The organism is Devosia sp. Root635 (genome assembly GCF_001427605.1).
Taxonomy (GTDB): Bacteria; Pseudomonadota; Alphaproteobacteria; order Rhizobiales; family Devosiaceae; genus Devosia.
On sequence record NZ_LMGZ01000004.1, the window covers coordinates 1 to 115,343 of the forward strand.

A 115,343-nucleotide genomic window follows, 5' to 3' on the forward strand; every position below is an offset into this window, starting at 1 on the left:
CAAGAGCGGGCGGGGACCCGTGCCGGCTCGCGGTCTCACAACCTGGGACCCAACGGTCTCCCGCCCGCGTCAATCATGACACAATCAAACAACACAGGGACCCATCCCGAGATCGCGCCGCAGCCGCAAGGTGGATCGTCCGTCCACCTGACATGCCCATCCATCTCAGAATGGATCCCGGCTCAAGGCCGGGATGACACGGTGGATGGGGGCGGCAGCGTACTTGCCATCTCCCGCAAGGTTGCCCTCCAACCAATTGCCACCCCGAATACCCTTGTCCCCCATCCCCAGCCTTGGTATTCCGCCATCCAGCAGTAAACCCGGCGTGAGCGAGACCGAAACATGACCACCTGGACCCCCGATAGCTGGCGCGCCAAGCCCATCTCCCAGGTGCCGGCCTATCCCGATCCCGCCGCTCTGGCTGAAGCCGAGCGCCAGTTGGGCACCTTCCCGCCGCTGGTCTTTGCCGGCGAAGCCCGCGACCTCAAGGCCCGCCTCGCCGCCGTCGCCAATGGCGAGGCCTTCCTGCTGCAGGGCGGCGATTGCGCCGAGAGCTTTGCCGAACACGGCGCCGATCACATCCGCGACTTTTTCCGCGTCTTCCTGCAGATGGCGGTGGTGCTGACCCACGGCGCATCCAAGCCCGTGGTCAAGGTCGGCCGCGTCGCCGGCCAGTTCGCCAAGCCGCGCTCCGCCGATACCGAAACCATCGATGGGGTGGAACTGCCCTCCTATCGCGGCGACATCATCAACGACATCGGCTTCACCGAAAAGTCCCGCGTGCCCGATCCCGATCGCATGCTGCAGGCCTATCGCCAGTCCGCCGCCACGCTCAACCTGCTGCGCGCCTTCTCCATGGGCGGCTATGCCGAACTGACCCGCATCCACGAATGGACCGTGGGTTTCATGAAGGGCTCCAACTGGTATCCGCGCTACGAGGAAGTCGCCCGCAAGATCGATGACGCCATCACCTTCATGGGTGCCCTCGGCCTCAACCCCGACAATACGCCCGCCCTCCGCCAGACCAGCTTCTTCACCAGCCATGAAGCCCTGCTGCTCGGCTATGAGGAAGCCCTGACCCGCCGCGACTCTATCACCAATGACTGGTACGCCACCTCCGGCCATATGCTGTGGATCGGCGACCGCACCCGCCAGCCCGATGCGGCCCATGTCGAATATTTCGCCGGCATCCGCAATCCCATCGGCATCAAATGCGGCCCCTCGCTCTCCAGCGACGACCTGCTGCGCCTGCTCGACCGCCTCAATCCCACCGACGAAGCCGGCCGCATCACGCTCATCAGCCGCTACGGCTCCGACAAGATCGCCGATCACCTGTCGCGCCATATCGAAACCGTGCAGAAGGCCGGCCGCACCGTCGTCTGGTGCTCCGATCCCATGCACGGCAACACCATCAAGGCCTCCACCGGCTACAAGACTCGTCCCTTCGACCGCGTCCTCAGCGAAGTGAAGTCCTTCTTCGAAATCCACCGCGACATGGGCACCTATGCCGGCGGCGTCCATATCGAGATGACCGGCGACGACGTCACCGAATGCGTCGGCGGCGTTTCGGCGGTCACCGAAGCCTCCCTGTCGGACCGCTACAACACCTATTGCGACCCCCGCCTCAATGCCAGCCAGGCCCTCGAACTGGCCTTCCTCGTCGCCGAGGAAGTCCATGCCCAGAAGCCGCCGCGCCAGCGTCTGGCCGCCGGCGAATAATCAAGCTGCGCATCGAAACCGCCTGCGAGGCTCCGCGCGACCTGTCGGGCGGAGCCTTGTCGTGTCCGGCTTCCTTTGCCGGCCTCAGCCCGCTTAGCGGAAACTTAACCCTAATGCTTGATAAACGCGGGACACCCCAAGAGGGGACCGATCCCGGAGGATACGATGAAGCGCTCTCTTCAAGGCGCCGTGGCCATGCTGGCGCTCTGCCTGGCGGCCCCCGTTCTGGCCGCCGACTATTTCGAGCCATACCCCGAGCTGCGCCCGGCCTATCCCGACACTTGGGAACAGCCCGACGACTCCATCCGCTTCGAGTTCGGTGCCGCCTATTGGTATTCCTGGGGCGGCCAGAATGCCGGCTTCAATGCTCCCGGTGCCGGTGCCATCGATCTCAACGTCCGCGACCAGACGCATATTGGCGAACTGCACGGCAAGATCGAAGATCTCTCGACCCAGACCTATGTGGCCGCCCGCGCTGGCCTCGGCTTCCACACCACCGGCACCTACGACATTTCCCCGGCGGCCGCCGGCAATATCGGCACGAGTTCACGCATCGGCTATGCTGGCGCTGATTTCGGCTGGCTTCCCTTCGGTACCATGACCGATGGTTTCGCCGTGGGCGGCCTGGTTGGCTATCAATACTGGAAGGACGCGCCGGACATCGGCACCGGGCAATACGCCGCCGCCTTCGATCCCGTGACCGGCGCGCCGACCGCAATGGGCGAGGCCCGCGACGATTTCGACATTCATGCCCTGCGCCTTGGCGTCAAGGGAACCGCCGAATTCGACATGTTCGATATTCAAGCCGAAGCGGCCTGGATTCCCTACGCTCACGTAACTGGTGCCCTTGGCGGCAGCGCCCCCGGTGGCTTCAATTTCCCCGGCGTTCCCTTCACCATCTACGAAAATGCCCAGACCACGCTGAGCGGCCGCGGGCAGGGCGTCATGCTTGAAGCCATGGCAGGTTTCCATCCCACCGAAAATCTGGCGCTGCGTATCGGCGGACGCGCCTGGTATCTCGAAGGCAATTTGGACGCTGTATTCAACGGCACCGCAGCGGTCCCCGGAGTCGGCCCCGTTACACAGGCCGAGATGACCTTGCCCTCCACCTACGCCTCCCTCTTCCGCTACGGCCTCCGCGCCGAACTCACCGGCAAGTTCTAGCTGCCCACAATGCCGCCCCAGCCACCGGGCGGCACCTCCCCCTCGACGGGGGAGGTTGGGAGGGGGTGGCGGTTGGCCCCAATGTCGAGGTCAAACACCCCCACTCTTGATCCCTCTCCCGCAAGGGGAGAGGGTGACGACCACGACAACTCTCAATTCCAAACACACCCCCGCGCCTGACCCCTATGGCCCATCGCCCATCCCGATGCTATTGGCAGGCGCGTAGTTCCGCCCACCACCATTAGGCCAGCCCCGTGACAGACCACCTCCGCATTGCGCTCGCCCAGCTCAATCCCAAGGTTGGCGATATATCAGGCAATCTGGCCCTGGCCCGCACCGCGCTCGCCGATGCCGTCGCCGCCAAGGCTGATATCCTGCTGCTCTCCGAACTGTTCCTCACCGGCTATTTCCCGGACGATCTGCTGTTCAAGCCGAAATTCGTCGCCGACGCCATGCAGGCGGCGCGCGATCTCGTGGCCGATACCGCGGGCACCGATGTCGTCCTCGTCCTCCCCACCGTCTGGCTCGAAAAGACCGGCCTGCACAATGCCGTCCTCGTCGCCGAAAACGGCAATATCATCGCCACCCGCCTCAAGCGCGAGCTGCCCAATTCCGACGTCTTCTACGAAAAGCGCTATTTCACTGCCGGCCCGCTGGCCGATCCGGTGACCATCAAGGGCGTGTCCATCGGCATCCCCATCTGCGAAGATATCTGGCACCCCTCCGTCTGCGAACACCTCGCCATGCGCGGCGCCGAAATCATGCTCTGCCCCAACGGTTCGCCCTACTGGACGAACAAGCAGCATGTCCGCAAGGATCTCGTCCGCGCCCGCGTGGCGGAAGACGATGTGCCCATGCTCTATCTCAACCAGGTCGGCGGCCAGGACGAACTGGTCTTCGACGGCGCCTCCTTCGGCATGGAGCCGGGCAACAAGCTGGTTTTCCAGGGCAAGTCCTTCGAGAGTGATTTCATCGTCTCGGATTGGGTGCGCGGCGACAAGGGCTGGACCTGCGCCAGCGGTGAAGTCACCGAACTCACCACCACCGACGAAGCCCCCTGGCTCGCCTGCGTGCTCGGCTTGCGCGACTACGTCCACAAGAACGGCTTCAGCCAAGTCGTGCTCGGCCTGTCCGGCGGCATAGACAGCGCCGTGGTCGCCGCCATGGCCGTTGACGCCTTCGGCCACGAGAACGTCCACGCCATCATGCTGCCCTACCGCTACACGTCCGAAGCCAGCCTCAAGGACGCAAAGGATTGCGCCACCCGGCTCGGCGTGCGCTACGACATCGTCTCCATCGGCAATCCGGTCGATGACGCGCTGGCCGAGCTGTCCCCCATCTTCGACAACCGCCCCGCCGACCTGGCTGAGGAAAACATCCAGTCCCGCATGCGCGGCGTTGTGCTCATGGCCGTCTCCAACAAGCTCGGCTCCATGCTGCTCACCACCGGCAACAAGTCCGAAATGGGCGTCGGCTACGCCACCATCTATGGCGACATGAATGGCGGCTACAATCCGCTCAAGGACATGTTCAAGATGGAGGTCTATCGCCTGGCCGCCTGGCGCAACAGCCACGTGCCCGGCGATTGCCTCGGCCCTTCCGGCGAGGTCATCCCCAAGGCCATCATCGCCAAGGCGCCCAGTGCCGAACTGCGCCCCGACCAGACCGATCAGGATAGCCTGCCGCCCTATCCGGTGCTCGACGCCATCCTTACCGGTCTCGTCGAAGACGAACTTTCCATCGCCGAAATCGTCGCCCAGGGCTTTGATCAGCCGTTGGTGGAACGCGTCGAGCGCCTGCTCAACATCGCCGAATACAAGCGCCGCCAGGCCGCACCGGGCCCCAAGCTCACGGTGAAAGCCTTCGGCCTCGGCCGCCGCTACCCCATCACCAATGGCTATAAGGATCGGGTGATCGGATGACTGTTGTTCGCTGGGCGCCGTCCCCCACCGGCCGCATCCATCTCGGCAATGCCCGCCCGGCTTTGCTCAACTGGTTCTACGCCCGCCGCCACGGCGGCACATACATCCTGCGCATGGACGATACCGACCACGCCCGCTCCACTCGCGCCTTCGCCGATGGCATCGAACTCGATCTCGCCTGGCTCGGCATCACGCCCGACCTCCTGGTCCGCCAGTCCGACCGCACCGAGCTTTATGACGCCGTCCGCGACCGCCTGATCGCCATGGGTCGCCTCTACCCCTGCTACGAAACCGAGGACGAACTCGACCGCAAGCGCGCCCGCGCCCGCCTCCTCAACAAGCCGCCGATCTACGATCGCGCCGCCCTCAGCCTCACCGCCGAAGATCGTGCCCGCCTCGAAGCCGAAGGCCGCAAGCCCCATTGGCGCTTCCGCCTCGACGGCCGCCCGGTCCAGTTCGACGACCTCATCAAGGGGCCGCAGACCGTCAACACCGCCTCCATGTCCGACCCGGTCCTGCTGCGCGAAGACGGTTCCTACCTCTACACGCTCCCCTCGGTGGTCGATGATATCGACCTGGGCATCACCCATGTCATCCGCGGCGAGGACCACGTCTCCAATACCGGCACCCAGATCGAGATTTTCGAAGCCCTCGGCGGCGCCGTCCCCACCTTCGGCCACCACAACCTGCTGACGGACGCGGAAGGGCAGGGCTTCTCCAAGCGCCTGGGCTCCCAGTCCATCAGCGATTTCCGCGACGCCGGCTACGAGCCCATGGCCATAGCGATCATGGCCAGCCTCAACGGCACCAGCCTGCCCATCGAGACCTACGAAACCCTCGACGAAATCGCCAACCGGCTCGATTTCTCCATGATCTCGCATGGTGCCGCCCGCTTCGATCCCGCCGAGCTGGACAGCCTCAACGCCCGCCTGCTGCACACTCTGCCCTATGAAGGGGCCGCCCCGCGCCTCTCCGCGCTCGGTCTCGAAGGCGAAGCCATGTGGCTTCTGCTACGCGACAATCTGCGCAAATTCGATGACATCGCCGAATGGGCAAAACTCGTCACCGGCCCCATCGCGCCCATCATCGCTGACGAAGACCGCGATTTCCTCGCCCTCGCCAAGGCCATGCTGCCGCCGGAGCCGTGGGACGAAACCACCTGGAGCCAGTGGACCGACGCCCTCAAAGCCACCACCGGCCGCAAGGGCAAGGCCCTGTTCCTGCCGCTGCGCCTCGCGCTCACCGGGCGTCACGATGGTCCCGAGCTTAAGTCCCTGCTCCCGTTGGTTGGGCGTAAGGCGTGTCTGGACCGACTACCCTGACGATCTTATCGCCGAACTGCACCAGCCGCAATTCCGTTTCCGCCGCCGCCTGAACCGGCCGCGTCACCGGCGTTTCGCCCGGACCAGCCGGCCGCGGGCGGGGCAGGGGCACATCCACCAGCGTTGCCGTCTCCAGCGGCGCCTCGATGGGCGCCTGCACCGGCGCCACGCCGCGCGGGTCGCGCAGCGGCAGCGGGAAGGTCACCCCCTCTACCTCGATCATCGTCCGGCTTGAGCCGTCGGCCCGCGTCGCCACGGTCAGCGTGCCGTCCGATTGCGGCGCCACCTTGCAACTGGCGCTCGGGCTGGTGTCGAGTTCATCGCGATAGCGGAACGCCGTCGGCAGCGCGGTATAGGGCTCGCCATACTGGTTGCGCATCTGCTCGGGCTCCTGGCCCGGATTGTCGTAGAAATAGAGGTCCACCGCCGTCGTCGGACAGCTTTGCTGGCAGGTCATCGCGTCATTGCCGACAAAGTCGGGCAGGGTCGAATAGCTGATCGGCCAGAAATAGCCGTCGCTCAGCCGCACGCAGACCGTACGCACCGTCTGATAGCCCTGATAGCCCCAGTAATCCCCGCCATCGATCATCTGGCCGTCGGTGAAGTCGCCTTCCGACGTGGTCCCGAAAATGCGATCGAACACCGACTGCCGCTCGGTGGTGAATGTAGCGCTCGACCCCTGGTCGCCGCCGCAGCCGAAACGCGCCATTTCCTGCAGGATCGCTTCGCGCTGGGCGCCGATGGCATTGGCGGTATCCACCTGCCGGGCCACATCGGCTGAAACCTCGCGCAGCCGCAGCACTTCGCGCCCGATCTGCCGGCATTGCTGGGTCAGCGGTATGCCCGCCTTGGCCGCGTCGTTGCATCCATCGCGCACATAGCGGCTTTCCATCGCCTGCACGTCGCGCTGGGCTTGCTGCGCCGCCTGCGAATTGCCGCCCATCTGCTGGTAGGCCGAATTGCCGTCGAACTGCCGCAGCGCCGCTTCGAGCTGGAAGCACTGCGCCGCCTGCGCATAGGCCACATTGACATCCAGCAGCACGCAGATCGCCGCCAGCGCCGTCACTATCAGGGCGCGCACGCCATTCCTGCCCAAGCTCGGTCTATCCTCTCGCCGACGCGCCGCGCGCCGCTTCCCCCGGCCTTAAGACAACGCTAGGACGGTTGGCAACATTATACTGGCACTGCTGCGTCGCGGTAGCGCCGCAAGGCCACACGTTTGCGAGATTGCACCTCGATGAAGCTAGCCACGCTCAGAAATAACCGCCCCGATGGCCAGCTCGTCGTGCTCTCCGCCGACCGTGCCCGCTTCGTTTCCGCCACCCGCATCGCGCCCACTTTGCAGGCCGCGCTCGATGACTGGGACGCCCACGCGCCGGCCCTTTCGGCCCTTGCCGCCCAGCTCGATGCCGGCGCCATAGCCGGCCAGGTATTCGATCCCGCCCAGGCCCTGGCGCCCCTGCCGCGCGCCTATCAGTGGATCGACGGCTCGGGCTATCTCAGCCATCTCGAACGCGTCCGCAGCCTCAAAGGCAGCAAGGACGAGGAACTGCAATCGACCCGCCCTTTGCTCTATCAGGGCGGCTCCGATTCGCTGCTCGCCCCCAGCGCGCCCATCGTCATCACCGACGCCGATCTCGCCCTCGATTTCGAAGCCGAGGTGGCGGTCATCATCGGCGCCGTCCCCATGGGCGCCACCAGGGCCCAGGCATCGGCCGCCATCCGCCTCGTCACCGTCTGCAACGACATTTCCCTGCGCCGTCTGGTGGCCGACGACCTGCAGAACGGCTTCGGCTTCTTCCACGCCAAGCCCTCCACCAGCTTCGCCCCCATCGTGGCCACGCCCGCAAGCCTCGGCGCTGCCTGGCGCGACAACCGCCTGCATCTGCCCGTGCGCATCGAGGTCAACGGCAATCTCTACGGCCAGCCCAATGCCGGCACCGACATGCACTTCGATTTCGCCGACCTCATCGTCGAGGCCGCCCGCACCCGCAATCTGGCTGCCGGCACCATCATCGGCGGCGGCACCGTGTCCGTCAGGCACGATGAAACCCTGCCCATCAAGCGCGACGGCATCGGCTTCGGCTGCATCGCCGAGGCCCGCACCGTCGAAAAGCTCAAATACGGCCGCGCCCGCACCCCCTTCCTCAAGCCCGGCGACGTGGTCCGCATCGGCGCCCTCTCCCCCGACGGCACCACACCCTTCGGCGACATGGTGCAGTCAGTGGAACTGGTCTCTTCACCCCTCCCTTCGGGGGCGGCGCGCAGCGCGGGGTGAGGGGGCTTTACCACTGCTCGTTCCCTCTTGACCTGGGTGTGTCCATTTTGAGCGCGATACCCCGGCTCCTGCCCTCCCTCCCCCTTGAGGGGAGGGTAGCGGCGCCAGGCCCACGGGGCCTTGGCAAGGCTGGGTGTCGAGGCTTCATTCGACATAGAATTCACCACCCCACCCCCTTGATCCCTCCCTCAAGGGGGAGGGAGCCGAGTGAAGCATCTGCGGCCCCAGGGGAGGGCGCGATCCTCCCCTAACACCTTGCAATCGCTGATAACATTTCCGTGCAACGGTTGGGCCCGTCACACAGTCATGCCACCTTGCCACCCATCTCAATGAGGGTGCACTCATGTCGATCAAGCATATTTCTGCCATGGCCATCGCTGGCCTTCTGGCTCTGGGCGCCGTTGCCGTCATGGCGCAGGACGCCTTCGTGCCGCCCGCCACACCCGAAGAGGCCGTGACCATGCGCAAGGCCCTGATGCGTGAGGATGGTGGCCTGATGCGCACGCTGAACGGTCTTTCCGGCGCCGAGGCCGCCGCTGCCGTCAACACCGTCCTCACGAACTACACCCACATCCCGGCGCTCTTCCCCGAAGGCTCCATCGTCGGCGATAGCGAGGCTCTGCCCGCCATCTGGGAAAACTGGGACGCCTTCAACGCCATAATCGAAACCGGCAAGACTGCGGCGGGCGAAGCCATCGCCGCTGCCGAAGCCGGCGACGCCACAGCATACGCCACCGCCCTGCGCGCCCTCGGCGGCACCTGCGGTCAATGCCACCAGCAATTCAGGAGCTGACCTTTCTTCACCTCTCCTTTGGGGGAGAGAGCCTGCCCCGGATTTGATCCGGGGTCGGCGCGCAGCGCCGGGTGAGGGGGGCCTTCCCTCCTGGAACTAATCGCCTCCAAAGCGATTGGGCGGTCCACCGGGACCGCCCCTTTTTCTTTTCGGCTTGCTTTCCGCCCGCGCTCCGGTCAATCTCCGCGCCATGAAGATCGGCATCATTCTGATTAACCGCCGCATTATTACCTGCTAACCAACGGTTGGCGGCGCGGTCTTCTTCATCCTCAATTCATCGATGAGCACCCGTCCGCCAGCGCAAATCCGCATGGCCAGGGACGGACCATATGACCACGCCGCAGCTCACGCTCTACAACACGCTCACCCGCACCAAGGCGCCCTTCACGCCCCTCGATGCCGCCAATGTGCGCATGTATGTCTGCGGCCCCACGGTCTATGACTTCGCCCATATCGGCAATGCCCGCCCGGTCATCGTCTTCGACCTGCTATTCCGCCTGCTCCGCCATGTCTATGGCGCCACCCACGTCACCTATGTCCGCAACATCACCGACGTCGACGACAAGATCAACGCCCGCGCTTTGCGCGATTTCCCCGACCTGCCGCTCAACGACGCCATTCGCCAGGTGACGGAAAAGACCGAGGCGCAGTTCCTCTCTGATGCCAAGGCCCTCGGCGCGCTCGACCCAACTATCCAGCCCCGCGCCACCGACAATATCGCCGAAATGCAGGCGCTGATCGGCAGCCTGATCCAGCGCAACCACGCCTATAACGCCGCTGGCGAAGTCCTGTTCGACGTCAAGTCCATGCCCGACTACGGCCTGCTTTCCGGCCGCAATCTCGAGGACAATCTGGCTGGCGCCCGCATCGCCGTCGAAGCCCATAAGAAGAACCCCGCCGATTTCGTGCTCTGGAAGCAGTCCGCCGATAACGAGCCCGGCTGGGACAGCCCCTGGGGCCGCGGCCGCCCCGGCTGGCACATCGAATGCTCGGCCATGTCCGAGCGCTATCTCGGCCAGACCTTCGATATCCATGGCGGCGGGCTCGACCTCATCTTCCCGCACCACGAAAACGAGATCGCCCAGTCCCGCTGCGCCCACGGCACACATGCCATGGCCAATGTCTGGATGCACAACGGCTTCCTGCAGGTCGAAGGCCAGAAGATGAGCAAGAGCCTGGGCAATTTCGTCACCATCAACGACCTGCTGGAAACCGGCGCCATGGGCGGCCGCGCCTGGATCGGCGACGTATTGCGCCTCGCCATGCTGATGACGCATTACCGCGAGCCCATCGATTTCTCGGTCCGCCGCCTCGAAGAGGCCGAAGCCAAGCTCGCCGACTGGCAACGCGCCGCCCGCGGCGCCGAACTCAGCGAGGACGACGCCCCCGACGCCTCCGTCGTCGCCGAACTGGCCGACGACCTCAACTTCCACCGCGCCTCGGTGGCTCTGGACTTCATCGCCAAGAAAGCCAATCGCGACGAGGGCAATGCCAAGCACTGCCTCGCCGCCACGCTCCGCTTCCTCGGCTTCGGCCTCGACAGCCTCCTCACCTCCGAAGACGGCTGGCAGGAGCCGCCCCACATCGCCACCGCCATCGCCGCCCGCCTCGAAGCCCTCAACAACAAGGATTTCGCCAAAGCCGACGCCATCCGCAATGAGCTGTCCGAGCAGGGCATCTCCTTGATGGACTACAAGGACGAGCAGGGCCAGCGCGCAACGAAGTGGGAGATGAAGCGGTGAACTCCGCATCCCCCTCATCCGTCTCGGCTGCGCCGAGCCACCTTCTCCCACAAGGGGAGAAGGGTGACTCCACTCCTGTGGCACCATCCTGCCCACCCACCGGATCCCCTTCTCCCCTCGTGGGAGAAGGTGCCCGAAGGGCGGATGAGGGGGCCAAGGAGCGCCCCAGTCCGCGATTGCAGAAACTTGCCAAGTCCATGCGGCGCCAGCCCACCGAGGCCGAAAGCAAACTCTGGTTGCTCCTTCGCGACCGCCGCTTCGTCAATCACAAGTTCCGCCGTCAGGTCCCTATCGGACCCTATATTGCCGACTTCGCCTGCTACGCCTCCAAGCTGATCGTGGAGGCAGATGGCAGCCAGCACATCGAAAGCCAGCGCGACATCGTTCGAGACGCCGAATTAGCCCGTCGTGGCTTCCGCCTCCTCCGTCTCCGCAACGACCACATCTTCACCCGTCCCGACGACATCCTCGAAGCCATCTGGACCGCCCTTCATACATCGGAGACCCAATGATGCACCGCTATGCCATGGAGGTCAGCGGCGGCTGCCAATGCGGCGCCGTGCGCTACCACGCCACCGAAATGTTCGATAACGCCCATATCTGCCACTGCCGCATGTGCCAGAAGTCCGTGGGCAACATCTTCGCCGCCCTGGTCGCCGCCCCGCGCGAGGCCATCACCTGGACACGCGGTACCCCGGCGCGTTTCCGCAGTTCCGAACATGTCGACCGTGGTTATTGCCGCGACTGCGGCACGCCGCTCTTTTATGACAATACCGAGGGCAACCGGGTCAATTTCACCATCGGCTCGCTCGATCACCCCGAGCTGTTCCCGCCCCATGCCAATACCGGGCAGGAGGGGCAGGTGCCCTGGTTCACCACCCTGACATCGATCGAAAACGGCGGCGAGACCGAGACCGGCCAGGAAGACTGGGCCTCGGCCATCAAATCCACCAATCACCAGCATCCCGACCACGACACGACCGTCTGGCCGCCGAAGTCCGAGTAAGACCATGTCCAAAGACCGCCTCTACCTGTTCGACACCACCCTGCGCGATGGCGCGCAGACGGCCGGCATCGAGTTCTCGCTCGAGGACAAGATTTCCATCGCCCGCCTGCTCGATGATCTGGGCGTCGACTATGTCGAAGGCGGCTATCCCGGCGCCAACCCGGTCGATACCGAATTCTTCGAGACCAAGCGCACGGGCAAGGCCAAATTCACCGCCTTCGGCATGACCAAGCGGGCAGGGCGCTCCGCCGCCAACGATCCGGGCGTGCAGGGACTGCTCAATTCGCAGGCCGACGCCACCTGCTTCGTCGCCAAGAGCTGGGACCATCAGGTCAAGGTCGCGCTCGAAATCACCTTGGAGGAAAATCTCGAAAATCTCCACGATACCGTCGCCGCCGCCGTCGCCTCGGGCAAGGAAGCGCTGATCGATTGCGAGCACTTCTTCGATGGCTTCAAGGCCAATCCCGAATACGCCCTGTCCTGTGTCAAGGCGGCCCTCGATGCCGGCGCCCGCTGGGTGGTTCTGTGCGACACAAATGGCGGCACCATGCCCTCCGAGGTGACCGCTATTGTTAACAGTGTGCTAACCATAGCGCCGGGGTCGCGGTTGGGAATTCACGCCCATGACGATACCGGCCAGGCCGTCGCCAACACGCTGGCGGCCGTGGATGCGGGCGTCCGCCACATCCAGGGCACCCTGAACGGCATCGGCGAGCGCTGCGGCAATGCCAATCTCGTCACACTTATCCCCACCCTGGTTTTGAAGCCGTATTATGCCGACAGGTTCGAAACCGGCATCGACGCCACGCGCCTCACACGCCTGACGCAGCTGTCGCGCGCCTTCGACGACCGGCTCAATCGCGCCCCGGCGCGGCAGGCGCCTTATGTCGGCGCCTCGGCCTTCGCCACCAAGGCCGGCATCCACGCCTCGGCTTTGCTCAAGGATTTTTCGACCTACGAACATGTCCCACCCGAAAGCGTCGGCAACGAGCGCTCCATCATGGTCAGCCAGCAGGCCGGCAAGTCCAACCTGCTGACCGCCTTGGCCCGCTACGGCATCGAACTGGCCAAGGATGACCGGCGCCTCGAAAAGCTCCTCGCCACCGTCAAGGACCGCGAATCGCGTGGCTATTCCTATGACGGCGCCGACGCGTCCTTCGCCATTCTCGCCCACGAAGTGCTCGGCACGCTGCCCGAATATTTCCAGGTCGAGAACTATCGCGCCAGCGTCGAGCGCCGCCACAACGCCCAGGGCGAGGAGATCACGGTCACCGAAGCGGTGGTGAAAATCCGTGTCGAGGGCGAATTGCTGATGTCGGTCGCCGAGGGCAACGGCCCCGTAAACGCCCTGGATCTGGCCATGCGCAAGGATTTGGGCAAATATTCGAGCCGCATCGAGGATCTCGAACTGGTCGACTTCAAGGTGCGTATCCTCGACGGCGGCACGGGCGCGGTCACCCGTGTACTGGTCGAAAGCCGCGATGACACCGGCGAGCGCTGGTTCACCATCGGCGTTTCGCCCAACATCATTGATGCCTCCTTTGAAGCTCTGTATGAATCGATCACCTACAAGCTGTTGAAAACCGAAGCGGCGCAGGGGACGACAGAGAAAGTGGCTTAACCGGGTAGTCCGTCCGCGGGACGACTGCCACAATCGTCCTGGAGGACAAACTGGCCGAAACCGCTCCGAAAAAACCTCTTGCGCTCACAATCGGGGCGGCGGCGGTTACCCTCGCAGTCATCATCGGTGTGCTGGCGGGTCCGTCCGTCGTCACCTGCTTCAATTCCGAAGATGGCATGGGCGTCTGCCTGCGCGGCAAGATGACCGATGCCGGCATCCTGCCCGCTCCGGCGCCCGCCGCCACTGCCGAGGCTGAAGCGCCCGCGCCCGAACAGGCCGCTGTGGTTGAGCCCGCCATCGCCGAGCCCGCCCTCGATGTGACACCGGCCCCCGAAGTCCCTGATGATCTGATCGCCGCCACCTTCGGCCTGCTCCGCGCCGAGCCCGATGGCTCCGTCGTCATCGCCGGCAGCGGCACGCCGGGCAGCGAGATCGAGGTCTATTCGGGCGAATCCCTGCTGGGCAAGGCCACAGTGGAATCGAGCGGCGACTGGGTGCTCGTCCCCGATGCGCCGATCGCCCCCGGCGGCACCGAGATCACCCTGGCCGAAGTCGGCAAGACCGGTCGCGCCGCCCAGTCCTTCGTGGTCGTCATCAACGACGACAAGACCAGTGAGCCCCTGGTCGTCGCCAGCACGCCTGGTTCCATCAGCGAAGTGTTGCAGGGTCTTGATCGCCCCGGCGCAGAAACCACCACCCAGCTTGCCGCCGTCGATCCGGTCGCGCCGCCTGCCGCAGTCCCGGCGCCTGCCGCCATCCCGACACCGGCGCCGGTTGCCGAAGCCGCTCCGGCCCCCGCGGCCGAACTGCCGGCTGCGCCCGCTACGACCGAGCCGGCTGTGCCCGCCGCAACACCGCCGGCCGCACCTGAAACGACGCCCGCCCCGGCGGCGCCCGTGCCCGCCGCCGAACCGCCGGCGGCGCCGGCTACCGAGCCTGAGCCGACCACTGAGCCCGCGCCGGCCCCCGAACCCGTGCCCGCCGCAGAACCGGCCGCGGACGAACCTGCTCCTGAGCAACCCACCGAACCGGCTCCGGCCCCTGAGCCGGCTGCGCCCGCTACGGAGCCAACAGCCGCCGCCGTCGAGCCAGCCATTGTGCCAGCCGCACCGGCCGCTGAAACGCCTGCTGCCGTGCCGACAGCCGAGCCTCCGGCGCCTGCGCCCGAGGCCCCGGTTGCCGTTGCCGCTGTGCCGACCACCATCGATGCCATCGAGATCGAGGGCGACCGCACCTTCTTCGCCGGCGCTGGTCCGGAAGGCGCCACCATGCGCCTCTATGTCGAGGACGAGTTCATCGCCGACGCCACGGTGGCGGATGGGCGTTGGCTGGTGGAGGCCGGCAAAGTTCTGACGCAGCCGGAACAGCGCGTCCGTATTGACATGCTCCAGCCGGGCACGGCCACGGTCGCCGCCCGCGCCGAGGTCGATTTCGTGGTTGAATTGCCCGCCACCCAGGCACCGACCGCCATCGCCGAGGCCACGTCCGCGGAGCCCGCGTCGCCGGAACCTTCAGTCGAACCGACCCCGGCAGCATTGCCCGCCGAACCGGCTCCCGTCGCGGCACCAACCCAGCCTGCCGAGCCCGCAGTGGAGCCTGCTCCAACTGTCCAGCCCGCAACGACCGAGCCCGCGCCCGTCGTCACTGCGCAGGCCGAGCCTGCTCCGGCCCCCGAGCCCGTTGCGACCCCGGCAGAACCAGCGCCGGCCGCCCCCGAACCGGCCGTGCCGACCCTGGTCGCGGTGGCGGTGGGCGGCCCCGATGCCGAGCGCTTCGCCTCCGGCAAAGCCATCATCCGCCGCGGCGACAATCTCTGGACCATCGCCCGCCGCGTCTATGGCGAAGGCATAAAATACACCACGATCTACGACGCCAATGCCGGCCAGATCCGCGACCCCGATCGCATCTATCCCGGCCAGGTGTTCGATCTGCCCAACTAGCAGGCGCGCAGTATGCTGTTCGCAAGCGCGGCAAGACATTAATCTGCGCACAAAATGGCCCGCCCTCCGGCGGGCCATTGATTATTTCCGCGCCAGACCCCATTTTATCGTCAAATGACGATCAACCAAGATCAGGCCATGCACGACGACGATATTGCCAACATCATGCGAGCGATGGGCCACCCTGTGCGCCTCAACATCCTGCGCATCCTGGCCCGGCAGGAGCGCGGCGAATGCTGCTGTGCCGACGTCACCGATGAACTGACCCTGGCCCAGTCCACGGTCAGCCAGCATATCAAGGTGCTGCTCGATGCCGGCCTGATCGAGCGCAAGCCGCGCGGTACGCGCAATTGCTACATTGTCCAGCATGACCGGCTGTCCGCCCTGGGTGTGGCCTATTCCGGCATGATCGCGGGCTTTAGTCCCGCTCCATCCAAACTGGAAGCGGAACCCGCCTGATGTCGTCCGACACCGCCGAACCAAAGCCGTCCGTCAGCGCGGACGAGGGATCGCTGTTCTCTACAGTTCGCAACCTCTGGGCCTATATGTGGCCCGCCAACCGCCCGGATTTGCGCCTGCGCGTCATACTGGCCATCGGCGCGCTGCTGCTGAGCAAGGTCGCCACCACGCTCATTCCCTTTGCCTATAAGGGCATTATCGACAGCCTCGATGGATCGGCCCCCAATGGTGCGCTGGTCCTCGGTCTCGCCGTGCCTATCGTATTGGTTATCGCCTACGTGCTGGGCAACATCATGGATGCCGGTTTCCAGCAACTGCGTGACGTGCTGTTCGCCAGCGTCGGCCAGCATGCCGTGCGCAAGCTGGCCTTGCAGACCTTCCACCATCTCCATCGCCTGTCGCTGCGCTTCCATTTGGCGCGCCGCACCGGCGGGCTCAGCCGCGTCATCGAGCGCGGCACCAAGGGCATCGAAACCATCGTGCGTTTCGCCATGCTCAACATCGCCCCGACCATTGTCGAATTCATCGTCACCGCCGTTATCTTCGTCTGGATGTTCGGCATCACCTATCTCGGCGTGCTGGTGGTGATGATCTGGGCCTATCTCTACTTCACCATCAAGGCGTCGAACTGGCGGATTTCCATCCGCCGCGACATGAACAATTCCGATACCGACGCCAATGGCAAGGCCATCGACAGCCTGCTCAATTATGAGACGGTGAAGTACTTCGCCAACGAGAAGATGGAGGCCGAGCGCTACGACCAGTCCATGGCCGGCTATGAGCGCTCCGCCATCCGCATCTGGACTTCACTGGGCTTTCTCAATTTCGGCCAGGCCGTCATTTTCTACACCGGCTTTCTCATCATCGCCATCATGGCCATTCTCGGCGTCATGAACCAGACGCTGACGCTGGGCGATTTCGTCCTGCTCAACACCTTCCTGATGCAGATCTACCGGCCGCTCAATTTCATCGGCTTCGTCTATCGCGAACTGCGCCAGGGCCTCACCGACATCGAGGAAATGTTCAAGCTGCTCGACCAGGAGCCCGAGGTCCAGGACAGGCCCGACGCGAAGCCCCTCGCCATATCAGGCCCGGTCATCCGCTTCGACGACGTCACTTTCCACTACGATCCCGAGCGCCCCATCCTCAAGGGCGTCAGCTTCGAGGTGCCTGCCGGCAAGACCGTGGCCATCGTCGGCCCCACCGGCGCCGGAAAGTCCACCATTTCGCGGCTGCTCTATCGCTTCTACGACGTCAGTGGCGGCTCCATCACCATCGACGGGCAGGACCTGCGCGATGTGACGCAGGAAAGCCTGCGCTCCTCCATCGGCATGGTCCCGCAGGATACGGTGCTGTTCAACGACACCATCGGCTACAATATCGAATATGGCCGCCCCGGCGCCAGCGCCGAGGATGTGCGTGGTGCCGCCGCCATGGCCCAGGTCGGCCCCTTCATCGAAACCCTGCCCAAGGGCTACGAAACTCCGGTCGGCGAACGCGGGCTCAAGCTGTCGGGCGGTGAAAAGCAGCGCGTCGCCATCGCCCGCACCATCCTCAAGGCGCCGTCCATCCTGATCCTCGACGAGGCCACCTCGGCGCTCGACACCAAGACCGAGCGCGACATCCAGTCGGCCCTCGATGTCGTCTCCCGCAACCGCACCACCGTCGTCATCGCCCACCGGCTCTCCACCGTGGTCAATGCCGACGAAATCCTCGTCCTGCGCGACGGCATCGTCGCCGAACGCGGCAACCACGCCGCGCTCCTGGCCCATGACGGCCTCTACGCCCAGATGTGGAACCGCCAGCGCGAAGCCACCGAGGCCGAAGAACAACTCCTGCGCACCGCCAACGACCCCGACGGCTTCGTCAAACGCGGCGTCCCCGCCGCCGAATAGGGCTGGGGCGCTGATCCCCGGAGACCTCATGGTGAGCCTGTCGAACCACGAGGTCGAGCGAGTGGAGCTTATTGTGCTGCGCCTCGTGGTTCGACAAGCTCACCATGAGGCTACTGGCGCTTCAACCGCTCGACGCGGTTCTAGTCCTCTTCGGACTCCGGATGCTCTGCCTCGTATTTCGCTAATGCTCGATAGACCTGACCGCGTTCCACCACCCTTCGCTTGAACAGCGCCGCGATAACCGGGTTTACGCTCGCCGGCGGGGCCGTAAGCAGAAAATCATAGAGGTCGGGCGACAGAATGATCGCAACGTCTCGCCCGTCCTTCTGAACGCGGAGCGGGTTGTCCTCCAACGATGCGATGACGTCGTCGAACTCTGCCTTGATGGTTTCGACACTGATGGTCCGCATGGTGGCCTCCTCCAAGGAGACTGACCTGAAAAACTGCACCGCACAAACAGAAAGGCCCGCATCGCTGCGGGCCTCTCGTCTTGCTCCAAACCAGCCTATTCGGCAGCTTCGGGCCGGCTGACCACGGTCACGCCGTTCTGTTCCTTTTCCACCAGCCCGGCATCCTTGCTGACGATGTAGCGCTTGGTGCTGTCGGCATCGTCGGGGATTTCCACGGCCATGCCGTCGAAGCCCGCCGGCACCGCCTGCGCCGTCCGGCCGCGGCCGGTGACGAACCGGCCCAGCCGGGCGAACTGATGACCAAGCCACTTGATCTGGCTCCACATCACGCTCGGCGCGGTGATCATCACGGGCACCATGACCAGCGTCAGGGCCGTCGAGAAGAACAGGCCCGAAACCAGCGCTGCCGAAAGGTGGATGAACCACGACCCCGCAAGGCCGCCGATCACGATCTCGCGGCGGATGAAATCGAACTCGATATTCGCCCACATCGGGATCACGCCCAAAGCCGTCAGGAACGCCGTCAGCAGCACCGGCCGCACACGCTGCGCGGCGGTCAGCAGCATCGCCTTGACCGGCTCGACATGCTGGTGCCGGTTATAGTCATTGTAGGTGTCGATCAGCACGATGCCGTTCTTCACCACGATGCCCGCCAGCGCCACGATGCCAAGGCCCGTCATGATGGCCGAGAAGCTCATCCCCGTTGCCAGCATGCCCAGCAACACGCCCGCCACCGACATGATGACCGTCGAGAGGGTCACCATCACCTGGTAGAAGCTGTTGTACTCCAGCAGCAGGATGAAGAAGATCAGGAACATCGCCATGCCGAACGCCTGGATGATGAACGCATTGGCGTCGCCCATCTGCTCCTCGGCACCGCCATAGGCCACCGTCACCGTGTCCGGGAACGGCTGCTCGTCGATCCACGCCTTCAACTCCTCCACCCTGTCGGCGGCATAGACGCCTTCGGGCAGGTCGGCCAGGCCCGCCGCAACCGGCATCTGGTACACCTGGTTGCGCCGCGAGATGTTGGCAACCTTGGGCACCGCCGTCCGGGTGATGAAATTGCTGACCGGGATCATGCCCTGCGCCGTGGCAATCCGCATCGAGTCCAGGGCATCGAACGTGCGTTCGTCTTCGGGCAGGCGCACCTTGATGTCGAGTTCCTTGCCGGTCTCTGCATCGCGATAGGTGCCCAGGTTCACGCCCGACGTCACGAGCTGCACATAAGGCGCCAGCTCGCGTACCCCGATGCCGTACTTGCCGGCTTCGTTGCGGTCGATGGTGATCTGCCAGTCGATGCCGGGGGAGGGACGGCCATCTTCGACGTCCACCGTATTCGGCATGGCTTCGATATGCTCGCGGATCGCGGACACGACCGGCACGAGGTCGTCATAGTTCGTGCTTTCGACGCGCAGGTTGATGTCCTTGCCGGCCGGCGGGCCATTCTCGGCCGCCAGCACCTGGATATCCAGGCCCGCAAAGCCTTTCACCCGCTCGCGGATATCGGCGAAGATTTCCGCGGCCTTGACGCGATTGTTGTAGTTGACGAGCTGGAGCTGGAAATTGCCGATCGTATCGGGTGGTGTCGTACCGAACGCCCCGGTCGAGCCGAACTGCATGATCACGTCCTGGATGCCGTGAACCTGCATGATCTGGTCGCCGATATCGCTCATCATGTCGCGAATTTCTTCCGGCGAGTAATTGCCGCGGCCCACCACGGCCACCGTGGCGAATTCGGGCTCGGAGGCCGGGAAGGCCTCCGTTCCGGTCGGATTGGTGGCGTAGGTGGCGAAGATGCCGATAATGATGGCAAAGCCCACGGCCAGCGTCGGCAGCGGCCAGTGCAGCAGGTGCTCCAGCGTCCGCACATAGATGCCGGTCAGGCCCTTGACCTTCTTGGAGTCGAACTTGTCCGCATACATCACCGTGTCTGCGGCTTCCTTGGCCTTGGGGTCCACATGCGTCGAGGCGATGACCGCGCCGATGACCGGCATGAAGATCAGCGCCGAGATCAGCGAGGCGACCATGACGATGATGACGATCATCGGCAGATAGCTCATGAACTTGCCGATAATGCCCGGCCAGAACAGCAACGGCACGAAGGCGCCCAGCGTCGTGGCCGTAGCGCCCACCACGGGCACGAACATCTTGCGCACCGCCAGGATGAAGGCTTCCTTCTTGGAAACCCCCTCCTGCAGCTTTCGCTCGGCATATTCGACCACCACCACTGGGTCGTCGACGAGCACGCCCACGGCGATCACCAGTCCGAACATCACCATCATGTTGATGGTCATGCCCAGCGTCTGAGCCACCAGGAACGCCATCATGAACGACAGCGGGATGGACATGCCGATCATGATCGCCGGCCGGATGCCCAGCGTCGCCACGCAGGTAATGAGCACCAAAGCCACGGCGGTCAACACCGCCGCTTCCAGCGAACGGAACAGCGAGGTCGTGGTTTCGGCCTGGTCGAGGAAGAAGCTGTAATGCACGCCCGCCGGCCAGTCCTTGGCCACGGTTTCAGTCGTCGCCCGCACCTTGTCGGACACATCGATGATGTTGGTGCCCAGCTTCTTGCTGACGCCCATGATCAGCGCCGGCGAACCGTTCACCGTCGTATAGTCGGTGGCGTCGGCCAGCGTCCGCGTGATGGTCGCCACATCGCCAAAGGTCACCACGGTATTGCCGTCAGTCTTGAGCGGCAGCTCGAACACGTCCTGCGCGTTGGTGATCAGGCCCGGGACTTCGATATTGAACGAGCCCTGGCCGGTATTGAGCGTACCGCCCGCCACCACCATGTTGTTCTTGCTGAGCGCGTCGAAGAGCTGGTTGGCCGTCAGCCCATAGGCCTCGAGCCGTAGCAGGTCGATCCGCACTTCGAGAATTTCGTCGCGGGCACCCGAAAGCACGGCTTCGCGCACTTCGGCAATGCCTTCGAGCGCGTCCTGCAGGTCCTCGGCGCGGCGCACCAGTTCCTTTTCGGGCGCGCTGCCATAGACGGCCACCGAAATGATCGGCATGCCGACGAGGTCGATCTCGGAGACGACGGGATCATTGGCATCGTCGGGCAGCTTGGACTTGAGCGCGTCCATGCGGGCCCGCGTGTCCGACAGTGCCTGGTCCTTGTCGGTATTGATGTCGAATTCGAGGAACACCGAGGCATGGCCGGTGGTCGAGGTCGAACTGATATTCTGCAAGCCCGGCAGGCTCGCCAGCTCTTCCTCGGCCGGCTTGGCCAAAAGGTTCTCGGCGTCTCGCGGGGAGACGCCGGTCTGGCTGATGGAGACGTAGAGATACGGCACGTCGATCGCCGGGAAGCTTTCCTTGGGCAGTGACACATAGGCCGAAATGCCCGCGCCCAGCATGATGACCATGACCGTCAGGACGACGCGTGGCATCCTGAGGATTTTGACGATGAAGTCGACCATGATCAGACGCTTTCTTCGCTAGCGGTGGGAGCTTCGGCTGCCGTGGCATCCACGGCCTGGCCGGCGGTGACGTTTTCCTGTCCGACAGTGATGACGTCGGCGCTGAGCGGCAGGCCGGTGACCCAAACGCCCTCGCGGGTATCGCTGACGATGGTGATCGCATGGAAGGCCACAACGCCATTCTCGACCGTGCGGACACCCAGCGTGCCTTCATCGTCCAGTGTCAGCACGGACTGCGGCAACAGGTGGCCCGGAGCTGTGCCCAAGGTCACGGTGGCTTCGGCGGTCACGCCGTCGCGGATCGACAGGTCTTCGTTGGCGAATTCGATCTCGACCGGGAAGGAGCGCGTCGCATTGTCCGCAACTGCGGAAATGAACGTCACCTTGCCGTTCACCTTGGCGCCGGGGACGGTGGTGATGACGGCGTCGAGGCCGAGCTTGGCGAGCCCGATACGCGCCTCCGGCACCTGGCCGAGGAAGAGCATCGGGTTGAGCTGGACGATGGTGGCGCAGGGCTGGCCCTGGCCAAGCAAGGCTCCCGCGGTCGCCAGGGGATCCTGCACGACGCCGGCGACCTTGGCCTTGATTTCGGTGCGGGCCAGTTCGGCCTCGGCATTATCGAGTCCGGCCTGGGACGATGACAAAGCTGCCTTGGCGCCGCTCAGCGCAACCTCGAGGTCGCGCGCGGTGTTCGGCGCCGCCAGGCCCTTGGCCCGCAGTTCCGCATTGGTGTCGAAATTGGCCTGGGCCTGCTGCAGGCCGGCTTCGGCCTGGGCCAGGCCGGCACGGGCCTGCGCCACGGCGGCAGCGCGCGTGCCCTGGTCGAGCGTGCAGAGCAGGTCGCCCGCTTCCACCGCCTGGCCCTTGGTCACATGCACCACGTCGACGATGCCGGCGGTTTCCGCCACGGCCCCGACGGTGGCCTTGGCCTGCGTGCGGCCACGCAGCGGCACATCGATCTTCATCGGCTGTGCCACATAAGTCACCGTCTGTACGGTCGGCCGGGGTGACGATGCGCCGCTTTCCGCCTCGTTGCGCTGGGCAACGGTCAGGTGCGGATCGGTGGCGGGATGCGGGTGCTCGGCGAGAACGCCGGCCTCGGCCAGCGTGGTGTGAAGCGGCCCGTCTTCCTGGCCTTCGATGACCGAGATGATCGGCTTTTCGCCGTTGCCGGGGCCTTGACCGCCGACAACCAGTGTACCCGTTGCCAGCCAGCCGCCGATCCCGAGCAGGATCAGCAAGGCTACGCCATAGGAAAGCAGTGCACGCATAGAGAATTCGCCCCTTTACTCAGCCGCGTCTTTTTTCGGCTCGGCTCGCGCCAAAGTGATCAGTTCGTGCATATGGGAGCGCATGTGCCGTTCGGCAACCTCCATCATCGCACGACCGTAATTGATGACCCATGTGTCACCCGCATTGCTGGTGCGTTCGGCGAACGCTTCCTCCAGCTTGCTGTGACCCTCTATGGTCCGTTGCAGGAATTCGTTGGCCCTTGTTTCCACCAATTCGCGCGGCAGGATATGCGCGAAGCGGGCAAACAGCAGGAACGGGCTGCGGAAAACGTCGTCACCAAGCGGGCCCGCCAGTTCCTCGGCAAAGGCCAGCCGGCCTGCTTCGGTGATGGAATAGACCTTCTTGGCCGGCTTGCCGGTCTGCTGTTCGGTCCGGCTGATGACCAGGCCCTCGTCCTCGAGCTTGGCGAGGGCAGGGTAGATCGAGCCGAAGCTCGCTTCGATGAAGTACGAGCATTCGCCTTCGACGCAAAGCCGCCGGATTTCATATCCGGTCGCTTCGCCCTCGTAGAGGATCGATAGACAAAGGGTTCTGACGTTCATGCGCTGACTCCGCCGGGCCATATGCCGGGCCGATATATGCCGGTCCTGTATAGGTTCGGCGTGAATCGCGCAAGTTGACAGCCCCCACAGATCGGGCAGAGCAGTTAAGATCAGGTTGCATGGCTTGCCTGTCAGGCCAGCAATCGTGCCATTTCCGCAGCCGCCCGCTGCGCCAGTTCGGTACTTGATGCCGCCACGAAATACGGATTGAGGAAGCCGAGGTCGCCCTTGCCATAGCGCATGCGCCGGCCGTCCAGCGTCACGACCGCGCCCCCTGCCGCCTCCAGCACCGCCTGTCCGGCCGCCGTGTCCCACTCCGAAGTGGGGGTAAATCGCGGGTAGAGCTGGGCATCGCCGCGCGCCAGCAGGCAGAATTTCAGCGACGAACCGACCGACACATCGGCCTCCACATCCAGCGTCTCGCAGAGCGAAGCCAGCGCCGCATGGCCATGCGAGCGGCTCGCCACGATACGCAGCCGCGTCGCCGAAGCCACGGAAATCAAATGTTTTTCCTTGGCCGTTCCGCCCAGCGTGTCGCAGAACCAGGCGCCTGTCGCGTCGCCGATGAAGGTCTCGCCCGTCACCGGCGCCAGCACCACGCCCAATATGGGCACGCCATGTTCCACCAGCGCGATATTCACGGTGAACTCGCCATTGCGCTTGATGAACTCCTTGGTCCCATCCAGCGGGTCGACCACGAAGTAGCGATCGCCCAGCACCGGAATGATCCCGGCCGCAACGCTTTCTTCTCCGAGCACCGGAATGCCGGTCGGCTTGAGATACTCGAGGATCACCGCCTCCGCCGCCGCATCGGCTTCGGTCACCGGCGAACCATCGGCCTTGGCCACTGCGGCGATGGGTCGCGCATAAACATCGAGGATGACGCGCGCCGCCGCGATGGCGGCATCGAGCGCCAGCGCGGTCAGGTCCTGGTCGGTTGACGCCTGCATGGTGGCGGCCATTTCAGCGCTCCACCACCACATCGAGCCCCAAATCCAGCGGCTTGGCCGCCATCGTGATCTGGCTCGTCGAAATGTAATCCACCCCGGTCTCGCCGATCGAGCGCACCCGGTCCAGCTTCACCCCGCCCGACGCTTCCAGCTTGGCCCGCCCCGCATTGATCGCTACGGCCTGCCGCAGCAGTTCGTTGCTCATATTGTCGAGCAGCACCACGCGCGCCCCCGCTGCCAGCGCCTCTTCCAGCTCCGCCAGATCGGTGACCTCGATTTCTATGGCCACCAGATGTCCGGCAAAGGCCTCGGCTGCCTGATAGGCCGCTGTCACGCTGCCGGCCACGGCGATATGGTTGTCCTTGATCAGGATGGCGTCATCTAGCGCATAGCGATGGTTGGCCCCGCCGCCACAGCGCACCGCATATTTCTCGAACGCCCGCAGGCCCGGCGTGGTCTTGCGCGTATCGCAGATTTGCGCGCCTGTGCCGGCCACCGCATCCGCATAGTCCCGCGTCAACGTAGCGATGCCGCTCAGGTGATTGAGGAAGTTCAGCGCCACCCGCTCGGCCGACATGACCAGCCGGGCAGGGCCGGTCACCGTGGCCACGAGTCCCCCCGCCGCAATCCTGTCGCCATCGGCCACCTTGGCCTCAAATGTCACGCCATCGCCCACCAGTCGGAACGCCGCCGCTGCCAGCTCCAGTCCCGCGATCACCCCCGGCTCCCGCGCCGACAGGCTTGCCGTCGCCCGCGCCTCGGGCGTCAGCGTCGCCTGGCTGGTCAAATCCCCCGCCAGCCCCAGATCCTCCTCCAGCGCAGCAGCCACGGCGCGCTCGACGAGCAGGCGCGGCAATTGGGCAGGCAGGCGGTTGGATCGCGACATCGGCAGGCTCCATCATCTGTCGCTGCTCTACGCGTGGCGGCCATTGATGACAACCCGCCACGCCACCTCAATCCGGGAAGCGTTGACTTTGGACGCATAAAGCCGGCCTACCCCTCTCCCCTCGTGGGAGAGGGGGCTGCGTCTTCCCATGCTTCAATATCGCGGGTAGCTCAGCACCCCCTCATCCGCCCTTCGGGCACCTTCTCCCACGAGGGGAGAAGGGAACGCGGCATTCGTCCCAAGAGCGGAGCTTCCCTCGCCCCAATGTTTCGGGCGCGTCACACCAGATGCTTGCTCGTATGGTCCGCCTCGATGATCCCCTTGGTCAGGCTCCCCGTCGTCGGATAAAGCGGGATCAGGCAGGCCTGCAGCGCGTGATAGATGTCGGGCTTGCCCACGAACAGCCGCGATGTCGGCGTCAGGTCTTCCCTCAGCTCGCTGAGCCAGCCGCCATTCTTGTGGTCGATGACGTGGTTCTCGGCATAGTCCCACAGCCTGCGATACCAGACCTGGAAATAATCCTCGTTGTCGAAGGCCGAAATATAGGCCGCGGCGCCGATAGCCTCGCTCACCGGCCACCACAGCTTCTCGCGCATGATCGGCTGGTTGTCCCAGTCCAGCGTGTAGAAGAAACCGCCATGCACCTTGTCCCAGCCCAGATCGATGGACTGCTGGAACAGCGCCCGCGCCGCGCCGGTCATCCAGCTCAGCCGCTTGTCGCCCAGCACCCACAGTTGATACAGCAGCCGCGCCCATTCCAGCCAGTGCCCCGGCGTCGTGCCCGAGGGGCGGAACATCTCGTTGCCCTCGTAATTCTTGTCGAGCACCCAGTGCGCGTCGAAATGCTCGGCCACCCGATGCCCCAGCGGCACCGCGTTCTTGAGGATGATCAGCTCCGCGATCCGTTCGGCCTTGGCCAGGTAGTCGCGATTGCCCGTCGCCTCGAAGGCCGCCATCAGCGCCTCGGTCATGTGCATGTTCGCATTCTGCCCGCGATAGGGCAGGAGCTGGGACCAGTCCTGGTTGTATTCGTCGCGCACCGTCCCGGTCTTGTCGTCCCAGAACCGCGCATTGATGACTTCGGTGACGTCGGCCAGCATCTCTTTGGCCAGAGGATGCCCCACCAGGCTGGCGCTCGACGCCGCCAGCAGCACGAAAGCATGGCCATAGGCCTGCTTGGCCCCATTGGTCACCCCGGCATCGTCGAGGCTCCACACATAGCCGCCCCGGCGTGCATCGCGGTGCTTGTCCCAGACATAACGCATGCCATGATCGACGATCTCGTCCGATCCCGGCCGCCCGATCAGGCTGCCGATCACCGCGCAATGCACCATCCGCGTGGTGACGTGGATTTGCCGGTTCGCATTGTCGGCATCGAGCGGATTGCCCTCATCATCGAGTTCGAAGAACCCGCCCTTCGGATTCATCGACGGCGCCTCGAAGAAGTCGAACAGGTTATTGGTCTGCCGCATCAGATACTGCCGGTGAAACGGCCGGTTCGGCCACGGGCTCGAATTGGTCTTGGGCAGCGTCAGCTTGGCGTCGGTCATGATAACTCCCGGCCGGCAATGTCACGCACCGGCTCCTCATAAGTCGAGCTATAGCGGGGGTTTAGCAACGTTGCAATTCTGGTGCCATGCACCATGCTTCCCACCCACAATCGCCTCCCGCGGATCAAGTCCGCGGGGAGCGACGGAGTTTAGTCAGACTTTCGCGTACCACCCCTCCACCCGCTCGACTTCTTCCGCCGATCCCAAAATCACCGGCACCCGCTGGTGAATTCCCGTCGGCACCAGATCCAGTATCCGCTCCCGCCCGGTCGTCGATTTCCCGCCCGCCGCTTCCACCAGCAGTGCCATCGGATTGGCCTCATACAGCAGCCGCAGCCGCCCGCCTTTGCTCACCGTCTCGCTGTCGAGCGGATACAGGAAAATACCGCCTCGCATCAAAATCCGGTGGATATCCGCCACCATCGAGCCGACCCAGCGCATATTGTAGCGCTTGCCCATCGGCCCGGTTTCCCCCGCGACATTCTCGGCCACATAGCCCTTCGTCGCGTCGTCCCAGAACCGCTCCCGCGCCGTATTGATCGCATACTCCCCCGACCCCGGCGCCACCGACACCCGCTCCTGCGTCAGCACGAACGTCCCGCTGCCATCCAGCGTGAACACCGAGGTCGAAGCCCCGAAACTCAGCACCAGGCTCGTCGCCGGCCCATAGGCCGCATACCCCGCCGCCAATTGCGCATTGCCCTTCTGCAGCAGGCCCTTGCCCGCATCCAGCACCGAAAAAATCGTGCCCACAGTGACGTTTACGTCGAGATTTGAAGACCCGTCCAACGGGTCTGTCGCCACCATGAACCCGCCCTGATTCTCGATGTGAACCGCTTCATCCAGCTCTTCCGACACCAGAATCGAAACCTCGGAATTTTGCCCTATGTGATTCAAAACAATGTCGTTTGAGATCACGTCGAGCGCCTTCTGCGCCTCCCCTTGCACATTGGTCGCCCCAGCCAGCCCCGTCTGCCCCGCAATCGGCGCCAGCCGCAGCACAGTGGCAATCTCCGCACTCGCATCAGCCATGGTGGCAACCACCGAGGCAAGCTTTTGGTCGACAGGCTGTGCAGCAAGCCATTGGGCGAGGGTGGTGGTCATGGGCGCTCTCGGTGCAGGGGAGGGATACCCTTAGTGTTGTCATGCGCGCCCTCGGCACAAGACCAACTTTCGCATCCCCCTCATCCGCCCTTCGGGCACCTTCTCCCACGAGGGGAGAAGGGAACTCGGTGGCACCCCACGAGTGGCGCGCCACCCCTCGCCCCTTGTGGGAGAGGGTGATTTTTGCGGCGTTCAGCCGGAAAAATCGGGTGAGGGGGGGCCGCGCCATCCCATGCTCGGTTGCCCCCTCACCCCTCCTGCGCCAGATCCGCCAGCAACCCAGCCGCCACGCTCAGCCGCGATACGGTCAATTCCCCCTGCGTCAGCTCCGCCACAGCCGCAGCCGTTCGCGCAATACCCGGCCGGGCCGCCCACCCGGCCAGCCCGCTCTCGCTCTTGAGCACGTCGGCCGTCAGGTCGCGCTGCGCCCGCATCAAATTGGCCAGCGCCCGGTCCAGCGCCATGCGGTCGAACCGGTCGCTGAGCAGGATTTCGCGGCCCTGTTCGATCACCGGCCACAGCGTAAACGTCGCGAACACGCCGAAGAACGCCGCCGCCCCGTCGGCCACCGAAACGCCCGACCGCTCGCTGACCAGTACGATATCGCTGGCATAGCTTAGCACCGGCAATTCGGCGATCCGCCGCGCCAATGCTTCGGGCACACCCTGTTCGGCCAGTTCCACCACGCGCATGGCAATGCCTTCGGCCAGCGAAGCGGGCAGGGTACTGTTCAGCATCACCCGCAGCGTCGCGACGCCCGTCGCATGCCGCTCCACCAGCCCGGACAATCCCTGCGTCACGTCCGCGTTCCGCAGGAACCACAGGCTTTCCTGCCCCAGCAGGTCCATCACCTCGGCATAGAGCCCGAGCTGCACTGCCCCGGTCACCTTGCCATCCAGGGCGTCGATCGCGGTATTGAGTTCGCTCAGCCCATAGACGTCGCGCGTCGCCGCATAGGCCAGGGCCACTTCGCCCGGGCTGGCGCTGGTCGCTGCCGTAAGCTCCGTGACAAAGGCCGGCCCGCCGCGATTGATCATCGCATTGGCCAGCACCGTAGCGATCACCTCGCGCTTCAGCCGATGTTGCGCCACGGCCTCGGGATAGGCCGTGTGCAGCGTCTCCGGAAAATAGCGGTAAAGCTCGCCCGCCAGATATTCAGCGTCGATGCTCTTGCCGTCCAGCAGGTCCGCATAAAGCGTCAGCTTGGCATAGGCCAGGATCACGGCCAGTTCCGGCCGCGTCAGCGCCTTGCCACCCGCCGCGCGAGCATCCAGCGCTGCATCGGTCGGCAAAAATTCCACCGCCCGGTCCAGCAATCCGCGCTCTTCCAGCCGCTCGATCAACTCGCGATGGTCAGGCAATTCGCCCAGCCCACTCCGCTCGGCCAGCGACAAAGCCAGCCCCTGCAGGTAGTTGTTGCGCAGGCACAGCGCCGCCACCTCGTCGGTCATCGTCACCAGGAAGTCGTTGCGCTTTTCGATCGCCAGCGATCCATCCGCCAGCTTCGGCGCCAGCGCGATCTTGATATTGACCTCGAGGTCGGACGAGTTCACCCCGGCCGAATTGTCGATGGCATCCGTGTTGATCCGTCCGCCCTTCAGCGCATATTCCACGCGCCCGCGCTGCGTCACGCCCAGATTGGCGCCTTCCCCCACCACCTTGGCCCGCACATCGCTGCCGGTGATGCGGATCGCGTCATTGGCCCGGTCGCCCACCTCGGCATTGGTTTCGAGGCTGGCGCGGATATAGGTCCCGATACCGCCGAACCATAAGAGGTCCACCTCGGCCTTGAGAATGGCGGTCATCACCTCGCCCGGCGTCGCGTGGTCCACGCTCAGCCCCAAGGCCGCCTGCATCTCCACGCTCAGCGGGATCGATTTGAGGCTCCGCGAAAATACGCCGCCACCGGCAGAGATCAGCCCCTTGTCATAGTCCTGCCAGCTCGAGCGGGGCAGGGCGAACAGCCTCTGCCGTTCCACCATGCTCGTCGTCGCGTCGGGATTGGGGTCGATGAAGATATCCCGGTGGTCGAAGGCCGCCACCAGCCGCGTCTGCGGCGACAGCATCATGCCGTTGCCGAACACGTCCCCGCTCATGTCGCCCACGCCAACCGCGGTGAACGGCTGCTTCTGGATATCGCGGTCCATCTCGCGGAAATGCCGCTTTACCGTCTCCCAGCCGCCCCGCGCCGTAATGCCCATTTCCTTATGGTCATAGCCGGCCGAGCCGCCCGAAGCGAAGGCGTCACCCAGCCAGAAGCCGCGCGCTATGGCAATCCCGTTCGCCGTGTCCGAAAAGCTCGCCGTGCCCTTGTCCGCTGCCACCACGAGATATGGATCATCCCCGTCCCGCCGCACCACGTCCCTCGGCGGCACCACTTCGCCATTGACCAGGTTATCGGTCACGTCGAGCAGCGCTCCGATGAAGATCGTATAGGCTGCCGTGCCCTCCGCCTGGAACGCCTCGCGCGCCATCCCCGGCACCAGTCGCTTGGGCGCAAAGCCGCCCTTGGCGCCCACCGGCACGATCACCGCATTCTTGACCTGCTGTGCCTTGACCAGCCCCAGCACTTCGGTCCGGAAATCCTCCGGCCGGTCCGACCAGCGGATGCCGCCGCGTGCAATGGCGCCAAAGCGCAGATGCACGCCTTCCACGCGCGGCGAATAGACCGAGATTTCCCGATACGGCCGTGGCGCGGCCATGCCGTCCACCTTGGCGCTGTCGAACTTGATCGCCAGCGCCGGCATCCGTCCGCCTTCCGCATCCCGCTGGAACGCATTGGTCCGCACCGATGCTTCCACCAGGTTCAGGAAGCGTCGGATGATCGTATCCTCGTCCAGCGACGCCATGGCATCCAGCGCTGCCGCAATCCGTTGCCGTGCCGTCTCTGCAGCAGCTTCCCGGCTGGCCTCCGCGGGGTCATGCAACGCTTTGAACAGGGCCACCAGCGCCGCGGCCGCCGCGGCCTGCTTCACCAGCACCGCCGCTATATAGCGCTGGGAATAGGATGTCCCCACCTGCCGCAGGTAGCGTGACAAGGCCCGCAGCAAAGCCGCATCGGTCCAGGCCAGCGCCGTCCGGCTGACCAGCGTATTGAGCTGGTCGCTCTCGGCCAGCCCGTCCCACACCGCCAATAGCCCCGCTTCGACCGCCGCGCCGCGCGCCGCATCGAAGCTCGCGCCGTCGGCCGGCGCCAGCACCATGTCGTGCAGATACCGCTCCACACCATCGCGCGGCACCACCGTATAGGTCCGCTCGTCGATCACCCGGAACCCGAAGGCTTCCAGCATCGGCACCCGGTCGCTCAGTGGAATAGCGCTTTCCCGATGGTAGAATTTGAGCCCCAGCGCCCCATCGGCGCCCTTGCGCTCGCGCAGACGGATCGCCACGCCCGCGCCATCGCCCAGCCCGCGTAAAACGGCAATATCCTCATGCGCGTCTGCCGCCGAATTGCGCGACTGATACGCCGCCGAAAAGGCCGCGCGATAATCGCTGATCGTGCCAGGGTCCGCCGCCGTGGCCGCCAGCATGTCGCCGAAATTGGATGTCAGCGCATCCACCCGCGCTTCGAGTTCCGCCCGGCTTGGCTGCGGCGTCGGTCCCGCCACCCGCCCGATGATCACATGTAGCCGCACCAGTTCCCCCTCGGGGAAATGCGGATAATAGGCGGAGATACGCCCGTCATAGGCCTGCGCCAGATAGCGCGTGATGCGGGCCCGCGCTTCCCCGTCATAACGGTCGCGCGGCACATAAACGAGAATGGAAACGAAATTGTCGAACCGGTCGATGCGCGGCAACACCCGCACCCGCGGCCGGTCATAAAGCCCGGCAATCGCCCCGGCGAATTCGAACAATTGCTCGGTGCCGATCTGGAACAATTCGTCACGCGGATAGGAATCCAGCGCGCTCAGCAGCGTCCGCCCGTCATGCCCCAGCGGGTCGACACCCGACTTGCGCATCACCTCGGCAATCTTGCGCCTTATGATCGGCACATCGGTATGCGGCGTTGCCTGCGCCTGCGCGGTGAACAGGCCCACAATGCGCAATTCTCCCAGCGCCTTGCCGCCCTCGCCAAACAGCTTGATGCCGACATAGTCCATATGCGCGCGCCGATGCACCCGCGCCCGCACATTGGCCTTGGTCACCAGCAGTGGCTCGTCCGAACCCATGAAAGCGCTGTGTTGCGGCGTCGTTTCCACGAAATTGGGCCCGCTGCGCAAAACGCGCACGTCAGCGTCCCGTAAAATCCCCAACCCGCTTCCCGCCACTGGCTCCAGTCCGTCGCCACCGAGTCGATATTCGCGCATGCCCAGGAAAGTGAAATTGTGCTCGATCAGCCAGTCGAGGAAGCGCAGCGGCTCGTCCTTGCCCGAAGCCGGGCTCCGCTCCAGCGCGCCGATGGCCTGCTGCAGCCGGTCCAGCATCGGCTGCCAGTCGCGCACCGCCTGCGTCACCTCGGCCATCGTGGCCTCGATTTCCGCGGTCAGTGCATCCACATCGGCCACCGGGTCGCTATGAATATGCAGCACGCTCAGAGCCTGCCCGCTGGCCTCACTCACCGCGCCGCCTTCCATGCGCACCACCGGGTGGGTGAACATGCGCACCGTGCCGCCTGCCGCCCGCAAGGCCGCCAGCGCACTGTCCACGATGAAGGGCATGTCCGGCGAAATGATATCGAGCACCAGCGGGTCGCCCGATTTCTGCGGCAGCGTCGCCGTCAGGCGGCTGTTGTCACCGGTATAGGCCAGCAACTGCGCGTAAGAATGCCGCAACGCCGCCTCGAACTGCTCCGGCTTCTGGCGCCCCAGATCCTCGCTGTCCGTCGCCAGGACTGCAGCCTTGAAGAACCCGGCAAAGCCCGCATCCTCCCGCGCCAACACCCCAGCCCGATCCAGCAGCGCCGGACGGTTCGATTGCCCCACATCCATTCATCGACTCCCCAACTCGCCTTGCCACTCTAGCAGCCTGCCCGCCCCTGTCTGCCATCCCTTCGCACAATAGCCACGCTCCGCAATGCCTCGGTGACATCACGCGCAAAATTAGCGCTTCGGTCATACTCTGGAATGAATTTGCGCAATAATGCGTGCCGGACCCCTCTCGATGGTCCTTTTCTCGATCCTGCTACGAATGCAGCAAAATGTTTTCTCCGCGCCGCGATTGGCGCGAGTGACCGCCTTGCGATACACTACTTGTCTGGTAGTCTTTTAATCATTCGATCTCATCGGAGACAGAGATGAAGAACACACCGAAATTGCTTGCCTATGCCGCTCTTGCCGCGTCCCTGACCTTTGGCTTTGCGGTAACGGCGCATGGTCAGGACCGCACGCTGATCAATGTCAGCTACGATCCCACCCGCGAACTCTATCAGCAGTTCAACCAGGCCTTCGTTGCCCATTGGCAGGAAACCACTGGCGAAACCGTCGCCGTCCAGGTGACCCATGGCGGCTCCGGCGCCCAGGCGCGCACCGTCATCGATGGCCTCGAGGCCGACGTGGTCACCCTGGCGCTGGAATCCGACATCAACGCCATTTCCGATGCCGATCCCACCCTGATCACGGCCGATTGGCGCGGCACGCTCGAAAACAACAACGCCCCCTATACCTCGACCATCGTCTTCCTGGTCCGCAAGGGTAATCCCAAGGGTCTCGCCGATTGGGGCGATCTGATCCAGGACGGCGTTGAAGTCATCACGCCAAATCCCAAGACTTCGGGTGGCGCCCGCTGGAACCTGCTCGCCGCCTGGGCCTGGGCCAAGGCACAGCCCGGCGGCTCCGACGAAACCGCCCAGGCTTTCGTCACCGAGCTCTACAAGCACGTCCCCGTGCTCGATACGGGCGCCCGTGGCTCCACCACCACTTTCGTCCAGCGTGGCATCGGCGATGTCCTGCTCGCCTGGGAAAACGAGGCCTATCTGGCGCTCAACGAGCTCGGCCCCGACGCCTTCGACATCGTCACCCCCTCCATCTCGATCCTGGCCGAGCCCCCGGTCGCTCTGGTGACCGGAAATGCCGAGAAAAAGGGCAATACCGACCTGGCCCAGGCCTATCTCGAATATCTCTATTCCCCCGAAGGGCAGGCCATCGCCGCTGCCAACTACTACCGCCCCTTCAAGCCCGAACTGGCCAACCCAGATGATGTCGCCCGCTTCGGCGCGGTCAACCTCGTCACCATCGACGATTTCGGCGGCTGGCGCGAAGCCCAGCCCCACTTCTTCGGCGACGGCGGCATCTTCGACCAGATCTACACCGGCGCCCCACAATAAGCGCCAGACGCCAACGCCGGCCCTCGAGGCCGGCGTTTTTTCATGCCACGCCCTCGTGGTTCGAGGCGCTGAAGAAGCGCACCTCACCATGAGGGCTGATGATGCATCGAGTTCCCAGTAGCCCTCATGGTGAGGTGCGAGCTATCCGCCCTAATGCACCGTCGTCGGCGGCATCTCGGCAATTTCTTCCCCGTCGCTGCCCACCTTCGGTCCCGCCCAGAACACCAGATACAGCAGCTCTTCCCCTGCTGCGTCGGTGATCTCGATCGACCGCGGTATCCGCGTATCCCCGCCCGTGCTCGCCGCGTGTTCCACAATCGCCTTGGCCAAAGCCGCCGCATTGTGCTCGGCCGCTTCCAGGTCGGGCAGTTCGCTGCCGTCAGCGTCGCGGATCAGTTCGTCATCGGTGCGATAGTGAAAATAGAACCGGGGCATAAGGGCCTCCCTCGACGGAGGAAACGCCAAAGCAGGCAGCGAGTTGCCGGCACGGCGCAATCGATTTCGAGCTTGGCAGCTTCGCGCCGCTCAGTCGAGCCCGCCGACGCCATGATACCCATGCCGCTGCCACAGCAGCGGCGAGCGTCCCGTCGTCGTTTCCGCCTCGATGACCGCTCCGGCAAACAGCACATGGGTTCCCGTCTCGATCGCGCCGATCACATCGCAATCGAGCGCCGTCACCGCCCCCAGCAACATCGGATGCCCCGAGGGCCACTGGCTCCAGCGCCCGGCATTGAAGCGCTCTTCGGGCGCCACCCGCCCGGCAAAGGCATCGGCCACTGCGGCTTGGTCATCCGCCAGCAGCGTCAGGGAAAAGCCCGCCGTCTTGGCGATCAGGTCGGCCAGCCGGCTCATGATGTCGATGGAAATCAGGACGGTCGGCGGGTTCATCGACAGCGACAGCATGGACGTCACCGTCCGCCCGATCCGCTCGTCGCCGCGCCGCGCCGTCACCACGCTCACGGTCGTCGCCATGCCCGACATGGCGGAACGAAACTCGGCATTGCTCACCAGCGGTTGCCGGGGCGGACGCAGGCGCATGGCGTCGGGCAGGTCGAAATCGGCCATAACTATATTCACGATTCTTCTCGACGTGCGCTTGTTCTACCCAACGGGCTATTCCCGAGAAAGCGGAACCTCTGTTTTGGCTCTGGTTTGCCCAGGGCACATTCAATATCGCCGTGTCACTCCCGCGCAGGCGGGAATCCATACGTTTCGTCGGATTCCCGCCTGCGTAGCAGCGCCACCTAGCCCAAATTCGCTTCGGCGAATTCATAATTCGCCAGCTTGTCGAGGAAATTGCTCACATAATCCGGCCGCCGATTGCGGAAATCGACGTAATAGCTGTGCTCCCACACATCGAGCCCCAGCAGCGGCTTGCCCTCGCCAGTGGCCAGCGGATTGGAGCCATTGGCCGTCTTGGTCACCTTGAGCTTACCGTCCGTCCCCAGCACCAGCCAGGCCCAGCCCGAGCCGAACTGCGTCGTCGCAGCGGTCTTGAACTGCTCCTTGAAGGCCTCGACCGAGCCGAAATCGCCTGCGATCTTGCTTTCCAGCTTGCCGGGCAGGGCGCCACCCTTGGGCGACAGGGCATTCCAGAAGTGGATGTGGTTCCAGTGCTGCCCGGCATTGTTGAACACCGGCGCCAGGTCGGCCTTGCCGTTGGCGAAAGCGATGATCTCCTCCAGCGACTTGCCGGCGAGGTCCGCATTCTTCTCCACGAACCCGTTGAGCGCGGTTACATAGGCCTGGTGATGCTTGTCGTGATGCAGTTCCAGCGTCTCCTGGCTCATGCCGCGCTCGGCCAGGGCAGCATGGGCATAGGGCAGGGCGGGAAGTTCAAAAGCCATTTTCGGTTCCTTTCGCTGGGAGGGATGCGACAACTCCGGCGCTTGCATTCCGCCGTGTCGCCGTTTATTCCAAGTGATGACTTTGAAAACCGCTGGCGCCAATATGTCAAGCCACAACTTGGAAAATGTTGCCTCACGCGACACCGCCGAAAGCGTGAGCTGGTCGCCGCGCAGCCCCGCCGAGCGGGTGCTGATGGCGCTCAAGATGCACGGCGCGCTGTCCGCCGCCACCTTGGGCAGCAAGCTCGGCACCACCGGCGAGGCCGCGCGCCAGCAACTGGCGCGTCTCGCCGAGGAAGGCCTCGTCGTGGCCAGCAGCGAAGCCAGGGGGGTAGGGCGCCCCACCCAGAGCTGGAGCCTCACGCCTGCTGCCCAGTCGCGTTTTCCCGATACCCATGCCGCGCTCACCGTGCAACTGCTCGGCATCGTCAAGGAGTCGCTGGGCGAAGCAGCCCTCGATACCCTGATTTCCATCCGCGAAGCCGAAACCCGCGCCGCCTACGAGACCGAACTGGCCGACCGCACCAGCCTGCGCGACAAGGTCGCCGGCCTGGCCGACCTGCGCTCCGCCGAAGGCTATATGGCCGATTGGCGCGAGGAGCCCGACGGCTCCCTCACCCTCATCGAAAATCACTGCCCCATCTGCGCCGCCGCCACCGCCTGCCAGGGCTTCTGCCGCGCCGAACTCGACGTCTTCCGCTCGGTCCTCGGCCCCGGCGCCCAGGTCGAGCGGAACGAACATATCGTCAATGGCGGCCGCCGCTGCAGCTACGCCATCCGCGAGGCCGACGCATGAGCGACGATAATGCCCGTCCGCCCGCAGGCACCCGCCACCAGCGCGTCGGCTGGGAAACGCCCGAAGGCCTCGACGAAGCCATGATCCGCGCGGTGGTCGACAGTTTTTACGCCGATGTGCGCCGCGATCCCCTGATCGGCCCCATCTTCAACCGCATCATCGCCCCCGAAGCCTGGCCGCATCACCTCGATCTCATCGCCGATTTCTGGAGCTCCATGCTGCTGGGCACCGGCCGCTATGGTGGCCGCCCCATGCCCAAGCACATGGCCATTCCCGAACTGGCCGACCCGCATTTCATGCGCTGGCTGGCTTTGTTCCGCCGCACCGTGGAAAGCCTCTGCCCGCCCGACATCGCCGCGCTGTTCATCGAGCGCTCCGAGCGCATCGGCAATTCCTTCCGCATGAACATCGCCATGCGCCGCGGTGAAGACATCACCGCCATGGCCCCCCTCCAGCGTGAAACCCCGGTGTGGACCCCGCCGAAATAACATTGGTCCCAATTGCCTCATCAACCTCGATGTCATCCCGGCCTTGAGCCGGGATCCATCCTGAGATGCCTCCACGGGCATGATTTGAAGATGGGCCCCGCGCACCATTATTCTCCCCATCCGCCAATCCGCCGCCCCAAACCCCGCCGAAATCTTCCCAGCCCCGCCATTCTGGAAATTTTTTCTCTCCCCATTTAACCAAACGCCATTGCTGAACCTTGAGAAACTCGACTGGGACGATAGAGTTATCGTCGCCGAACCGGGTTGAGAGGTCGACATGAACTGCGCCGAATCTGCCGCATTCAGGGCTGCCGCTTGAGCGCCGCCGTTTCGCCTGCGCCACGTCGCGGCTGGAGTTTCCGCCGGCCCAGCGTCATTCCCGGCTTCGGGTTGACGCTCGGCTTCACGCTGACCTATTTCTCGCTGGTCATCCTCATCCCGCTGCTCGCTCTGGCCATCCGCTCCGCCGGCCTCGGCCCCGAGGGCTTCTGGAAAGCCGCCACCGATCCGCGCGTGCTCGGTTCGCTCCGCGTCAGCTTCGTCACCGCGCTCATCGCCGCCGGCGTCAATGTCGTCTTCGGCACGCTGATCGCCTGGGTGCTGGTGCGCTACCGCTTCCCCGGCCGCCGCATTTTCGACGCCATCATCGATCTGCCCTTTGCCCTGCCGACAGCAGTCGCCGGCATCGCCCTCACCGCCATCTATGCCCCCAACGGCACGATCGGCGCGCTCTTCGCACCCTTGGGTTGGCGCATCGCCTATACGCCATCAGGCATAGTCATCGCCATGATCTTCATCGGCCTGCCCTTCGTCGTCCGCACCATCCAGCCCATCCTCGAAGAGGTGAGCCACGAGGTCGAGGAAGCCAGCGCCACCCTCGGCGCCAGTCGCTTCCAGACCATCACCCGCATTATCCTGCCCAGCCTGACGCCGGCCATTCTCACCGGCTTCGCCCTGGCCTTCGCCCGCGGTGTCGGCGAATACGGTTCCATCATCTTCATCGCCGGCAACATCCCCTTCGTGTCCGAGATCGCCCCGCTGCTGATCTATATCCGCCTGCAGGAATTCAACTATGTCGGCGCCACAGTCATCGCCACGGTCATGCTGCTGCTGTCCTTCGCGTTGCTGTTCATCATCAACCTGATCCAGGCCTGGTCGCGCCGGAGGTATGGCTATGGCAACTAAGCTGCGCGCGCGCAGACACCGCCGCGTCTCGCCCACCAGCGAAAGCCGCCCCGTTCAGTGGCTGCTGATCGGCATCGCCCTGGCCTTCATGGCCGTGATCCTGCTGCTGCCGCTCTATGCGGTGTTCCATGAGGCCCTCATCAAGGGCATCGGCGCCTTCTTCGCCGCCCTGGGCGAAAAGGATGCGCAGGCCGCCATCCGCCTCACTCTGCTGGTTGCCGCTATCGCCGTGCCGCTCAATGTCGTCTTCGGTCTTGCCGCCTCCTGGGCCATCGCCAAGTTCGAATTCAAGGGCAAGGCCTTCCTCATCACCCTGATCGACCTGCCATTCTCGGTCTCCCCAGTGATTTCCGGCCTCGTCTATGTGCTGCTGTTCGGCGCCGGGAGCTTCCTTGGCCCCTGGCTCAAATCCTACGGCATCGAAGTGCTCTTCGCCCTTCCGGGCATCGTGCTGGCCACCATTTTCGTCACCTTCCCCTTCGTCGCCCGCGAGCTTATCCCCCTGATGCAGGATCAGGGCACCGGCGACGAGGAAGCCGCGCTGTCGCTCGGCGCCAATGGCTGGCAGACCTTCTGGCGTGTGACGCTCCCCAATATCAAATGGGGCCTGCTCTACGGCGTGCTGCTGTGCAATGCCCGCGCCATGGGCGAATTCGGCGCTGTCGCCGTGGTCTCGGGCAAGATCCGCGGCCAGACCACCACCATGCCCCTGCAGGTGGAAATGCTCTACAATGAATATAATGCCGCGGCGGCCTTCGCCCTGGCGTCGCTGCTGGCCTTGCTCGCCTTGGTCACGCTGGTACTCAAGACTGCTCTGGAATGGCGTTTCGGCGACGAAATCGCCGCTGCCGCCAAACACTGATAGGATTAGGTGTCTATGGAAGTTCGCGTTCAGAACGTGCGCAAGGAATTCGACCGGTTTCCGGCTTTGCACGATGTCTCGCTCGATATTCGCTCGGGCGAACTGATCGCGCTGCTCGGCCCCTCCGGCTCGGGCAAGACCACTTTGCTGCGCCTTATTGCCGGCCTCGAAATGCCCACCCAGGGCAAGATATTCTTCGGTGATACCGACGCATCGGAAAAGAGTGTGCAGGAGCGCAATATCGGCTTTGTGTTCCAGCACTATGCCCTGTTCCGCCACATGACGATCCTCGAAAACATCTCCTTCGGCCTCAAGGTGCGCCCGCGCTCCACCCGCCCGCCCAATAGCGAAATCCGCCGCCGCGCCATGGAACTGCTCGATCTCGTCCAGCTCTCCGGCCTCGAAAAGCGCTATCCCAGCCAGCTTTCCGGCGGCCAGCGCCAGCGCGTCGCCTTGGCCCGTGCCCTCGCCATCGAGCCGGCCGTGCTGCTGCTCGACGAGCCCTTCGGCGCGCTCGACGCCCAGGTGCGCCGCGAGTTGCGCAAATGGCTGCGCGAAATCCATGACCGCACCGGCCACACCACCGTTTTCGTCACCCATGACCAGGAAGAAGCCCTCGAACTCTCCGACCGCCTCTGCGTCATGAGCCAGGGCAGGATCGAGCAGGTCGGCACCCCCGACACCGTCTACGATCACCCCACCTCGCCCTTCGTCTTCGGCTTCATCGGCGAATCCAGCACTCTCCCGGTCACTGTCGAAAACGGCGAACTCTGGGTCGGCGGCCGCGCCATCGGCCTGCCCGCCGGCGATGCCGGTCCGGGCGAGGCCCGCCTGTTCTTCCGCCCGCATGATGTCGACCTGATCGAGGCCGATGCCTCCCTCGCCGGCGTCGTCAGCACTGCGCGCCGCGTCGGCGGCACGCGCCGGGTCGAACTCGAAATCGGCGGCGCCGGCCACCTCGTCGAGGTCGATCTCCCCTTCGACCATCCCGCCGGCGAAAAAACCCGCCTCGCCTTCCGCCCCCGACGCTGGAAATTGTTCCCCGCGGGCTAGCGTCAGCCGGATATATCGATTGCAGTGGCGGAAATCCGGTGCCGGCTAAGACCCGGCCCCGCCTGCAAAAATTCCTCGCATGTTAGTATTCTGGCGATGGAATTCGGCTATGCTGCGTCTCTCAATACATGAAGAGCGTCCAGTGTCAGAACCGGTTGCTGCCTTGGCTGATGGGTTTTCGCGCGGCACGCATCTGCTGCGTGCCGGTCTCTGCGATGAAGCCATGGTCGAATTCCGCGCCGTCTATGCCGCTGCCGAAGCCACGGATACCGTCGACCTGATGGCCGCCTGTCTCTGTGAAATGGCCTGGTGCTGCTTCAAGCTGGGCCAGCTCGAACAGGGCCTGGAATGTGCCATGGGCGCCGTCTGGCTGCGCGAGCGGCAGGACGACAAGGTCGAGCTCGCCCGCGCCGTGGCGGTCAAGGCCATCCTCTTTCTCGATCTGGGTTTCAGCGACGAGGCCTTCGATCTGGCCGAGCAGGCCGTCGACCTGGCCAGCGCCGGCGACGATTCCGCCGTGCTCGCCTTCGCTCTCAATGCCAAGGGCATCGTGCTGGCCGTCTGCCGCGAACTCGAAATGGGCATGGCGCTGATCGAGCGCGCGGTCTCTATCGCCGCCGACCAGGCCAACATCGCCGCCGAGGCTTACTACCTGCTCAATCTCGGCTTCTGCCACGCCAAGATCGCCGAGGAAGCCGACAAGTTCGGCGAGACGGAACGGGCCATCGGCGAGCGCGAAGCCGCCATCGACCTGACCGGCCAGGCCATTGAAAAAGCCGATGCCAGCGGCGATTACTGGAGCCTCCGCGTCGCCCTCGGCAATACAGCCGAAATGCTCGGGCTGCAGGGGCGTTACGACATGGCCCTGCAATATCTCGATCGCAGCGCCAAACTGCCCGGCGAACCCGGCCTCAGCCTGCGCATCCACTATCTCTATACTTTGGGCGACGTCCTGCTGCGCGCCGGCCAGCTCTCCAAGGCCCGCAGCGCCGTCACCGATGCGCTGGCCTTGGCCGATGAAAGCCACCAGGTCGATCATCAGGTCAATGCGGCCAACAAGCTCGCCACTATCCTCGAAGCCATCGGCGATACCGCCGCGGCGCTGGCGCTGCACAAGCGCTTCCACACCCTTTATGTGCTGCAATCGGGCGAAACCGCCCGCCGTCGCGCCCGCATCGAAGAAATCCGCGCCGAAACCCGGCAATTGCGCAGCCGCGCCGCCACCCTGGCCGATCAGGCCCTCAGCGATCCGCTGACCGGTATCGCCAACCGCCGCAGCTTCGACCAGATTCTCAACCGCCTTGCCGGCACGCCCCTCGCCCTCGCCATCGTTGATCTCGATCATTTCAAGGACGTCAACGACCGCTTCTCCCACATTGTCGGCGATGCGGTGCTGCAGCGCGTCGCCAGGGCGCTCGTCGCCCAGATCGGCCCCCACGGCCACGCCGCCCGCCTCGGCGGCGAGGAATTTGCGCTGGTCTTTCCCGATGCCCCCGAGGCCACCGCCGCCGCCTTCTGCGAGGGCATCCGCGCCGCCATCGGCGCCACCAACTGGTCCGATCTCACCCCCGGCCTCTTCGTCACCATCAGCATCGGCCTCGCCACCGGCGATGGCACCACGCCCTCGGGCGATCTGCTGCAAACCGCCGACAACCGCCTCTATATCGCCAAGGCCAATGGCCGCGACCGTGTCGTGTCATCCGATGCTCCGGTACTCGCCCCCATGGCGGCGATCCCGGGCGAACGCCGCCGCTGGCGCGCATGAGCGCCGCCTTCCGTGCCTTCGAGGAAAAGCTCGCCCGTTACGCCGATCCGGCCGAAACGGGCAGGGCGCTGCACGACCTCGCCGCCGCCATCATTCCCGCCCGCCTGTTCACCCTCACCGCCATCGACATGGCCGCCATGCAGGTCCGCCGCGTCTATTCCAGCCACCCCGATGTCTATCCACTGCTAGGCACCAAGCCCATCGTTCTGGATGACTGGTTCCGCGCCATGCAGGCCGAGCGCCGCATCACCGCCATCAACACCGCCGCCGGCATGGAAGGCGAATTCCCCGACCTGGCGCTGATCCGCGCCCTCGGCTGCAACAGCTCCCTTTCTATCCCCATAATGACCGGCAACGCCCTGCTCGGCACCATCAACGCCCTCGACACCGAAGGCAGCTACCCCGCCGCGATGCTGGAGCGCGCCGCCGACCTCATCATCCCGGCAACGGCAGTGTTCCTCATTCTGCGCGGTCATTTCGCGCCTTAGTGCCACGCCCTCGTGGTTCGAGGCTCGCGAAGGGCTCGCACCTCACCATGAGGGCTACTTTGAACTCAGCGCTAACAGTAGCCCTCATGGTGAGGCGGGAGCGTAGCGACCCTCGAACCACGAAGGCGTGCCACCTCACGCAAAATTCTCCCACAAACCCCGCTTGCGGTAAAAAAATTTCGGTGCTGGAATAGCCTGCATGACATTTACCGTCTGGCTCGTCCCGCCGGTTTCCTCACTTCGGGAAGCGCTGACATGCCCGCCTATATCCTCCAGCGCCTCGGCATGATGGCCATCACCCTCTGGGCCATCGTCACGCTGACCTTCTTTCTCATGCACGCCGTGCCCGGCGGCCCCTTCGTCTCCGAACGTATGCTGGCCCCCGAGATCGAGGCGGCCCTCAACGCCAAATACGGCCTCGACCAGCCCATATGGGCGCAATATCTCAGCTACCTGCGCGGCATCATCACGCTCGACCTCGGCCCCTCCTTCAAATATCCGGGCGTCTCCATCAACACCATGATCGCCACGGGCCTGCCGGTCACCCTGCGCACGGGCCTGCTGGCCGTCATCGCCGTGGTCGCCCTCGGCGTCCCCCTGGGCATCGTCGCCGCGCTCAACCGCAACAAGTGGCCCGATACCACGGTGATGCTCATCGCCACCATCGGCGTCGCCATCCCCTCCTATGTCATCGCCACCGTGACGCTCTACATCTTCGCCCTGCGCCTCGGCTGGGTGCCCACTTTCGGGCTCGATGACTGGCGCGGCTATATCCTGCCGGTCTTCGCGCTGTCCGGCTTCTGGATATCCTTCGTCGCCCGCCTCACGCGCTCCTCGCTGCTCGAAACCTTCGAGCAGGATTTCATGACCACCGCCCGCGCCAAGGGCCTGCGCCCCGGCCAGGTGCTGTTCAAGCACGGTCTGCGCAATTCGCTGATCCCGGTCGTCACCATCCTCGGCCCAGTCGTCGCCAATCTCATCACCGGCAGCTTCGTCATCGAGCAGATTTTCGCGCTGCCCGGCATCGGCCGCCAGTTCGTTCTCTCCATCACCAACCGCGACTATACCGCCATCATGGGCATCACCATCTTTTACGCCGCCGCCCTCATGGTGATGATCCTCATCGTCGACCTGCTCTATGCCGTGCTCGATCCGCGCATCAAGCTGACGAGCGCCGCCGCATGAGCGATATCGCGCCCGAAATGTGGGAAAAGCTCCCGCCCGCCGATGCCGCCGCGGTCGCCGCCGCGCCCAGCCTCACCTACTGGCAGGATGTCCGCCGCCGCCTTTGGGCCAACAAGCCGGCTGTTGTGAGCATCGCCTTCATCATCCTGCTGATCCTCGCCGCCGTTTTCGGGCCGCTGTTCAGCCCCTTCACCTATGCCGACCAGAACCTGCGCCTCGCCAATATCCCGCCGGCCTTCGAAACCTATGCGGTGCCATCAGGGCAGGGCACCACCACTCGCTTCTTCCTCAACGCCTCCAACTTCAATCTCTACGAGGTCGATGACACCGGCCACGTCCTCGGCCTGCTGCGTGGCGAGCGCAAGGACATGCTGAAAAAGTCCCAGGCCTTCATCTTCGGCGACACCACGCTCACCCTCGATTATTCCAGTCTTCCAGCCAAACTGGTCGCCGCCGATGGCGCCACCATCGCCCCCTCCGGCTGGTCATGGAACCGCACCTACCTGTTCGGCACCGACCAGCTCGGCCGCGACGTCCTTGTCCGCCAGCTCTACGGTGCCCGCATCTCGCTCACCGTCGCTTTCGTCGCCACCCTGGTCAATTTCTTCATCGGCATCTTCTATGGCGGCCTCGCCGGCTATATCGGCGGCAGGACCGACGCCATCATGATGCGGGTGGTGGAAATCATCGCCACCATCCCGCTGACGCTCTACGTCGTGCTGCTCATGGTTGTGTTCGATAGTGGCCTCTATTCCATCATCATCGCCATCGGCTCGGTGTTCTGGGTCGATATGGCCCGCATCGTCCGCGGCCAGATTCTCTCGCTCAAGAGCCAGGACTATGTCGCCGCCGCCCGTACCATGGGCGCCTCGACATCACGCATCCTCACCCGCCACCTGCTGCCCAATTCCATCGGTCCCATCATCGTCACCCTGACCATGCTGATCCCCTCGGCCATCTTCATCGAGAGCTTCATGAGCTTCATCGGCCTCGGCGTCACCCCGCCGCTGGCAAGCTGGGGCACGCTGACCTCAGAAGCCGTCGAAACCATGCGCGCCTATCCGCATCAGCTCTTCTTCCCCGCCGCCGCCATCAGCCTCACCATGTTCGCCTTCAATTTCCTCGGCGATGGCCTGCGCGACGCGCTCGATCCGAGGTTCCGCAAATGAATCCGGTCCTCTCTGTCCGCGATCTCAGGACCAGTTTCTTCACCCAGCGCGGCGAAGTCCAGGCCGTGCGCGGCGTCAGCTTCGATGTCCATCCCGGCGAAATCCTCGGCATTGTCGGGGAATCCGGCTCCGGCAAATCCATCACCGCCATGTCCATCCTGCGCCTGCTCAAACCCACCGGTCGCATCAAGGGCGGTTCGGCCCTGTTCGACGGCCAGAACCTGACCGAGCTTGCCGAGGCCGACCTGCGCGATATCAGGGGCAATCAGATCGGCATGATCTTCCAGGATCCCATGACCTCCCTCAATCCCACGCTGTCAGTGGGCGAACAGGTCATCGAAACCATCCTGCGCCACCGCAAGGCCAGCCGCGCCGAAGCGCGCGCCCGCGCCGTCGAGCTTTTCGAGCTGGTCCGCATCCCCTCCGCCGCCGAACGCCTCAAATCCTATCCGCACGAATTCTCCGGCGGCATGCGCCAGCGCGTCATGATCGCCATGGCCCTGGCCTGCGACCCGAAACTCCTCATCGCCGACGAACCCACCACCGCGCTCGACGTCACCATCCAGCGCCAGATCCTCGGCCTCCTCAAGGACTTGCAGCAGCGCCTCGGCATGGCCGTCATCCTCATCACCCACGATCTCGGCGTCATCGCCGAAGTCACCGACCGCATCGTCGTCATGTATGGCGGCCTGGTCATGGAAACCGCCCCCGTCCGCGACCTCTTCGCCCACCCGATGCACCCCTACACACAGGGCCTCCTCGCCTCCGTCCCCGACCTGCGCGACGACACCCACCGCCGCCTCACCCCCATCCCCGGCAGCCCGCCCGACATGGCCCACCCGCCATCCGGCTGCCCCTTCACCCCCCGCTGCCCCCACGCCATGCGCCAATGCGCGGCCGAATTGCCCCCCATTTTCGGGGAAGGGCAGGGCGCCAGATGCTGGCTGCATCATCCCGATGCGCCGAAGGTCGAGGTGGCAGCATGATCCGGTTGTTGCTGAGTTTTGAGCTCCTGCCCTCCCTCCCCCTTGAGGGGAGGGTAGCGAAGCTAGGGCCGAAGGGCCTTAGCGAAGCTGGGGAGGGGGTAGCTTCGTGGCCACTGAGGGACCCCCACCCTCGATCCCTCCCCTCAAGGGGGAGGGAGGCGATTGACCCGGAGCCTCTGCTGGCACGACATCCGGGGCAAAGCTCATGACCCAGCCGCTCCTCTCCATCCGCGCCCTCCACAAGCACTTCCACGTAGGCCGCAATCTTTTCGGCCCCAAACCAACCCTCCGCGCCGTCGATGGCGTCACCCTCGATATCTACCCCGGCGAAACCCTCGGCCTGGTCGGCGAATCCGGCTGCGGCAAGTCCACGCTCGCCCGCACCCTCATCCGCCTCCACCAGCCCACTTCCGGCGCCATCCACTTCGACGGCCGCGACATCGCCACGGCCCCCGAACGCGACCTCACCCCGTTCCGCCGCCGCGTGCAGATGATCTTCCAGGACCCCTATGCGTCCCTCAACACCCGCATGACCGTCCGTGACCTCATCGCCGAACCCCTCGAAATCGCCCGCATCGGCACCCCAGCCTCGCGCACCGCCAAAGTCCACGACCTGCTCGCCCGCGTCGGCCTCCACGCCGATCACGCCAACCGCTTCGCCCACGAATTTTCCGGCGGCCAGCGCCAGCGCATCGGCATCGCCCGCGCCATCGCGCTCGAACCCGATCTGGTCATCTGCGACGAACCCATTTCCGCCCTCGACGTCTCCGTCCAGGCCCAGGTAGTCAACATGCTGGAGGATTTGCAGGACCAGCTCGGCCTCACCTACCTCTTCATCACCCACGACCTCAGCATGGTCCGCCACATCTCCGACCGCATCGGCGTCATGTATCTCGGCAGGATCGTCGAGCTCGCCTCCAATACCGATCTCTACGCGCGCCCGAGCCACCCCTATACCCAGGCGCTCCTCGCCTCGATCCCGGTGCCCGATCCCACCGCGGCCCGGCCCACCGAACCCATGCGCGGCGAAATCCCCAGCCCGCTTCACATCCCCACCGGCTGCCGCTTCCGCACCCGCTGCCCCCTGGCCACCGACCTCTGCGCCAGCGTCGAACCCGACCTCAGAGACATCGGCAACGGCCACCTCGCCGCCTGCCACTATGCCGGTGATGCGCCGTCCCACGGGACGGCGTAAGCTGGCCGCGAGCGTACTGGCGGCAACAACAGGCATGCCGCCGGCAAGACACGAGAAAAGGCGGGGCAAGCTCGCCGCAAAACAGGAGAGAAGACGATGACCAAGCACTTCCTGCCGCTGCTGACCGCAGCCTTCCTCGCCTCCACATCAGGCGCCTTCGCCGCGGGTGAACTGACCTATGTGGTCAACAACGAGTCCGCCAAATACGATCCCGGCACCACCGCCGAAACCTTCGCCGCCCCTATCATCGGCAACACCTTCGAGGGCCTGGTCCGCTTCGACGCCAACAACGAAATCGTCCCCGCCCTCGCCGAAAGCTGGGATGTCTCCGACGACGGCCTGACCTACACCTTCCACCTGCGCGATGCGAACTGGTCCGACGGCAACCCCGTCGTGGCCGGCGATTTCGTCTATGCCTGGACCCGCGTGCTCGATCCGGCCACCGGCGCCATGAACGCCCCCATGCTCTTCTCCATCGTCGGCGCCGAAGAAGCCTATGCCGCCCCCGGCAGCGAAGGCACGATCGAAATCCACGCCCCCGACGACAAGACCCTCACCTTCACCCTCAAGCAGCGCGTCCCCTACATGATGCAACTGCTGACCTACACCACCTTCTTCCCGGTCCGTCAGGACGTGGTGGAAGCCGATCCCGAAGGCTGGACACGCAATCCCGCCACCTTCATCGGCACCGGCCCCTTCCGCGTCACCGAGTTCAACCAGGGCGAATCCGTCGTCTTCGAGAAGAACCCGGAATATTACGACGCCGATGCGGTTTCCCTCGATAAGCTCACCTTCCGCCTGATCCCCGATCCGGCCACCGCGCTCGCCGCCATGGAAGCCGGCGATGTCGACGGCATTGAATCCGTCCCCGCTCCGGAAATCCCGCGTCTCTCAGTCGAATCCGACGCCTTCATGGTCGTGCCCGCTCTCGGCACCACCTATGCCTTCTTCAATCCGCACCAGGCACCGCTCGACAATATCAAGGTCCGCCAGGCCCTCTCCATGGCCATCGATCGCGAGGAAATCGTCGAATTCGTACTGCAATCGGCCGATATTCCGGCCCTCGGCCTCGTGCCTCCCGGCATGACCATTGCCGGCGAGGAGTTCACCACCGGCCGAGATACCTTCGGCCTCGCCCCCACGGCAGAGGTGGAGGAAGCCCAGGCTATGCTGGCCGACGCCGGCTACCCCAATGGCGAAGGCTTCCCCGATACGCTCTTCGTCACCTATTCATCCCCGCCGATCGAAAAGCTGCTCGAAGCCATCCAGCAGATGTGGAAGCAGAACCTCAATATCGACGTCGATATCCAGGCCACCGAATGGCAGGTCTTCTATCCCGAGGTGCAGAAGGTCGAGTACCAGATCGCCCAGATGGGCTGGGGTGCCGACTATCCGCACCCCATGACCTTCCTCGACAACTTCGTCACCGGCAGCCCCAATAACCTGGCCAATTGGTCCAACCCGGATTACGACGCGGCCATCGCCGCCTCAAAGGCCACGGGCGACGAGGCCGAGTCCCTTGCCGAAATGCGCAAGGCCGAGGCGATCCTGATGAACGACCACGTCATCCTGCCGCAATACCACCGCAACAACTACATGATGATGAGCCCCGAAGTGATGGGCTTCTGGCGCTCCACGCTGAACGTCCCGTATTTCCGGGATGCCCATTTCATGGAGTGAGGCGCCGAACGTGCCGCAATGACGGAGCCCCCCTCGCCCCTTGTGGGAGAGGGGGGTAATTTCTTCGTTCAGAAGAAATTACCGGGTGAGGGGTCCTGCGCCATCCGATGCTGCAATGCTCGTGGAACCAACCACCTCATCCGCCCTTCGGGCACCTTCTCCCGCGAGGGGAGAAGGGCAATGCCCCCAGTCCAGGTGTCCTCATGTCCATCACCGCCATCCGCCACGCCCTCCGCACCCGGAACCTGGCCGACGAATCCACCCTCGTTCACGACCTCATCGCCGCCACCGGCCTTGATGCCACGGCACGCCAATCCATCTCCACCCATGCCGAAGCCCTCGTCACCTCGGTCCGCCAGGGCAATCGCCTCGGCCTCATGGAGTCCTTCCTCGCCGAATACGGGCTCGCCACCGACGAGGGCGTCGCCCTCATGTCCCTGGCCGAAGCGCTGCTCCGCGTCCCCGATGCCGAAACTGTGGACGCCCTCATCCACGACAAGGTCGGCGGCTCCGATTGGGCCACCCATTTCGGCGCCTCGCCCAACCAACTGGTCAATTTCTCCTCCTGGGCCCTCAGCCTCACCGCTGATGTTCTCGGTGACCCCGAAATCGGCCCCAGAAACGCCCTCCACCGCGCCATTGCCCGCCTCGGCGAACCGGTCATCCGCACCGCCGTCGCCCAGGCCATGCGCCTCCTCGGCAGCCAGTTCGTCTTCGGCCGCACCATAGACGAAGCCGTGGTCAATGCGAGGAAGCCCGAAGCCCACGGCTACCGCTATTCCTACGACATGCTCGGCGAAGCCGCCCGCACCGCCGCCGACGCGTCCCGCTATTTCGACGCTTATGCCCGCGCCATCGCTACCCTGGCCCCCCAGTGCACGGCAAAATCCGTCCGCGACAATCCCGGCATCAGCGTAAAACTCTCCGCCCTCCACCCGCGCTACGAGTTCGCGCAACGCCACCGCGTCATGGCCGAACTGGTTGATCGGACTCGGCAATTGGCTCTGTCGGCCAAGGCCGCGAATATGGGTTTCAACATCGATGCCGAGGAAGCCGACCGGCTCGATCTCTCCCTCGACGTCATCGCCGCAGTCCTCGCCACGCCGGACCTGGCCGGCCGGGATGGTTTCGGCGTCGTCGTCCAGGCCTATGGCAAGCGCGTCCTGCCGCTGATCGACTGGCTCGACACCACCGCCAGATCTCTCGATCGCCGCATCATGGTCCGCCTCGTCAAGGGCGCCTATTGGGATGCCGAAATCAAGCGCGCCCAGGTCCTTGGCCTCCCCGGCTACCCCGTCTTCACCCGCAAGGCAGCCACCGACATCAGCTACATCGCCGCCGCCAGAAAGCTCTTCGCCGCGTCCAGCATCTACCCCCAATTCGCCACTCACAACGCCCACACCGCCAGCGCCGTCCTCCACCTCGCCGCGGAAGCGGGCAGGGGCACCGGCACCTACGAATTCCAGCGCCTCCACGGCATGGGCGAGCGCCTGCACGACGTCCTGCGCACCCACCACGGCACCCGCACCCGCATTTACGCCCCGGTCGGCGCCCACAAGGACCTGCTCGCCTATCTCGTCCGCCGCCTCCTTGAGAACGGCGCCAACGGCTCCTTCGTCTACCAGATCGCCGACGAAGACATCCCGGCGAGTGTCGTTGCCGAAGACCCCATAGACAAGGTTCTCGCGCTGGACACCGTCCCTAACCCAGCCATCCCATCCCCCTCCGCCATCTTTGCCCCGCGCCGGAACTCCACCGGTCTCGATCTCACCGACCCCACCGCCTTCCCGGCAATGGAATCCGCCCGCGCCACCTTCCAGACAATGCAGTGGCACGCCGAACCTCTCTTCACCTCTCCCCCAGGCGGAGAGGTCGACCCGAAGGGGAGGGCGAGGGGGCCTTCCACGTCGCTCACCAACCCCGCCGATCCCACCGACTCCGTCGGCACCGTCACCAATGCCACCGCCGCCGACATTGCCTCGGCAATCGCCGCCGCCACCGCCTCCCCCTGGCCACGGATGTCAGTGCAAACCCGCGCCAACCTCCTCCGCGTCGCGGCCGACCTCTACGAATCCCACCGTCCCGAACTCTTCGCCCTCCTCGCCCGCGAGGCCGGCAAGACCTGGGCCGATGCCGTGTCCGAAATCCGCGAAGCCGTCGATTTCCTCCGCTACTACGCCGAGCAAGCCGAGGCCCAATCCCTCGCCTCGCCCCGGGGCCCCATCGCCGCCATCTCCCCGTGGAATTTCCCGCTCGCCATCTTCACCGGCCAGATCGCCGCTGCCCTCGTCACCGGCAATCCCGTCCTCGCCAAGCCCGCCCCGCAGACCCCGCTCATCGCCTTCCGCGCCGTCCAGCTCATGCACCAGGCCGGCATTCCCACCCACGCCATCCAGTTGCTCCCCGGCGCTGCCGAAGTCGGCACGGCGCTCACCTCCGATCCGCGCATTTCAGGCGTCGTCTTCACCGGCTCCCTGCCCACCGCCCGCAGGATTGACTGCGCCATGGCCACCCATCTCGCGTCTACGGCTCCCCTCATCGCCGAAACCGGCGGCCTCAACGCCATGATCGTGGATTCCACCGCGCTCCCCGAACAGGCCGTGCGCGACATTCTCGCCTCCGCCTTCCAGTCCGCCGGCCAGCGCTGCTCGGCCCTGCGCGTCCTCTACCTGCAGGAAGACGCGGCAGAACGAACCATCGAGATGCTGAAAGGCGCGATGGACGAACTGACCATGGGCAATCCCTGGCACCTCGCCACCGATATCGGCCCCGTCATCGACGAAGCCGCCAGATCAAAAATCCAAGCCCATATCGACACTTACGAGAAAAACGGGAATCTGATTCATCGCTTGAAGTTGCCGGCCCAGGGCACCTTCGTCACCCCCACCGTCCTGCGCATCGATGGCATCGTCGATCTCACCGAAGAAATCTTCGGCCCCGTCCTCCACATCGCCACCTTCAAATCCGATGAACTGGATGCGGTGATCTCCGCCGTCAACGCCTCGGGCTACGGCCTTACCTTCGGCCTCCACACCCGCATTTCGTCACGCGTCCGCCAGGTCTCGAACAGCGTCCGCGCCGGCAATATCTACGTCAACCGCAACCAGATCGGTGCCGTGGTCGGCTCACAGCCCTTCGGCGGCGAAGGCCTCTCCGGCACCGGCCCCAAAGCCGGCGGCCCGCACTACCTGCCGCGCTTCACCTTGGGCCACCGCCCCGCCCAGACAGCGCCGCTCCCGCTGCCCGGCCCCACCGGCGAAAGCAACATCATGCACGTTGCGCCGCGCGGCACGCTCCTCTGCCTCGGCCCCACGCCATCAGATCACCAGGCCCAGGCCACCATGGCCGCCCTATCAGGCAATACCGCCATTCTGGCCAATCTGGATCTCGACGCCCTGACCCACGCGACCACTTTCGACGCGGTGGTTTATTTCGCCACCGATGCCAATCTCCGTGCCATCCGCATCGCCCTTAGCGTCCGCGGCGGCGCCATCATCCCCCTGCTGACCACACCCGACGATGCCGCCCGCCTCCTCGTCGAACGCCACGTCTGCATAGACACCACCGCAGCCGGCGGCAATGCCGGCCTCATGGCGCAGGCGGGGTGACACGACATCAAGGTCATTCCCGCGACCGCGGGAATCTCGGTTTCACTTTGCCGCATTGCAACGGAGGTTCCGCTTTCGCGGGAGTGACCCCATGATAGAAACATCGACCAGTCCAGTTTTGAGCCACTCATGAATCCCACCCTCACCAAACGCCTCGCCGATCTCCGCGCCCGCATGGCCGCAACCCATACCGATCTCGTGGTCATCGGCCCCTCCAGCCACATGCTTTACCTGGCCGATCTCTCGCCGCACGGTGATGAGCGCCCAGTGCTGCTCATGGTCTCGCCCAGCTATGCCGGCTTGCTCATGCCCGCGCTCAATGTCGACAGCGCCCGCCAGCACACCGATCTGCCCTTCTTTGCCTGGGCCGATGCCGATGGTCCCGACGCGGCCTTGCAGGATTTGCTCAACGCATCGGGTGTTCCCCGCATCAGCCCCTCCATCGTGCTCGATGAAACCATGCGCGCCGATTTCGCCCTGCTGGCGCTCGATGCGCTGCCCGGCGCGCATCGCCGCTTCACCCAGGACACGGTCGGCTATCTTCGCTCCCGCAAGGACGCGGCCGAATATGATGCCCTCAAGAAAAGCGCCGTGCTCAACGACGCCGCCATGGCTGCCGGCTTCGCCGCCCTTCGCCCCGGCATCACCGAGCGCGACGTCGCCACCGTCATCCGCGCCTTCTACAAGGCCCATGGCGCCACCACCGAATTCTGCTCGGTCTGCTTCGGCCCCAATGGCGCCTTCCCGCATCACCACACCGGCGATACCCGGCTCAAGCCCGGCGACGCCGTCCTCATCGATACCGGCGCCCGCATCCACGGCTATCCCTCCGACATGACCCGCGTCGGCTTCCTCGGCTCCGCCCCCGAAGGCTTTGGCCAGATCCACTCCATTCTCGACCGCGCCGTCACCGCCGCCATCGCCGCCGCCAGGCCCGGTGCCCGCGCCAGCGATGTCGACAAGGCGGCGCGCGACGTCATTGCCGCTGCCGGCTATGGCCCCAATTTCCTGCATCGCACCGGCCACGGCCTCGGCATCGACATCCACGAGACCCCCTACATAACGGCGACCTCCGATACCGTGCTGGAAGACGGCATGGTCTTTTCCATCGAGCCGGGCATTTACCTGCAAGGCCAGTTCGGCCTGCGCCTCGAGGAAATCGTCATCATCCGCAACGGCGCCGCCGAAATCCTCTCCGACATGCCGAGAACGGCCGTGGTCGGCGGGTAGGATAAGAGTGGAGTTCACCTCCCCTGATGGGAGGGAAGCGAGATAGGACGTAGCTTCAGCTAAGTCCGTTGAATCGAGCAGGGTGGGGTATCTCCGGCTCGCTACCATACGAGATGCACGACATGCCCCCGACCCTCACTACGCCCCGCCTCACCCTCCGCGCCCACATCGCGGCCGATTTCCCGGCCTGCTGCACCCTCTGGACCGACCCCGATGTTGTCAGGTTCATCGGCGGTCGTCCCAATACGCCCGAGGAAGTATGGTCCCGCATCCTGCGCCATGCCGGCCACTGGCAATTGCTCGGCTATGGCTATTTCCTCGCCACTACCGGCGACACCGGTGCCGTGGTCGGCGAATTCGGCCTCGCCAACTTCCATCGCGATATCACACCGTCCTTCGGCGACACGCCGGAAGCCGGCTGGGCCATGCTGCCGCAATATCAGGGCAGGGGCCTCGCCCGCGAAGCGCTCGCCGCCATTCTCGCCTGGGCCGACCGGTCCATGCCCCGCACCGTTTGCATGATCGACCCCGCCAACACCGCCTCGCTCAGCCTGGCCGGCAAGCTCGGCTATGCCCAATATGCCAGCACCACCTACAAGGACCATGCGATGCTTCTGTTCGAGCGCCGCACTTTCACGCGCACCCCTCGCGAAATGCTAACAGTACGCTAACGAATTCGACCTGGATGCGAAGCCGTTTCAGACCTTCACACGCACCATCTGGTACGAATAGGGCGGCAGCGTCACGCTCAGCAATCCGCCCTCCAGCCGGGCGCCGGAGCCCTTTCGCGGCGCCACTTCCGCCTGGTTCCGCGCCGTATTCACCGCCTCCAGGTCGTTATGGGTCATCACCTGGTGGTCGATCACCTTATCCCCGGCGAAGCCCTGCAGGCTCAGCGCCACGTCGATGGCCTCCGTCCCATGCCGGTTGACCAGGAAAAAGCTCAGTACGCCGTCCGCCTCGTCATGCACGCCTGACACGTCCACATAGGGCGTATTGTCCTGATGAATGCTGTCATAGCCCGGCGAATTGACGATGAGATTCAACGCCGTACCCCGCCCGAAGCGCGAGGCGAAATAATAAGGGTAATAGATCGTCTGCGCCCAGGCCGGGCCGCCCTTTTCCGTCATGATCGGGGCGATCACATTCACCAGTTGCGCGATGCAGGCGATCTTCACCACGTCCGAGCGGCGGATGAAGGTGTTGAGGATCAGCCCCACCATCAGCACGTCTTCGAAATTGTAGATGTCTTCCAAAAGCCCCGGCGCATGCGGCCAGCCGCCATTGCCGTCGAGAATGGCGCGGTCCTGCTTGTTGGAATGGTACCAGACATTCCATTCATCGAATGAAATCGTGACGTCCCGCTTGCTCTTCCGCTTGGCCTTCACCTGCAAAATGGTGGAGGCCACCGTCTCGATATAGCGATCCAGCTTATGGTTCAGCGCCAGATAGTTGGCCGTGTTCTTCTCGCGATTGGCAAAGTACATGTGCAGGCTGATATGATCGACATGATCATAGGTATGCTCCAGCACGATGCGCTCCCAGTCGGGATAGCTCGCCATGTCCGAATTGGATGACCCGCAGACGATCAGCTCCAGCGATTTGTCGAACATGCGCATGGCCCGCGCCGTATTGGCGGCCAGCTTGCCATACTCGGCCGCATCCTTGTGGCCAACCTGCCACGGCCCGTCCATCTCATTGCCCAGGCACCACATTTTGACATTCCAGGGGTCCTTGCGGCCGTTCTTGATGCGCAGGTCGCTCCAATAGCTGCCGCCGGGATGGTTCACATATTCGAGGAAGTTCCGCGCCTCGTCGACGCCGCGTGACCCCAGGTTTACCGCCAGCATCATCTCCGTGCCGACCGTCGCGCACCAGTCGGCGAATTCATGCACGCCCACCGCGTTGCTCTCGGACGTATGCCAGGCCAGGTCGAGCCGCGTCGGACGCCGGTCGCGTGGCCCGATACCGTCCTCCCAATTATAGGCGGAAACAAAGTTACCCCCGGGGTAGCGCACCACGGGTACACTGAGATCCTTGACCAGCTTGACCACATCGCCGCGCATGCCGTTCTTGTCGGCGGTGGAATGGTCGGGCTCATAGATGCCCTCGTAGATTGCCCGCCCCAGATGTTCGAGAAAGGCCCCATAGACCCGGTCATCGATCTTGCTGATCGTGAAATCCCTGTGCGCGACGACCGAAGCTTTCATTTTATCCCCCATCCAATCCCGTTTTTCTGATTTATATCAGCTGTACGGTTGTAAATGACACTGACCGGATCGCACAAGGGGCAGGGCGGCAATAAATATGATTTTTTCTTGAGGCGAGCCGCAAATGCCTCAGTCGTCTCCCTCCCCCTTTGCGGGCTTCGAACCGGCCGAAGGCAAAATCGCTCCAGTGGAGCGATTTTAGGCGAGAAGGATCAAGGGTGGGGGGATGTTTAGCCCCGGTATTTAGGCCAAACCACGACCCCTCCCGACCTCCCCCGTCAAGGGGGAGGAGCCGCGCGGTGGTCGTGGTGAGACCATACCCGCCCTACCGCTCCGTCTGCAGCCGCATGATGATTTCCTGGTCGTAATTCCCAAACCCGCGTCCGAAAATATTGATGCCCCCCGGATGTTTAGCCTCGTCCTTCACCCCGATCCGCAACCGGATCGAGTGGTGGTTGTCCAGGTCCAGATCCACCAGCGAGACCGACGAGATTTTCACCCCGTCGACATAGCTGCCATCGGCCGTCACCCGCCAGCTCTTGAGCTTGCCATATTGGCTGCCCTTGAGCTTCCACCAGTCCGGCGTATAGACGCCGCGTTTGTCCCCGAAGTCGCCGGGGCTGGTCCAGGTACCGATTTCGGTGCCGTTGACTACCAGCGTAATGTCGCTCGGCCAGTCCGCCGAGGTGCCGGGCACCTCGCTGCTCAGCTCCATCGAGAACTCCATCGTCTCGATCGTGTTCCCGCTCAGCCTGGCATTGTTGGGAAACTGGTATTCCACATAGCCCCGCGTGAACCAGATCAGCCCGGCCTTCATCCGGTCCGGATCGAGAAACGTATCCGGCACGTCCAGCAAGCCGATTATGCCGTCGATCGAGCACAGCCCGCACGGCGCCGATACCGCGCAACTGGTATAGAGCCCGATCGGCATCGCCACCTCGATTGTGTTCGATTTCATCGGATTGATGTCGTCCTTGAACATCACCAGCACTTCGTCGAACAGCGAATGGCAGATTTTCTGGCTGCCCTTGCGCGCCTTCTGCGTCTCGGTGCGGATCAGCCCCGCGCCTTCCAGGACTTGGATATTGGTCGATACCGTCGACTGTGGCAGATCGAGGTGCCGGGCTATGTCATTGCCGTTCATCGCCCCCTGCATATGCAAGAGCTTGAGGATGCTCACTCGGACGGGCGATGCCAGCCCCTTGAGCACTTCCATGCCTTCTTCGGGGTCGATGACGAGGAAGTTGCGGCTCATGGACGATCCAGGGTCAATTCGGTTCAGCAATGCCTATCAGCATTCCTGATACAATCAACCGGGCATGCTAGGATGCTTCGAGCGCCGTGCCGATCAGGCTGAGCCGGCACTGATCCTGCAATGCCCGCACATAGACGTTCCTGGCCATGAACAGCGCCTGCCCGAAATAGACCTTCACCGGCGGAATGACGTCGATCTTGACCTGCACCAGGTCAACGTCCTCCGGCCCGACGCACCACGCCGGTATGATGGCGAAGCCCAGCCCGCTTTCCACGCATTTCTTGAGGCTTGAACTGCCCGAAGCAGAGGTCGAGGCCTCGGTCTGGCCGCCCCCCTTGGCCAGGAAATCCATTGCCATGTTGCGCAATGTCTGCCCCGGCTCATAGGTGACCAGCGGCCGTCCGCGCGACCATTCGGGAATGTCGGCCGCCCGTGGCGGTGGTCCCCAGCTTCGGGGATAGACTAGGTTCAGGTGATAGGTTCCGAGCAGGCTCTGCGGCACCACGGGGTCGCCGAAGAACCGTTCGTTGATGCAGACATCGAGGCTCCCGTTCTTGACCAGCTCGGCCAGCGAGGTGTCGCGCTCATAGGCGATCACCTCAACATTGGGGAACTGCGCATGGAACTCGGCCAGCACCGCAGGCAGGAGATAGTAGAAAATCGCCTGCGGCAGGCCGATGCGCAGCACCGGGCGCTGGCTGGCCACCACCAGCGATAGCCGCTCCAGCATGATTTCCAGCTCCGGATGGAGCAGGTTGTAGAGGGCAACCCCGCGCGGCGTCAGGCGGATTTTCTTGGCGCCCTGGTCCGATTCCACCAGCCGCTCATGCATCTGCTGTTCCAGCCGACGCACGTGATTGGCGGCCGATTGGTAGCTCAGATTCAGCTCGCGTGCCGCAGCCGAATAGGACCCATGCCTCGCCACGAGGTAGAAGGTCTGGATCAGCGTCAGGTTGATTTCGGCCATGGTTCAGGCTCCTGGCGCAGATCATAGAGGCCGCCCGCAGGCGGGCAAGCCGGGGCAGGCCGAAAGGTCTACAAAAATGCTGCGCTTCACCCCCGTTTCATTTGTATCGACGCTTTCGTCGCCCCCGGACCATTGTGAAGCACCTCGTCCAGCGCGTGTTCCCGAATGCCTCAATCGACAAGCGTTTCTCCTCGCTCCCCAGGGTCTGTAGCCATCATCGGCGCCGGCATTGTCGGCATGTCGGCGGCCCACTTCCTGTCGCGGGCCGGCTGGCAGGTTACGGTCTTTGATTCCGGCGTCGTGGCGTCGGGCGCCACCGGCTCGGCCGATGGCGCCGTTTCGGTGGCCAGCAAGAAGCCGGGCCCGCTGATGACGCTGGCGGTAGCCGCCGTTCGGTTCTACGAGCGCCTGGCGGAAACCGGCGTGCTGGCCGACGAATTCATGTCCCGCTCGACCTTCATGGTCGCCGCGCAACCCGATGAACTCGATGTCCTAGAAAGCCAGTCCGCCCAGCTTGAGGCCGCCGACGTACCGGTTCGACTGCTCAAGGGCCGGGCCCTTGCCGAAACGGTCGGGGCCGCGGCTCCCGCCGCACTGGCCGCGGTGGAAGTGCAGGGCGAGGGGCATGCCGTCGGCTATCGCGTGGTCGAGCGCCTGCGCCGGCTCGGCGGCTTCACCATCCGGCGAAACTGCCGGATTCTTGGCCTGCACCATGCCGGCGGACGCGTCGACGGCGTGGTGACCGAACAGGGCATCGAGTCCTTCGACGCCGTCCTGCTCGCGGCCGGACTCGGCTCCATGGCATTCCTCGCCGGCCCCGATCTCATCCGCCCGCGCAAAGGACAGTTGATCGTCACCGACCGGGCCGACAGGGACGCGCCGCGCTTTCCCGGACCGCTGATGTCCTGCCGCTATCTGGTCAGCAAGGGCAGTCATCCGGCCGGCAACGTGACCGAGGCTCGCTCCCTCGGCCTCGTCATCGACCCCCTCAGAACCGGCCAGTTCCTCATCGGCGGCTCGCGGGAAGACCGCGACGACAAGGACGTGGCCGATGCCGATGTCATCGCCAGCCTGCTCCGCGATGCCGTGGCGCTCTCCCCTTCGCTTGCCCACCTCCGGGTCATTCGCGTCTTTGCCGGCGTCCGCGCCGCGACGCGCGATGGAATGCCGATCGTCGGCCGCGTCGGCGGCGCCGACAATGTCTGGGTCGCCACCGGCTTCGAGGGCGACGGCATCTGCCTGGGTCCGCTGATGGGGCACTTGTGCCAGCAGATGATCTGCGGTCAGCAGCCGGAACACGATATCTCCGCGCTCGATGCCGGCCGTTTCGGCCTGACACTGGCGGAGGCCGCATGACCAGCGCCGGCCAGACCTTCCTGTTCGATGGTATGGCGATCCCTTTCGCCAGCAACGAAACCATTGCCATGGCGCTCGATCGCGCCGGCATCCGCACCTTCGGTTCCGGCCAGGGCAGCAGCGCCGGCCGCTATTTCTGCGGCATCGGCGCCTGCCAGGCCTGCATCGTCTCGGTGGATGGCACGCGGATGGAAGCCTGCCTCACCCCGGCCCGCAAAGGCCTGCAGGTCGCCCGCATCGCATCGGTGTTGCCATGACCGGCATGGAGGTTCTCGTCATCGGCGGTGGCCCGGCCGGCGTCTCGGCGGCGCTGGAGATGGCGCGCGGCGGGCTCAACGTAACGCTCTGCGAACAGGGCCCCCGCCTCGGTGGCGCAATTCATCGCCAGCCCGACGATCCGGCAAGGCGCCTTCGCGTGCCCAGGGCGCAGCGGCGACGCTGGCGGACTCTGGCCGAGGCCCTGTCGATGAGCCCGGTGGAAATTCTCTGCCGGCACATGTTTGCCGGCGTCGAGGGTAGCGGCGCCGTGCTGCTTGAAGATCGCGCCAGCGGCCGCATTGTCACCCGCCGCCCGGCGGCGCTGGTGTTGGCATTGGGCGGCGTTGAACGCGTGACGCCCGTGCCGGGGTGGCAATTGCCCGGCGTCGTCACTGTCGGTGGCTTGCAGGTGATGATGAAATCCACCGGCCGGGCGCCCGAAGGCGACATATTGATCGCCGGCTCGGGCCCACTGCTGCTCGCGGTCGCTGCTCAACTGACCGCGCTCGGCAAGGCGCCCGTCGCGGTTCTGGAGCGCAGCACCGGTCCGCTATCGCTGCGCGCCGTCGCCGGGCTGATCCGGGCCCCCGCCTATCTCTGGGAGGCTGCGGGCTATCTATCGAGGCTGATACGGGCCGGCATACGCCTGCAACGCGGCGCGTCGGTCCGCTCGATCGCGCCGGCGGGCAATCGGCTGTCGGTCACCATTGTTGATAATATCGGCCTTGAACGGCGGCTGGTCGTCGATCGGGTGGCTCTGCATGATGGCCTGCTGCCCAACGGTAACGGCACCGCAGCCGCGCCCGCCGGCCCGTTCACCGTGCTGGCCGGCGATTGCCGGGAAGTGCTGGGCGGCGTTGCCGCCATTGCCGATGGCCGTCTGGCCGGGCAGGCCGTGCTCGCAAAGCTGGGGCTGGCCGGTTCCGATAGCGCGGGCTCTGCCGCCACGCTGCAACATGAACGACGCACGCAATCGGCTCTCAATACGCTCTTCGACTATTCCGGCGGCGATGCGGCGCAACTGCCCGACGACACCGTGATCTGCCGCTGCGAAGGGCGTACGCTCGGGCAGCTTCGCGCGCTGCTGGCGGCGGATGACCGGGTTTCTGCGCGCGAGATCAAGCTCAATGGTCGCTTCGCCATGGGCGCCTGTCAGGGCCGCTTCTGCGCCGAATGGGTGGCCGCCTATGTGGCCAGCCAGCGCGACGGCCAGCCCCCGCAAGTGGCCGAGATCGTTGGCAGCCGCTGGCCGGTCAAGCCCGTTTCCGTTTCGGCTTTCGTCGAACGTCATCCTTCCAGCCCATCAGAGTGAGTGCCGTGTCCCCATTGTCCCAGCTTGCCAAAAAAAACGACGGCACCCGCATCGACGTCGCCTCGCCCTATGACGGCCGCATGGTGGGTCAGGTGGCGCTGGCCAGTCCCGGCGCCATCGCCGATGCGGTGTTCGGCGCTCATGTCGCGCAAGCCGAATTCGCCTTCTCCACCCCCGCCCAGCGCCGCGACCTGCTCAATGCCCTGGCCGCCGCCGTCGCCAATGAGGCGGAATCGCTGGCCCAGCTCATCTGCGCAGAAGTCGGCAAGACCATTGCCGAGGCCCGCAATGAGGTGCGGCGCGCCCAGAACACTCTGCGCCTCTCGGGCGATGCCGCCACCTTTCTCGATGGCGAAGTGCTCCATTGCGGCATTGTCGCCGGCGGCGCCAATCGCCAGGCCGTCATCACCTATGAACCGGCAGGTGTTGTCGGCGCCATCACGCCCTTCAACTATCCGCTCAATCTGCTGTGCCACAAGCTCGGCCCCGCCATCGCCGCTGGCAATGCCGTGGTGGCCAAACCGTCCCCCAAGGCGCCACTCGCGGCCCAGCGCCTCGCCGAACTAGCCCTCGAAGCCGGCTTCCCCCGACACCTGTTCCAGATCGTGCATGGCGGCGCCGCCGAGGCCCTGACCCTGGCCCGCACCGCCATCGATCTGCTGAGCTTCACCGGCGGCCCCGCCGCCGGCCTTGCCCTCAAGAATGCCGCCGGCCTCGTCCGCTGCCTCATGGAACTGGGCGGCAATGACCCGCTCTTCGTCATGCCCGACGCCGACCTGCCGGCCGCGATCAACACCACCATCGCCCAGCGCTACGAAATCGCCGGCCAGAGCTGCGCCGCCGTCAAGAAGCTCTATCTCCATGCCGATATCCACGACGACATGCTCGACGCCGTGGTTGAAGTCGCCAAGGCGGTGCGCCATGGCGATCCACTCGATCCCGCCACCCAGATGGGCCCGGTCATCGACGCACAATCGGCCACGCAGGTCCGCGCGCGCATGGAGGCCGCAACAGCCTCCGGCGCCCGCCTGCTCGCCGGTGGCACGGGGCAGGGGGCCATGCTGGCGCCATCAGTCATCGCCGACGTGCCCCCCGACAGCGATCTCTTTGCCCAGGAAACCTTCGGCCCGGTCATTTCGGTCCGCCGCTTCACCGATGTCGGCGCCGCCATTGCCGAGGTCAATGCCGGCGCCCATGGCTTGCAGGCCGGCGTCTTCAGCAACGATCACGCCGTGCTCAAGCGCTTCTCGCGCGAACTCCGCGTCGGTGGCGTAATGATCAATTAAGGCCCCGATTTCCGCGCCGAACATGTCCCCTTCGGTGGCATCAAGAGCAGCGGCCTCGGCCGCGAAGGCGTGCGCATCGCGCTGCGCGAAATGAGCGAAACCAAGGTCGTCATCGACTAGGGGAGGGCACACTATGCGCATCGCAGTTTTCGGAGCCTCCGGCCGGGTCGGCACCCGCCTGGTCGAAGCCATCCTCACCGATCCGGGCCTGGAACTGGCCGCCGCGCATGTGTCGCCCGGCTCACCCTGGATCGGCCGTCAGGTCGGCAATACCGTCATCGAATACCGGCCGGCCGAAGCCGCCATCAACGCCCATTGCGACGCTATCATCGATTTCTCCTCGCCATCGGGCAGCCTTTACCTGCAGCGCATGGCCGGCCAGCGCCCCGTGCCCATTGTCATCGGCACCACCGGCTTTGCCGATGCCGACCTGGCCGAAATCAACGCCGCCGCCCGCTATCGCCCTATTCTCACTGGCGCCAACTTCGCCCTGGGCTTCACTGCCTTCGCCCGCAACGCCCGCCAGTTCGCCGCCGCCCATCCCGGCGCCGGCATCGCCATCGAGGAAACCTATCATCGCCGCAAGAAGCGCGCGCCCTCGGGCACCTCGCTTCTGCTGGCCCGCATCCTGCATGAGGCGCAGGCAACCACCGCCGGTGCCAGCCCTCCGGAGCCAGAAATCCACGTCCATCGTGTCGGCGACACCGTCGGCATCAACGAAGTGCGCTTCGACCTCGGCGATTCCGAGATGCGCTTCATCTTCTCGGTCGAAACCATCGCCGCTTATGCCCGCGGCGCCCTGGCTGCCGCCATTCAACTGGTCGAATCGGGCCTCGGCCCCGGCCGTCACGACGCCTTCGACCTCTGACCCCTTGCTGCAAAGGCCGCGACAATGAATTTGACCACCGCCTTCACCGGCGTCTTCACCGCCCTGGTGACGCCCTTCGATGAAAACGGCATCGACTACCCGGCCTTCGACCGCCTGGTCGAATCCCAGCTTGCCGCCGGCATCAAGGGCCTCGTCCCCGTCGGCACCACGGGCGAAGCGGCGACCCTGTCAACCGACGAAGCCGCCGCCCTGGTCGCCCGCACCGTCAAGCTGGCCGCCGGCCGCGCCTTCGTGCTGGCCGGTGCAGGCTCCAACAGTACCGAACACGCCATTGAGGCCGCCAAGGCCTGCGAAGCAGCCGGTGCCGATGGCTGTCTCGTCGTCACGCCCTATTACAACCGCCCCAGCCAGGCCGGCCTCGAGCGCCACTACGATGCCGTCGCCACCGCCATCGGCCTGCCCATCATGCTCTACAGCGTGCCCGGGCGCTGCGGTGTCGAGATTGCCCCCGAAACCGCGGCGCGCCTCCATGCCCGTCATGGCCATATCTTCGGCATCAAGGAGGCCGGCGGCCGGTCCGAACGCATCAGCGATCTGCGAGCCGCCTGCGGCCCCGATTTCGTCCTCCATTCCGGCGACGATGCCCTGGCTCTGCCCTTCATGGCGCTGGGTGCGCTGGGCGTCACCAGCGTCGTCTCCAATTACGCGCCCGAGGAAATGGTGGCCCTGGTCGCCGCCTGGCATCGCGGCGACCACGCCACCGCCTTGGCCCTGCATGACCGGATTTTTGCGCTCGCCAAGGCTTTGTTCATCGAGGGCAACCCGGTGCCCGTAAAGGAGGCCCTGGCCCTGCGCCACCAGATGGCCGGCACGGTGCGTGCGCCGCTGGCCCCGCTCGCAGCCGCCAGCCGCACCACGCTGGCCGCGGCGCTGGAAGAGTTCGCCAGGGCAAATAAATGAGCCAGGACTCTTCCAAGAAATGCCACAAGTGCGGACTGTCCGTTTGCATTGATGCAGCCCGGACGCACCTGCACTCTGAATACCGGAAGTTTGGTCAGCCATGACCATTGCCACCAGCATCAGAGGGAGAAGATGATGAAACGACTGATTACCATAATCGCCGCCGCGTGCGTGGCGATGGGCGTCGCCGCCGCGCCGGCCGTCGCCCAGCAAAGCACGATCGACCAGATCAAGGAGCGCGGCGTTCTGCGCGTCCCCGCCATCCTCAACGAGGATCCCTATTTCAACAAGGATCCGCGCACCGGCGAATGGCGCGGCTTCGTGATCGACATGGCCTCCGATATCGCCACCACATTGGGCGTCGAGCTCGAAGTAGTCGAAAGCACCTGGGCCAATTCGATCCTCGACGTGCAGTCCGGCAAGGCCGATATCGCCCTGGCGCTGACCGCCCTGCCGTCGCGCGCTTTGGCCATCTCGTTCTCGGCCCCGACCTATTACAACAGCTTCGTCATCGTCTCGCCCAAGCCCGAACTGGCTTCGGCCACCTGGGCCTCGCTCAACGATCCGTCGATAACCCTGGCGGTGGATTTGGGCTCTTCGCAGGATTTGATCACCCAACAATACCTGCCCAAGGCCAACGTGCTACGCTTCAAGACCCGTGACGAAGCCATCCTGGCCGTTGCCAGCGGCAAGGCCGATGCCATCGTCAACACGGTCCTCAACTCGGTGGTGATGGTCAAGCGCAACGCTGCTCTCGGCCAGGTCTATGTGCCCCAGCCGGTGCTGTCCTCGCCCTCGGTCATCGGCATCAACTACAATGCCGATGAGCAATTCAAGTCCTTCATCTCGGCCTGGGCCGACTACAATCGCCGCGTCGGCAACAACCAGACCTGGATCGTCAACGGCCTGGCGCCGTTCGAGATCGGGCTCGACGACCTGCCCGACAATTTCGATCTTGGCGGTTAGTCCGCTACGGCCGGGGCGAAACACGCCCCGGCCGACTCTCCAGAGGATACGCGATGCCATATAAGTGGGATTTCAGCACCGTCCTGCAGTATTGGGACCTGTTTGCCTGGGGGCTATGGCTGACCTTTGCCTATACGCTCGGCTCCATCGTCGTTGGCGTCGTCATCGGCATGATCATCTGCTTCGGCCGCCTATCCCCGTTCCGCGTCATCAGCGGGCTGGCGCGGGCCTACCAGGAAGTGTTCCGCTGCACCCCGCTGCTGGTGCAGCTCATGTGGTTCTACTACGCGCTGCCCTTGCTGATCGGCGTGACCATCGAGAACTATGTCGCGGCGATGCTCACCTTGTCGCTCTATGCCGGCTCGTTCTATTCCGAGATTTTCCGCGGCGGCATCCTGTCCATCGACAAGGGCCAGACCGAAGCCGCCAAGGCCATCGCCATGTCCGACCGCCAGGTCATGTGGCGCATCGTCATTCCGCAGGCCTTCAAGCGGGTGCTGCCCTCCTTCATCAACCAGTCGGTCATCCAGTTCAAGAATACCTCGCTGATCTCGGTGATTTCGGTGGGCGAGCTGGCCTACATGGCCGCCGTCGTCAACGGGCAGACCTACCGCCCGCTCGAAGCCTTCACCGTCGTCGCCCTGCTGTATTTCGTGGTCCTGTTCCCCATGACCCAGGCCGCCGACTATGTCGAACATCGCATGCGGGTGAGTGACTGATGGACGCGCCAGCAATTTCAGGAGAAGCGACCATGCCCCCGACCGATGCCGAGCCGGTCCTGACCGTCAGGGGCCTGGAGAAAAGCTACAACAAGCTGCGGGTGATCAAGGGCGTCGATCTCGATCTGCATCGCGGCGAGGTGCTGGCCATTATCGGCCCCTCGGGCTCGGGCAAGTCGACGCTGATCCGTTGCCTCAACCTGCTCGAAGTGCCCACCACCGGCGAGATTGCCTATAATGGCCGCCGCGTCGAGAACCGCTTCCAGTCCCGCGACGGCAATATCGGCTGCGGCGAGCTGCGCCGCCACGTCGGCATGGTGTTCCAGCATTTCAACCTCTTCCCCCACAAGACCGTGATGCAGAATATCTGCGAAGGTCCCGTCGCCGTGCTCAAGGAGCCGCGCGCCGAGGTCGAAGCGCGGGCGCTGGAACTGCTCGGCAAGGTGGGCCTGCTCGACAAGCGCGACGCTTATCCCAACCACCTCTCCGGTGGCCAGAAGCAGCGCGTCGCCATCGCCCGGGCGCTGGCCATGCGGCCCGATGTGCTGCTGCTCGACGAAGTCACCAGCGCGCTCGACCCCGAGCTGGTGGGCGAGGTGCTCCAGGTCATTCGCCTGCTCGCCCAGGACGGCATGACCATGGCCATCGTCACCCACGAAATGGCCTTCGCCGCCGACGTGGCCGACCGCGTCGCCTTCATCGATGGCGGCGTCATTGCCGAACTCGGCACGGCCGAAAGCGTCATCCGCCACCCCGCCAGCGAACGGCTGCAGGCTTTCCTTGGCCGGTTCAACGCCTGATCGGAGCATAACATGAAGGTCCTGATCATTGGCGGCGGCCGTATCGGACTGGCGGTGGCGGGCCTGTTGGCGAGCTTTGGTGGACATGAGGCGGAAATCGCCGACATAACGGGCGAGGCATTGGACCATGCTTCCCGGCGTGGCTTCCGCACACGCTATCTCGATGCCTCCCGGCGCAAGGACTGCGTCGAGGCCCTGGCCGGCTTCGATATCGTCGTCAATGCCGCACCCACGCGCCTCGCCGCAGCCATTGCCACGGCGGCCATCGAGGCCGGCACCCATTATGTCGATACCGCCGAGGACATCGCCCCGGTCAGCGATCTCGCCGCGGTCTCCGGCCACGGCAAGGTCATCCTGCCCGGCTGCGGCCTCTCGCCGGGCCTGGTCGCCAACCTCGCCGCCGAACTGGTCGATGCGCTCGAAGGCCCCATCGACATGGTGGTCCGCGTCGGCGGCCTGCCGGTGCATCCGTCCAATGGTTTCGGCTACGGCCTCTCCTGGGATGTCGATGGGCTCATCGCCGAATATACCGGGCTGTGCGAGGGCATCGTGGAAGGTCAGTTGGTCAGTTCGGCACCCCTGCAGCAATATGAGAGCTTCGTGCTCAATGGCCGTCCCTACGAGGCCTTCAGCACCGCCGGTGGCCTCGGCAGCCTCTGCGCCGCCCTCCAGCACAAGGTGCGCAATCTCAGCTTCCGCACCATCCGCTATCCCGGTCACCTGACCCTGGCACGGTTCCTGTTCGAGGATCTCGGCCTCAAGCGCCGTCGCGACATACTGCGCACCGTCCTGCGCTTCGGCGTACCCGATGTGGTCCAGGATGTCGTGGTCATCTTCATCAGCGTCCGCGGCTTCCACCAGGGCGTGCCCGCCGAACGCTCCTACGTCCGCAAGATTTACCACGAACCCATGCGCAGCCAGTTCCCGGTCACCGCCCTCAGCCACACCTCGGCGGCCCATCTCTGCACCATGATCGACCTGATCGAACAGGGCCACATAAAGGACAGGGGCGTCGCCCGCCACGAAGCCGTCCCCTTCCGGCTCATAAGTGAAAACCGCTTCATGACCCCCTTGCTGAACTAGCCTACCCCCCATCTCCGACAGGTGCCGAAGCGGCCTGCCAAGCTTCGTGCGCCGAAGCCCGGCCTTGGCAATTTCGGCGATATGGTGAATGCCGGCGTCGATTTCGCAGCCTTCAGCAACCTCGCCACTCCTCGCTTGGGATGCTGCAGGCCGGTCGCCAGTCAATGCTGTCAAGATCATGGATTGCCCGGAAGGGTCCACAGGACTGTTAGGGCTACTTGCAATTTTCAATACCCTGAACCAGAAAAGGTGCGCTAGCATTCTGTCATTTCAGGAAGCCATATTGGTTTCCGGTGACATTATTTGTTATACGACCGCGTTTGGCCAATGGGATACTAAGATCAGGCCGGACACTGACATGGGGCATAAGTGCTATGAAAGCTATCAGGGGTGCAATATTGGCGATCATGGCCGTGTTGCCGGTCATCCAGCCAACCCAGGCTGTCGCGCAGTTAGAAGATTTCGTGCGAGGCGTGGGCACCGTGATCGCCGTCTGTGCGCTGACGCAAAGCTGCGGCAACCAGCGGCCGGCGAACAACGCGCCGCGCCAGCAGGCGCCTGCCGCGCCGCGCGCGCAGCCCAATCCCACCGTCATGGCTGACCAGCAGGCACTCAACTATTTCGGCTTCCCCGCCGGCACCGCCGACGGCTTGTCCGGCAGCAAGACGCGCAACGCCATTTCCACCTACCAGGGCTATATGGGCTACCCCGTGACCGGGGCGCTGACCGACTATGAGCGCTCGACGCTGATTTCGGGATACCAGCGCGCCATGTCCGGCCTTGCCGGCCAGTATCCGAATGTAGTGGCCGCCGAAGGTCAACGAGGCCTGCTGCGCGGCATTCAGCGCGAAGCACAGGGCCTGCCTTTCGACCCCAGCGCGCGCCCGGCGGCCCCGCCGGTGGTGCAGGCGGCCGCTCAGGGTACGACGCCCACGCCACAGGCGGCAGCGCCCACCATGCCGACCTTCGCGTCCAAGCCGGTCGACGTGTCGATGACGCAGTTCTGCAGCGAAATCAACCTGCTGACCCGAGCCAATGGCAGCCCGGTCACCGCCAACTCGATCACCGATCCGCAATTTGCGCTCAACGAGCAGTTCTGCTTCGCCCGTGAGTATGCAATTTCGCGTACGCAGCAGCTTTCCGCCGAAATCCATGGCGTTTCCGATGCTGACCTGCAATTGCAGTGCGAGGGTCTCGTCGGCGTGATGGCGGCCCAGGTTGCCAGGCTGGGTGAAACCCCGGCCGCCGAGCTGACCGCCGGTGCTGCTGAATTTGTCCGCACCTTCGGCATGCCGAACGATCAGTTGATCGCCACCGGCGAAATTTGCCTCGGTCTCGGCTATCGCATCGACGACGCGGCCATCGCCGTTGCTTCGACCACGGTTCTGGTTGGCGCCGGCCGCGGTACCTATGGCGAAATGTTCGGCCATCACCTGCGCAAGGGTTTTGGCACAACGGCCAATGCCGATGCTGCCCGCGACTGGTATGGCCATGCTCTGGGTGCTCTCGACGGCGGCCAGGAACCAGCCTTCCTGCCCACTCAGAGCGCCGAACGCGCGGCGGTGATGCGCAATGCGCTCGACTTTACGACTGCTGCCGGCACCGCGCTCCCCGGCGCGACCGATGTCAGCTTGCAGTTCCCGGCCATGACCGCGGCGAACTGAGGCGACCAGACGACGACGATCGACGCAATGGCGGCCCCTCGGCCGCCATTTGCATTTGTACCGGCCTGAAGGCCGCCGATTACACGCAATGTCAAGGGCAGTTTTGGCGGGCAAGGGCTAGCATCCAGTCATCGATCAGATCTGGTTCACCTCGGAGAAGCACGCATGACCAGGATGCCTTTTCTTTCCGCCATTGCCCTTGCGGCTCTTTTGGTCCCACAGCCCGCCATCGCCTTCAGCCCCGGCGAGCTTTTCGTGCAGAAGGGCATTGAAACCACCTTCGACATCCTTCTCACCTGCGCAACGACCGACCGGTGCGGAAACAACGCGCCGACGCCTCGCCCGACCACATCCGGATCGGGCACGAATTCGGGGCCAGCGGTCCGTGTGCCGAGCCCATTGCCCAATCCGATCGTGATGGCTGACCAAACCGCGCTGGCCTATTTCGGTTTTGATCCGGGCCCGGCGGATGGTTTTTCGGGCCAGAAGACCGCGGGCGCAATCCAGCGCTTCCAGGGTCGTTTCGCGCTGCCTGTGACAGGTGTATTGGGCGATGCCGAACGATTGGCCTTGACGACGGCGCGGCAACGAGCAGAACAGCAGGGCATGCAGGACCATGGCGCGAGGCAGGCGGAGCTTGACCTCTACTACCGCCAGACCAGAAGTGTGCCCGCTCCGACACAGCAGCCCCACCCGGCGCCGGAATGGCCACTGCCCACCCTGCCGACCACGGCCCCGGCCGCCTCCATGGCCGATCATTGTGCTTTGACCGGCATGCTGACGAGTGCCAACGGCGGCCGGATGCGGGCAGACGATATCGGCGATCCGGCTCTGGCGCTCGACGAGCAATTTTGTGCCGCCCGCGACTATGCCATCCTCCTCGGCACACAGGCGGCCGCTGGACAGGACCTTGCCGGCCTGTGCGCCAGCCTGGTTGCCGACATGCGCAATGTGGTGGCAATGGCGGGCAATGCCGGGCCGGACGCAGTCGTGGCAAAGGCGACCGCCAGGGTAAGGGATATCGGCGTTGCGCCGGAGCGTCAGCGGCAGATGGGCGAGATCTGCCTGGGGACCGCCTATCGCAAGGACGACGCGGAGATGGCGCTGGCGGCCGCCGGCGTCATGCTGGCCAGCGGCAACGCGGCCTATGCCGAGATATTCGGGCACCACATCCGCCTCGGTTTTGGACTCGCCGGTAACCAGGAACGTGCCTTGCAATGGTACCGCCATGGTCTCGACGGCCTGAGGAACGGCGCCCAAGCGGCCTTTCTGCCTGCACAGAGTACGGAACGCGCGGCCATCATTGAGGCCTCGATCGCTGGCGGATCTGCCAGCATGCCGGCCGATGCCACCAGTATCGGCGCCAGTTTTACCACCAGCGACTCCTGGCGGTAGGATCAGATACTCAGTCGGCGCCGACCAACTGGAACGGCGCCCACATGGCGGGATGCGACAGGGGCAGGGTCATGGCGTCGCGCGAGGTATCGGCCACGATCGCGCTCATGGCGAGGCGCAGGGCCGCCGGCCTGGCGAGGCCGCCTGTGGTCGTCCCAGCGACCGTATCGCGAATGAGCCGGGCGGCGATGTCGTCCTGCACGACCCAGTGCGAAACCAGCATCGAGCGGGCGCCCGCATAGAAAAAGGCCCGCGCCAGCCCCGACAGGCCCTCGGCATCGGGCGTGGCGCCGGCGGCGGTGTCGCAGGCCGAGAGGATCACCCAGTCAACGCGCAGGGTGAGCCCGGCGATCTCGGAACTGGTGAGGAGCCCGTCGTCCCCATCGTTTCCGGAGTCCGAGGGCGTCAGGGCCAGTGCCGGCTCACCAAGGGCGGGCAGGCTGCCGGCGAGGAGGCCATGGGTGGCGAAGTGCAGGATGTCCACCTGCGCCAGGCTGCCATCGGCATTCAGTGCCCGCAAATTTGCCTCGCTGGCGTCGGTGCCGAGCAATGTCCGCGACGACGTACCGAACAGACCGGCCAGCGCCTCGATCTCGGTTCGCGTGCCCGGCAGGCGCGGCAGCGCGCGCACGGCCTCCCCACGGGCCGCCGCTTCAAGCAAACGGGGATCGTCCGAGGGAGAGACCGAGGCCGGTTCGGCGCCGAATTGCGGGTCTCCCAGCCCGATATAGGTACTGCGCCCGCCCTTGGATTTACTCCGTTGGGCAGCAACCTGGCGAACGTTGGTGAGCGATGGCACGACGGCAATGTTGCGCTCAAGGCCGAGCCAACGGGCGGAGCGCAGCGCGGCGGCCGTGTCGAGCGCAACCTGCGGCGCCTGAGTAAGGAGGGCGGCGAAGGAGAGGCTGAGGAGACTGCCTTGCGGCGCCACGATCCAGTTTGGCTTTTCCTGCAGCAGCGCCGCGATGTCGGGTGCGCCGAACAGGGCCGAATACAGCCGAAAGGCGAGGTCGCCGTCATAGGCGCGGACCGCCATCGCCGGAGCCTGGTCGGCAAGCGGATCGAGGGGCGCGCGCGATGCGATGGTGATCGCGCCGGGAGCGACTGGGCGCGAGAGGAGGGCATGCAGGCGCGCGACCGCATCGGCCAGCTCCGTGGTGCTCATGGGAATATCGGCCCAGGCGACATTGTCGTGTGTGACGGCCCAGACCCGGCCGGGGCCCGTTGCGTCTCCGGGAAAACGACTTGGCGACAACAGCACCACGACGTCGTCCGGGCCCAGACCGTCCTGGCCCTGCAGCTCGGAGATCGTGACGGGCCGGGGCGAGATCATGTCCAGCACCGCCGGGAAACGGTTTGACAGTTCGGCTTCGACAGCCGCAAGTTCGGCCTCGTCCGTCTGGCGCTGTGCCACCATGGCGGCGAGCGGCAAGGCCATGCCCGTATCGGGAGCATAACGTGTGGCGGCAAGGCGGCTGAGCTGGACGTCCGCTTCGGCGAGCCGGCGCGAGGCGCTCTCCCAGGCCGCAACCAGGTCGGCGGCGCCGACGCGATCGGCGACGGCCACCATGCTCGCCCGATTGGTGGCCAATGCCGTCAGACCCAGGGCAGGGGCCTGGGCGGCACGGAATCCGACGTCGAGTATTGCCGGATCTGGACCAAGGGCGCGGATGGCGACCATGGCGGCCGCGTCAGCCAGCCAGGCGGCCTCGGCAATCTGGTAGGGGATGCCCGGCCGCTCGCTCTGGGCGCCTTCGGGGCGCCGATAAATCGAATCGAGTTGATCCGTCACCAGGCGGTCGAAGGTCGAGAGAACATCGAGCGGCTGCTCGCCTTGCAGAAGCCGTGCCGTCGCCAGGTCGCCCATGGCGGAGCGGGTGATGTCGGAATTTGGGCCGAAGGTTTTCGCAATGGCAGCGATATTGTTTTCGAGGATCACCAGGGAGATATCCGTTCGATCCAGCCGGCTCATGAAGGTCGCCGCGCTGGCGGCCAGGCGCAGCGCCACGGGGTGGTTGCGGGGCAAGTGCCGACGGGCCGCCGCCAATGCCGCAGTGTATTCGATGGCGGCCTCTTCGAGCTGGTCGGCTTCTTCGAGGATGACGGCGAGGTTGCGCTGCGCCTCGATGGTGCCCGGATCGGTTTCGCCAAAGGCCTGGACCCAGCCGGCGAGGACTTGCCGCTGCAGGGTTTCCGCCGCCGCGAGGTCGTTGCTATAGTAGCGGGCCGCGACAAGGTTGGAGAGCGCAGCGAGCGTATCGGCATGGTCCGGACCGAGCAGCTCCAGGGTGAGAGCATGGACCCGCTCGGCGATGCGGCTCGACTGGGGCTCGTTGCCAAGCTCGCCGAGGACGACGCCATAAAGACCGAGCGCCCGGATCGTTTCGGGAGCCTCGGGACCGTACGCGGCTTCCAGAAGTCTCAGATTGTCGAGATAGAGGGGCACGGCCTCTTCGGCATTGCCGCGCAGGCGCAGGATACTGGCGAGGCCGTTGCGAGCCTCGACCAGCTCCGTCGGGCTACCTTCCACCTGAGCCATGGCGTCGGCAAAGCCTTGTTCCGCCACGACAATCTCGCCGGCCGCGAGGGCTGCTTCCGCCTTGTCGAGGAGGAGGCGCGCGGAGCCCGCCGGCTGCGACAGCGCGCCGGTGACGAGCATGCTCGTAAAAAGCAGCACGCCGAGCAGGCCGCTAGGGCGCACAAGTGCTCTCCTGTGCCGGTGGCGCGAGGAAGACGATGGTTGCCGGTGCGGTCCCCTGATTTACGACCGTGACCGTGACGGCATCGCAGGCGGCAGGGAGCCATTCGACATAGGCGCCATAGCCGACCGTCCCGGTGGTCGGGCCTTCATCGCTGGCCAGAAGCGCGCCTTTGCCGTCCGTGACCAGAAGATCGACATCGGCGCCTTGCGAGGTGCCGCGCAGGCGAACTTCGACCATGGCCTGTTCGTTGGCGGCGAAGGTAAGTTCGAAATGCTCCGCCTGGCCCGGCGGAAGCTGGACTTCGTGGCGTGTCGGGCCGGCAAGGGTGCCGCGGGGCTGGGCCTGAAGGCGCGCGATTTCGTTGGCCGTGGCAAGGCCGGCGGCGTCGAGCAGGGCCATAACACCCCAGGGATCGTCGGCCTCCAGCGTGGCACCCGAAAGTACGAGAAGCCGTGCGGCGGACATCAGCAGTAGCGGATCATCGCGTTCTTCGCCCCAGTTGGACAACGTTTCCGCGGCAATCAATATTTCGGCACCGGACACGGGCTGGGCGTCGTCGGCCGAGGCCGAGGGGCCAAATGGCAGCGGGAGCATGGCCAGGGCGGCGCCGAAGGCCCAGGCGCGCGAGTGATTCCTGCTTCGCACGATTTCTGATGATCCCCCTACAACACAACGAAAGGGTAACGGGCCATATTGGGTGCAGCAAGTTCTGCGCCGTTTCATGGTTGAGCCACCCGCAGGGGAATGACGAGGGCGCCGCCGGCGATGGCGTCGGGAACCGATCGCGTGGTGCCGGTCTCATACGCGGCTGCGGCCAGGAGTGCGCCGAAATCGTCGCCAGGCGCTGCACGCTGGTTGCCGGTGAGCGGGGCCGCAGCTTCGAGAAAGCGGAAATCCACGGGGTAGGCATTGCCTTCCGATGCCGGCACGGCAAGCATCAGCAGATACATGTTGCCCGCACTGGCGCGCGCCTCCTCGGGGAGGCCGGTCTCGACATAGGTGAAGTCTGCGCTGCCGCCGGCCGGCAGCCGTAGGCCGAAAAAGCGGCCGTCGGGATAGCCGGTGAGATAGTAGAGCGCCCCGGTGGGATCGAGGTAGAAGGGCGAAATATCGAGCGGGGTCGGGCCGCTATTGGTGAGGGTGACAAAGACCTGGTCGCAAGGCCGGATGGTCGTGCGGCCGGGCGCTGACGCGCGACTATCCCCATTTGCCGCACCGCACGATGGGCCCCCGGCATCCGCCAGCGTAACCGAGGCGGAAAGATCGGAGCCGATTTCGGTTGCAGAGAACAGGCGCGCGAGTCGAAAGACGGCGCGGCCGCGCACCAGCCTGTCGACAACCGGCGCGATGGCGTCGACCGACACGGACAGCGGTATGGTGGGCAGATCGGTCCCAGGCTCGGGCGTAGCGACAATTTCGCCAGCCGCCGACATCAGCCGAAGGTCGGCCGGTTCGCCGGACGAAACCAGCGTCACAGCGTCGGTCGCGAGCAGGGCCCCGCTGTCGACGTCCCCTGCCATGGAGATGCGCAGGGGAGCCGCACGCAGGGGCGGAGACGCCGCTTCGGCCCAGAGGGCCGGTGCGCGGTCGGCCAGCCAGAGCGCCCGATGGCGCTGCGGATCCAGACCCTCTATTGCCATGAGTTCTGCGCTTCGGTCCGGGCGAAGCGGATCGCCGGCGACCACTTCGATTTCGGCGCGATCGAGGCCGAGTTCGGTGACTTCGGCATGGAACAATGGCTCGGCGTCGTCGCCCAGATGCACTGCAACGGCGCTGCCGTGCTCAAGGCCGGAGAGTGCACCCCCCAGAACGGAGAGTTGATTGCTGGCTGTCCACGCCACCGCGAAACGGCGGCTCTGCGGCGACTCCTCCATCGCACGCGCGCCGAGATTGCCGACGAACATCGGATCCGGCAGGCCGCCGCCGAGACTCCAGTAGACACGGCTCACCGAACGGGCGAGGTCGGCGAAGCTGGCGCTGTCCGCGTCGGCCATGGCATGCGCCAGGCTGTAGCTGAGGACGCCGTATACGCGGTCCGGTTCGCCGGCACCGGCGGGGAAGGGCAGCTCGATGGTCTTCTGTCCCGGCTGGGAGGCGTAGAAGCCGACAAAGGTGCCGCCACTGCCGGGTGGCACCGGAATGTCCATATAGCCGTCGGCGGGCAAGCTGGCGTCCTCGGCGCGAGGTGCGGAGGCGTTGCCGTCGACAACGGGGCCGACGCTGCGCAGATCGAGAAAGCGTGGTTGCCCCTGTACCACGGTGCCGCGTTCGAATGTGCCGGAATGGCAGGCATCCACGACCAGCCATACCGAGGCGCCCTGGGCCAGGATTGCGCCGATAGCCACCGCCATTTCATCGTCGGTGATGTGGTTGCGGATCGTCAGGCCGCCCTCGCTGCGGTCCAGGGCGACGTCGACCGGCAGGAATATTTCGTCCAGTCCGTCAGGTTCCTCGGGGTGGTTCTCCGGGTCGTTGATGGGCAATTGCGCGCCGTGCCCGGACATGGCGATCAACACGCGATCTCCCGGTCGGGATTGCTCCGCCAGGTCCGCCAGGGCCGAAAGAATGGCTGCGCGTGTGGGAGCGGCCGCCACGAAGGGCAGCCTCTCCAGTGCCGCGCCATTGGCGAGGACCCGGATATTGTCGCTCGTCGTCCAGCGCTGGCTAAGCGTTGCATAGAGCAGGTTGGCGTCATTGCCCGCCCCCTCCAGCGCCGGCACTGCTGCATCGTCATAAGCGGAGGCGCCGATCACCAATGCACGAGACGTTGCCGCTTCTGCGCTGGCCGTCAGGCACAGCGCCGCCAGAGCAGGACCGCCGAGTCGCAGGCAGCTAGAAAAAGACCAGCAGGGCTTCACGGTCGCTCCTGTTGGTGCTGAATGTCAGTGTCAAAGCCCCCGGTTCGGCCGGCAGTGCGCAGGTCAGGCTGTCGCGACCGGCCGGTGCCTCACAGATCACCGCGCCATTCGCATCGGTCAGCCGCGCCGAGAGCGTACCGCGCCCGAGGGCACGCAGGGTTAGCGACCCGGCCTGTGTCGCCTGCCGCTCGAAAGACAGTGACTTTTCGTCACCGGCAAGAGGCAGGCGAAGGGTTTCGGCGGCGGCATCCTCGGGCAGGCCGTCGAGAAGGTCGAGGATGCCTCTCTCGCCCCGGGCCGCAAGGCGCGCCGCAACCACCAGCTCATCGAACAGGTCTTTCGCGTGTAGCGGCAGTTCAGAGCGCACGGACGGTGGCGGAACGACGGCAAGCGGAGCCACGGCAAGGGCCCGTGCCGCGCCGGCCAGCAACAGGGCATCGCCATCACGCAGGCCAAGCTCGGCCAGCGTCAGGGTGGCGTCGAGGGCATGGCGCGCCTCGACAGGTTGAGCGAGCGCCGGCGGGCTCGCAACAGACAGCAGGCATACCAAGAGGGCCAGAATACGAGTCATGAGCGTGCCTCCGTCGTCGCTCGACCGCTGAGCGGCCCCTGGATGATCACCTCGGCCATGCTGGCAGATGGCGTGATGCGTGCGCGAAAGCCGTGGCGCTGCGATATGGCCTTGACCAGGCTGAGGCCGATACCCACGCCGGGCAGCGTGCTGGTGGCCGAGCCGCGGGAAAAAAGCTCGAAGGCGTGCTCGACCACGTCGGGGGCAAAACTCGACCCCGTATTGGCAACGCTGAGCATGAAGCTGTCCCCCTCCGCCCTGACGGTCACTCTTATCTCGGCATTGTCCACGGCATATTTGTTGGCATTTCCCAGCAGATTCGACACCAGCACCTCAACCAGGGCGCGATTGCCGGTGACCTGCACATCGCGGGCAATGTCCAGCACGACGGTTCGGCCGTTGCGCTCGAGGGCATCGATGATGTCGTCGACGGCATATTCGGTCAGGCAGCCGAGATCGATACGATCGGTCAGGGCAATCGGCGCCAGGGATTCCAGGCGAAAGAGCTGCATCAGGCTGTGGAGCCTGCCATTGGCATCGTCGATGGTGGTCTCGATGGCCAGCGCATGGGTGTCCCGGCCCGCGGCATCGGAGCTGGCGAGCAGGCGGGATAATTCGCCGCGGATGCGCTGGAGCGGCGTCTTCATCTCATGGGCCATGTGGGCCGAGAGATAGCGCAGGCCGGTGATCAACTCGTCGATGCGTGGCAGGACGGCGTTCACATGATGGGCCAGTGCCCGCAGTTCCGGAGCAGGTGGTGCATTGGGCAGGCGCACGGCGGTATTGCCGGCGGAAAAACTCTCCAGGATGGCATTGATCTCGATGAGGCCATCGCGATAGCGCCGCGTATGGTTGGCATGCAGCAGCAGGCCGATGGCCAGCGTGACCCCGAGCCCTGTCCAGACCGCCCCAATGGTCGTCCAGGCCGTTCGCACGGCCTGGCTGGGTGCGGGAACGCCGAAGGCGACGGCGACATCGGCCATGGGCACGGGCCAGTCGCGGGAGGCCGTGCGAATATCGAGCGCTTCAACGCGCAGAATGCGCCCGGCTGCCTCCAGCGTGGCCGTGCTGCCTGGTCCGAGCGTGGCGGACGCCTCGACAAAGGCGGGTGACGTGGCGCGATGCAATTGGCTGCCGCCCGGCCGCAGGCGCCACACGGCCACCTCCACCGGCTCGTCGCCAAGAAAGGCTGCCTTCTCGACATCGACCAGCATTTGCGAAAGGCCCGAAAGGCCGCCATCTCGCAGTTCTTCCTGCAGGCGCTCGCCGATGCGGTGCATCTGGTCCGCGTCGGTCCGGGCACTGGCGCTCAGTATCGATGCGGAAAGGGCGAGTGCGGAAAGGGCTGCAGCCGCCATGAGGGTCAGGAGCAGGGCGCCGCCCGAAATACGCTGCAGGGCTTGCGGAAACAGGCCCCTGATGAAAGGGCTCATGCGGCGGCATCTCGCAACTGCAACAGCGGCTCGGCCACAAATCGATAGCTGTTGCCCAAGGTCTCGATACATTCGGGCAAGGTTTCGCCACGCGCCTCCAGAAAGTCCCGGAGACCGACCCTGAGCCGGTGCTTGGTGGCGGAAATCGGATTGGCGCCGGCCTCCATGTGGATTTTTTCCCACACGTCGAGCAGCAGCATCTGCTGCGGAATCCACAGGCCGGCCCGTTCCGCCAGGTAGATCAGCAGGTCCGTTTCACGCGGACGCATATCGATGCGGTCGCCGCGCCAGCGCACCAGCCGGTTGCGCCGCGACAATTCGAGGGGCCCGAAGATGAGCAGGTCGTCGGTTTGGCGGGGGCGCAGCAGCACCCTGACGCGCGCGCGCAGCTCATCGGCATGGACCGGCTTGCAGAGATAGTCGTCGGCGCCGCCGCGATCGAGGCCATCGACGCGATCGGAGGTGGTGTCCATCGCTGTGTAGAGCAAAGCGGGGGTATAGATGTTGAGGCTCCGCAATTGCTGGATGAAGCTCAGTCCATCGCCATCGGGTAACTGCCTGTCGACGACCAGCGCATCCACCGGCCCGCCTTCAAAGGCCGCGCGCGCCTGGGCAAGCGTGTGGACGGCGCGGGCCTCGAAGCCCGCGGTCGCCAGTTCGTCGGTGGCCCATCGGGCAATCCCCTCGTCGTCGTCGACAACAAGGATGCGGGGCGCCTGGTTGAGAAGGCAAAGGCCGCGAATGCGGGTAACGAAGTCGGATATATCGACATCGGCCTGAATGACATCGCTCGCCCCCGCCTTGAGCAGGGCTTCACGGCGCAGCCGGTAGGGTGTGCCGGCTTCCAGCCTGAACTGGGCGAGGACCGGTGGGCCGAGACGCGCCGCTTTGGCAAGCGCATTCTCGAAGGCGTCCCGTTTCCCGTCGCCGTCGAGCAGTACGAGCACGTCTATACCGGCGACGTCGACGGCCGAGAGATCCTGCGGGAGAATGCGGGACTGAATGTGATGAGCCGACAGGCTGGACATCAGAACGGCCGTCGCGGTCCCAATAAGCCCCACCGTTCTGGTTGGCGCGACCGTGGGGTCGGCATTTCGCTCGCTCGCACTCATTGATGTTCGTTCCCCCGATTTTTCCGCGGCTCGCTCAGGCAATTGGGCAAAACGCAATCCATGCGACCGCAGCAAAGAACATCACATGTTAATTATCGCCGTATAAATGACAAAATCTGTAAGCGGGCGACCGGCGCAATTCGTTGACCGCCCCGGAAAAAAACGCATTATGCAATATTCGAATTTGACGAAGATATCCCTTTAATTGCGTGAGTTGTTGATGTTGAGAGGGCTAATTCTGGTCGGTTCATTAGCCCTCGTTGTTTTGATAGCGGCTATTGGCTACCTGACACTCGAGGCTTGCGCCATCAGGGCGCCGTTTCAGCTTCCGTGGCTGACGCTGTGTGCCGACCCGGCTCAGACGGAAGCTGAAGACGTGCTGGCTGCGCTGACGGACGAAAACCAGGCGTTGCAACGCGAGATATTCCTGCTCGAGCGCAATCTCGGCGGTATGCAATGCGAGGCGGAATTCGACGTCGCCCAGTTGGCCCCTCCGGTCGTCGCCACCGGGCCGGTTGAAGATGCGCCAATCGACGCCGAGGCCTGGGAAACGGGCGATGTGGGGTTGCTCGATGGGTGCTGGGAACTCGATTCCGATCTGCGGGTGGAAAATGTCTCGACCGGGGCCCTGACCCATTTCACGCAGTGGAACATGTGCTTCGATGCGTCCGGCAGTGGCCGGGAACGCATGGCGGCAACCGATGGCACGGCCTGCGAGGGCGCCGTTTCCGGTGCGTTCGACGGCAGTGGAGCGCTTAGCATCCGCGAGCCCGGCAATCTCAGTTGCTCCAACGACTCGTATATCTATCAGCGCGATCTGCAGTGCTCCCTCGGTGTCGACGGGCGTGCCATCTGCAATGTCCAACAGCCTGAGCTTGGACGTCATTCGACCGTGCGGCTGCGCCGCTCGGCACGGGGGGAACTCTAGAATTGGCCGATCACTTCCTGACCAAATCACAAGTCAATCTCGCACAGTGCCTGCCATTTGCGAGTGGGCTGGCGCTCGATAGCCATGCGGCCCTCAAGTCCCTGCTCCGCAGCCGGGTTTCGGAAAGCGCCGCATCGCTCTTTGCCGAGCCGCTGGTCAGTCGCGGCAATGATATCGCCGAGCCAAGCATCAGCTGGTATACCGACATGCCGGGCGAAGGCCGGCTGCTCTCGGAGCTGGAAGAGCAGGATCGCGCCAGGATCGACGCCATTCTGAGCAGCGAGCTGCGTGCCATGCGCGGCCTCCTGGCTGATCCGGAAGACGGCGCGCTGATGGCGGCGGCACTGCATCTGGCCAATTCGCCCAGGGGCGATATCTGGGTGGTCGATGGCCGGCCGGTGATCATCAACTGGGGCATGCTGCCCGAAGGTGGCGGGCTGGACCAGGAGAGCCGCACCGCCCAGTTCGGCGCGACGCTCGGCCGCTACCTGCCGCTGTCCGCAGCCCCGCCGCTGAACGAAGCCGAACGCCGGGCGCGCATCGACCTCGTGGGTGGCGCCGAGCCGAAGTCGGCCGCACCCGAGACGCCCGCGCCGCAGACGGCGCCCGTCGCGCCGCCTCCGGCTGCCGTTATTGCCGCCGCGGCGCCTGTCGCCAGCGTGGCGCCGACCGTGGTACGCGAGCAGACCGAACCCCGGCGCGGCGTGCCGATAATCGCCTGGCTGCCCTTGCTCATCTTGCTGCTCATCAGCGCTGGCCTGCTGATCTGGCTGCTGCTGCCAAACAGCCGCATCTTTCCGGCCTATGATGCCGACCGAGCGATCGAGACCGAGGCCGCCGCCGGGCTGGCGCGTAGCGTAAACGACGCCCTGCGTGAACGCCTTGCCGACCTGCGGGACGCGCGCGACGGAGCCATGTGCCGCGCCGACGGTACGCTGGTGCTGCCCGATGGCATGACGGTAGACGGCCTGCTGCCGCTGGATCCGGTTAATCCCGCCGACGCCCCAGGCATGGCGGCGCCCGCCAGCGCAACGCCGATACTGCCGCCCGATCCGGGTCGGGTTCAGGTGCCGCAGAGCGCCCCGACCACCGACGGGGCCGGTGATGCGGGCGAGACCGGAGATGTCTCGCTGCTCGAGATGATTGAAAGCCGCACGGTCATGGTCATTGCCGATGGCGCCGATTCCCTCGGCACCGGCTCGGGCTTCTTCATTGCGCCGGACCTGGTCGTCACCAATCACCATGTGGTTGAGAGCGCCGCCGAGGGTGGTCTGTTCGTGACCAACCGTGCCCTCGGCCGGCTGCATCCGGCACAACTCGTCAAGGCGGCGGGACCGTTTGAGGCGGTGGGCGCCGACTTTGCGCTGCTGCGCGTGCCCGGTGTCCAGAGCTCATACTTCGGCCTGCTCGATGCCGACAGCTCGCTCAAGCTGCAAAGCGTGGTTGCGGCAGGCTATCCGGGGGACGTGCTTGAAACGGACAACGCCTTCCAGTCGCTGCGCGAAGGCAATTCGGGGGCCGTTCCGGATCTGACGGTGACCGATGGCACCATCAATGCCGAGCAGTCGCTGACGGACTATACCCATGCCGTCGTCCATTCCGCGCCGATTTCGCGGGGCAATTCGGGCGGGCCGCTGATCGACATGTGCGGTCGCGTTGTGGGGGTGAATACTTTTGTGCGGCAGGGCGATCTGCGCAACCTCAACTTCGCGCTTAGCATTCGCGATCTCGTCGCCTTTCTCGGTGATACTGGGGCCGCGCCCGTGGTTGAGACCCACGCCTGCGAACCGCGCCTGCTGCGTCCGGCAGCGCCGGCGAGCGAGCCGGACGATGCCGCTGCGACAGCGCCCGCCGAGGCCGACGCTCAGGCGGCCCCAGCGGAGGACGCGGCTCCGGCCGCGCCGGAAGCGGCGCAGGGCGGCATTCCCAATTTCGGGCTGAACAGCCCATCGGGCTCGTAGGACCGGCACGATGTTCGAGGCATTTCTCGTTACCAGTTCGTCCGAGGGGCTCCGCGCGCTGGGCCAGAAGGAACAACGTTCCTACGAATTGATCACGGACGCGGTCCGCGATCGGCTCGGCTCGAAACATGCCAATCTCTTCGGCGAAGCCGTGCCGACCGTGCACGGGGACCAGTACGACTGGTATGCGCCGGTTTCGGGCAAGGCCGAGCCGATGTTGCGCCTGGACGCAGCGCAACAGGCCGAGGCGCGTCTTCTCCTCGACTCTCTCGTCGGAGACATCCTGCGGGAGGCGGCTAGGCTCAAGGCCATGCGCAGCCTCGACGATGTGCGGCTTGGCGAGGCGCTGGAAAACGCCGTGCGCGTGCCGGGCGATGAGCATGTCTATATCGTGCAGGCCGCAGACGGTCTGCAGCCGGTGCTGGTGAACTGGGCCTGGACCAGCGACGAACAACGCGCGGTACGCGGCGTGCTGAGCGGTGTAGACCCCCGCCTCGCCGCCATGCCGGTTGCGGCCGGCCGTGACGGCCCGGCCGTCGCGGCGTTGCCGCCCCACGCGGTCGGCGCAACGGTGACCGAAGCGCCGCCGGATCGCCGTGGATGGGGTTGGCTTTGGTTGCTGATCGGGCTCGGCTGGCTGCTGCTGGCCATTCTCATTGCGACGATCATCCTGCTGCTGGTCCGCCCTTGTGGGCTGGCGCTTCCCTTCGGCCTCAATTTCTGTCCGCCGGTGGCGACAGTATCGAGCGTCGCGGCGGAGACGGGCGAACTCGAAAACCAGATTGCCGCGCTCGAGCGGCAGTTGGCAGATGCCGATCGGGCCTGCCAGCCGCCCGAGCCTCTGCCGGCCCCCGTTGCGGAACCAGCGCCCGTGGCGCCGCCTGTCGACGAGGAACTGGAAGAGCGCATGGAGAATAGCGGGGCGACGCGCGGGGAACTGACCTTCACGCTCGCCTGGGACGATATGGCCGATGTCGACCTGATGGTGACCTGTCCGGCCGGGCAGACCGTGTCCTATCGCGAGCGCAATGCCTGTGGTGGCTCGCTCGATGTCGACAGCAATGCGAGCGACCCACGCGCCGACCCGATAGAGAATATCTACTTTTCTCAGCCGGCGCCCGGCGCCTACCAGGTGCGCGTCAATCTCTATGCCCAGCGCAATACCGGGCCGGTCCATGGCTTCCGCCTGACCATCCAGGACGGCGACCACTATGAGACCTATCAGGGGCAGGTGACGCCCTCGAACGAAGACTGGACGATGACCTATACCCGCAGGGGGCAAGAATGACGCTCAACAAGACCCAACTCCGCCCGCTGGTATCCTGGCGCGACGAGGTCACGCTGGTCCCGTTCTCGGGGATCCAGATTTTCGATTTCGGCTTTCGTTTCGACGACCTGCCGACACGCCCTGCCGGGTTTATCGAACGGGTGCTTGGCGCGGATACGGCCAGCGCGGAAGCCGACGAGGCGAGCAAGGAACGTATTCTCATCCCGCTCTCGGGCGACAAGGAGGTCGATGCGGAAATCGAGGCGGCCGGTCGCTTCGACGACGATCTCTATTCGATTCGGCCGGAGGCCGCGCTTGAGCCCTTCCTCGAAAAATGGGTGCCCGTGCCGGTGCTGCGGCTCAAGAGCGAGCGCGGCGCGGCGGGCGAGGAGCGTTATGATCCAGGCCCGTCGAGCTGGGCGCGCATGCGCACGGTGGAACTCGAAACGCCCGATCCGGAAACCGGTCACACGCACCGCGTTCAGCTCGCCATCGATACAACGCTGATCGCGGAGGCGCAGGAGCGCCACTATGTGGCGCCGGAGCGGGCGGATGCCGAGGAGCCTCGCGATTTCCGGCTGGTGGCCAATCCGGCCCATATGGATTGGTTCCTGCGCCGGCTGGAGCGGGACGTGGACGGAAACGTGCTCGACCTGCAGCACTGGGTTTCGGACTGGCTGAAGGAAATTTTCCTGGCCTTCATGCGCAATGCCAATCCCGGCAAGCAGGTTTCCGAAAGCACGCTCAAGCATCTCTTCGAGCATTGGGCGCGCTATCTGGCCTATCTCAAGCTCGTGGAAGGCGCGGTGAAGCCTCCGCGCATGCGCTTCGTCAACACCATCACAAAGCGCGACGCGACGACGCCGGTCGATGTCGATCTGGTGCTCGATGTCGGCAACAGCCGCACCTGTGGCATCCTGATCGAGCGGTTCCCCAGCGAATCCCGTGTCGATCTCGTACGGTCGTTCCCACTGGAAATCCGCGACCTGTCGCGGCCCGAGCTGCACTATTCGGGCCTCTTCGAAAGTCGCGTGGAATTTGCCGAGCAGAAGTTCGGCGATGACCGCTATTCGAGCCGGTCGGGGCGGCGCACGGCGTTTATGTGGCCGGGCTTCGTTCGCGTTGGACCCGAGGCCCTGCGCCTGGTGCAGGGCGAGGAGGGGACCGAAACGGCCTCGGGCCTGTCCTCGCCGAAGCGCTACCTCTGGGACAGCGACGTGCGGCAGCAGGACTGGCGCTTTCACAATCATTTCGACCCCAACAACCTGCCCAAGAGCGTGCGCGCCGCCATGCGCCATCTCAACGAGGCCGGTGACGTGATCGAGCAGGTGCGCCACGAGGAGGACCGGCGCCTCCGGGCACGCGGGCGCATCTCGGTCAATCGCGCGATACGGCCGCGCTTCTCACGCTCATCGCTCTTTGGCTTCATGTTGGCGGAGCTGTTTTCCCACGCCCTGGTGCAGGTCAACGATCCGGCTTCCCGCGCCCGCCGGGCGCAGTCGGACCTGCCACGGCGACTCAACCGCATCATCCTGACCCTGCCGACGGCCACCACCGCGCAGGAACAGGCCATTATGCGGTCCCGCGCCGAGGGCGCGCTGCGTCTCGTCTGGGCAGTGCTGGGTGCGGACGAAACCGAAACCACTATTTCGCAGCGCCCCGAACTGATCGTGCAGTGGGACGAAGCGAGCTGCACCCAGCTTGTCTATCTGTACAGCGAGTTGACGCAGAAATTCGATGGCCGCATCGATTCCTTCCTGACGCTCAAGGGGCAGCCGAGGCTTCGTCCCGGCGCCAGCGAGCCGGCCCCGAGCCTCAGGCTCGCCTGCATCGATATCGGCGGCGGCACCACGGACCTGATGGTCACCACCTATTGGGGCGAGGCCAATCGTGTGCTGCATCCGCAGCAGACATTTCGCGAGGGGTTCCGGGTGGCTGGCGACGATCTCGTGCAGCGCGTCATCGGCTCTATCATTCTCCCGCGACTGCAGGAGTCCATCCAGGCGGCCGGAGGCCGCTTCGTGGCTGAGAAGATGCGCGACCTCTTCGGCGGCGATATTGGCGGGCGGGACCAGCAACTGGTGCAGAAGCGCCGGCAGTTTTCGCTACGCGTGCTGATGCCGCTGGCCGTGGCCGTACTCGGTCACAGCGAGAATGCCACCGAATTCGAGCGTTTCGATCTCTATGTGGGGTCGAGCCTCGGCCTTGCACCCGGCGAGGGGACAGCCGCGCGCGGCAGCGGGGCGGGCGATCCCATTCCCGAACAAGTCCTCAACTATATCGAAGGCGCGGCCCGCGAAGTGGGGGCCTCCGACTGGCGCCTGGCGGATGTGGTGCTGCCGATATCACGCGAGGATGTCGACGCTATCGCCCGCGAAGTCTTTCAGAAGGTCCTGGGCAACATGGCCGAGGTGCTCGACCATCTCGGCGTCGATATCCTGCTGCTCACCGGCCGGCCGTCCAGGCTACCCGCGGTTCGGGCGATTCTTGAAGAAATGCTCGTCATCCCGCCGCAGCGGCTGATCTCGATGCATCGTTACCGCACCGGCCGCTGGTATCCCTTCCGCGATCCGGTCAGCCAGCGTATCGGCGATCCCAAGAGCACCGTCGCGGTCGGCGGCATGCTGATCGCGCTCTCGGAAAACCGCATTCCCAACTTCAAGGTGAGTACGTCCGCATTCCAGATGGCGTCCACCGCCCGCTATGTCGGAGAGATGGACACGAGCGGCCAGATTCTCGACGAGCGGGTGATGTTCGCGGACGTCAACCTCGACCAGAAGTCCGGTGGCGCCACCTCCAAGACCATCAGCATGTTCTCGCCCATTCACATCGGTTCACGGCAATTGCCGTTGGAACGCTGGACGACCACGCCGCTCTATCGGCTCGACTTCGCCAATGCCGCGGCACAACGGCGCCCGACACCGATCAAGGTGACGTTCGAGCGCTCCGACTTCGACGATGGCGATGCCAATGACTCGAGCGAGGAAAAACTTCGCCGCGAGGCCCTGCGCGAAGCCTTTGTCATTACCGACGTAGAAGACGGGGTGGGCGATCCCATGAAGAAGACCGACGTCAGCCTGGCGCTGCACACGCTGGGCTTTGACGATGACTACTGGATCGATGCAGGCGTATTCCAATACTAGGTGACAAGATGACCACTCAGGAACAACTGGCAAACCGCTGCGTCGACGTGGCCGAACTGGCGAAGTCCGCGGTCGAATGGATTGTCGACGAAGACAATGCCGAGCTTGTCGGCCTGCAGCGCAAGTCGCTGGTGCGGATGCTGCGCAAGAGCACGCGAAGGGCGCAGAAACTGGCCAGGTCGGCCCGCACCAAGATGAGCGTCAGCGTGTTTGGCCCCAGCCAGGCCGGCAAGTCCTTCCTCGTCTCGGTTCTGGCGCGCCCGGCAGGCGGCCGGCTGGTGTCCGACTTCCCTGGGCCGGGTGGCCGCATGGACTATATCAGCGAAATCAATCCGGTAGGCGAAGGCGAATCCACCGGTCTGGTGACGCGCTTCACCATGACCAGGGAACCGTGTCCCGAAGGGTTCCCGATCAAGCTGGTGCTCCTGAGCGAAGCGGATGTCGCCCGCACCCTTATCAACAGCTTCTACATGGACGGCGACCAGTCCGAAGTGCCGCCCGAGCCTGCCGAAATCACGCAGCACCTCGACACGTTCCGGGGTAAATGCGGCGCCGACGTGCCCGGCATGAGCTTCGAGGAAGTGCTGGAGATCGCCGAATACGTCAACGGCACTTTCGGGCGCACGGCCTTTTCCGCATCCCTGCGGCCCTTCTGGGACGAGGCGGCAAGCATTGCGCCGGGCCTGTCGGTGCGGGACCGTGCGGCCTTTTACGAAATCCTCTGGGGCGGCCACAAGGAACTGACAGGGCTCTATGTCCAACTGGCCGAGGCACTGGGCAAAATCCAGAATGCGGAGATGGTACATGTGGGCCTCGACGCACTGACGCCGCGCGAGTCCTCTATTATCGATGTCAAGACGCTGCACGGTTTGAACGGCGATGGCGGGGGAGATTTGCTCGCCCTGCGGTTGCCATCGGGCATGACGGCGAGTCTGCCGCGCGCCGTGGTCTGTGCGCTGGCGGCCGAACTGGTCATGCCGATGGTAGACCAGCCATCGGACATTTTCGCGGAGACTGACCTTCTCGATTTCCCCGGCGCTCGCAATCGTTTCGAGCAGCCGCTTAAGGTAACGCTTTCAAAGCCGGACAAGCTCCCCGAACTGCTGTTGCGCGGCAAGGTGGCCTATCTCTTCGACCGCTATGTGGAAAACCAGGAAATCACCTCGATGCTGCTCTGCGTGCCGGACAGCAACATGGAAACGCTGGATTTGCCTGGCCTGGTCGACAACTGGATTGCCCTGACGCACGGCACGACACCTGCTCAGCGCGCGCAGACCAACTGCATTCTGTTCTTCGTCATGACCAAGTTCGACAAGCACCTCGGCGACTCCGCCTCGGGCGGGGAGGAGGAATTGCGGTTCGATCGCCGGGTGAAGGCCTCGCTGCTTGAAAAGTTCGGCCGCGGTACCGACGCCTGGGTCAAGGAATGGTCGCCGGGAAAGCCGTTCCAGAACTGCTACTGGCTGCGCAATCCGAACTATTTCGTCGAGGGCCTGATCGACTATGACGCCGATATGCAGGAGCTTGGCATCAAGCCCGAAAAGGCGGAGCGTATTGCAGAGCTAAAGGCCGGCTGCCTGGTCGCGCCCAATGTCCAGAGGCATTTTTCCAACCCCGACATCGCGTGGGAAGCTGCGCTCAAGACCAACGACGGCGGCGTTGGCTACCTCATCGAGCAACTGACCAAGGTCTGCAAGCCGGACAGCAAGATCAAGCAGATCACCGCCCAGCTCGACCGGTTGGTTAACGACGTGCGCGGCGAAATTGGCCGTTTCCACATCTCGGACGACATCGAACAACGTATCCAGGAGAAGCGAAAGGCGGCCGGGGAATTGATCGATGGCCTCGAGGCGGCTTTCCGGCGCCACCGGTTCGGCGCCTTCCTCAGCGCCCTCATGGTCGATCAGGATACGCTGCGCGACCGGATTGCCCGCGTGCCGAGTTCGGTGCGCATCAGTCGGGCGGTTTCGGCTGCCGTGGCTGCGCCGGTTCCGGGCGCTTCGCCCGGCGCACCTGCAGCGCTGGCCAGGCCGGGGGCAGGGCTGCTCAGGCCCGGCGCGGCGCCGGCGCCGGCCGTTGCGGACAGCGTTCCAGTCGACACCGCCGTCACGCCGGAAATCCGGACCATGACGCTCGAGGCCTTTCAGGCGGAAACCTCGGTCGAGGTATGGATCGAGGGCCTGAAGCGCTTTCGCGACGATGTGGATACGTTGCGCAGCTTTGGCCTGACCGAAGAGAGCGTCGCCAATGCCAGCGCGGAACTGTCCCACGCAGTTCGCCGCAGCGGCGTGGTGGACGCCATCCAGGACCAGCTTCGTGCGATGAATTTCGGTCTGACGGTAGACAAGCAGGCCGAGCCCGCATCGATCGTCTGCGCCGAACGGATCAACAAATTTGTCACTGCCCTTGGTACGGAATCCATGGTGGACAAGGACAAGCCGTCCGTACCCCTGCCAGATGGAAGCGCCCGCATCGTGTTCGAACCACGCCACCATTCCGAGACCGCGGACGATCTGCCGGCCCTCGGCCGCCCCGCCGCAGAAGAGTTCTGGACCGACTGGGTCTTTGCGCTCGATGCCATGTTCGAGGCGAACGCCCGCGATACCGGCAACGGCAAGATCAACATCGAGCAGAACCTGCGCATCGGCAAGATCATAAGGGGTCTGGACGGCGAGGAGCCCCGCCCGTGAACCTGACCGTCAAGCCCGATCCGAAGCGACCATCCGGCGGCTATGCCGTCCTCGAAGGCGATATTCCCGGCGAAGAGGCCTGGGTGGCTGTCTTCAACACCTTCAGCGAACGCTTCCTTGGCCAGCATGGCTGGCAATCGGCCAGGATTGAATTCGGCCCCTATCCGGTCGAGCGCTCCGGCGGCGGATCGGCCATCGTGATCGGGCCGGAAATCGTCAATCACATCGAAGAATATGCCGTACTGCGCCTGCAGATCGGCACCTTGGCCGCGACGGTCAACTGGCCCGATACCATCCAGGACCGGCCGGGTGCCGCCATGATCGGCGGTATCCGCGCCGTCGAGGGCAAGCCCGGCGCCGCACCGCGCCAGCGTGTGGTGGTTTACGACGAATCCCTGCCGGAAGAACGTCCGCTGCATGATGAGGCGGTCGAGGAGGACGTCGCCCAAGGCGGTGGAGAGGGCGAGGAAATCGACCTGGTCCAGGCCGAAACACCCATCGAGGCACCCAAAAAGCGGCGGGTCTGGCCCTGGCTGCTGCTCCTGTTCTTGATCCTGGCAGCGGCGGCCATCGCGGTCTGGTTCTTCCTGCTGCAGCCGCGGCCAGCAGAGGAAGCGGCTGCCGAGACTGCGCCGATTGAAGAAGAGCTGGTCCCGGCGGAGCCGGCGACCGAGCAACCATCCGCCCCCGAAGCGGCTGTTGTGCCGCCGCCGGAACCGGTCGCGATGGACAATTGTGCTTCCGAATCGCTGCGGGCGCTTGCCGGGCAGCCCTTTGCCGGCGCGCTTGAAACCGTCATTTCCTGCGGCAGCGCGGTGACGCCGGACATGGCCCTGTCCCTGATCGAAAGAGCGGCCGCCGAGGAGGATGCTTCGGCCCTCTATATCTTCGGCCAGCTCTACGACGGCCGTTCAGAGGTGGATGGCATAGAAGATGACATTGGCCTCACCTTTTCCGACAGCCCGGCGCAGGCTGCCGAATATTATGCCCGAGCCGCAACTGCTGGTTCGACCGAGGCGAATGAAGCGCTCCTGGTCGTCTGCGGACGGTTGGAACAGATGAGCGACACGCTGGCGCAGAACGCCCTTGAGGAGCATTGCCCGTCATGATCACCATGCCAAAGACGTTTCGTCGCTTCACCAATGCCACGGCGATTTCGCTGGCGATGGCGCTCATTCCGGGGGCGGCCGGGGTGGTGGCGCAGGAGCGGCCCCTTCTGATAGAGGGTACACAGACGCTTTATCAGCGCGTGCTGACCCGGCCGGGCGCGACGCTCCGCGATGAGCCGGGTGAGGAGGAAGGCGAGGCGCTTCCTGCCTTTCAACCGCTCTATGTCTTTATGCGACAGGATGGCTGGTCCCAGGTGGGCCACTCTGCATCGGCGGCGCCGGTGGGCTGGGTCGACAATACTCAGGTCATCGAGTGGAACCAGAATATCGTCGCTGCCTTCACCAACCCGGCCAATCGCAAGCGGCAGTTCCTTTTCCGTACCGAGGAGGCGCTGCGGGCGCTGATGGAAAGCGAGGCCCTGCGCCCGATGCAGGACGCGCTGATCGAAAAGGCGGCCAGCGGACTCATCGCGCCGGAAGATAATGTGGTGGCGGCCGAGCCCGAAAATTTCGTCAATATCCAGGACGAACTCTACATCATGCCCATCCTCGACTATGTCGAGGATGTCCATCCGCTCAACTATGACGACAATCTGATTATGCACGTCGCGTCGGCCGCGTTGCACGAAGAACTGCCCATGCCGGAAGAGCCCGCTACGACCGGCGAATTCGATGCTGGCGTGGTCTTCGTTCTCGACACCACGCGTTCGATGGGGCCTTACATCGGTCGCACCCGCGACGCCCTCGAGCAGATCATCAACGACGTGCGCGGCACGGATGTGGGCGACCGCATCAATTTTGGCGCCATCGGCTTCCGCGACAGCGTTGAAGCAGTGCCTGGGCTCGAATACCGAACCAAGGTGATCGTCGAACTGGCACGCCGTGACGACCAGACGCCGGTACTTGCGGCGGTACAGGAAGCGACCCAGGTGGCGGAGGCCAGTTCTCCGGGCTTCAACGAGGACAGCCTCGCTGGCGTCGAGGACGCTATCGAGATCGATCAGTGGCTGTCCGGAAGTGCCGATCCCTTCGATGGTCGCTACATCATTCTGGTGACCGATGCCGGCCCCAACGATGTCAACGACCCGCTCACCCGCTCCCGGATCGGCGCCGCCGAACTGCAGAGCATGGCGAGGGAGAAGGGCATCGTGGTCATGACCCTTCACCTCAAGACCGCCGATGGCGGGCAGGCCAATCACGAATATGCGGCCGAGCAGTATCGTCAGTTGTCGCGTTTCGACGACGGGCAATATTACTACCCCATTGAGAACGGCTCCGAAGACGCCTTCGAGCAGACCGTGACCCTGTTGGTCACGGCGCTGACGGATCATGTTCGCGCTGCGCTCGGAGAAGAGTCCGTGCTGAGCGAGGAAGAAACCGGCGACGACCTTGTCGAACTCGGACGGGCCATGCGGCTTGCCTATCTCGGCGCCCGTGAAGGGACGCGCGCGCCGGCCGTGTTCGATGGCTGGGTTTCCGAGCGGGCCATCGAGGATCCGCGCGCTCTGACCATCAAGCCACGCCTGCTGATCACCAAGAACGAACTGGCCACCATGGCCGAGCTGACCGAGAACATCGTGCGCATTGGCGAGAGTACCCGCGAACAGGACGACGCGACGGCTTTCTTCGACCAGCTTCAGGGCGTGATCGCAACCATGGCGCAAAACCCCGACAACCTGCTCGCGGCCGATGCCGGCACGATCGGCGGCGCGCTGGAATATCTGGAGCGGCTGCCCTATCGCAGCCCCATCCTGGCCATCGATTCCCGCCGCTGGGGCGAAAGCGCCATGGTGCGTCGCGGCATACTCGACGTCTTGCGGCAGAAACTGGTGCTCTATCGCAAGTGGCTGTTCGACCAGACGGTATGGACCGAACTCTACGAGGGCGCGCCGGACGGCGAGTGGGTCTTCGCCATGCCCTTCGACGTACTGCCCTGACCTGGCGCCATGAAAACGACAATCGTCGCCGACGGAGTGCGGGTGTCGCTGCGTGACCGCGAGCGCAGCTTCACCCTGGCTATAGACGGGCTTGAAATCTATCCCGGTCAGGCGGTGGGGCTGACCGGTGCCAGCGGCACCGGCAAGACACTGCTGCTCGAAGTGCTCGGCCTGCTCAAGCGGCCCGATCCGGTCGGCTTCTATGGGTTTCTTGATGGCGAAGACTTTGTCGATCTTGCCGGATTGTGGCGCAGGCGCTGGAAGGGCGGGGCCATCGCCCATGCGCGCGGCAATCACTTCGGCTTCGTGCCGCAGAGTGGTGGCTTGCTGCCGTTCTACACGGTGCGGGAAAACATCGCGCTCAGCCAGAAGATCAGCGGGCGGGAGGATGCGGGGTTTGTCGACACCCTCATCGCCCGGCTCGGCTTGCAGGATCTGGCAAGGCTCCGCCCGCACCAGCTCTCCATCGGTCAGCGGCAAAGGGCCATCATCGCCCGCGCTCTGGCCCATCGGCCGGTGATGGTCATTGCCGACGAACCAACGGCGGCGCTTGACCCGGCCAACGCCGCCGGCGCGATGGACCTGCTGCTCGAGATGGTGCAGCGGCAGGGTGCCGCCCTGATCGTTTCGTCGCATGATGTGGACATGCTCGACAGCCTGCCCTTGCAGCGCTTTCATCTCGAGCCCGACCGCGACGTGGCGGCCGGCGACGCGGGTAGTGTGCTCGTGCGCCAGCCTGTCGGGAGCTAGCGCCATGCTCTTGCTGGGACTGGCGCTGCGCGACCTGCGGCGCGACTGGGTTTACCTCTTCTGCAACGTCGCCATGCTGGTTGGCGTCATCGTGCCGCTGCTGCTGCTGTTTGGGGTGCGCAACGGCGTCTATGAGGCATTGATCGGCCGGCTGCTGACAGACCCCACCGTGCTGCAGATCGATACGCGCGGCAATCATTCCTTCACCGAGGACGATGCGGCCGAGGTGCGCGCCATGGACGGTGCCGGCTTCGTGACTCTGAAGACGCGCAGCCTCTTCGATTTCATCAATGTGCGCCCCGAGGGCGGTCGGCAGGTGCGGGACGCTCTGCTTTCGCCCAGTGGCGGCGGCGACCCCATGCTGCCCGTCGAAGCGCTGGGTGCGGGGGAGGTCGCCTTGAGTGCGGGCCTTGCCAAGGCGATAGACATTGCGCCCGGAGCGCGGGTCGAACTCATAACACAGGCCCCCGAGCGGGCGCGGCAACTGGTGCTGGTGGCCGACGTCGTGGCGATCGTGCCCGAAAACGTGCTCAGTGGCCGCACCGTTCTTGCCGATATCGAAGTGCTGGACCTGGTCGAGGCCTTTTATGATCAATATGCCCTGCCCGAGCACGGCATTACCGAGGGGCGGCCGCTGGCGCAGCGTGTCAAGGATTTCGAGGGGCTGCGGGCCTTCGCTACGAGCCTCGAAGCGATCGCGCCCCTGCAGGAGGCGATAGAGGCGCGCTTCGGCATCGCCACGACATCGCGCAGCGGCGAGGTGGCGCGCGTGCTTGGGCTCGGACGAAATCTGGGGCTGGCACTCCTGCTGACCACGTCCGTCGCGGGGTTGGGACTGGCCTCGGCGCTGGTCGCCAGCTTCTGGACCGAGGCGGCGCGCAAGCGTTATACCCTCGCCAACCTGGCGCTTCTGGGGCTTACCCCGGCCGGCCTGCTGCTGTTTCCGGTGGTGCAGGCCGCAGCGATGGCCGTTCTGGGCATCGCGGCTTCGTTTTCGCTGTTTGCCTTGGCCGCGCAGATGGCCGAGCATCTGTTCGAGACGGGGCTCACGAGTTCGGGAGGCCTGGTGGTGATTACGCCCCCACAGGGCGCGGCCATTGTCCTTGCCATTCTGGGCCTCGTCGTCGTTACGTCCTTTGCCGCCGCCTGGCGGGCGCAGCGGACCGATCCAGCCATCGTTCTGAGGGGAGGATAGCATGTCGAGACTACCGGTCCTGTCGGGCGCGATCTGCCTTGCCATCGGCTTCGGTGCCCCGGTCTTGTCTCAGGAGATCACCTGGCCGGTCGAGCTTTACGATCCCGCTGGTGCCGCCGAAACGCCGGTGCCAGCGGACCTGGTGCTGCCCATGCCCTGCGGGGGCGCCATGGCGTTCCAGAAGGTGGCGGTGCCGGTCAATATCGCCGATCCCCTCGATGACCGCCGCATTCGCGTCGGGCAGTCGCAGGCCGAAAGCGGCTTTGCCGATTATCTGCGTTCCGAATATATTCGTGGCGCCTTCGATGATCCGGCCGAAGGGGTCTCCTACTACTACATCGCCCGCTATGAGCTGACACAGGGTCAGTATGCGGCTTTGTCGGGCAATTGCGCCGAACCGTCGCGGCGCGACCGCATCGCGAAAGGCGGGCTGTCCTGGTTTGACGCCGTTTCGCTCTCCCAGGCCTATTCGGAATGGCTATATGCCGAGGCGCGCGACGCGCTGCCGAGCCAGGCGGGCGCCGTCGCCTATGTGCGGCTGCCCACCGAGGTCGAGTGGGAATATGCGGTACGCGGTGGCGCGCGGGTCGATCCCGCCATCTTCCCGGCGCGGCGGTTTTTCGGCGATGGCGACTTGGGCGCCTATGCGGTGCATGTCGCTCCCGGCGCGGGCCGCGGCGAAGTCACGGCCGTCGGCCTGCGGGCGCCCAATCCGCTGGGCCTCTACGATGTTTACGGCAATGCCGAGGAGCTGCAGCTCGAGCCCTTTCGATTGAACGCGGTTGGGCGGCCTCACGGCCAGACCGGCGGGCTCGTCACGCGCGGTGGCTCGGCGCAATCGGCCGCCGAGCAGATCTACAGTGCCCAGCGCTCGGAATACCCATTGTTCAGCCCGGTGGATGGCAAGGCGCTGGCCAGCGAGGTCTTCGGGCTCCGCCTCGTGCTGACAACGAATATTGCTGGTTCGGACGAGACCGTCGCTGCGATCCACGACCGCTGGGTGGAGCTGGCCGATGCGCCGGCACAGGACGAAGCCGATCCGCTGGCCAATCTTGCCGGACTGATCGAGGACGAATTGGACCCTCGCCGGCAAGAGGCGCTCACCGCGCTGCAGCACGAGTTCCGCACGGCGCAGGCAGCGGCGGAGGCGGCGCTGAACGAGGCGGCCAAATCGACCCTGCTGAGCGGCGCGGCCTTTGTCGGTGCCTTGGTCGACGGCAACGCCGAAATTCAGCGTCAGCAGGACAATGTCCGCGCCTTCGTCGACCGGATAAGGGTCAGTACCCCCGAGCAGCAGGTGAGTCTCACGGCGCAGGCCGAGATTATCGTGGCTCGCATGGAGGGCCTCCGGCAGGTGCAGCGCACCTATCTGCTGTCATTCCGCAGCGCCCTCGAGACCCTTGTGGAAGAATTGCCGCCCAGCCAACGCGAGGCGGCATTCCAATTGCTGACCGACGAACTGTCCCAGGCGGGGCAGGGCCGGGTCTCCGGGCTCCTGCAATCGTTCTGGAACGATCTCGAGACCTATCTGACCCGGCCGGACATGAGCGACGGGGATTTGCTGGCTCTGGCACTGGCGTCGTGAGACGGCCGGTTCAGTGCCGGCTCAGGATATGGCTGCTGACGGCGTCGACATAGCGCCACAGCGTCTGGGCCTGTTCGGAGGTGACGACACCGTGCGCGGCTGCCTGGCGAATGACGTCGGTCACCTCCCGGGGCTGCAGATGGTCGGCATTGAAGCGGGCCCCGCCGTAGACCGCCTGGGCAATCGGCGCCAGGCTCTGCAGATCTTCGGCGCATTGCCCGCCGACGATTGCTCCCCGGACCACGCTGCCCGCGGTTCCACCGATAAGCGCCCCCACGATGCCGTTCCCGCCGAGCTTTCGATCCAGCCAATAGCCGGCGGCCGCCGTGGCGACGGCCTCTCCCATGGCCCTGAGGGACTCGAAATCTTCAAAAAGCACTTCATGGAGCACGCGGTCGGCACAGAAATGGTGCCTGATGCTACCCGCACAGGCGCGGATTTGTCCCAGCGCGTCACCATAGGATACCGGCACGCTCATCGCATCGCCCGTGGCAGATAGCGCTGCGGCAAGGGTCACCTGGCCAGATGACAAGGCAAGGTGAACGTTGCATCCCTCAATCCGATAGCCGGACACCTGGGCCTGCGCCACAGGCGCGGTGCCAAATCCCACCAGGACGGTCAGAAAAGCGGCGACAAGACAATCTTTCAGCGGTTTCATCGTGCACTCCCAATATGTGAGTGCAGCCTAGGGCCATTTTGTCGGCTACTGAAATGACAGAGCTTGTGATCCCCACCTATGGAGAGACACCACCGCGATGCTGATTGAGGAGGATTGGCTGGGGAACCTGGATTCGAACCAAGATTGACGGAGTCAGAGTCCGCTGTTCTACCGTTGAACTATTCCCCAGCAAGGGATCCGGGCTAGGGCCCGGCGGTATGGCGGGAGGCGTGTGACGCGTCCGGCGCGGGCACTGCATAGACAATGCGGATTGAGATTGCAAGCGCATCCGACATGGCGGCCGCGCGTGACGCTGGCATTGCGCTTGGCGCCCCCTTGCACTACCGTCATTGGCGACACGCAATGAAGAGTGCGCTCGGGCGCGACTGGCTTGGCCAGTTCTGGCGACCGCGCACGACAGGAGATTTCTGTGACCGATTCCGATCGGTCCGCTGCCGGGCTTTCGTCACTTGACGAGCCGGCAATCCGTGCCCCGTCCGGTCCCGGACCGGCGGGGAGGGCAGGGGCTGACGCGCCTGTGCTCGCAGCGGACCAGCGGACTTCAGCCGCCACCAATCCGCGCAAGCATCGCGGCCCCCTCTATGCCGCGCTTGATCTGGGCACCAACAATTGCCGCCTGCTGATTGCCCGCCCGCATGATCACGGCTTTCGCGTGCTCGATGGCTTTACCCGGATCGTTCGGCTGGGCGAGGGGGTTTCGGTCACCGGGCGGCTGAGTGACGCCGCCATGGAGCGCACCGTGGAGGCTTTGCGCCAGTGCCGCAACAAGCTGCGGGAGCATCAGCCCGCGCGCATGCGCCTGATCGCCACCGAGGCCTGCCGCGCCGCCGAAAACGGGCCGGCCTTCCTGGCCCGGGTGAAAGAGGAACTGGGGCTCGATCTTGAGATCGTTGATCGTCGCACCGAGGCCGAGCTGGCTGTCACCGGCTGTGCCGACCTGATTGAGGGCAATGCCGCCGGCGCGCTGATGTTCGATATCGGCGGCGGCTCATCCGAATTGGCCTGGCTCGACTTCCGCGGTGGCCGTCCCAGGGCGCAGGGCCGCATGTCGGCCTCGATCCGCTCCTGGCAGTCCCTGCCGGTGGGCGTGGTGTCCATTGCCGAGAAATTCGGCGGCGTCGATGTTACCGCCGAGGTCTTCGAGGCCATGGTGGCCCATGTCTCCGAGCATCTGCGCCAGTTCCGCGGCCGCGAAAAGCTGCGCCAGATGATCGCCACCCACCCCATGCACCTCATCGGTACCTCGGGTACCGTTACCACGCTGGCGGGCCTGCATCTGGGGCTGGAGCGCTATGAGCGGCAGAAGGTGGACGGCCTGTGGATGAAGCGCGGCGAGGTCGATGACACCATGAAGGTGCTGCTGGCCATGCCGTTCGATCGTCGCGTGTCCCATCCCTGCATCGGCCGCGACCGGGCCGACCTGGTGCTGCCCGGCTGCGCCATTTTCGAGGCCATAAGGCGGGAATGGCCGACCGATCGCGTGCGCGTGGCCGATCGCGGTCTGCGCGAGGGCATCCTGATTTCGCTGATGGACGCCGATCGCACCCACAGAAGCCCCTCACGCTATGTCAGGAGGAACGGCAATGGTGGATAAAGCTCTCGGCACGGGCGGCCGCAAGTCCGACAAGGATCTCAAGATCCGGGTGAAATCGGCCAAAGGCCGCAAGGTCTCATCCACCAAGTGGCTGGAGCGCCAGCTCAACGATCCCTATGTGGCCCGCGCCCGCGCCGAGGGCTACCGCTCGCGCGCGGCCTTCAAGATTCGCGAGATGGACGAGAAGCACAAGCTGTTCCGCAAGGGCATGCGCATCGTCGACCTTGGCGCGGCCCCCGGCGGCTGGTCGCAGGTGGCCGCCAAGGCCATCGGCTCGACTTCTGCCAATCCGCTGATCGTGGGCATCGACTATCTCGAAATGGACCCCATTCCCGGCGTTATTCTGCTGCAGAAGGATTTCACCGAGGACGACGCGCCCGCGATGCTTATCGAGGCCATGGGCGGCAAGAAGGTCGACCTGGTCATGAGCGACATGGCCTGGCCCACTACCGGCCATCGCCCCACCGATCACCTGCGCATCGTCCAGCTCATCGAGATCGCCGCCGATTTCGCCATCGACGTGCTGGCGCCGAACGGGACCTTCGTCGCCAAAGTGTTCCAGGGCGGCACCGAGCATGAGCTGTTGCACATGCTCAAGCGCCACTTCAAGACCACCGTCCACGCCAAGCCCCCGTCCAGCCGCCAGGACTCGGCCGAAGCCTACCTCATCGCCAAGGGCTTCAAGGACAAGGTGGAGGCCGAAGAGACCGAGGACTGAGCCTCTTCACCCTCCCCCAAGGGGGTGAGGGCCCTCAATGCGCGTGCGGCTCTTTCGTCAGCTGATGCCCGGCATCCTTCGGCAGGCGCATGAACATTGCCGTTGAAATGGCGCAGATCGCGCCCACGATGAAGAATGCCGCATGGAAGTCCGACAGCAGCAACTGTCCGTCGCCTCGCAGCACCTGCGACGCCTCCAGCACCCCACCGCCGACCGCAATGCCCATTGCCATCGTCAATTGTCCGGTCACCTGGCTGATGACATTGGCCTGGCCGGCATCCTTGTCATCGATATCGGCGAAGACGAAGACGCTTGATCCGGTCCAGAAGGTCGAGTTCCAGAACCCGGTAAACACCAGGATGCTGATGATCAGCGCCACCGACGTCTCGGGCGTGTAGAACCCCATCACCAGGATGCCGATAGCCGAAATACCGGTCGATATGGCCAGCGACAGCTTGAAGCCGAGCGCCTTGAAAATCCAGTCGGCGAAGAACTTGGCGATGATGGCGCCCAGCGCCCCGGCAAAGGTCACCATGCCGGATTCGAACGGCGTCATGCCGAAGATCAGTTGCAGCATCAGGGGAAACAGGAACGGCGTCGCCCCCTGGCCCAGCCGGAAGGCCGCCCCGGCCACGATGGCGCTACGAAAATAGGGAAAGCGGAACAGCCGCAGGTCGAGCAGCGGATACTCGGTGTTCAAGGCATGGCGCACATAGACCGCGCCGATGCCGACGCCGATCACCGTGGCGATCACCCCATAGATCGGCGGCAGCGCCGGCAGGCTGATGACCGACGTGCCGAAGGCGAACAGCGCGAACGCCGTTCCGGCCAACACGAAGCCGCCCATATCGATCCGGCGTGGCGCATTGCGCTGCGTCTCGGGCAGGAAACGGCCCACCAGCAGCACCCCGGCAATGCCGATCGGCACGTTGATGAGAAAGATCCAGTGCCAGCTCAGGAACGTCGTGAGAAAGCCGCCAAAGGGCGGCCCCATGATCGGGCCGATCAGCCCCGGAATGGTCAGCCACGCCATGGCATTGACCAATTGGTGCCGCGGCGTGGCCCGCACCAGCACCAGCCGTGCCACCGGCGTCATCATCGCCCCGCCCATGCCTTGGATAAAGCGGGCAATCACAAAGGCCAGCAGCGAGTCCGACACCGCGCAGGCCACCGAGCCGATCATGAACACGACCATGGCCACGCGGAACACGTTGCGCGCGCCAAACCGGTCGGCCATCCAGCTCGAAATCGGGATGAAGATAGCCAGCGCTACCAGATATGCCGTCAGCGCCAGCTTGAGTGAGATCGGATCGGTGCCGATATCCTCGGCAATGGTCGCCAGCGAGGTCGCAATCACCGTCGCATCCATGTTTTCCATGAACAAGGCGGTAGCGAGAATGAGGGGGATGATGCGCGACACGGCAGCTTGCCGGGAAATTCCCGGTCACTCCTTTTGAACGGCGACGGCCTTGTGCCCGGAAACATTGCTTCCGGCATCTGCCGGCAGGCGCCAATAAATGAATGCGGCCAGGGCGCTGAGCCCCCCGACCACGAAAAATGCAATCTGGAAATCGATCAGCGCCAGTTCGCTCCCGCGCCACCGCGTGGTGAGCTCGAGCAATCCGCCGGCCACCGCCACGCCGAAGGCAACGCTCAATTGCTGGCACACCGCCACGATGGCCGTGGCCTGGCTGGCCTCCTCATCGTTGACATCGGCATAGCCGATGGCGTTGGAGCCGGTGAAGAACACTGATCGCAGGATGCCCCCGGCCAGCAGCACCGCCATGATGACCGGCACCGGCGTATCCATGTTGAACAGGCCTTGCCCGGCGATCAGCAATCCGCCGAAAAAGGCCGCAAAGCCGAGCGTGCGCGGGAACCCGAACCACGCATAGATCCGCTCGGCGATGAACTTGCTCATGATGGCGCCAATGGCTGAGACGAAGGTGATGGCCCCCGACTGGAACGGACTGAGCCCGAACCCCAGTTGCAGCATCAGCGGCAGCAGGAACGGCACGGCGCCCACGCCGATGCGAAAGAACGATCCGCCGGTAATCGAGGACCGGAACAGCTTGTGGCGGAACAGTTGCGGGTCAAGCAGCGGAAATTCGGTGCGGCGCGCATGCAGCAGGTACAGGATGCCCGAGGTTACGCCCACGGCCAGCGTCAGGTAGCCATAGATGATCGGCAGGGCCGGAAGGCTCACCACCGACAGCCCGAACACCGTCCCGGCAAACGCGATCCCCGCAAGCACGAAACCCACCAGGTCGATCGGCCGCGGATTACGGGCATCGGGAACGTTGAGGAAAATGCCGGCCAGGATGATCCCGGCAATGCCGATGGGGATATTGATCCAGAAGATCCAGTGCCAACTGAGATAGGTGGTCAGGAACCCACCGATCAGCGGCCCCGTCAGCGGCCCCAGCAGGGCTGGTACCGTCAGCCAGGCCATTGCCGAAACCAGTTCGTTTCGCGGCGTCGAGCGCACCAGCAGCAGGCGCCCCACCGGGGTCATCATCGAACTGCCGATTCCCTGGAAGAAGCGCGAGATCACGAACGTTTCGAGCGAGAATGCAAACGAGCAGGCCAGCGAACCCAGCATGAACACGAAGATCGCCAGCCGGAAGATGTTCTTGGCCCCGAACCGGTCGGCCATCCAGCCGCTGACCGGGATGAAGATGGCGAGCGCCACGAAATAGGCCGTCAGCGCCAGCTTGAGCGCGATCGGCTCCGTGCCGATATCGGTGGCGATCGCCGGCAGCGACGTGGCGATGACGGTCGAATCCATCTGCTCCATGAACAGGGCGACCGCCAGGATGAGAGGTGTGACGCGGATCACGATGTTGAACCGGGAGGAATCGAGGACGCCGCGACGAGGCGGCCGCCATACTATGGACGCCGCCGCCGCCGCTGAAAAGGCCAAACCAGAACTTGTATGGTAGATTAATGCCATGGTGGCGCGCCTTTAGAGCCGTCCCGGCGCCGCCAGCTGCCCAACCTGGCCGTGGGGCAGCCATGCGCGCCAATCCCGCCCTTCCCAAACCGCCAACCCGGTGCTATTGACCCTCGCCAACCTGAGCCCGCGAGTCCTTTTCGCCTCGGCTCGTACTCCAACATTTCTGATTGTATCAGAAGGCAGGAAAGGTCTGGCCTTGGCGAAGATTATTACTACCGCAACCGGCGACTACGCGCTGACTTTCGACGACGTGTTGCTGCAGCCGGCACGCTCCGATGTCCTGCCCACCGAAACCGACATTTCTACCTATGTTACCAAGGATATAGCGCTTAATCTTCCCATCCTGAGTTCGGCCATGGATACCGTCACCGAGAGCGCCATGGCCATCGCCATGGCCCAGGCGGGTGGGCTGGGCGTCATCCACAAGAACCTCACCGCCGCCGAGCAGGCCGAGCAGGTGCGCCAGGTCAAGAGCTTCGAGTCGGGCATGGTGGTGAACCCCATCACCATCGGTCCCGACGCCACCCTGGCCGATGCGCTGGCGCTGATGCAGGCCAACCGCATTTCCGGCATCCCGGTGGTGGAAAATGGCGGCACCGGCGGCCGCGCCATCGGCAAGCTGGTCGGCATCCTCACCAACCGCGATGTGCGCTTCGCCTCCCATCCGGCCCAGCCGATCCGCGAATTGATGACCCATGAAAACCTGGTCACCGTGCGCGACGGCGTCAGCAAGGATGAAGCCAAGGTGCTGCTGCACAAGCATCGCATCGAAAAGCTGCTGGTCATCGACGCCGATGGCCGCTGCACGGGCCTGATCACCGTCAAGGATATCGAAAAGGCCCAGCTCAATCCCAACGCCGTCAAGGATGCCCAGGGGCGCCTCCGCGTCGCTGCCGCCTCCACTGTCGGCGATCAGGGTTTCGAGCGCTCGCTGGCCCTGATCGATGCCGGCGTCGACCTCCTGGTCATCGATACCGCCCATGGCCATTCCGTGCGCGTTGCCGAGGCTGTCGAGCGCGTCAAGCGCGAGAGCAATTCCACCCGTATCGTGGCCGGCAATGTCGCCACTGCCGAAGCCACCCGCGCGCTGATCGACGCAGGCGCCGACTCGGTCAAGGTCGGCATCGGCCCCGGCTCCATCTGCACCACCCGCATCGTCGCTGGCGTCGGCGTTCCCCAGCTCGCAGCCGTCATGGCCTGCGCGGAGGAGGGGGCTCGCCAGGGCGTTCCCGTCATCGCCGATGGCGGTATCAAATTCTCCGGCGACATGGCCAAGGCCCTGGCCGGCGGCGCCTCCTGCGTCATGGTCGGTTCGCTCCTGGCCGGCACCGACGAAAGCCCTGGCGAGGTCTATCTCTACCAGGGCCGCTCCTACAAATCCTATCGCGGCATGGGCTCGGTCGGCGCCATGGGAAGCGGCTCCGCCGACCGCTACTTCCAGCAGGATGTGCGCGACCAGATGAAACTGGTCCCCGAAGGCATCGAGGGCCAGGTGCCCTATAAGGGCGCCGCCGGCGCTGTGCTGCACCAGCTCGCCGGCGGCCTGCGCGCCTCCATGGGCTATACCGGCGCCCACAACCTGAGGGATTTCCGCGAAAACTCCGTATTCGTGAAGATTTCCGGCGCCGCCCTGAGTGAAAGCCATGTCCACGACGTGACGATCACGCGCGAAGCCCCCAACTACCGCAGCGGGCGGTAAGTCCAAACTGAGCTGCCCCACCCACGATGTCACCCCGGCCTTGAGCCGGGGCCCATCCCGAGATTTGCCCGCCGCCGCAAGGTGGATCGTGTTTCTTCAGAACGTCGGCTCAAGGCCGGGATGACACCGAGTGCGGGAACGCCCAGATAAACAAAACCCGCGGCTCCCACCGCGGGCTCTTTTCACCCGATCTTCCGCTTGCCCTTGTCGTTATAGGGGTTCTCACTGCCCCCGCGCACCCACAGGCGGATCGGCGTGCCCTTGATGTTGAACGCCTCCCGCAGCCCGTTGATCAGGTAGCGCTGATAGGCCATCGGCAGCACGTCCGGCCGCGAGGCGAACAGGATGAAGCTCGGTGGCCGCGTCTTGGCCTGCGTCATGTAGCGCAGCTTCAGCCGGCGCCCGGAAACGGCCGGCGGAGGATGCCCTTCGACCATGCCGGCCAGCCAGCGATTGAGCCGCGCCGTCGACACATGCGAATTCCAGCTTCGCTCGATGGCGAAGACGGCATCCATCAGCTTGTCGATATTCTTGCCCGTCAAGCCCGACAGCGTCACCAGCGGCACGCCGCGCAACTGCGGCAGCAGCCGGTCGCATTCCTCGCGCAGCATCTTGAGATGCTCGTTCTTGTCCTCGATCAGGTCCCACTTGTTGACCGCGATGACCAGCGCACGGCCCTCGCGCTCGACCAGGTCGGCCAGCGCCAGGTCCTGCTTTTCGAAGGGAATCGTCGCGTCGAGCATCAGCACCACGACTTCGGCATACTGGATCGAGCGCAGGCTATCGCCCACCGCCAGCTTTTCCAGCTTCTCGGTGACGCGCGAGCGGCGGCGGATGCCGGCGGTATCGACCAGGTTGATCACCCGGCCTTCCCACTCCCACGGCACCAGGATGCTGTCGCGGGTAATACCGGCTTCCGGCCCCACCAGCACGCGCTCCTCGCCCACCATGCGGTTGATCAGCGTCGACTTGCCGGCATTGGGTCGGCCCACAATGGCGACGTTGAGGTAGCGCTTGGGGTTCCAGCGCAGGGTCGCCTCGTCGCCTTCGCCCTCGAGCATATCCTCGGTGATGTCGATATCGGTCTCGGGCATCTCGTCGAGATCGCCGACCTCGATCGCCGCGCTCTCGGCATTCTTCCGGTCGATCGTCGCCGAGACGATGGAGTAGAGTTCCGACAGCCCCAGCCCATGCTCGGCGGACAGCGCGATGGCCTCGCCGAAGCCGAGCTTGAAGGCTTCCACCAGCCCGGCCTCGGCCGCGCCGCTCTCGGCCTTGTTGCCGACCAGATGCACGTCCTTGCCGGCCTTGCGCAAAACCTGCGCGAAGCGCTGGTCCAGCGGCACCACGCCGGCGCGGGCGTCGATCATGAACAGGATGACGTCGGCTTCCTTGATCGCCAGCTCGGTCTGCTGGCGCATCCGGTCTTCCAGGCTCCCGTCGGTCACGTCCTCGTAGCCGGCAGTGTCGAGAATGCGGAACGTCAGGTCGGCGATGCGGCCCTCGGCCTCGCGCCGGTCGCGCGTAACGCCCGGCGTATCGTCGACCAGCGCGATCTTGCGCCCGACCAGGCGGTTGAACAGCGTGGATTTGCCGACATTCGGACGACCGACAATGGCAACGGTGACGGTCATATTATGCGTGTTCCGATCCGGCGTCAGGCGTAGGCGGCCGCTACTGCGCGGCCGGCTCGGCCTCGGTGGTGGCAGCGGGAGCGTCGGCCGCCGGCGCTTCATCGCTGACGATCTCGTCGATGGCGGTGGCGGCGGCATCGGCAGTCGCCGGCTCTGCCGCAATGGCGCCCTGCGACAGCAACTGGGCCAGGTAATAGCCCATGCGGTTGCGCACATTGCTCTGCGCCATCGGGTCGTTGACCACGGCCTCAAAGCTTGCCTGCGCGGCGGCAAAATCGCCAGCCTTGTATTGCGCCAGCCCCAGCGCTTCGCGCGCGGCGTTGCGCAGCGGGCTGCCTTCGGCCGCAATGCTGCCGACGCGCGATTCCACATCGGCCACCGTGCCGGCATCCACCATCAGCGTGGCGCCCAGCACCAGCGCCAGTTCGCGCAGGCGCGGGTTCGATTGGGTATTGGCCAGTTCGTCATAGGCGGCCACGGCCCCCGCGGCATCGCCCTGGCGGGCCAGCACGCCGGCCTTGCGGAACTGCGCCAGCACCGGATAGCTGCCGCTGCCATTGACCGACAGCGCCGTGAGCTGGTTCTGCGCCGATGCCAGGTCGCCGCCATCGATGGCGTCGAACGCGGCATAGAGTTCGTCCGACGACTGCGCGGCATTGTTGGCGTGATACCAGGTCCAGCCTTCGTTGACGGCGACGATCGCCACCACGCCGACGGCCGCGCCGATCACATAGGGGGCGAAACGCCGCCACAGGGCGCGCATGCGATCGCTGCGCAACTCCTCGTCGACTTCGCGGAAAATATTGTCCTGGGACATGGCCTGCCTAAGGTCATCACTGCAATTGCGCGCACGTTTAGCATGCTGCCGGGGGAAAGCAAATGCGGGCAGGACCCGCCATGGTCAGGCTCCGCCGTGCCGGCCCAGCGACCACTCGGCCAGATAGTCCGGCCGCCGCGTTCCCGGCACTGTATGCACCAGCCAGAATGATCGCACCGGCCAGCGATAGGCCCGGCGCAACGGCCGCTCCGGCACCCGTTCGGGCCCGTACCAGATTGTCAGATGCGGCACCATCGCGCGTGGCCCGACCCGCAAGCCGCGCCGCTGCATCTCCGCACGGATATCGCCATACAGCGCCAGCAGATCCCGCCCGCCATTCGAGCAACTCAGCACAGTCGGATATTGCGCCCGTCCACCCGTTTTTGGTCGTTGGCCGGCAAAGGTCAGCACCGTATCGAATGCCAGCTCAAATCCCGGTCGCCGGATGGCCTCGCCGACGGACAGCGCTTCATCCAGCAAATCCTCGCCGATTTCCCGCCCGCGTTGCACCATATGCAGCGACACATGCTGCCGCTCCGCCCGCACCACATTGCGCAGACCAAACCGCCGCCCGAGCAGCGCCGCCCCGCGCTCGATCTCCTGAGCTACTGCAGGCGGCGGCAACAGCGTAAAGTAATACCGATGCTCCAGCGCCCTCGCTTGCGCTACAGCCGGCGAGCCACCAAAAAGCTCGAATTGCATCTCCATGGCATAGCTCATTGTTCCCTGTTTGTTCTTTGGTAGAACAGCGCACCACATCGGTCAATCCGCCGTCGCATTGACCTGTGGATGACTGGCTAGGCCGTCATTCCCACTCGATCGTGCCCGGCGGCTTGCTGGTCACGTCATAGACCACCCGGTTGATGCCGCGCACTTCGTTGATGATGCGGGTGGCCGTCTTGCCGAGGAAGTTCATGTCGAACTGGTAGAAATCCGCCGTCATGCCGTCGACCGAGGTCACGGCCCGCAGCGCGCAGACGAATTCATAGGTCCGCCCGTCGCCCATCACACCCACTGTCTGCACCGGCAGCAGCACGGCGAAAGCCTGCCAGATCTTGTCATACTGGCCCGACTTGCGGATTTCATCGAGATAGATGGCGTCGGCCTGGCGCAGGATATCCAGCTTCTCCGGCGTGATCCCGCCCGGACAGCGAATGGCGAGGCCCGGACCGGGGAAGGGATGCCGGCCGATGAAGCTCTCGGGCAGGCCCAGTTCGCGCCCCAGCACGCGCACTTCGTCCTTGAACAGCTCGCGCAGCGGCTCCACCAGTTGCATATTCATGCGCTCAGGCAGCCCACCCACATTGTGGTGGCTCTTGATCGTCACCGAAGGACCGCCGGTGAAGGACACCGATTCGATCACGTCCGGATAAAGCGTGCCCTGCGCCAGGAACTGCGCCCCGCCCAGCTTCTTCGCCTCTTCCTCGAAGGTCTCGATGAACAGCCGGCCGATGATCTTGCGCTTGGTCTCGGGGTCCGACTGGCCATCCAGTTCCCGCAAAAACACCTTGGACGCATCCACATGCACCAGCGGAATGTTGTACTGGTCGCGGAACATGGTCACGACCTGCTCGCTCTCGTTGAGCCGCATCAGCCCGTGATCGACATAGATGCAAGTGAGCTGATCGCCGATCGCCTCGTGGATCAGAACGGCAGCAACCGAGGAATCCACCCCGCCCGACAGCCCGCAGATCACCCTGCCGGACCCGACCTGGGCGCGGATTTTCTCGATCATTTTGCTGCGATAGGCAGCCATGTTCCAGTCGGACTCGAGCCCGACGATCCTGTGCACGAAATTGGCGAGCAGCTTGCCGCCATCGGGTGTGTGAACCACCTCGGGATGGAACATGGTGGTGTAGCGTTTGCGCGCTTCGTCCGTGGCGATGGCAAAGGGCGCGTTGGGCGAGGTGCCGACGACCTTGAAGCCGTCGGGCAATTCGGTGACGCGATCGCCGTGGCTCATCCACACCGGATAGCGCCCGCCGACCTCCCAGATGCCCTCGTAGAGCGCGCTGGGTTCGAGGATTTCGACATCCGCCCGGCCGAATTCGCGGTGGTGCCCGCCTTCGACCGTGCCGCCCAATTGCAGGCAGAATGTCTGCTGGCCATAGCAGATCGCCAGGATCGGCAGGCCGGAATCGATGATTTCCTGCGGCGCCCGCGGGCTGCCCGCTTCGGTGACCGAGGCCGGCCCGCCGGAGAGGATCACCCCCCTGGGCTGCATCGCGGCAAAAGCGGCAGCCGACTTATTGAACGGGTGGACTTCGCAATAGACGCCGGTCTCGCGAATACGGCGCGCGATCAGCTGTGTGACTTGCGAACCGAAGTCGACGATGAGGATCGATTGCGGGCGGTCGGGCGTGTCTGTGCTGTGCATGGCGAGCCATTATCGCCACGCCGCAGATTCCGCAAGCACCTCCCGCGCAGGCGAGGTCTGCGGCATCAGTTCAGCACCGCGATGGAGAGGTTGAGCAGGCTCGCGAAACCCACCCACACCAGGTAGGGCACGAACAGCCATGCCGCGGCCGGGTCGAGCTTGCGCCCCGAGACGATGAACCCCACGATCAGCGCCAGTATGGCGACGATGACGGCGAAGGCCGGCCACAGCATCTGCCCGATGAACCAGATCGGCGACCAGGCCCAGTTGAGCGCCATCTGCGCGAACCAGATTTTCATCGGCCCGCTGCCGGCGTCGATCATCCAGATGCGCCAGCCGGCCACCGCGATCATCACATAAAGCGCGAACCAGACCGGCCCGAAGACCCAGTTGGGCGGGTTGAACGGCGGCTTGGCCAACCCCTCATACCAGGCGCCGGGCACCGATTGCGTGCCGATCAGCGCCCCCACGCCGATGACCACGACGAGGAAGACCCCCAGCGTCAGCCAGGGGCGGGGGGTCTTGTAGTCGGCGAGGGAGGGAACGGTCATGGATCAGGCTCAAACGGGGCTATCCTCCCCAACGCGCGAACGCGAAGACGGTTCACTTCGTCCGCCGCAACGCATTGAAATAAAACCCGTCCGTTCCGGTCAGCCGTGGCGTCAGCGCAATCCCGCCTTGGCCGGTCGCCAGACCCGCGGGCAGGGCGGTGCCAAAAGCCGCCGCCCACATGTCCTCGGGCGCCAGTGAGGCGAAGCCGGGATTGGCGGCGAGAAAGCCTGCGATTTGCTCGTCGTTTTCTTCCGGCAGGGTCGAACAGGTGATGTAGACCAGTGTGCCACCGGGCTTGAGGTAAAGCTGCCCCTCGGCCAGGATCGCTGCCTGTTCGTCCACGCGCTGGCTCAGCAGTTCCGGCGTCAACTTCCACTTGGTGTCCGGCCGCCGCCGCCACGTCCCCGTGCCGGTGCAGGGCGCGTCGATCACCACGCGATCCATCTTCCCCACCAGATCGTCCAGCGCGCCCGGCTGCGGCGCCCGCACCTGCACGTTGCGCGCGCCATTGCGCTTCAACCGGTCATAGATCGGCGCCAGCCGGTTGCGGTCGCTGTCATAGGCAAAGATTTGCCCCTTGTTCATCATCGCTGCCGCAAGCGCCAGCGTCTTGCCGCCAGCCCCGGCGCACAGGTCGAGCACCTGTTCGCCCGGCTGCGCGCCTGCCAGTGCCGCCACGATCTGGCTGCCCTGGTCCTGCACTTCGAACCAGCCCTTGAGATAGCCTTCGTCGGTGGTGACGTTCGGCGTCCGCGCATCGCGCGGTCCCGCCTTCATGGTCACGCCGACAGGCGAAATCGCCGTCTCCGCTGGCGCGAACCGCGCCAGCGACTTCATCACCCGCTCGCGGGTGGATTTGAGAGTATTGGTGCGCAGGTCCAGCGACGGCCGCCCGGCCATGTCCTGCCCTTCGGCAATCCAGTTGTCGCCAAAGCCGCGCTCCAGCGACGGCGCCAGCCATTCAGGCACATCCGCCAGCACCCAGCCTGGCACATCATCGCCCAGTTGACCAACGGCGCGCGCCATTTCATCGTCGCTCAGCGGTTCGGGCGCATGATTATCCCCGGCAAAGCTCTCGTTCAGCGCCGCCGGATCTTCGCCCCAGTCGCGCACGGCAACGGCCAGCACCAGCGCCCTCGGCGTATCGCTGCCCATCAGCGCCGCATGCGAGGCCCGCCGCCGCAACGCGTCATAGACCAGGTTGCCGATGGCGGCGCGATCGCCTGCCCCGGCAAAGCGGTTGTTGAGCCCCCACGCCTTCAGCGCCTCCGACACCGGCCGCTTGCGCGTTTCGACATCGGTGAGCACGGCAATGGCAGCGGAGAGGCGGCCCGGAAGGCGCATTTCAGATACTCGGAGCTAGGATGGTCAGTCGCAATACGAGCCATAGCCACAGAAGCCCCAGCACCACAAGGCCCGCCGTATAGATCGCGAACCGCCGATAGACCCGGTTGGTGGTCACGTGCACTGCGGCGTGGCCATAGCGCAAAGCCACGAACAGCCAGGCCAGTACCAGCTCGATCCAGCCTGCGGCGCCGCTCCACAGCAGCAACAGCGCCGCCACATAGAACAACACCGGCAATTGGAACTGGCTGTCGAAATTGTTTGACAGCAGTCGCGCGCGCAGCGGGTAACCCTGACGCTCAACTGCGATATCCTTGACCGCGATTTCGCCACGCGCCACCCGTGGCACACGTTCGAAGCCCATCCATACCAGGATGCCGAACGTCAGCAGCACCTGGGCGGCAACGGCAAGGATCAGCAGCTTGTCGACCAGCGTCATGGTGGGTTCTCCCTATCGGAAGAGACTACGAGTCTCACGCCGGATTGGTTGCGGCCATGGCCAAACGCGGCAATCCCGCGACATATTTTCCATGCCCATGGTGCAAGCCGGCCTTTTGGCCCTATATTGCGCCGGTCAAAGCGACCCGATGCTGAGAGCGGGGCCGCATTCAATGAAAAGACCTTGTTCGCAGAAATACTGATCGTCGTCGTCCTGACCATCATCAACGGCCTGTTGGCGATGTCGGAACTGGCAGTCGTTTCCGCCCGCCCCGCCCGCCTCCGCGCCATGGCCGATCAGGGCAATAAAGGCGCCGCCACCGCCATCCAGCTTGCCGATGACCCCGGCAAGTTCCTGTCCTCGGTGCAGATCGGCATCACCCTTGTCGGCATTCTGTCCGGCGCCTTTTCCGGCGCCACGCTCGGCCTGCGCCTCACCGTCTGGCTCGAATCGATCGGCATTGCCGACAATGTCGCCGACGTGCTCGGCGTCGGCGTCGTCGTCGTGCTCATCACTTATATTTCGCTGATCATCGGCGAACTGGTGCCCAAGCAGATCGCTCTGCGCGATGCCGAAGGCGTCGCCGCGCGCGTCGCCCCCGCCATGAAGCTGCTGGCCGCCATCGGCTCGCCCGTCGTCTGGATTCTCGACATTTCCGGCAAACTCGTCCTGCACCTGCTGGGGCAGGGCGGCGAGTCTGAGGAAAAGGTCACCGAGGAGGAGGTCAAGACCATCATTGCCGAGGCCACCACGGCCGGCGTGATCGAAAGTGACGAGCATTCGATGATCTCGGGCGTCATGCGCCTGGCCGATCGCTCGGCCCGTGGCCTGATGACGCCACGCCTCGATGTCGACGTGGTCGACCTGTCCGACGATGGTGACGAAATCCGCCGCACCATCCTCGATACCCACCGCTCGCGGCTGCTGGTGCAGGATGGCGACGCCGACTCGATCATCGGCGTGGTGGCGATCAAGGATATCATCGGTGTCTTCGCCAACGGCCAGCCGCTCGATATCCGCAAGTTCGTGCAGCCCGTGCCCGTGGTGATGGATCACGCCGATGCGCTGGACGTGGTCCGCGCCATCAGAAATTCCACCGTCCACATGGCGCTTGTCGTCGACGAATACGGCCATTTCGAAGGCATCGTCACCTCGGGCGACATTCTCGAAGTCATTACCGGCGTGTTCCAGGAAGAAACCGGTGACGACCCGGCTTTGGTCAAGCGCGACGATGGTTCCTGGCTGGTGGCCGGCTGGATGCCCGTCGACGAATTCGGTGACAAGCTCAAGCTCGCCATTCCCCGCGACGCCAAATACGAAACGGTGGCCGGCTATGTCCTCTCCATCATCAATCGCCTGCCGGGCGTTGGCGAAACCTTCGAGCACAATGGCTGGAAATTCGAGATCATGGACCTCGACGGCCGCCGCATCGACAAGGTGCTGATGACAAAGCTGGAATAGGGCCTCTTCACCTCTCCCTTGGGGGAGAGGTCGGCGCGTAGCGCCGGGTGAGGGGGCCTTTACTGGGTGCGGTGCTTGGGGAAGGCCCCCTCACCCGACCCGAAGACGGGTCGACCTCTCCCCCAAGGGAGAGGTGAGAAGCCTACAACGTCATCCCGAACCAGACCGCCCCTTGCGTCCGCAGTGGCGTAAACCCGCTGCGCGTCCAGAAGGCGATGCCGCCGGCATTGCTCGGGCTGGCTCCGAGGTGAATCCCGCTCACCCCGGCCGCCCGCGCCTGCTCCACCCACAGCTGCAGCAGCCCCGTGCCCACGCGCTGCCCACGCAGCCGTGGCAGCAGGTTCATGTGGATATGCGCCGGATATTGCGCCACGATGTCGGCCGGATTGTCCCCCGGCCGGTTCATGGATGCCACGCGCTCCCGGTCAGCCGGCGTCAGCCCGGTGGCCTGCGCATAGTACTGGCGCAAAGCCGGCCACCATTCCCGCTCCAGCCGGGCGCCGAAGGCTGCGGTGTCATAGGTGCCGACCACATAGCCCGCCACGCCCTCGGCGTCCTCGGCCACGAACACATTGGCCGGCTCCAGCACGCCATAGGGCGCCGCATAGATATGGCCCACCGCCTTGCGGTCATTATGCAGGGGCGAGGCATCCGCGCCGGCATCGCCGGTGGCGAGGCAAATCTCGTAGAGCGCATCGAGATCGTCGGCCCGATAGGCCCGCAGCGCGACCATCAGATATCCTCGAAGGCGCCGGTCTCGACGTTGAACAGCCTGCCGCTTTCCTTGACCGCCGGGCTGATCAGGTCGATCAGTTGCGGGGCGATGTCGGACGGCTTGGGCAGCGTCTCCGGGTTTTCACCCGGCATCGCCTTGGCGCGCATCGCCGTGCGCACCGCGCCGGGATAGAACACGTTGACCTTGACCTTGGTCTGCGCCACCTCGCCGGCATAGGATTTGGCCATGGCGTCCACCGCCGCCTTGCTGGCGGCATAGAGCCCCCAGAACGGCCGCGCCGAACGCGCCGACGACGACGACACGAACACCGCGCGGCCCGCCGTCGATTGCCGCAGCAGCAGGTCGGTGGCGCGCAGCAGGCGATAGTTGGCCGTCACGTTGACCGCCATCACCTTCTCGAAATCCTCGGGCTTTACATGGGGCAGCGGGCTCAGCACGCCCAGTTGCCCCGCATTGGCGACGAGACCGTCCAGCGCGCCCCAGCGCTCGAAGATGGCCGCGCCCAGCCGGTCGATGGCATCGCCGTCGCGCAAATCCAGCGGCACCAGCGTCGCCGCCGATCCCAGGTCCTGGATTTCGTCGTCGAGTTCCTCGAGCCCACCCACCGTGCGGGCCACCGCCACCACATGGGCGCCGCGCTTTGCCGCCTCGATGGCCGACGCGTAGCCGAGGCCCCGCGAAGCGCCGGTGACGAGGACGACCTTGCCGGCCAGATCCTGACCCGTCATATCCTGATTTCCAGCCATTAACCGGCCTCTTTGAGCAGGGAAACTTGTTTCGGCTCGCTCTTGGCGCGCCCATTGAGATCGGTCAACTGCGTCGGATAGTCGCCCGTGAAATAGTGGTCCGTGAATTGCGGCGCCGCATTGTTGCGCTTCTCCCCACCCACCGCCTCATAGAGCCCGTCGATGCTGAGGAATTCCAGCGAGTCGGCACCGATGAACTTGCACATCGATTCCAGGCTCTTGTGCTGGTTGGCCAGCAGCTTTTCCGGGTCCGGCGTGTCGATGCCGTAATAGTCCGAATAATAGATCATCGGGCTGGCGACGCGGATATGCACCTCGGTCGCCCCGGCGTCGCGCATCATCTGCACGATCTTGACCGATGTCGTGCCCCGCACGATGGAATCGTCGATCAGCACCACGCGCTTACCGGCGATTTCGGCCCGGTTGGCCGAATGCTTGAGCTTGACGCCGAAGGCGCGGATCGACTGCGTCGGTTCGATGAAGGTGCGGCCCACATAGTGGTTGCGGATAATGCCCAGCTCGAAGGGAATACCGCTCTGCTGTGCATAGCCGATCGCCGCCGGCGTGCCGCCATCGGGCACCGGCACCACCACATCGGCGTCCACAGGCGCTTCCTTGGCCAGGTTCATCCCCATGCGCTTGCGGGCCGAATAGACGCTGCGGCCGGACACCACGGAATCGGGGCGGGCGAAATAGACATATTCGAACAGGCATGGCCGTTCCGGCGTCGGCCGCGCCGGCTTGCGCGCCTCGATGCTGATCGAGCCATCCGGCTGGATTTCGCAGATCACCACCTCGCCGTTCTCGACATCGCGGATATATTTGGCGCCGATCATGTCGAGCGCGCAGGTCTCCGAGCAGAAGATCGGCTTGCCGTCCAGTTCCCCCATCACCAGCGGGCGAATGCCGATGGGGTCGCGCGCCGCGATCAGCTTGGTGCGGGTCATGGCCAGCATGGCATACCCCCCCTCCATCTGGCGGATCGCGTCGATGAAGCGGTCGGTCGAGGAGGAATGGCGAGAGCGCGCCACCAGATGCAGCACCACTTCGGTATCGGAGGTCGACTGGCAGATCGCGCCGGTAGCGATGATCTGCCGGCGCAGCGTCAGCCCATTGGTGAAATTGCCGTTATGGGCAATGGCGATGCCGCCATCCTCCAGTTCGGCAAACAGCGGCTGCACATTGCGGAGCGCCACTTCACCGGTGGTCGAATAGCGCGTATGGCCCATCGCCATCGAACCGGGGAGCTTCGCCAGCAAAGCCGGGTCGGTATAGTGGTCGCCCACCAGCCCCATGCGCTTCTCGGTGAAGAACTGCTTGCCGTCGAAGCTGACGATGCCGGCCGCTTCCTGTCCGCGATGCTGCAGCGCATGCAGCCCCAGCGCCGTCAGGGTCGCGGCGTCGCTATGCCCCAAAATGCCAAACACGCCGCACTCTTCATGCAGCGTGTCGCCTTCAAGTTCA

89 protein-coding genes, 1 tRNA gene and 1 pseudogene (1 of these 91 running past the window's edge) are annotated in these 115,343 nt (G+C 64.9%); 55 read left to right on the forward strand and 36 right to left on the reverse strand.

Features of this window, described 5'->3' with window-relative positions; all coding sequences use genetic code 11:
* Positions 1-342 precede the first annotated feature (342 nt).
* From ASD80_RS03220 to gltX, 4 genes are all read left to right on the forward strand, one after another.
* Complete coding sequence (locus ASD80_RS03220) at positions 343-1,719, forward strand: class II 3-deoxy-7-phosphoheptulonate synthase (RefSeq protein ID WP_056228906.1); 1,377 nt, start codon at positions 343-345, stop codon at positions 1,717-1,719.
* 165 nt (positions 1,720-1,884) lie between these two features.
* The gene (locus tag ASD80_RS03225) at positions 1,885-2,883 is read left to right on the forward strand and encodes a hypothetical protein (protein ID WP_156460307.1); all 999 of its coding nucleotides are present in this window, start codon (positions 1,885-1,887) and stop codon (positions 2,881-2,883) included.
* Positions 2,884-3,137: 254 nt separating this feature from the next.
* Positions 3,138-4,805, forward strand: coding sequence for an NAD+ synthase (locus ASD80_RS03230; protein WP_056228912.1), 1,668 nt, complete (start codon positions 3,138-3,140; stop codon positions 4,803-4,805).
* The gene (gltX, locus tag ASD80_RS03235) at positions 4,802-6,127 is read left to right on the forward strand and encodes a glutamate--tRNA ligase (RefSeq protein ID WP_056228915.1); all 1,326 of its coding nucleotides are present in this window, start codon (positions 4,802-4,804) and stop codon (positions 6,125-6,127) included. Before ASD80_RS03230 ends, gltX begins: the two co-directional genes overlap by 4 nt.
* Here gltX and ASD80_RS03240 read toward each other — a convergent pair.
* Positions 6,072-7,208, reverse strand: a complete 1,137-nt coding sequence (locus ASD80_RS03240; RefSeq protein ID WP_056228918.1) for a DUF2865 domain-containing protein — start codon at positions 7,206-7,208, stop codon at positions 6,072-6,074. The genes gltX and ASD80_RS03240 overlap by 56 nt on opposite strands.
* Before the next feature lie 156 nt (positions 7,209-7,364).
* Here ASD80_RS03240 and ASD80_RS03245 point away from each other — a divergent pair, with 156 nt between their 5' ends.
* The 9 genes from ASD80_RS03245 (at position 7,365) to ASD80_RS03285 (ending at position 17,861) form a co-directional block, all read left to right on the forward strand.
* Complete coding sequence (locus ASD80_RS03245) at positions 7,365-8,405, forward strand: fumarylacetoacetate hydrolase family protein (protein WP_056228920.1); 1,041 nt, start codon at positions 7,365-7,367, stop codon at positions 8,403-8,405.
* 343 nt (positions 8,406-8,748) lie between these two features.
* Complete coding sequence (locus ASD80_RS03250; protein ID WP_056228923.1) at positions 8,749-9,198, forward strand: c-type cytochrome; 450 nt, start codon at positions 8,749-8,751, stop codon at positions 9,196-9,198.
* A gap of 329 nt (positions 9,199-9,527) precedes the next feature.
* Positions 9,528-10,940 (forward strand): cysteine--tRNA ligase, encoded by a 1,413-nt coding sequence (gene cysS, locus ASD80_RS03255; RefSeq protein WP_056228925.1) that lies wholly within the window; start codon positions 9,528-9,530, stop codon positions 10,938-10,940.
* 176 nt (positions 10,941-11,116) lie between these two features.
* Positions 11,117-11,452 carry an endonuclease domain-containing protein gene (locus ASD80_RS03260; RefSeq protein WP_244488927.1) on the forward strand — a complete coding sequence of 112 codons (336 nt, stop codon included), beginning with the start codon at positions 11,117-11,119 and terminating at the stop codon, positions 11,450-11,452.
* Positions 11,452-11,946, forward strand: coding sequence for a GFA family protein (locus ASD80_RS03265; RefSeq protein WP_056229144.1), 495 nt, complete (start codon positions 11,452-11,454; stop codon positions 11,944-11,946). Before ASD80_RS03260 ends, ASD80_RS03265 begins: the two co-directional genes overlap by 1 nt.
* Positions 11,947-11,950: 4 nt before the next feature.
* Positions 11,951-13,567: a citramalate synthase gene (gene cimA, locus ASD80_RS03270; RefSeq protein WP_056228932.1), complete on the forward strand. Its 1,617-nt coding sequence runs from the start codon at positions 11,951-11,953 to the stop codon at positions 13,565-13,567.
* A 128-nt stretch (positions 13,568-13,695) separates the two neighbouring features.
* Complete coding sequence (locus ASD80_RS03275; protein WP_056228934.1) at positions 13,696-15,507, forward strand: LysM peptidoglycan-binding domain-containing protein; 1,812 nt, start codon at positions 13,696-13,698, stop codon at positions 15,505-15,507.
* A 138-nt stretch (positions 15,508-15,645) separates the two neighbouring features.
* The gene (locus ASD80_RS03280; RefSeq protein ID WP_244488928.1) at positions 15,646-15,966 is read left to right on the forward strand and encodes an ArsR/SmtB family transcription factor; all 321 of its coding nucleotides are present in this window, start codon (positions 15,646-15,648) and stop codon (positions 15,964-15,966) included.
* A complete protein-coding gene (locus ASD80_RS03285; protein WP_056228941.1) occupies positions 15,966-17,861 on the forward strand; it encodes an ABCB family ABC transporter ATP-binding protein/permease in 1,896 nt (631 codons plus the stop codon). Before ASD80_RS03280 ends, ASD80_RS03285 begins: the two co-directional genes overlap by 1 nt.
* A gap of 140 nt (positions 17,862-18,001) precedes the next feature.
* On the opposite strand, the gene ASD80_RS03290 is transcribed toward ASD80_RS03285, so the two are convergent.
* The 9 genes from ASD80_RS03290 to ASD80_RS03330 form a co-directional block, all read right to left on the reverse strand.
* Positions 18,002-18,271: a type II toxin-antitoxin system Phd/YefM family antitoxin gene (locus ASD80_RS03290; protein ID WP_156460308.1), complete on the reverse strand. Its 270-nt coding sequence runs from the start codon at positions 18,269-18,271 to the stop codon at positions 18,002-18,004.
* A 95-nt stretch (positions 18,272-18,366) separates the two neighbouring features.
* On the reverse strand, positions 18,367-21,702 hold the full coding sequence (locus ASD80_RS03295) for an efflux RND transporter permease subunit (protein ID WP_056228945.1): 3,336 nt from the start codon (positions 21,700-21,702) through the stop codon (positions 18,367-18,369).
* Positions 21,703-21,704: 2 nt separating this feature from the next.
* A complete protein-coding gene (locus ASD80_RS03300; RefSeq protein WP_056228949.1) occupies positions 21,705-22,973 on the reverse strand; it encodes an efflux RND transporter periplasmic adaptor subunit in 1,269 nt (422 codons plus the stop codon).
* A gap of 15 nt (positions 22,974-22,988) precedes the next feature.
* A complete protein-coding gene (locus ASD80_RS03305; RefSeq protein WP_056228950.1) occupies positions 22,989-23,537 on the reverse strand; it encodes a PadR family transcriptional regulator in 549 nt (182 codons plus the stop codon).
* 131 nt (positions 23,538-23,668) lie between these two features.
* Positions 23,669-24,499: a 3'(2'),5'-bisphosphate nucleotidase CysQ gene (cysQ, locus tag ASD80_RS03310; protein WP_244488929.1), complete on the reverse strand. Its 831-nt coding sequence runs from the start codon at positions 24,497-24,499 to the stop codon at positions 23,669-23,671.
* A 1-nt stretch (position 24,500) separates the two neighbouring features.
* A complete protein-coding gene (gene nadC / locus ASD80_RS03315) occupies positions 24,501-25,373 on the reverse strand; it encodes a carboxylating nicotinate-nucleotide diphosphorylase (protein WP_056228953.1) in 873 nt (290 codons plus the stop codon).
* 278 nt (positions 25,374-25,651) lie between these two features.
* Positions 25,652-26,923, reverse strand: a complete 1,272-nt coding sequence (locus ASD80_RS03320; RefSeq protein WP_056228956.1) for an AGE family epimerase/isomerase — start codon at positions 26,921-26,923, stop codon at positions 25,652-25,654.
* 153 nt (positions 26,924-27,076) lie between these two features.
* Entirely contained in the window at positions 27,077-28,027 is a 951-nt protein-coding gene (locus tag ASD80_RS03325) for a class 1 fructose-bisphosphatase (protein WP_056228961.1), read from the reverse strand.
* A gap of 248 nt (positions 28,028-28,275) precedes the next feature.
* Positions 28,276-32,955: an NAD-glutamate dehydrogenase gene (locus ASD80_RS03330; RefSeq protein ID WP_056228964.1), complete on the reverse strand. Its 4,680-nt coding sequence runs from the start codon at positions 32,953-32,955 to the stop codon at positions 28,276-28,278.
* A 305-nt stretch (positions 32,956-33,260) separates the two neighbouring features.
* Between ASD80_RS03330 and ASD80_RS03335 the strand changes: the two genes are divergently transcribed.
* On the forward strand, positions 33,261-34,289 hold the full coding sequence (locus tag ASD80_RS03335) for a sulfate ABC transporter substrate-binding protein (protein ID WP_056228966.1): 1,029 nt from the start codon (positions 33,261-33,263) through the stop codon (positions 34,287-34,289).
* Between the two features lie 150 nt (positions 34,290-34,439).
* Here ASD80_RS03335 and ASD80_RS03340 read toward each other — a convergent pair whose 3' ends face one another.
* The 3 genes from ASD80_RS03340 to ASD80_RS03350 all read right to left on the reverse strand — a co-directional run bounded on the left by ASD80_RS03340 (position 34,440) and on the right by ASD80_RS03350 (position 36,136).
* Positions 34,440-34,724 (reverse strand): DUF6894 family protein, encoded by a 285-nt coding sequence (locus tag ASD80_RS03340; RefSeq protein ID WP_056228969.1) that lies wholly within the window; start codon positions 34,722-34,724, stop codon positions 34,440-34,442.
* A 90-nt stretch (positions 34,725-34,814) separates the two neighbouring features.
* Complete coding sequence (locus ASD80_RS03345) at positions 34,815-35,366, reverse strand: flavin reductase family protein (RefSeq protein ID WP_156460310.1); 552 nt, start codon at positions 35,364-35,366, stop codon at positions 34,815-34,817.
* Between the two features lie 167 nt (positions 35,367-35,533).
* Positions 35,534-36,136 carry a superoxide dismutase gene (locus ASD80_RS03350; protein ID WP_056228974.1) on the reverse strand — a complete coding sequence of 201 codons (603 nt, stop codon included), beginning with the start codon at positions 36,134-36,136 and terminating at the stop codon, positions 35,534-35,536.
* Between the two features lie 193 nt (positions 36,137-36,329).
* Here ASD80_RS03350 and ASD80_RS03355 point away from each other — a divergent pair, with 193 nt between their 5' ends.
* The 15 genes from ASD80_RS03355 (at position 36,330) to ASD80_RS03425 (ending at position 54,497) form a co-directional block, all read left to right on the forward strand.
* Entirely contained in the window at positions 36,330-36,932 is a 603-nt protein-coding gene (locus ASD80_RS03355; RefSeq protein ID WP_200950219.1) for a helix-turn-helix transcriptional regulator, read from the forward strand.
* On the forward strand, positions 36,929-37,420 hold the full coding sequence (locus ASD80_RS03360) for a group III truncated hemoglobin (RefSeq protein ID WP_056228977.1): 492 nt from the start codon (positions 36,929-36,931) through the stop codon (positions 37,418-37,420). Before ASD80_RS03355 ends, ASD80_RS03360 begins: the two co-directional genes overlap by 4 nt.
* Positions 37,421-37,735: 315 nt before the next feature.
* The gene (cysT, locus tag ASD80_RS03365) at positions 37,736-38,605 is read left to right on the forward strand and encodes a sulfate ABC transporter permease subunit CysT (RefSeq protein ID WP_056228980.1); all 870 of its coding nucleotides are present in this window, start codon (positions 37,736-37,738) and stop codon (positions 38,603-38,605) included.
* A complete protein-coding gene (gene cysW, locus ASD80_RS03370) occupies positions 38,589-39,467 on the forward strand; it encodes a sulfate ABC transporter permease subunit CysW (protein ID WP_056228983.1) in 879 nt (292 codons plus the stop codon). Before cysT ends, cysW begins: the two co-directional genes overlap by 17 nt.
* A gap of 15 nt (positions 39,468-39,482) precedes the next feature.
* Positions 39,483-40,520, forward strand: a complete 1,038-nt coding sequence (locus ASD80_RS03375) for a sulfate/molybdate ABC transporter ATP-binding protein (protein WP_056228985.1) — start codon at positions 39,483-39,485, stop codon at positions 40,518-40,520.
* 142 nt (positions 40,521-40,662) lie between these two features.
* Positions 40,663-42,285 (forward strand): sensor domain-containing diguanylate cyclase, encoded by a 1,623-nt coding sequence (locus tag ASD80_RS03380; RefSeq protein ID WP_156460311.1) that lies wholly within the window; start codon positions 40,663-40,665, stop codon positions 42,283-42,285.
* Positions 42,282-42,773 carry a GAF domain-containing protein gene (locus ASD80_RS03385; RefSeq protein ID WP_056228991.1) on the forward strand — a complete coding sequence of 164 codons (492 nt, stop codon included), beginning with the start codon at positions 42,282-42,284 and terminating at the stop codon, positions 42,771-42,773. The genes ASD80_RS03380 and ASD80_RS03385 overlap by 4 nt, the downstream gene beginning before the upstream one ends.
* Before the next feature lie 255 nt (positions 42,774-43,028).
* Positions 43,029-43,958, forward strand: a complete 930-nt coding sequence (locus tag ASD80_RS03390) for an ABC transporter permease (RefSeq protein ID WP_056228993.1) — start codon at positions 43,029-43,031, stop codon at positions 43,956-43,958.
* Entirely contained in the window at positions 43,955-45,127 is a 1,173-nt protein-coding gene (locus ASD80_RS03395) for an ABC transporter permease (RefSeq protein ID WP_056228996.1), read from the forward strand. The genes ASD80_RS03390 and ASD80_RS03395 overlap by 4 nt, the downstream gene beginning before the upstream one ends.
* Positions 45,124-46,113: an ABC transporter ATP-binding protein gene (locus tag ASD80_RS03400; protein ID WP_056228999.1), complete on the forward strand. Its 990-nt coding sequence runs from the start codon at positions 45,124-45,126 to the stop codon at positions 46,111-46,113. Before ASD80_RS03395 ends, ASD80_RS03400 begins: the two co-directional genes overlap by 4 nt.
* Positions 46,114-46,318: 205 nt before the next feature.
* Entirely contained in the window at positions 46,319-47,308 is a 990-nt protein-coding gene (locus ASD80_RS03405; protein WP_056229002.1) for an ABC transporter ATP-binding protein, read from the forward strand.
* Between the two features lie 96 nt (positions 47,309-47,404).
* Positions 47,405-48,988, forward strand: a complete 1,584-nt coding sequence (locus ASD80_RS03410; protein ID WP_056229004.1) for a peptide ABC transporter substrate-binding protein — start codon at positions 47,405-47,407, stop codon at positions 48,986-48,988.
* A gap of 203 nt (positions 48,989-49,191) precedes the next feature.
* A complete protein-coding gene (gene putA, locus ASD80_RS03415; RefSeq protein WP_056229007.1) occupies positions 49,192-52,596 on the forward strand; it encodes a bifunctional proline dehydrogenase/L-glutamate gamma-semialdehyde dehydrogenase PutA in 3,405 nt (1,134 codons plus the stop codon).
* Between the two features lie 129 nt (positions 52,597-52,725).
* Entirely contained in the window at positions 52,726-53,826 is a 1,101-nt protein-coding gene (locus tag ASD80_RS03420) for a M24 family metallopeptidase (RefSeq protein ID WP_056229010.1), read from the forward strand.
* A gap of 122 nt (positions 53,827-53,948) precedes the next feature.
* Positions 53,949-54,497 carry a GNAT family N-acetyltransferase gene (locus tag ASD80_RS03425; RefSeq protein ID WP_244488930.1) on the forward strand — a complete coding sequence of 183 codons (549 nt, stop codon included), beginning with the start codon at positions 53,949-53,951 and terminating at the stop codon, positions 54,495-54,497.
* 27 nt (positions 54,498-54,524) lie between these two features.
* Here ASD80_RS03425 and ASD80_RS03430 read toward each other — a convergent pair whose 3' ends face one another.
* From ASD80_RS03430 to ASD80_RS03440, 3 genes are all read right to left on the reverse strand, one after another.
* Positions 54,525-56,036, reverse strand: coding sequence for an alpha-N-arabinofuranosidase (locus ASD80_RS03430; protein ID WP_056229016.1), 1,512 nt, complete (start codon positions 56,034-56,036; stop codon positions 54,525-54,527).
* A 325-nt stretch (positions 56,037-56,361) separates the two neighbouring features.
* On the reverse strand, positions 56,362-57,291 hold the full coding sequence (locus tag ASD80_RS03435; protein WP_056229017.1) for an ArsR/SmtB family transcription factor: 930 nt from the start codon (positions 57,289-57,291) through the stop codon (positions 56,362-56,364).
* Between the two features lie 67 nt (positions 57,292-57,358).
* Positions 57,359-58,258, reverse strand: coding sequence for a LysR family transcriptional regulator (locus ASD80_RS03440; RefSeq protein ID WP_056229020.1), 900 nt, complete (start codon positions 58,256-58,258; stop codon positions 57,359-57,361).
* A 165-nt stretch (positions 58,259-58,423) separates the two neighbouring features.
* Between ASD80_RS03440 and ASD80_RS03445 the strand changes: the two genes are divergently transcribed.
* The 12 genes and pseudogenes from ASD80_RS03445 (at position 58,424) to ASD80_RS03500 (ending at position 70,886) form a co-directional block, all read left to right on the forward strand.
* Complete coding sequence (locus tag ASD80_RS03445; RefSeq protein ID WP_056229024.1) at positions 58,424-59,614, forward strand: NAD(P)/FAD-dependent oxidoreductase; 1,191 nt, start codon at positions 58,424-58,426, stop codon at positions 59,612-59,614.
* Positions 59,611-59,871, forward strand: a complete 261-nt coding sequence (locus ASD80_RS03450; RefSeq protein WP_056229027.1) for a 2Fe-2S iron-sulfur cluster-binding protein — start codon at positions 59,611-59,613, stop codon at positions 59,869-59,871. Before ASD80_RS03445 ends, ASD80_RS03450 begins: the two co-directional genes overlap by 4 nt.
* Positions 59,868-61,184, forward strand: coding sequence for an FAD-dependent oxidoreductase (locus ASD80_RS03455; protein ID WP_056229029.1), 1,317 nt, complete (start codon positions 59,868-59,870; stop codon positions 61,182-61,184). The genes ASD80_RS03450 and ASD80_RS03455 overlap by 4 nt, the downstream gene beginning before the upstream one ends.
* Before the next feature lie 5 nt (positions 61,185-61,189).
* Positions 61,190-62,590 (forward strand): annotated as a pseudogene (locus ASD80_RS03460) (aldehyde dehydrogenase family protein).
* Positions 62,591-62,603: 13 nt separating this feature from the next.
* Entirely contained in the window at positions 62,604-63,338 is a 735-nt protein-coding gene (locus ASD80_RS03465; protein ID WP_056229034.1) for a 4-hydroxy-tetrahydrodipicolinate reductase, read from the forward strand.
* Positions 63,339-63,362: 24 nt separating this feature from the next.
* Positions 63,363-64,259 (forward strand): 4-hydroxy-tetrahydrodipicolinate synthase, encoded by an 897-nt coding sequence (gene dapA / locus ASD80_RS03470; RefSeq protein WP_056229037.1) that lies wholly within the window; start codon positions 63,363-63,365, stop codon positions 64,257-64,259.
* Positions 64,260-64,394: 135 nt separating this feature from the next.
* The gene (locus ASD80_RS03475; RefSeq protein WP_056229152.1) at positions 64,395-65,225 is read left to right on the forward strand and encodes a transporter substrate-binding domain-containing protein; all 831 of its coding nucleotides are present in this window, start codon (positions 64,395-64,397) and stop codon (positions 65,223-65,225) included.
* A gap of 53 nt (positions 65,226-65,278) precedes the next feature.
* The gene (locus tag ASD80_RS03480) at positions 65,279-65,944 is read left to right on the forward strand and encodes an amino acid ABC transporter permease (RefSeq protein ID WP_056229040.1); all 666 of its coding nucleotides are present in this window, start codon (positions 65,279-65,281) and stop codon (positions 65,942-65,944) included.
* A 32-nt stretch (positions 65,945-65,976) separates the two neighbouring features.
* Positions 65,977-66,744 carry an amino acid ABC transporter ATP-binding protein gene (locus ASD80_RS03485; protein ID WP_056229043.1) on the forward strand — a complete coding sequence of 256 codons (768 nt, stop codon included), beginning with the start codon at positions 65,977-65,979 and terminating at the stop codon, positions 66,742-66,744.
* Between the two features lie 12 nt (positions 66,745-66,756).
* Complete coding sequence (locus ASD80_RS03490; protein ID WP_056229046.1) at positions 66,757-67,827, forward strand: saccharopine dehydrogenase family protein; 1,071 nt, start codon at positions 66,757-66,759, stop codon at positions 67,825-67,827.
* A 374-nt stretch (positions 67,828-68,201) separates the two neighbouring features.
* Positions 68,202-69,491: a peptidoglycan-binding domain-containing protein gene (locus tag ASD80_RS03495; protein WP_082555026.1), complete on the forward strand. Its 1,290-nt coding sequence runs from the start codon at positions 68,202-68,204 to the stop codon at positions 69,489-69,491.
* Positions 69,492-69,656: 165 nt separating this feature from the next.
* Entirely contained in the window at positions 69,657-70,886 is a 1,230-nt protein-coding gene (locus tag ASD80_RS03500; protein WP_056229052.1) for a peptidoglycan-binding domain-containing protein, read from the forward strand.
* A 10-nt stretch (positions 70,887-70,896) separates the two neighbouring features.
* Here the strand turns inward: ASD80_RS03500 and ASD80_RS03505 are convergent, their stop codons facing one another.
* The 6 genes from ASD80_RS03505 to ASD80_RS03530 form a co-directional block, all read right to left on the reverse strand.
* Positions 70,897-73,587: a CHAT domain-containing tetratricopeptide repeat protein gene (locus tag ASD80_RS03505; protein WP_056229055.1), complete on the reverse strand. Its 2,691-nt coding sequence runs from the start codon at positions 73,585-73,587 to the stop codon at positions 70,897-70,899.
* A complete protein-coding gene (locus ASD80_RS03510; RefSeq protein ID WP_056229059.1) occupies positions 73,577-74,233 on the reverse strand; it encodes a hypothetical protein in 657 nt (218 codons plus the stop codon). Before ASD80_RS03510 ends, ASD80_RS03505 begins: the two co-directional genes overlap by 11 nt.
* A 74-nt stretch (positions 74,234-74,307) precedes the next feature.
* Positions 74,308-76,446, reverse strand: a complete 2,139-nt coding sequence (locus ASD80_RS03515) for a caspase family protein (protein WP_082555027.1) — start codon at positions 76,444-76,446, stop codon at positions 74,308-74,310.
* Positions 76,421-77,017, reverse strand: a complete 597-nt coding sequence (locus ASD80_RS03520; RefSeq protein ID WP_156460312.1) for a hypothetical protein — start codon at positions 77,015-77,017, stop codon at positions 76,421-76,423. Before ASD80_RS03520 ends, ASD80_RS03515 begins: the two co-directional genes overlap by 26 nt.
* Complete coding sequence (locus ASD80_RS03525; protein WP_056229068.1) at positions 77,014-78,450, reverse strand: sensor histidine kinase; 1,437 nt, start codon at positions 78,448-78,450, stop codon at positions 77,014-77,016. Before ASD80_RS03525 ends, ASD80_RS03520 begins: the two co-directional genes overlap by 4 nt.
* On the reverse strand, positions 78,447-79,478 hold the full coding sequence (locus ASD80_RS03530) for a response regulator transcription factor (protein ID WP_056229071.1): 1,032 nt from the start codon (positions 79,476-79,478) through the stop codon (positions 78,447-78,449). The genes ASD80_RS03525 and ASD80_RS03530 overlap by 4 nt, the downstream gene beginning before the upstream one ends.
* Before the next feature lie 289 nt (positions 79,479-79,767).
* Between ASD80_RS03530 and ASD80_RS03535 the strand changes: the two genes are divergently transcribed.
* The 10 genes from ASD80_RS03535 to ASD80_RS03580 are packed head-to-tail and all read left to right on the forward strand — an operon-like array spanning position 79,768 to position 96,127.
* Positions 79,768-80,490 carry a hypothetical protein gene (locus ASD80_RS03535; RefSeq protein WP_156460313.1) on the forward strand — a complete coding sequence of 241 codons (723 nt, stop codon included), beginning with the start codon at positions 79,768-79,770 and terminating at the stop codon, positions 80,488-80,490.
* A gap of 2 nt (positions 80,491-80,492) precedes the next feature.
* The gene (locus tag ASD80_RS03540) at positions 80,493-82,451 is read left to right on the forward strand and encodes a trypsin-like peptidase domain-containing protein (RefSeq protein ID WP_056229077.1); all 1,959 of its coding nucleotides are present in this window, start codon (positions 80,493-80,495) and stop codon (positions 82,449-82,451) included.
* A gap of 10 nt (positions 82,452-82,461) precedes the next feature.
* On the forward strand, positions 82,462-83,739 hold the full coding sequence (locus ASD80_RS03545) for a hypothetical protein (protein WP_056229079.1): 1,278 nt from the start codon (positions 82,462-82,464) through the stop codon (positions 83,737-83,739).
* Complete coding sequence (locus ASD80_RS03550; RefSeq protein ID WP_056229082.1) at positions 83,736-86,861, forward strand: virulence factor SrfB; 3,126 nt, start codon at positions 83,736-83,738, stop codon at positions 86,859-86,861. The genes ASD80_RS03545 and ASD80_RS03550 overlap by 4 nt, the downstream gene beginning before the upstream one ends.
* 8 nt (positions 86,862-86,869) lie before the next feature.
* Positions 86,870-89,551 carry a virulence factor SrfC family protein gene (locus ASD80_RS03555; protein WP_056229085.1) on the forward strand — a complete coding sequence of 894 codons (2,682 nt, stop codon included), beginning with the start codon at positions 86,870-86,872 and terminating at the stop codon, positions 89,549-89,551.
* The gene (locus ASD80_RS03560) at positions 89,548-90,660 is read left to right on the forward strand and encodes a hypothetical protein (protein WP_056229089.1); all 1,113 of its coding nucleotides are present in this window, start codon (positions 89,548-89,550) and stop codon (positions 90,658-90,660) included. The genes ASD80_RS03555 and ASD80_RS03560 overlap by 4 nt, the downstream gene beginning before the upstream one ends.
* Positions 90,657-92,597 (forward strand): vWA domain-containing protein, encoded by a 1,941-nt coding sequence (locus ASD80_RS03565; RefSeq protein ID WP_200950213.1) that lies wholly within the window; start codon positions 90,657-90,659, stop codon positions 92,595-92,597. The genes ASD80_RS03560 and ASD80_RS03565 overlap by 4 nt, the downstream gene beginning before the upstream one ends.
* Before the next feature lie 9 nt (positions 92,598-92,606).
* Positions 92,607-93,347 (forward strand): ABC transporter ATP-binding protein, encoded by a 741-nt coding sequence (locus tag ASD80_RS03570; protein WP_056229092.1) that lies wholly within the window; start codon positions 92,607-92,609, stop codon positions 93,345-93,347.
* Positions 93,348-93,351: 4 nt separating this feature from the next.
* The gene (locus ASD80_RS03575; protein ID WP_056229094.1) at positions 93,352-94,542 is read left to right on the forward strand and encodes an ABC transporter permease; all 1,191 of its coding nucleotides are present in this window, start codon (positions 93,352-93,354) and stop codon (positions 94,540-94,542) included.
* Between the two features lies 1 nt (position 94,543).
* A complete protein-coding gene (locus ASD80_RS03580; protein WP_056229096.1) occupies positions 94,544-96,127 on the forward strand; it encodes a formylglycine-generating enzyme family protein in 1,584 nt (527 codons plus the stop codon).
* A 10-nt stretch (positions 96,128-96,137) separates the two neighbouring features.
* Here the strand turns inward: ASD80_RS03580 and ASD80_RS03585 are convergent, their stop codons facing one another.
* Together ASD80_RS03585 and ASD80_RS03590 are read right to left on the reverse strand one after the other, a co-directional pair.
* Positions 96,138-96,785, reverse strand: a complete 648-nt coding sequence (locus ASD80_RS03585) for a hypothetical protein (protein WP_056229099.1) — start codon at positions 96,783-96,785, stop codon at positions 96,138-96,140.
* 115 nt (positions 96,786-96,900) lie between these two features.
* Positions 96,901-96,974: transfer RNA gene (locus tag ASD80_RS03590), tRNA-Gln, on the reverse strand.
* 241 nt (positions 96,975-97,215) lie between these two features.
* Here ASD80_RS03590 and ASD80_RS03595 point away from each other — a divergent pair.
* Complete coding sequence (locus ASD80_RS03595) at positions 97,216-98,400, forward strand: Ppx/GppA phosphatase family protein (protein WP_082555030.1); 1,185 nt, start codon at positions 97,216-97,218, stop codon at positions 98,398-98,400.
* Positions 98,390-99,118 (forward strand): RlmE family RNA methyltransferase, encoded by a 729-nt coding sequence (locus ASD80_RS03600; RefSeq protein WP_056229105.1) that lies wholly within the window; start codon positions 98,390-98,392, stop codon positions 99,116-99,118. The genes ASD80_RS03595 and ASD80_RS03600 overlap by 11 nt, the downstream gene beginning before the upstream one ends.
* A gap of 34 nt (positions 99,119-99,152) precedes the next feature.
* On the opposite strand, the gene ASD80_RS03605 is transcribed toward ASD80_RS03600, so the two are convergent.
* On the reverse strand, positions 99,153-100,538 hold the full coding sequence (locus ASD80_RS03605; protein ID WP_244488931.1) for an MDR family MFS transporter: 1,386 nt from the start codon (positions 100,536-100,538) through the stop codon (positions 99,153-99,155).
* A gap of 24 nt (positions 100,539-100,562) precedes the next feature.
* Positions 100,563-101,915, reverse strand: a complete 1,353-nt coding sequence (locus ASD80_RS03610) for an MFS transporter (protein WP_056229161.1) — start codon at positions 101,913-101,915, stop codon at positions 100,563-100,565.
* Between the two features lie 355 nt (positions 101,916-102,270).
* Between ASD80_RS03610 and guaB the strand changes: the two genes are divergently transcribed.
* Positions 102,271-103,773 carry an IMP dehydrogenase gene (gene guaB / locus ASD80_RS03615; protein ID WP_056229108.1) on the forward strand — a complete coding sequence of 501 codons (1,503 nt, stop codon included), beginning with the start codon at positions 102,271-102,273 and terminating at the stop codon, positions 103,771-103,773.
* A 182-nt stretch (positions 103,774-103,955) separates the two neighbouring features.
* Here guaB and der read toward each other — a convergent pair whose 3' ends face one another.
* The 7 genes from der to ASD80_RS03650 all read right to left on the reverse strand — a co-directional run bounded on the left by der (position 103,956) and on the right by ASD80_RS03650 (position 110,936).
* A complete protein-coding gene (gene der / locus ASD80_RS03620) occupies positions 103,956-105,407 on the reverse strand; it encodes a ribosome biogenesis GTPase Der (protein ID WP_056229111.1) in 1,452 nt (483 codons plus the stop codon).
* Between the two features lie 40 nt (positions 105,408-105,447).
* On the reverse strand, positions 105,448-106,224 hold the full coding sequence (locus ASD80_RS03625; RefSeq protein ID WP_056229114.1) for a tetratricopeptide repeat protein: 777 nt from the start codon (positions 106,222-106,224) through the stop codon (positions 105,448-105,450).
* A gap of 84 nt (positions 106,225-106,308) precedes the next feature.
* Complete coding sequence (locus tag ASD80_RS03630; protein ID WP_056229117.1) at positions 106,309-106,944, reverse strand: 2'-5' RNA ligase family protein; 636 nt, start codon at positions 106,942-106,944, stop codon at positions 106,309-106,311.
* Between the two features lie 85 nt (positions 106,945-107,029).
* Positions 107,030-108,601 carry a glutamine-hydrolyzing GMP synthase gene (gene guaA, locus ASD80_RS03635; RefSeq protein ID WP_056229119.1) on the reverse strand — a complete coding sequence of 524 codons (1,572 nt, stop codon included), beginning with the start codon at positions 108,599-108,601 and terminating at the stop codon, positions 107,030-107,032.
* A 65-nt stretch (positions 108,602-108,666) separates the two neighbouring features.
* Entirely contained in the window at positions 108,667-109,152 is a 486-nt protein-coding gene (locus tag ASD80_RS03640; RefSeq protein WP_056229121.1) for a TspO/MBR family protein, read from the reverse strand.
* A gap of 52 nt (positions 109,153-109,204) precedes the next feature.
* Positions 109,205-110,497: an RsmB/NOP family class I SAM-dependent RNA methyltransferase gene (locus ASD80_RS03645; RefSeq protein WP_056229124.1), complete on the reverse strand. Its 1,293-nt coding sequence runs from the start codon at positions 110,495-110,497 to the stop codon at positions 109,205-109,207.
* 1 nt (position 110,498) lies between these two features.
* Positions 110,499-110,936 (reverse strand): MAPEG family protein, encoded by a 438-nt coding sequence (locus ASD80_RS03650; RefSeq protein WP_056229126.1) that lies wholly within the window; start codon positions 110,934-110,936, stop codon positions 110,499-110,501.
* A gap of 198 nt (positions 110,937-111,134) precedes the next feature.
* Between ASD80_RS03650 and ASD80_RS03655 the strand changes: the two genes are divergently transcribed.
* Positions 111,135-112,397 carry a hemolysin family protein gene (locus ASD80_RS03655; protein WP_056229164.1) on the forward strand — a complete coding sequence of 421 codons (1,263 nt, stop codon included), beginning with the start codon at positions 111,135-111,137 and terminating at the stop codon, positions 112,395-112,397.
* Between the two features lie 142 nt (positions 112,398-112,539).
* On the opposite strand, the gene ASD80_RS03660 is transcribed toward ASD80_RS03655, so the two are convergent.
* The 3 genes in view from ASD80_RS03660 to purF are tightly spaced (at most 17 nt apart) and all read right to left on the reverse strand, a layout consistent with a single transcriptional unit that may run on beyond the window.
* Entirely contained in the window at positions 112,540-113,130 is a 591-nt protein-coding gene (locus ASD80_RS03660) for a GNAT family N-acetyltransferase (RefSeq protein WP_056229129.1), read from the reverse strand.
* Positions 113,130-113,861 (reverse strand): SDR family NAD(P)-dependent oxidoreductase, encoded by a 732-nt coding sequence (locus ASD80_RS03665; protein WP_056229130.1) that lies wholly within the window; start codon positions 113,859-113,861, stop codon positions 113,130-113,132. Before ASD80_RS03665 ends, ASD80_RS03660 begins: the two co-directional genes overlap by 1 nt.
* Positions 113,862-113,878: 17 nt before the next feature.
* Positions 113,879-115,343, reverse strand: partial view of an amidophosphoribosyltransferase gene (gene purF / locus ASD80_RS03670; protein WP_413813358.1) — the 3' portion only. It continues 32 nt past the right edge of the window; 1,465 of the gene's 1,497 nt are visible here — the last part of the coding sequence; the start codon falls outside the window, past its right edge — the gene reads right to left on this strand; the stop codon is at positions 113,879-113,881.

Bases quoted from the DNA above. Each gene is read 5' to 3' on its own strand.
- ASD80_RS03220 (WP_056228906.1), top strand. From the start codon at position 343: ATGACCACCTGGACCCCCGATAGCTGGCGCGCCAAGCCCATCTCCCAG.
- ASD80_RS03225 (WP_156460307.1), top strand. From the start codon at position 1,885: ATGAAGCGCTCTCTTCAAGGCGCCGTGGCCATGCTGGCGCTCTGCCTG.
- gltX (WP_056228915.1), top strand. From the start codon at position 4,802: ATGACTGTTGTTCGCTGGGCGCCGTCCCCCACCGGCCGCATCCATCTC.
- ASD80_RS03245 (WP_056228920.1), top strand. From the start codon at position 7,365: ATGAAGCTAGCCACGCTCAGAAATAACCGCCCCGATGGCCAGCTCGTC.
- ASD80_RS03250 (WP_056228923.1), top strand. From the start codon at position 8,749: ATGTCGATCAAGCATATTTCTGCCATGGCCATCGCTGGCCTTCTGGCT.
- cysS (WP_056228925.1), top strand. From the start codon at position 9,528: ATGACCACGCCGCAGCTCACGCTCTACAACACGCTCACCCGCACCAAG.
- ASD80_RS03265 (WP_056229144.1), top strand. From the start codon at position 11,452: ATGCACCGCTATGCCATGGAGGTCAGCGGCGGCTGCCAATGCGGCGCC.
- cimA (WP_056228932.1), top strand. From the start codon at position 11,951: ATGTCCAAAGACCGCCTCTACCTGTTCGACACCACCCTGCGCGATGGC.
- ASD80_RS03280 (WP_244488928.1), top strand. From the start codon at position 15,646: ATGCACGACGACGATATTGCCAACATCATGCGAGCGATGGGCCACCCT.
- ASD80_RS03285 (WP_056228941.1), top strand. From the start codon at position 15,966: ATGTCGTCCGACACCGCCGAACCAAAGCCGTCCGTCAGCGCGGACGAG.
- ASD80_RS03290 (WP_156460308.1), bottom strand. From the start codon at position 18,271: ATGCGGACCATCAGTGTCGAAACCATCAAGGCAGAGTTCGACGACGTC.
- ASD80_RS03295 (WP_056228945.1), bottom strand. From the start codon at position 21,702: ATGGTCGACTTCATCGTCAAAATCCTCAGGATGCCACGCGTCGTCCTG.
- ASD80_RS03300 (WP_056228949.1), bottom strand. From the start codon at position 22,973: ATGCGTGCACTGCTTTCCTATGGCGTAGCCTTGCTGATCCTGCTCGGG.
- ASD80_RS03305 (WP_056228950.1), bottom strand. From the start codon at position 23,537: ATGAACGTCAGAACCCTTTGTCTATCGATCCTCTACGAGGGCGAAGCG.
- cysQ (WP_244488929.1), bottom strand. From the start codon at position 24,499: ATGGCCGCCACCATGCAGGCGTCAACCGACCAGGACCTGACCGCGCTG.
- nadC (WP_056228953.1), bottom strand. From the start codon at position 25,373: ATGTCGCGATCCAACCGCCTGCCTGCCCAATTGCCGCGCCTGCTCGTC.
- ASD80_RS03320 (WP_056228956.1), bottom strand. From the start codon at position 26,923: ATGACCGACGCCAAGCTGACGCTGCCCAAGACCAATTCGAGCCCGTGG.
- ASD80_RS03325 (WP_056228961.1), bottom strand. From the start codon at position 28,027: ATGACCACCACCCTCGCCCAATGGCTTGCTGCACAGCCTGTCGACCAA.
- ASD80_RS03330 (WP_056228964.1), bottom strand. From the start codon at position 32,955: ATGGATGTGGGGCAATCGAACCGTCCGGCGCTGCTGGATCGGGCTGGG.
- ASD80_RS03335 (WP_056228966.1), top strand. From the start codon at position 33,261: ATGAAGAACACACCGAAATTGCTTGCCTATGCCGCTCTTGCCGCGTCC.
- ASD80_RS03340 (WP_056228969.1), bottom strand. From the start codon at position 34,724: ATGCCCCGGTTCTATTTTCACTATCGCACCGATGACGAACTGATCCGC.
- ASD80_RS03350 (WP_056228974.1), bottom strand. From the start codon at position 36,136: ATGGCTTTTGAACTTCCCGCCCTGCCCTATGCCCATGCTGCCCTGGCC.
- ASD80_RS03355 (WP_200950219.1), top strand. From the start codon at position 36,330: ATGGCGCTCAAGATGCACGGCGCGCTGTCCGCCGCCACCTTGGGCAGC.
- ASD80_RS03360 (WP_056228977.1), top strand. From the start codon at position 36,929: ATGAGCGACGATAATGCCCGTCCGCCCGCAGGCACCCGCCACCAGCGC.
- cysW (WP_056228983.1), top strand. From the start codon at position 38,589: ATGGCTATGGCAACTAAGCTGCGCGCGCGCAGACACCGCCGCGTCTCG.
- ASD80_RS03375 (WP_056228985.1), top strand. From the start codon at position 39,483: ATGGAAGTTCGCGTTCAGAACGTGCGCAAGGAATTCGACCGGTTTCCG.
- ASD80_RS03385 (WP_056228991.1), top strand. From the start codon at position 42,282: ATGAGCGCCGCCTTCCGTGCCTTCGAGGAAAAGCTCGCCCGTTACGCC.
- ASD80_RS03390 (WP_056228993.1), top strand. From the start codon at position 43,029: ATGCCCGCCTATATCCTCCAGCGCCTCGGCATGATGGCCATCACCCTC.
- ASD80_RS03395 (WP_056228996.1), top strand. From the start codon at position 43,955: ATGAGCGATATCGCGCCCGAAATGTGGGAAAAGCTCCCGCCCGCCGAT.
- ASD80_RS03400 (WP_056228999.1), top strand. From the start codon at position 45,124: ATGAATCCGGTCCTCTCTGTCCGCGATCTCAGGACCAGTTTCTTCACC.
- ASD80_RS03405 (WP_056229002.1), top strand. From the start codon at position 46,319: ATGACCCAGCCGCTCCTCTCCATCCGCGCCCTCCACAAGCACTTCCAC.
- ASD80_RS03410 (WP_056229004.1), top strand. From the start codon at position 47,405: ATGACCAAGCACTTCCTGCCGCTGCTGACCGCAGCCTTCCTCGCCTCC.
- putA (WP_056229007.1), top strand. From the start codon at position 49,192: ATGTCCATCACCGCCATCCGCCACGCCCTCCGCACCCGGAACCTGGCC.
- ASD80_RS03420 (WP_056229010.1), top strand. From the start codon at position 52,726: ATGAATCCCACCCTCACCAAACGCCTCGCCGATCTCCGCGCCCGCATG.
- ASD80_RS03425 (WP_244488930.1), top strand. From the start codon at position 53,949: ATGCCCCCGACCCTCACTACGCCCCGCCTCACCCTCCGCGCCCACATC.
- ASD80_RS03430 (WP_056229016.1), bottom strand. From the start codon at position 56,036: ATGAAAGCTTCGGTCGTCGCGCACAGGGATTTCACGATCAGCAAGATC.
- ASD80_RS03435 (WP_056229017.1), bottom strand. From the start codon at position 57,291: ATGAGCCGCAACTTCCTCGTCATCGACCCCGAAGAAGGCATGGAAGTG.
- ASD80_RS03440 (WP_056229020.1), bottom strand. From the start codon at position 58,258: ATGGCCGAAATCAACCTGACGCTGATCCAGACCTTCTACCTCGTGGCG.
- ASD80_RS03445 (WP_056229024.1), top strand. From the start codon at position 58,424: ATGCCTCAATCGACAAGCGTTTCTCCTCGCTCCCCAGGGTCTGTAGCC.
- ASD80_RS03450 (WP_056229027.1), top strand. From the start codon at position 59,611: ATGACCAGCGCCGGCCAGACCTTCCTGTTCGATGGTATGGCGATCCCT.
- ASD80_RS03455 (WP_056229029.1), top strand. From the start codon at position 59,868: ATGACCGGCATGGAGGTTCTCGTCATCGGCGGTGGCCCGGCCGGCGTC.
- ASD80_RS03465 (WP_056229034.1), top strand. From the start codon at position 62,604: ATGCGCATCGCAGTTTTCGGAGCCTCCGGCCGGGTCGGCACCCGCCTG.
- dapA (WP_056229037.1), top strand. From the start codon at position 63,363: ATGAATTTGACCACCGCCTTCACCGGCGTCTTCACCGCCCTGGTGACG.
- ASD80_RS03475 (WP_056229152.1), top strand. From the start codon at position 64,395: ATGAAACGACTGATTACCATAATCGCCGCCGCGTGCGTGGCGATGGGC.
- ASD80_RS03480 (WP_056229040.1), top strand. From the start codon at position 65,279: ATGCCATATAAGTGGGATTTCAGCACCGTCCTGCAGTATTGGGACCTG.
- ASD80_RS03485 (WP_056229043.1), top strand. From the start codon at position 65,977: ATGCCCCCGACCGATGCCGAGCCGGTCCTGACCGTCAGGGGCCTGGAG.
- ASD80_RS03490 (WP_056229046.1), top strand. From the start codon at position 66,757: ATGAAGGTCCTGATCATTGGCGGCGGCCGTATCGGACTGGCGGTGGCG.
- ASD80_RS03495 (WP_082555026.1), top strand. From the start codon at position 68,202: ATGAAAGCTATCAGGGGTGCAATATTGGCGATCATGGCCGTGTTGCCG.
- ASD80_RS03500 (WP_056229052.1), top strand. From the start codon at position 69,657: ATGACCAGGATGCCTTTTCTTTCCGCCATTGCCCTTGCGGCTCTTTTG.
- ASD80_RS03520 (WP_156460312.1), bottom strand. From the start codon at position 77,017: ATGACTCGTATTCTGGCCCTCTTGGTATGCCTGCTGTCTGTTGCGAGC.
- ASD80_RS03525 (WP_056229068.1), bottom strand. From the start codon at position 78,450: ATGAGCCCTTTCATCAGGGGCCTGTTTCCGCAAGCCCTGCAGCGTATT.
- ASD80_RS03530 (WP_056229071.1), bottom strand. From the start codon at position 79,478: ATGTCCAGCCTGTCGGCTCATCACATTCAGTCCCGCATTCTCCCGCAG.
- ASD80_RS03545 (WP_056229079.1), top strand. From the start codon at position 82,462: ATGTTCGAGGCATTTCTCGTTACCAGTTCGTCCGAGGGGCTCCGCGCG.
- ASD80_RS03550 (WP_056229082.1), top strand. From the start codon at position 83,736: ATGACGCTCAACAAGACCCAACTCCGCCCGCTGGTATCCTGGCGCGAC.
- ASD80_RS03555 (WP_056229085.1), top strand. From the start codon at position 86,870: ATGACCACTCAGGAACAACTGGCAAACCGCTGCGTCGACGTGGCCGAA.
- ASD80_RS03565 (WP_200950213.1), top strand. From the start codon at position 90,657: ATGATCACCATGCCAAAGACGTTTCGTCGCTTCACCAATGCCACGGCG.
- ASD80_RS03570 (WP_056229092.1), top strand. From the start codon at position 92,607: ATGAAAACGACAATCGTCGCCGACGGAGTGCGGGTGTCGCTGCGTGAC.
- ASD80_RS03575 (WP_056229094.1), top strand. From the start codon at position 93,352: ATGCTCTTGCTGGGACTGGCGCTGCGCGACCTGCGGCGCGACTGGGTT.
- ASD80_RS03580 (WP_056229096.1), top strand. From the start codon at position 94,544: ATGTCGAGACTACCGGTCCTGTCGGGCGCGATCTGCCTTGCCATCGGC.
- ASD80_RS03585 (WP_056229099.1), bottom strand. From the start codon at position 96,785: ATGAAACCGCTGAAAGATTGTCTTGTCGCCGCTTTTCTGACCGTCCTG.
- ASD80_RS03600 (WP_056229105.1), top strand. From the start codon at position 98,390: ATGGTGGATAAAGCTCTCGGCACGGGCGGCCGCAAGTCCGACAAGGAT.
- ASD80_RS03610 (WP_056229161.1), bottom strand. From the start codon at position 101,915: ATGGAGCAGATGGATTCGACCGTCATCGCCACGTCGCTGCCGGCGATC.
- der (WP_056229111.1), bottom strand. From the start codon at position 105,407: ATGACCGTCACCGTTGCCATTGTCGGTCGTCCGAATGTCGGCAAATCC.
- ASD80_RS03625 (WP_056229114.1), bottom strand. From the start codon at position 106,224: ATGTCCCAGGACAATATTTTCCGCGAAGTCGACGAGGAGTTGCGCAGC.
- ASD80_RS03630 (WP_056229117.1), bottom strand. From the start codon at position 106,944: ATGAGCTATGCCATGGAGATGCAATTCGAGCTTTTTGGTGGCTCGCCG.
- guaA (WP_056229119.1), bottom strand. From the start codon at position 108,601: ATGCACAGCACAGACACGCCCGACCGCCCGCAATCGATCCTCATCGTC.
- ASD80_RS03640 (WP_056229121.1), bottom strand. From the start codon at position 109,152: ATGACCGTTCCCTCCCTCGCCGACTACAAGACCCCCCGCCCCTGGCTG.
- ASD80_RS03645 (WP_056229124.1), bottom strand. From the start codon at position 110,497: ATGCGCCTTCCGGGCCGCCTCTCCGCTGCCATTGCCGTGCTCACCGAT.
- ASD80_RS03650 (WP_056229126.1), bottom strand. From the start codon at position 110,936: ATGACGCTGGTCGACAAGCTGCTGATCCTTGCCGTTGCCGCCCAGGTG.
- ASD80_RS03660 (WP_056229129.1), bottom strand. From the start codon at position 113,130: ATGGTCGCGCTGCGGGCCTATCGGGCCGACGATCTCGATGCGCTCTAC.
- ASD80_RS03665 (WP_056229130.1), bottom strand. From the start codon at position 113,861: ATGACGGGTCAGGATCTGGCCGGCAAGGTCGTCCTCGTCACCGGCGCT.